At 64.7% G+C, this 115,343-nt stretch carries 105 protein-coding genes, 1 tRNA gene, 6 rRNA genes, 1 pseudogene and 2 riboswitches (2 of these 115 only partly in view); of the genes and pseudogenes, 76 read left to right on the forward strand and 37 right to left on the reverse strand.

Annotated features, from left to right (window positions below):
• Together GFS60_RS03280 and GFS60_RS03285 are read right to left on the reverse strand one after the other, a co-directional pair.
• Window positions 1-734: the 5' portion of an ArsA family ATPase gene (locus GFS60_RS03280; protein WP_159918967.1), read on the reverse strand. It extends 406 nt beyond the left edge of the window; only the first 734 of its 1,140 coding nucleotides appear in the window; its start codon is at window positions 732-734; the stop codon falls past the left edge of the window.
• Window positions 731-1,747, reverse strand: coding sequence for an ArsA-related P-loop ATPase (locus GFS60_RS03285; RefSeq protein WP_159918968.1), 1,017 nt, complete (start codon window positions 1,745-1,747; stop codon window positions 731-733). Before GFS60_RS03285 ends, GFS60_RS03280 begins: the two co-directional genes overlap by 4 nt.
• A 54-nt stretch (window positions 1,748-1,801) precedes the next feature.
• Here GFS60_RS03285 and GFS60_RS03290 point away from each other — a divergent pair, with 54 nt between their 5' ends.
• Genes GFS60_RS03290 through GFS60_RS03300 form a run of 3 tightly spaced genes read left to right on the forward strand, consistent with a single transcriptional unit; the run spans window position 1,802 to window position 3,243 of the window.
• A complete protein-coding gene (locus tag GFS60_RS03290) occupies window positions 1,802-1,966 on the forward strand; it encodes a DUF4177 domain-containing protein (RefSeq protein ID WP_159918969.1) in 165 nt (54 codons plus the stop codon).
• 4 nt (window positions 1,967-1,970) lie between these two features.
• The gene (locus GFS60_RS03295) at window positions 1,971-2,447 is read left to right on the forward strand and encodes a RidA family protein (RefSeq protein WP_159918970.1); all 477 of its coding nucleotides are present in this window, start codon (window positions 1,971-1,973) and stop codon (window positions 2,445-2,447) included.
• 4 nt (window positions 2,448-2,451) lie between these two features.
• Window positions 2,452-3,243, forward strand: a complete 792-nt coding sequence (locus GFS60_RS03300; RefSeq protein WP_159918971.1) for an MBL fold metallo-hydrolase — start codon at window positions 2,452-2,454, stop codon at window positions 3,241-3,243.
• A 58-nt stretch (window positions 3,244-3,301) separates the two neighbouring features.
• On the opposite strand, the gene GFS60_RS03305 is transcribed toward GFS60_RS03300, so the two are convergent.
• Both GFS60_RS03305 and GFS60_RS03310 read right to left on the reverse strand, forming a co-directional pair.
• Window positions 3,302-3,976: a Crp/Fnr family transcriptional regulator gene (locus GFS60_RS03305; protein WP_005256089.1), complete on the reverse strand. Its 675-nt coding sequence runs from the start codon at window positions 3,974-3,976 to the stop codon at window positions 3,302-3,304.
• A 209-nt stretch (window positions 3,977-4,185) separates the two neighbouring features.
• Entirely contained in the window at window positions 4,186-4,458 is a 273-nt protein-coding gene (locus GFS60_RS03310; RefSeq protein ID WP_109334827.1) for a hypothetical protein, read from the reverse strand.
• Between the two features lie 81 nt (window positions 4,459-4,539).
• Here GFS60_RS03310 and nth point away from each other — a divergent pair, with 81 nt between their 5' ends.
• The 4 genes from nth to GFS60_RS03330 are packed head-to-tail and all read left to right on the forward strand — an operon-like array spanning window position 4,540 to window position 7,939.
• Window positions 4,540-5,325, forward strand: coding sequence for an endonuclease III (nth, locus tag GFS60_RS03315; protein WP_159918972.1), 786 nt, complete (start codon window positions 4,540-4,542; stop codon window positions 5,323-5,325).
• Window positions 5,326-5,337: 12 nt separating this feature from the next.
• Window positions 5,338-5,994, forward strand: a complete 657-nt coding sequence (locus GFS60_RS03320) for a TlpA family protein disulfide reductase (RefSeq protein WP_159918973.1) — start codon at window positions 5,338-5,340, stop codon at window positions 5,992-5,994.
• Complete coding sequence (locus GFS60_RS03325; RefSeq protein WP_159918974.1) at window positions 5,991-6,752, forward strand: NUDIX hydrolase; 762 nt, start codon at window positions 5,991-5,993, stop codon at window positions 6,750-6,752. Before GFS60_RS03320 ends, GFS60_RS03325 begins: the two co-directional genes overlap by 4 nt.
• Window positions 6,749-7,939 carry a MarP family serine protease gene (locus tag GFS60_RS03330; protein ID WP_159918975.1) on the forward strand — a complete coding sequence of 397 codons (1,191 nt, stop codon included), beginning with the start codon at window positions 6,749-6,751 and terminating at the stop codon, window positions 7,937-7,939. Before GFS60_RS03325 ends, GFS60_RS03330 begins: the two co-directional genes overlap by 4 nt.
• A 7-nt stretch (window positions 7,940-7,946) precedes the next feature.
• Here GFS60_RS03330 and GFS60_RS03335 read toward each other — a convergent pair whose 3' ends face one another.
• From GFS60_RS03335 to acs, 5 genes and pseudogenes are all read right to left on the reverse strand, one after another.
• Window positions 7,947-8,885, reverse strand: a complete 939-nt coding sequence (locus tag GFS60_RS03335; RefSeq protein ID WP_159918976.1) for an alpha/beta fold hydrolase — start codon at window positions 8,883-8,885, stop codon at window positions 7,947-7,949.
• Between the two features lie 9 nt (window positions 8,886-8,894).
• Window positions 8,895-9,419, reverse strand: coding sequence for a phage holin family protein (locus tag GFS60_RS03340; RefSeq protein WP_159918977.1), 525 nt, complete (start codon window positions 9,417-9,419; stop codon window positions 8,895-8,897).
• Window positions 9,416-9,598 (reverse strand): annotated as a pseudogene (nhaA, locus tag GFS60_RS38920) (Na+/H+ antiporter NhaA); the annotation flags it as partial. The gene GFS60_RS03340 and the pseudogene nhaA, both read right to left, overlap by 4 nt.
• A gap of 75 nt (window positions 9,599-9,673) precedes the next feature.
• Entirely contained in the window at window positions 9,674-10,975 is a 1,302-nt protein-coding gene (locus GFS60_RS03345; RefSeq protein WP_159918917.1) for an ISL3 family transposase, read from the reverse strand.
• Between the two features lie 141 nt (window positions 10,976-11,116).
• Window positions 11,117-13,081 carry an acetate--CoA ligase gene (acs, locus tag GFS60_RS03350; RefSeq protein ID WP_159918978.1) on the reverse strand — a complete coding sequence of 655 codons (1,965 nt, stop codon included), beginning with the start codon at window positions 13,079-13,081 and terminating at the stop codon, window positions 11,117-11,119.
• Window positions 13,082-13,366: 285 nt separating this feature from the next.
• On the opposite strand from acs, the gene GFS60_RS03355 reads away from it, so the two are divergent.
• The 5 genes from GFS60_RS03355 (at window position 13,367) to GFS60_RS03375 (ending at window position 19,471) form a co-directional block, all read left to right on the forward strand.
• Entirely contained in the window at window positions 13,367-14,983 is a 1,617-nt protein-coding gene (locus GFS60_RS03355) for a peptide ABC transporter substrate-binding protein (protein WP_159918979.1), read from the forward strand.
• Between the two features lie 67 nt (window positions 14,984-15,050).
• Window positions 15,051-15,977 carry an ABC transporter permease gene (locus GFS60_RS03360; RefSeq protein WP_109326367.1) on the forward strand — a complete coding sequence of 309 codons (927 nt, stop codon included), beginning with the start codon at window positions 15,051-15,053 and terminating at the stop codon, window positions 15,975-15,977.
• Window positions 15,970-16,947 carry an ABC transporter permease gene (locus GFS60_RS03365; protein ID WP_159918980.1) on the forward strand — a complete coding sequence of 326 codons (978 nt, stop codon included), beginning with the start codon at window positions 15,970-15,972 and terminating at the stop codon, window positions 16,945-16,947. Before GFS60_RS03360 ends, GFS60_RS03365 begins: the two co-directional genes overlap by 8 nt.
• Complete coding sequence (locus GFS60_RS03370; protein ID WP_159918981.1) at window positions 16,944-18,689, forward strand: dipeptide ABC transporter ATP-binding protein; 1,746 nt, start codon at window positions 16,944-16,946, stop codon at window positions 18,687-18,689. Before GFS60_RS03365 ends, GFS60_RS03370 begins: the two co-directional genes overlap by 4 nt.
• Window positions 18,690-18,721: 32 nt before the next feature.
• A complete protein-coding gene (locus GFS60_RS03375) occupies window positions 18,722-19,471 on the forward strand; it encodes an oxidoreductase (RefSeq protein WP_159918982.1) in 750 nt (249 codons plus the stop codon).
• Window positions 19,472-19,860: 389 nt separating this feature from the next.
• Here GFS60_RS03375 and GFS60_RS03380 read toward each other — a convergent pair whose 3' ends face one another.
• Window positions 19,861-20,697, reverse strand: a complete 837-nt coding sequence (locus tag GFS60_RS03380) for an HAD family hydrolase (protein WP_159918983.1) — start codon at window positions 20,695-20,697, stop codon at window positions 19,861-19,863.
• Between the two features lie 402 nt (window positions 20,698-21,099).
• On the opposite strand from GFS60_RS03380, the gene ssd reads away from it, so the two are divergent.
• The 7 genes from ssd to GFS60_RS03415 are packed head-to-tail and all read left to right on the forward strand — an operon-like array spanning window position 21,100 to window position 25,728.
• A complete protein-coding gene (gene ssd, locus GFS60_RS03385) occupies window positions 21,100-22,191 on the forward strand; it encodes a septum site-determining protein Ssd (protein WP_159918984.1) in 1,092 nt (363 codons plus the stop codon).
• Entirely contained in the window at window positions 22,188-23,393 is a 1,206-nt protein-coding gene (locus GFS60_RS03390; RefSeq protein WP_374436120.1) for a TadA family conjugal transfer-associated ATPase, read from the forward strand. The genes ssd and GFS60_RS03390 overlap by 4 nt, the downstream gene beginning before the upstream one ends.
• Complete coding sequence (locus GFS60_RS03395; RefSeq protein ID WP_236603365.1) at window positions 23,390-24,181, forward strand: type II secretion system F family protein; 792 nt, start codon at window positions 23,390-23,392, stop codon at window positions 24,179-24,181. The genes GFS60_RS03390 and GFS60_RS03395 overlap by 4 nt, the downstream gene beginning before the upstream one ends.
• Window positions 24,178-24,759: a type II secretion system F family protein gene (locus GFS60_RS03400; protein WP_159918986.1), complete on the forward strand. Its 582-nt coding sequence runs from the start codon at window positions 24,178-24,180 to the stop codon at window positions 24,757-24,759. The genes GFS60_RS03395 and GFS60_RS03400 overlap by 4 nt, the downstream gene beginning before the upstream one ends.
• A gap of 50 nt (window positions 24,760-24,809) precedes the next feature.
• Window positions 24,810-25,013, forward strand: a complete 204-nt coding sequence (locus GFS60_RS03405; protein WP_159918987.1) for a DUF4244 domain-containing protein — start codon at window positions 24,810-24,812, stop codon at window positions 25,011-25,013.
• Window positions 25,013-25,381, forward strand: coding sequence for a TadE family type IV pilus minor pilin (locus GFS60_RS03410; RefSeq protein WP_159918988.1), 369 nt, complete (start codon window positions 25,013-25,015; stop codon window positions 25,379-25,381). Before GFS60_RS03405 ends, GFS60_RS03410 begins: the two co-directional genes overlap by 1 nt.
• Entirely contained in the window at window positions 25,378-25,728 is a 351-nt protein-coding gene (locus GFS60_RS03415; protein ID WP_159918989.1) for an Rv3654c family TadE-like protein, read from the forward strand. Before GFS60_RS03410 ends, GFS60_RS03415 begins: the two co-directional genes overlap by 4 nt.
• Before the next feature lie 9 nt (window positions 25,729-25,737).
• Here GFS60_RS03415 and GFS60_RS03420 read toward each other — a convergent pair whose 3' ends face one another.
• A complete protein-coding gene (locus GFS60_RS03420; protein ID WP_159918990.1) occupies window positions 25,738-28,086 on the reverse strand; it encodes a DEAD/DEAH box helicase in 2,349 nt (782 codons plus the stop codon).
• Between the two features lie 398 nt (window positions 28,087-28,484).
• Here GFS60_RS03420 and GFS60_RS03425 point away from each other — a divergent pair, with 398 nt between their 5' ends.
• The 11 genes from GFS60_RS03425 to rrf (GFS60_RS03470) all read left to right on the forward strand — a co-directional run bounded on the left by GFS60_RS03425 (window position 28,485) and on the right by rrf (GFS60_RS03470) (window position 40,630).
• Window positions 28,485-28,688, forward strand: a complete 204-nt coding sequence (locus GFS60_RS03425) for a cold-shock protein (RefSeq protein ID WP_005248460.1) — start codon at window positions 28,485-28,487, stop codon at window positions 28,686-28,688.
• Between the two features lie 146 nt (window positions 28,689-28,834).
• Window positions 28,835-29,419, forward strand: coding sequence for a hypothetical protein (locus GFS60_RS03430; protein ID WP_159918991.1), 585 nt, complete (start codon window positions 28,835-28,837; stop codon window positions 29,417-29,419).
• A 136-nt stretch (window positions 29,420-29,555) separates the two neighbouring features.
• Window positions 29,556-32,480, forward strand: a complete 2,925-nt coding sequence (gene topA, locus GFS60_RS03435; RefSeq protein WP_159918992.1) for a type I DNA topoisomerase — start codon at window positions 29,556-29,558, stop codon at window positions 32,478-32,480.
• A 52-nt stretch (window positions 32,481-32,532) separates the two neighbouring features.
• Window positions 32,533-33,747 (forward strand): DNA polymerase III subunit delta', encoded by a 1,215-nt coding sequence (locus tag GFS60_RS03440; RefSeq protein WP_109326390.1) that lies wholly within the window; start codon window positions 32,533-32,535, stop codon window positions 33,745-33,747.
• A 31-nt stretch (window positions 33,748-33,778) separates the two neighbouring features.
• Window positions 33,779-33,851: transfer RNA gene (locus GFS60_RS03445), tRNA-Thr, on the forward strand.
• A gap of 136 nt (window positions 33,852-33,987) precedes the next feature.
• Window positions 33,988-34,425, forward strand: a complete 438-nt coding sequence (locus GFS60_RS03450; protein ID WP_159918993.1) for a DUF2752 domain-containing protein — start codon at window positions 33,988-33,990, stop codon at window positions 34,423-34,425.
• Between the two features lie 41 nt (window positions 34,426-34,466).
• Window positions 34,467-34,589 (forward strand): hypothetical protein, encoded by a 123-nt coding sequence (locus tag GFS60_RS39875; protein WP_257792467.1) that lies wholly within the window; start codon window positions 34,467-34,469, stop codon window positions 34,587-34,589.
• Window positions 34,590-34,637: 48 nt separating this feature from the next.
• A complete protein-coding gene (locus tag GFS60_RS03455; RefSeq protein WP_159918994.1) occupies window positions 34,638-34,835 on the forward strand; it encodes a hypothetical protein in 198 nt (65 codons plus the stop codon).
• Between the two features lie 521 nt (window positions 34,836-35,356).
• A 16S ribosomal RNA gene (locus GFS60_RS03460) occupies window positions 35,357-36,874 on the forward strand.
• A 337-nt stretch (window positions 36,875-37,211) separates the two neighbouring features.
• Window positions 37,212-40,346: ribosomal RNA gene (locus GFS60_RS03465) — 23S ribosomal RNA — on the forward strand.
• A gap of 167 nt (window positions 40,347-40,513) precedes the next feature.
• A 5S ribosomal RNA gene (rrf, locus tag GFS60_RS03470) occupies window positions 40,514-40,630 on the forward strand.
• Together the 16S, 23S and 5S rRNA genes form the textbook arrangement of a ribosomal RNA operon.
• Window positions 40,631-41,438: 808 nt before the next feature.
• On the opposite strand, the gene GFS60_RS03475 is transcribed toward rrf (GFS60_RS03470), so the two are convergent.
• The 4 genes from GFS60_RS03475 to GFS60_RS03490 all read right to left on the reverse strand — a co-directional run bounded on the left by GFS60_RS03475 (window position 41,439) and on the right by GFS60_RS03490 (window position 43,318).
• Window positions 41,439-42,002, reverse strand: coding sequence for a dihydrofolate reductase family protein (locus tag GFS60_RS03475; RefSeq protein ID WP_159918995.1), 564 nt, complete (start codon window positions 42,000-42,002; stop codon window positions 41,439-41,441).
• Between the two features lie 12 nt (window positions 42,003-42,014).
• Window positions 42,015-42,179 (reverse strand): hypothetical protein, encoded by a 165-nt coding sequence (locus GFS60_RS03480; protein WP_159918996.1) that lies wholly within the window; start codon window positions 42,177-42,179, stop codon window positions 42,015-42,017.
• 404 nt (window positions 42,180-42,583) lie between these two features.
• Window positions 42,584-43,030, reverse strand: a complete 447-nt coding sequence (locus GFS60_RS03485; RefSeq protein WP_159918997.1) for a hypothetical protein — start codon at window positions 43,028-43,030, stop codon at window positions 42,584-42,586.
• Between the two features lie 63 nt (window positions 43,031-43,093).
• Complete coding sequence (locus GFS60_RS03490) at window positions 43,094-43,318, reverse strand: hypothetical protein (RefSeq protein ID WP_159918998.1); 225 nt, start codon at window positions 43,316-43,318, stop codon at window positions 43,094-43,096.
• Window positions 43,319-45,368: 2,050 nt separating this feature from the next.
• Between GFS60_RS03490 and GFS60_RS03495 the strand changes: the two genes are divergently transcribed.
• The 10 genes from GFS60_RS03495 to GFS60_RS03540 all read left to right on the forward strand — a co-directional run bounded on the left by GFS60_RS03495 (window position 45,369) and on the right by GFS60_RS03540 (window position 57,479).
• Window positions 45,369-46,886: ribosomal RNA gene (locus GFS60_RS03495) — 16S ribosomal RNA — on the forward strand.
• Between the two features lie 335 nt (window positions 46,887-47,221).
• Window positions 47,222-50,352: ribosomal RNA gene (locus GFS60_RS03500) — 23S ribosomal RNA — on the forward strand.
• A gap of 156 nt (window positions 50,353-50,508) precedes the next feature.
• Window positions 50,509-50,625, forward strand: a 5S ribosomal RNA gene (rrf, locus tag GFS60_RS03505).
• A gap of 262 nt (window positions 50,626-50,887) precedes the next feature.
• Window positions 50,888-51,733 (forward strand): ectoine/hydroxyectoine ABC transporter substrate-binding protein EhuB, encoded by an 846-nt coding sequence (gene ehuB, locus GFS60_RS03510; protein WP_159926841.1) that lies wholly within the window; start codon window positions 50,888-50,890, stop codon window positions 51,731-51,733.
• Between the two features lie 18 nt (window positions 51,734-51,751).
• Entirely contained in the window at window positions 51,752-52,483 is a 732-nt protein-coding gene (gene ehuC, locus GFS60_RS03515; RefSeq protein ID WP_109326398.1) for an ectoine/hydroxyectoine ABC transporter permease subunit EhuC, read from the forward strand.
• Complete coding sequence (ehuD, locus tag GFS60_RS03520; RefSeq protein ID WP_159918999.1) at window positions 52,480-53,124, forward strand: ectoine/hydroxyectoine ABC transporter permease subunit EhuD; 645 nt, start codon at window positions 52,480-52,482, stop codon at window positions 53,122-53,124. The genes ehuC and ehuD overlap by 4 nt, the downstream gene beginning before the upstream one ends.
• A gap of 19 nt (window positions 53,125-53,143) precedes the next feature.
• On the forward strand, window positions 53,144-53,905 hold the full coding sequence (gene ehuA, locus GFS60_RS03525) for an ectoine/hydroxyectoine ABC transporter ATP-binding protein EhuA (protein WP_159919000.1): 762 nt from the start codon (window positions 53,144-53,146) through the stop codon (window positions 53,903-53,905).
• A 56-nt stretch (window positions 53,906-53,961) separates the two neighbouring features.
• Window positions 53,962-54,609: a GntR family transcriptional regulator gene (locus GFS60_RS03530; protein ID WP_159919001.1), complete on the forward strand. Its 648-nt coding sequence runs from the start codon at window positions 53,962-53,964 to the stop codon at window positions 54,607-54,609.
• On the forward strand, window positions 54,606-55,871 hold the full coding sequence (locus GFS60_RS03535) for an MFS transporter (RefSeq protein ID WP_159919002.1): 1,266 nt from the start codon (window positions 54,606-54,608) through the stop codon (window positions 55,869-55,871). Before GFS60_RS03530 ends, GFS60_RS03535 begins: the two co-directional genes overlap by 4 nt.
• 201 nt (window positions 55,872-56,072) lie before the next feature.
• Window positions 56,073-57,479 (forward strand): family 43 glycosylhydrolase, encoded by a 1,407-nt coding sequence (locus tag GFS60_RS03540; RefSeq protein ID WP_159919003.1) that lies wholly within the window; start codon window positions 56,073-56,075, stop codon window positions 57,477-57,479.
• Window positions 57,480-57,491: 12 nt separating this feature from the next.
• Here the strand turns inward: GFS60_RS03540 and GFS60_RS03545 are convergent, their stop codons facing one another.
• The gene (locus tag GFS60_RS03545; RefSeq protein WP_442972194.1) at window positions 57,492-58,820 is read right to left on the reverse strand and encodes a M1 family metallopeptidase; all 1,329 of its coding nucleotides are present in this window, start codon (window positions 58,818-58,820) and stop codon (window positions 57,492-57,494) included.
• Complete coding sequence (locus tag GFS60_RS03550; RefSeq protein ID WP_159919004.1) at window positions 58,805-62,695, reverse strand: Pls/PosA family non-ribosomal peptide synthetase; 3,891 nt, start codon at window positions 62,693-62,695, stop codon at window positions 58,805-58,807. The genes GFS60_RS03545 and GFS60_RS03550 overlap by 16 nt, the downstream gene beginning before the upstream one ends.
• A gap of 515 nt (window positions 62,696-63,210) precedes the next feature.
• On the opposite strand from GFS60_RS03550, the gene GFS60_RS03555 reads away from it, so the two are divergent.
• The 3 genes from GFS60_RS03555 (at window position 63,211) to GFS60_RS03565 (ending at window position 66,732) form a co-directional block, all read left to right on the forward strand.
• A complete protein-coding gene (locus GFS60_RS03555) occupies window positions 63,211-64,458 on the forward strand; it encodes an MCE family protein (RefSeq protein ID WP_159919005.1) in 1,248 nt (415 codons plus the stop codon).
• Window positions 64,459-64,499: 41 nt separating this feature from the next.
• Window positions 64,500-64,614, forward strand: a riboswitch (SAM riboswitch).
• A gap of 47 nt (window positions 64,615-64,661) precedes the next feature.
• Window positions 64,662-65,957: an aminotransferase class V-fold PLP-dependent enzyme gene (locus GFS60_RS03560; RefSeq protein WP_159919006.1), complete on the forward strand. Its 1,296-nt coding sequence runs from the start codon at window positions 64,662-64,664 to the stop codon at window positions 65,955-65,957.
• Window positions 65,958-66,105: 148 nt separating this feature from the next.
• A complete protein-coding gene (locus tag GFS60_RS03565) occupies window positions 66,106-66,732 on the forward strand; it encodes a hypothetical protein (protein ID WP_159919007.1) in 627 nt (208 codons plus the stop codon).
• 74 nt (window positions 66,733-66,806) lie between these two features.
• On the opposite strand, the gene GFS60_RS03570 is transcribed toward GFS60_RS03565, so the two are convergent.
• The 3 genes from GFS60_RS03570 to GFS60_RS03580 form a co-directional block, all read right to left on the reverse strand.
• Window positions 66,807-67,367: a flavin reductase family protein gene (locus GFS60_RS03570; RefSeq protein WP_109326417.1), complete on the reverse strand. Its 561-nt coding sequence runs from the start codon at window positions 67,365-67,367 to the stop codon at window positions 66,807-66,809.
• Window positions 67,368-67,405: 38 nt separating this feature from the next.
• A complete protein-coding gene (locus tag GFS60_RS03575; RefSeq protein WP_159919008.1) occupies window positions 67,406-67,879 on the reverse strand; it encodes a YbaK/EbsC family protein in 474 nt (157 codons plus the stop codon).
• A 76-nt stretch (window positions 67,880-67,955) separates the two neighbouring features.
• Window positions 67,956-69,005, reverse strand: a complete 1,050-nt coding sequence (locus GFS60_RS03580; protein ID WP_159919009.1) for a hypothetical protein — start codon at window positions 69,003-69,005, stop codon at window positions 67,956-67,958.
• 123 nt (window positions 69,006-69,128) lie between these two features.
• Between GFS60_RS03580 and GFS60_RS03585 the strand changes: the two genes are divergently transcribed.
• Entirely contained in the window at window positions 69,129-69,707 is a 579-nt protein-coding gene (locus GFS60_RS03585; protein ID WP_159926845.1) for a TetR/AcrR family transcriptional regulator, read from the forward strand.
• A gap of 4 nt (window positions 69,708-69,711) precedes the next feature.
• On the opposite strand, the gene GFS60_RS03590 is transcribed toward GFS60_RS03585, so the two are convergent.
• A complete protein-coding gene (locus tag GFS60_RS03590; RefSeq protein WP_159919010.1) occupies window positions 69,712-70,779 on the reverse strand; it encodes an alpha/beta fold hydrolase in 1,068 nt (355 codons plus the stop codon).
• 119 nt (window positions 70,780-70,898) lie between these two features.
• On the opposite strand from GFS60_RS03590, the gene GFS60_RS03595 reads away from it, so the two are divergent.
• Together GFS60_RS03595 and GFS60_RS03600 are read left to right on the forward strand one after the other, a co-directional pair.
• Complete coding sequence (locus GFS60_RS03595; RefSeq protein ID WP_159919011.1) at window positions 70,899-71,729, forward strand: crotonase/enoyl-CoA hydratase family protein; 831 nt, start codon at window positions 70,899-70,901, stop codon at window positions 71,727-71,729.
• A 115-nt stretch (window positions 71,730-71,844) separates the two neighbouring features.
• On the forward strand, window positions 71,845-73,542 hold the full coding sequence (locus GFS60_RS03600; RefSeq protein ID WP_159919012.1) for an MDR family MFS transporter: 1,698 nt from the start codon (window positions 71,845-71,847) through the stop codon (window positions 73,540-73,542).
• Window positions 73,543-73,597: 55 nt separating this feature from the next.
• Here the strand turns inward: GFS60_RS03600 and GFS60_RS03605 are convergent, their stop codons facing one another.
• Window positions 73,598-74,089 (reverse strand): inorganic diphosphatase, encoded by a 492-nt coding sequence (locus GFS60_RS03605; RefSeq protein WP_159919013.1) that lies wholly within the window; start codon window positions 74,087-74,089, stop codon window positions 73,598-73,600.
• A 135-nt stretch (window positions 74,090-74,224) separates the two neighbouring features.
• On the opposite strand from GFS60_RS03605, the gene dacB reads away from it, so the two are divergent.
• From dacB to hpt, 4 genes are read left to right on the forward strand one after another with little or no spacing between them, the layout of a single operon-like run.
• Entirely contained in the window at window positions 74,225-75,610 is a 1,386-nt protein-coding gene (dacB, locus tag GFS60_RS03610) for a D-alanyl-D-alanine carboxypeptidase/D-alanyl-D-alanine endopeptidase (RefSeq protein ID WP_159926847.1), read from the forward strand.
• Window positions 75,610-76,656: a zinc-dependent metalloprotease gene (locus GFS60_RS03615; protein WP_159919014.1), complete on the forward strand. Its 1,047-nt coding sequence runs from the start codon at window positions 75,610-75,612 to the stop codon at window positions 76,654-76,656. Before dacB ends, GFS60_RS03615 begins: the two co-directional genes overlap by 1 nt.
• An 8-nt stretch (window positions 76,657-76,664) precedes the next feature.
• On the forward strand, window positions 76,665-77,642 hold the full coding sequence (gene tilS, locus GFS60_RS03620) for a tRNA lysidine(34) synthetase TilS (protein ID WP_159919015.1): 978 nt from the start codon (window positions 76,665-76,667) through the stop codon (window positions 77,640-77,642).
• 4 nt (window positions 77,643-77,646) lie between these two features.
• Entirely contained in the window at window positions 77,647-78,201 is a 555-nt protein-coding gene (gene hpt / locus GFS60_RS03625; RefSeq protein ID WP_109326452.1) for a hypoxanthine phosphoribosyltransferase, read from the forward strand.
• 7 nt (window positions 78,202-78,208) lie between these two features.
• Here the strand turns inward: hpt and GFS60_RS03630 are convergent, their stop codons facing one another.
• The gene (locus GFS60_RS03630) at window positions 78,209-80,350 is read right to left on the reverse strand and encodes a serine/threonine-protein kinase (protein ID WP_159919016.1); all 2,142 of its coding nucleotides are present in this window, start codon (window positions 80,348-80,350) and stop codon (window positions 78,209-78,211) included.
• A 131-nt stretch (window positions 80,351-80,481) separates the two neighbouring features.
• On the opposite strand from GFS60_RS03630, the gene GFS60_RS03635 reads away from it, so the two are divergent.
• From GFS60_RS03635 to GFS60_RS03715, 17 genes are all read left to right on the forward strand, one after another.
• A complete protein-coding gene (locus GFS60_RS03635) occupies window positions 80,482-81,825 on the forward strand; it encodes an amidase (protein WP_159919017.1) in 1,344 nt (447 codons plus the stop codon).
• 211 nt (window positions 81,826-82,036) lie between these two features.
• Entirely contained in the window at window positions 82,037-84,316 is a 2,280-nt protein-coding gene (ftsH, locus tag GFS60_RS03640; protein WP_159919018.1) for an ATP-dependent zinc metalloprotease FtsH, read from the forward strand.
• A 32-nt stretch (window positions 84,317-84,348) separates the two neighbouring features.
• Window positions 84,349-84,993, forward strand: coding sequence for a GTP cyclohydrolase I FolE (gene folE, locus GFS60_RS03645; RefSeq protein WP_374436011.1), 645 nt, complete (start codon window positions 84,349-84,351; stop codon window positions 84,991-84,993).
• Complete coding sequence (folP, locus tag GFS60_RS03650) at window positions 84,990-85,844, forward strand: dihydropteroate synthase (RefSeq protein ID WP_159919019.1); 855 nt, start codon at window positions 84,990-84,992, stop codon at window positions 85,842-85,844. Before folE ends, folP begins: the two co-directional genes overlap by 4 nt.
• Window positions 85,837-86,199: a dihydroneopterin aldolase gene (gene folB, locus GFS60_RS03655; protein ID WP_159919020.1), complete on the forward strand. Its 363-nt coding sequence runs from the start codon at window positions 85,837-85,839 to the stop codon at window positions 86,197-86,199. The genes folP and folB overlap by 8 nt, the downstream gene beginning before the upstream one ends.
• Window positions 86,196-86,708: a 2-amino-4-hydroxy-6-hydroxymethyldihydropteridine diphosphokinase gene (gene folK, locus GFS60_RS03660; RefSeq protein WP_159919021.1), complete on the forward strand. Its 513-nt coding sequence runs from the start codon at window positions 86,196-86,198 to the stop codon at window positions 86,706-86,708. Before folB ends, folK begins: the two co-directional genes overlap by 4 nt.
• 20 nt (window positions 86,709-86,728) lie before the next feature.
• Window positions 86,729-87,196, forward strand: a complete 468-nt coding sequence (locus tag GFS60_RS03665) for a DUF3180 domain-containing protein (protein ID WP_201453587.1) — start codon at window positions 86,729-86,731, stop codon at window positions 87,194-87,196.
• A gap of 71 nt (window positions 87,197-87,267) precedes the next feature.
• Window positions 87,268-88,266, forward strand: coding sequence for a DUF6779 domain-containing protein (locus tag GFS60_RS03670; protein WP_201453497.1), 999 nt, complete (start codon window positions 87,268-87,270; stop codon window positions 88,264-88,266).
• A 113-nt stretch (window positions 88,267-88,379) separates the two neighbouring features.
• Window positions 88,380-89,306, forward strand: a complete 927-nt coding sequence (locus GFS60_RS03675) for a Rossmann-like and DUF2520 domain-containing protein (protein ID WP_159919022.1) — start codon at window positions 88,380-88,382, stop codon at window positions 89,304-89,306.
• A 5-nt stretch (window positions 89,307-89,311) separates the two neighbouring features.
• Window positions 89,312-90,250, forward strand: coding sequence for a pantoate--beta-alanine ligase (gene panC, locus GFS60_RS03680; protein ID WP_159919023.1), 939 nt, complete (start codon window positions 89,312-89,314; stop codon window positions 90,248-90,250).
• A gap of 44 nt (window positions 90,251-90,294) precedes the next feature.
• The gene (gene panD / locus GFS60_RS03685) at window positions 90,295-90,741 is read left to right on the forward strand and encodes an aspartate 1-decarboxylase (RefSeq protein WP_159919024.1); all 447 of its coding nucleotides are present in this window, start codon (window positions 90,295-90,297) and stop codon (window positions 90,739-90,741) included.
• Between the two features lie 3 nt (window positions 90,742-90,744).
• The gene (locus GFS60_RS03690; protein ID WP_159919025.1) at window positions 90,745-91,563 is read left to right on the forward strand and encodes a type III pantothenate kinase; all 819 of its coding nucleotides are present in this window, start codon (window positions 90,745-90,747) and stop codon (window positions 91,561-91,563) included.
• A 121-nt stretch (window positions 91,564-91,684) separates the two neighbouring features.
• Entirely contained in the window at window positions 91,685-92,218 is a 534-nt protein-coding gene (locus GFS60_RS03695) for a cysteine dioxygenase (RefSeq protein WP_159919026.1), read from the forward strand.
• Window positions 92,215-92,637 (forward strand): rhodanese-like domain-containing protein, encoded by a 423-nt coding sequence (locus GFS60_RS03700; RefSeq protein ID WP_159919027.1) that lies wholly within the window; start codon window positions 92,215-92,217, stop codon window positions 92,635-92,637. Before GFS60_RS03695 ends, GFS60_RS03700 begins: the two co-directional genes overlap by 4 nt.
• Window positions 92,638-92,707: 70 nt before the next feature.
• A complete protein-coding gene (gene lysS, locus GFS60_RS03705) occupies window positions 92,708-94,219 on the forward strand; it encodes a lysine--tRNA ligase (RefSeq protein WP_159919028.1) in 1,512 nt (503 codons plus the stop codon).
• A gap of 139 nt (window positions 94,220-94,358) precedes the next feature.
• Window positions 94,359-94,712, forward strand: coding sequence for a histone-like nucleoid-structuring protein Lsr2 (locus GFS60_RS03710; RefSeq protein WP_109326469.1), 354 nt, complete (start codon window positions 94,359-94,361; stop codon window positions 94,710-94,712).
• 969 nt (window positions 94,713-95,681) lie between these two features.
• Entirely contained in the window at window positions 95,682-98,219 is a 2,538-nt protein-coding gene (locus GFS60_RS03715; protein WP_109326470.1) for an ATP-dependent Clp protease ATP-binding subunit, read from the forward strand.
• Between the two features lie 64 nt (window positions 98,220-98,283).
• Here the strand turns inward: GFS60_RS03715 and GFS60_RS03720 are convergent, their stop codons facing one another.
• Window positions 98,284-98,865, reverse strand: coding sequence for a TIGR03086 family metal-binding protein (locus tag GFS60_RS03720; RefSeq protein ID WP_159919029.1), 582 nt, complete (start codon window positions 98,863-98,865; stop codon window positions 98,284-98,286).
• 61 nt (window positions 98,866-98,926) lie between these two features.
• On the opposite strand from GFS60_RS03720, the gene GFS60_RS03725 reads away from it, so the two are divergent.
• Together GFS60_RS03725 and GFS60_RS03730 are read left to right on the forward strand one after the other, a co-directional pair.
• The gene (locus GFS60_RS03725; RefSeq protein WP_159919030.1) at window positions 98,927-99,877 is read left to right on the forward strand and encodes a helix-turn-helix transcriptional regulator; all 951 of its coding nucleotides are present in this window, start codon (window positions 98,927-98,929) and stop codon (window positions 99,875-99,877) included.
• Window positions 99,878-99,913: 36 nt separating this feature from the next.
• Window positions 99,914-100,351, forward strand: a complete 438-nt coding sequence (locus GFS60_RS03730) for an OsmC family protein (protein WP_109326478.1) — start codon at window positions 99,914-99,916, stop codon at window positions 100,349-100,351.
• 6 nt (window positions 100,352-100,357) lie between these two features.
• Here GFS60_RS03730 and GFS60_RS03735 read toward each other — a convergent pair whose 3' ends face one another.
• The 5 genes from GFS60_RS03735 to GFS60_RS03755 are packed head-to-tail and all read right to left on the reverse strand — an operon-like array spanning window position 100,358 to window position 102,328.
• On the reverse strand, window positions 100,358-100,693 hold the full coding sequence (locus GFS60_RS03735) for an SH3-like domain-containing protein (RefSeq protein ID WP_159919031.1): 336 nt from the start codon (window positions 100,691-100,693) through the stop codon (window positions 100,358-100,360).
• A complete protein-coding gene (gene scnC, locus GFS60_RS03740) occupies window positions 100,690-101,373 on the reverse strand; it encodes a thiocyanate hydrolase subunit gamma (protein WP_109326480.1) in 684 nt (227 codons plus the stop codon). The genes GFS60_RS03735 and scnC overlap by 4 nt, the downstream gene beginning before the upstream one ends.
• Window positions 101,370-101,669 carry an SH3-like domain-containing protein gene (locus tag GFS60_RS39880; protein WP_159919032.1) on the reverse strand — a complete coding sequence of 100 codons (300 nt, stop codon included), beginning with the start codon at window positions 101,667-101,669 and terminating at the stop codon, window positions 101,370-101,372. The genes scnC and GFS60_RS39880 overlap by 4 nt, the downstream gene beginning before the upstream one ends.
• Complete coding sequence (locus GFS60_RS39885) at window positions 101,666-102,109, reverse strand: SH3-like domain-containing protein (protein ID WP_159919033.1); 444 nt, start codon at window positions 102,107-102,109, stop codon at window positions 101,666-101,668. Before GFS60_RS39885 ends, GFS60_RS39880 begins: the two co-directional genes overlap by 4 nt.
• A 24-nt stretch (window positions 102,110-102,133) precedes the next feature.
• Entirely contained in the window at window positions 102,134-102,328 is a 195-nt protein-coding gene (locus GFS60_RS03755; protein WP_159919034.1) for a CbtB domain-containing protein, read from the reverse strand.
• 243 nt (window positions 102,329-102,571) lie between these two features.
• Between GFS60_RS03755 and GFS60_RS03760 the strand changes: the two genes are divergently transcribed.
• Entirely contained in the window at window positions 102,572-103,240 is a 669-nt protein-coding gene (locus GFS60_RS03760) for a DsbA family oxidoreductase (RefSeq protein WP_159919035.1), read from the forward strand.
• 116 nt (window positions 103,241-103,356) lie between these two features.
• Window positions 103,357-104,298 (forward strand): DUF5996 family protein, encoded by a 942-nt coding sequence (locus GFS60_RS03765; protein WP_159919036.1) that lies wholly within the window; start codon window positions 103,357-103,359, stop codon window positions 104,296-104,298.
• 16 nt (window positions 104,299-104,314) lie between these two features.
• On the opposite strand, the gene GFS60_RS03770 is transcribed toward GFS60_RS03765, so the two are convergent.
• From GFS60_RS03770 to mhuD, 3 genes are all read right to left on the reverse strand, one after another.
• A complete protein-coding gene (locus tag GFS60_RS03770; RefSeq protein WP_159919037.1) occupies window positions 104,315-105,097 on the reverse strand; it encodes a CbtA family protein in 783 nt (260 codons plus the stop codon).
• Between the two features lie 44 nt (window positions 105,098-105,141).
• On the reverse strand, window positions 105,142-105,336 hold the full coding sequence (locus GFS60_RS03775; protein WP_109326489.1) for a CbtB domain-containing protein: 195 nt from the start codon (window positions 105,334-105,336) through the stop codon (window positions 105,142-105,144).
• A 23-nt stretch (window positions 105,337-105,359) separates the two neighbouring features.
• Window positions 105,360-105,511, reverse strand: a riboswitch (cobalamin riboswitch).
• 61 nt (window positions 105,512-105,572) lie between these two features.
• Window positions 105,573-105,887, reverse strand: coding sequence for a mycobilin-forming heme oxygenase MhuD (mhuD, locus tag GFS60_RS03780; protein ID WP_109326490.1), 315 nt, complete (start codon window positions 105,885-105,887; stop codon window positions 105,573-105,575).
• Between the two features lie 33 nt (window positions 105,888-105,920).
• Between mhuD and GFS60_RS03785 the strand changes: the two genes are divergently transcribed.
• A complete protein-coding gene (locus GFS60_RS03785) occupies window positions 105,921-106,676 on the forward strand; it encodes an alpha/beta fold hydrolase (protein WP_159919038.1) in 756 nt (251 codons plus the stop codon).
• 92 nt (window positions 106,677-106,768) lie between these two features.
• Here GFS60_RS03785 and GFS60_RS03790 read toward each other — a convergent pair whose 3' ends face one another.
• The gene (locus GFS60_RS03790; RefSeq protein WP_109326497.1) at window positions 106,769-107,647 is read right to left on the reverse strand and encodes an A/G-specific adenine glycosylase; all 879 of its coding nucleotides are present in this window, start codon (window positions 107,645-107,647) and stop codon (window positions 106,769-106,771) included.
• A 99-nt stretch (window positions 107,648-107,746) separates the two neighbouring features.
• Here GFS60_RS03790 and GFS60_RS03795 point away from each other — a divergent pair, with 99 nt between their 5' ends.
• Together GFS60_RS03795 and GFS60_RS03800 are read left to right on the forward strand one after the other, a co-directional pair.
• Window positions 107,747-108,373 (forward strand): carbonic anhydrase, encoded by a 627-nt coding sequence (locus GFS60_RS03795; protein ID WP_159919039.1) that lies wholly within the window; start codon window positions 107,747-107,749, stop codon window positions 108,371-108,373.
• 59 nt (window positions 108,374-108,432) lie between these two features.
• Window positions 108,433-109,203 (forward strand): hypothetical protein, encoded by a 771-nt coding sequence (locus GFS60_RS03800; RefSeq protein ID WP_159919040.1) that lies wholly within the window; start codon window positions 108,433-108,435, stop codon window positions 109,201-109,203.
• 5 nt (window positions 109,204-109,208) lie between these two features.
• Here GFS60_RS03800 and GFS60_RS03805 read toward each other — a convergent pair whose 3' ends face one another.
• Genes GFS60_RS03805 through GFS60_RS03815 form a run of 3 tightly spaced genes read right to left on the reverse strand, consistent with a single transcriptional unit; the run spans window position 109,209 to window position 113,089 of the window.
• The gene (locus tag GFS60_RS03805; protein WP_159919041.1) at window positions 109,209-110,156 is read right to left on the reverse strand and encodes an asparaginase; all 948 of its coding nucleotides are present in this window, start codon (window positions 110,154-110,156) and stop codon (window positions 109,209-109,211) included.
• Complete coding sequence (locus GFS60_RS03810) at window positions 110,157-111,647, reverse strand: amino acid permease (RefSeq protein WP_159919042.1); 1,491 nt, start codon at window positions 111,645-111,647, stop codon at window positions 110,157-110,159.
• Entirely contained in the window at window positions 111,644-113,089 is a 1,446-nt protein-coding gene (locus GFS60_RS03815; RefSeq protein ID WP_159919043.1) for an aspartate ammonia-lyase, read from the reverse strand. Before GFS60_RS03815 ends, GFS60_RS03810 begins: the two co-directional genes overlap by 4 nt.
• A gap of 194 nt (window positions 113,090-113,283) precedes the next feature.
• Between GFS60_RS03815 and GFS60_RS03820 the strand changes: the two genes are divergently transcribed.
• A complete protein-coding gene (locus GFS60_RS03820) occupies window positions 113,284-113,988 on the forward strand; it encodes a FadR/GntR family transcriptional regulator (protein WP_159919044.1) in 705 nt (234 codons plus the stop codon).
• Between the two features lie 48 nt (window positions 113,989-114,036).
• Here the strand turns inward: GFS60_RS03820 and disA are convergent, their stop codons facing one another.
• Window positions 114,037-115,122: a DNA integrity scanning diadenylate cyclase DisA gene (gene disA, locus GFS60_RS03825; RefSeq protein ID WP_109326508.1), complete on the reverse strand. Its 1,086-nt coding sequence runs from the start codon at window positions 115,120-115,122 to the stop codon at window positions 114,037-114,039.
• Window positions 115,123-115,209: 87 nt separating this feature from the next.
• Here disA and GFS60_RS03830 point away from each other — a divergent pair, with 87 nt between their 5' ends.
• A protein-coding gene (locus GFS60_RS03830) for a PaaI family thioesterase (RefSeq protein WP_159919045.1) crosses the window boundary here: on the forward strand, window positions 115,210-115,343 show its beginning. The gene runs 430 nt beyond the window's last position; the window shows 134 of its 564 coding nt (coding positions 1-134); the start codon lies at window positions 115,210-115,212; the stop codon falls past the right edge of the window.

Raw genomic sequence — 115,343 nt, forward strand, 5'->3', positions numbered from 1 at the left:
CGCGTTGCCCTTTCGCGGAAACCACCGAACATGGAGTCGAGTGATTGCACGAAACTCGATGCGTCGGACAGCATCTGACTACCGACGATGGTGGACACGCCGCGTAGCGCCAGGCCCATCGCGCCGGTCACCAGCCGGGTGAGACCGCGTCCGGGCGCGGTCAGCAACCGGATCATGCGACCGTCGAGGAAGGTGCCGAGACGCTGTGGGGCGTCGAGGAAGTCCAGCGCGTTGCGGGACGGCGGGGTGTCGACCACCACGAGATCCCATTCCTTGCTGGACGCGAGCTGGCCCAGCTTCTCCATCGCCATGTACTCCTGCGTTCCCGAGAACGAGGTGGCGACGGTCTGATAGAAGGGATTGGCGAGAATCTGCTGCGCCTTTTCCGGCGTGGAATGCTCGATCACCATCTCGTCGAACGTGCGGCGCATGTTGAGCATCATCGCGTGGAGTTCGCCGGTGGCACCGGGTCCGAGCTGCACCGGCTGCGGCGAGTTGTCGAGTTCCTGGACGCCGAGAGCCTGGGCGAGCCTGCGGGCCGGATCGATGGTCAGCACGACCACCTTCCTTCCGCGTTCCGCCGCCCGCAGCGCCAGCGACGCAGCCGTCGTCGTCTTGCCGACCCCACCGGCTCCGCAGCACACCACGATCCGGGTGGCCGGGCTCTCCAGAATGCCGGCCATGTCGAGGGCGGGAGCGGTTCGACGCCGCTCGTGTTCCATCGTCTGGGTCATCGGACACCCTGTTCCGTCAGAATTTCCGCGAGTTCGTACAACCCGCCCAGGTCCACACCGTCGGCGAGGGAGGGAAGGTGCAGCCGCGCCCCGTCCACTTCGCTGAGCTGTCCGGCACTCTCCTGCTGGGCTTCGAGTACCGAGGCGTGCTCGATGGTCTCGGTCAGCAGTCCGGCAAAGTCCTCGTCGGTCACCGTAATTCCGCTCTTCTCCAGCCCCGCACGAACGGCGTCCGCGTCGATGCGTCCCTTCGCGACCTCGGCCAGGGTCTCGTCCGGAAGGAACTGCGGGCTCGTCCGGTTCACGATGATGGTTCCCAAGCGGAGATCGGCCCGGGCGAGTTCTTCAGCCGCGTCCGCCGTCTCCTGCACAGGCAGTGCCTCGAGCAGTGCGACCAGATGCACCACGGTGTCGTCCGAATGAAGCAGCCGCACCACGCCTTCGCTCTGCGAGCGAACCGGGCCGCCCTTGGCTAGGTCCGCCATAGCCTTGGTGACGTCGAGGAAATTGCTGATGCGACCCGTCGGGGGAGCGTCGACGACCACGGCGTCGTAGACCTGCCGTCCGGACTTGTCGGTGCGCACGACGCATTCCTTGATCTTGCCCGTCAGCAGCACGTCGCGAAGTCCGGGCGCGATGGTGGTGGCAAATTCGATGGCACCGAATCTGCGCATCGCCCTGCCCGCGAAGCCGAGGTTGTAGAACATTTCGAGATACTCGAGGAAGGCGGTCTCGATGTCGATGGCCAGCGCCATCACCTCGCCGCCTCCTTCGGCCGCCGCGACCTTCGTCTCCTGCGGCGGCAGTGGAGGCACGTCGAAGAGCTGGGCGATGCCCTGCCTGCCCTCGACTTCGACCAACAGCACACGACGCCCGCCCTCCGCCAGTGCGAGGGCCAACGCGGCGGCGACCGTGGACTTTCCGGTGCCACCTTTTCCGGACACGAAGTGCAGCCGCGCGCGCGCCGCCTTCTCTGGCCATGTCGGGGTGAACCGCTCTGGGGATGCAACCACGCGTCGAGCCTATAAGTCTGGGAGCCGGGATGTGCGGGGGATAGGCTCACCGGCATGAGTGAATTGACTTCCTGGGAGTACGCCACCGTTCCGCTGCTCACACACGCCACCAAGCAGATCCTCGACCAGTGGGGAACCGACGGCTGGGAACTGGTCACAGTTCTCCCCGGACCCACCGGTGTGCAGCACGTTGCATACCTGAAGCGTCCGAAGGGCTGAGAGCGTGACGGAAACACAGAACTGGTCGGCCCGCCTGACCGAGCTGGGTGTGACGCTGCCGCCCGTCGTGCCACCGGTCGCCGCCTACGTCCCGGCCCTGCGCACCGGCAACTACGTGTACACCTCGGGACAGCTGCCGATCGTCGACGGCAAGCTCACCACCAAGGGCAAGGTCGGCGCCGACGTGTCGGACGACGACGCCAAAGCGGGAGCGCGCACCTGTGCGCTCAATGCGCTGGCGGCAATCGACGCGCTGGTGGGCATCGACTCCGTGGTGCGCATCATCAAGGTCGTCGGCTTCGTCGCGTCCGCCGAGGGATTCACCGGTCAGCCCGGCGTCGTGAACGGCGCATCCGAGTTCTTCGGTGAGATCTTCGGTGAGGCCGGAGCGCACGCCCGGTCCGCTGTCGGTGTCGCGGAACTCCCCCTCGGTGCACCCGTCGAGGTGGAAGTCATCGCCGAAGTGCGGACGGAAGCGTAAAGCGATGACGCTTGCTCATCCCGCCTACGGGCAGGTCCGTGCGGTCACCCCGATCGTCTCGGTCCTGCTCGAGAACAATCCCGGCATGATGACGCTCGACGGCACCAACACCTGGATTCTGCGAGCACCGGGTCGGGACGAGTGCGTGGTGGTGGATCCGGGCGATCAGGACGAAGAGCACCTCGCCCGGGTCGCCGCCCTCGGTCCCGTCGCCGTGACGTTGATCACCCATCGTCACGTCGATCACACCGGCGGGGTGCAGCGTTTCTTCGAACTGACCGGAGCCCCGGTGCGTTCGGTCGACCCCGAGTTCCTCCGCGGAGGCGGGGAGCCGCTCGTCGACGGCGAGATCATCGACGTCGCCGGGCTCACCATCAGTGTTGTCGCGACACCGGGTCATACCCGTGACTCGGTGTCCTTCACGGTCGAAGGCGAAGGCACGGTCCTCACTGGGGACACGATCCTCGGGCGCGGCACCACAGTCCTCGACGACTCGGACGGCGATCTCGGCGACTATCTGTCTTCGCTGCGACGTCTACTCGAGCTCGGGCCCGGTCACCGCGTCATGCCCGGGCACGGACCCGAGTTGCCCGACTTGCACACCGTCGCCCGGCAGTACCTCGATCATCGTGAGGAGCGTCTCGCTCAGGTTCAGGCAGCGATCGCGGACCTGGGCGAGGAAGCCACGGCCAGGGAGGTGGTCGAGCACGTGTACTCGGACGTCGATCCGCAGCTGTGGCCGGCGGCCGAGAAGTCGGTCAACGTGCAGCTCGCCTACTTGCGGGCACCCAACTGAGAAACGCTTCGGCCACCCCTGATCGCAGGGGTGGCCGAAGCGTTGTCGAGCGTGAAAGCTACCGGGCGCGACGCGCCAGACGCTCGGAGTCGGAGATCAGCACGCTCTTGCCTTCGAGGCGCAGCCAGCCGCGGTGTGCGAAGTCCGCGAGCGCCTTGTTGACCGTCTCGCGGGAGGCGCCGACGAGCTGGGCGATCTCCTCCTGCGTGAGGTCGTGCGTGACGCGCAGCGAACCGGCTTCCTGCGTGCCGAACCGCTGAGCGAGCTGCAGCAGGGCCTTGGCGACACGGCCGGGAACATCCGTGAAGATCAGGTCGGCAAGGTTGTTGTTGGTGCGCCGCAGACGGCGCGCGAGCACCCGGAGGAGCTGTTCGGCGATCTCGGGACGATGGTCGATCCACGCCTTGAGTGCTTCGCGATCCATGCTCACGGCGCGAACCTCGGTCACCGTCGTCGCGGTGGACGTACGCGGGCCGGGGTCGAAGATGGACAGTTCGCCGAACATGTCCGACGGCCCCATGATCGTGAGCAGGTTTTCGCGGCCGTCCGGTGAGCGGCGGCCGATCTTCACCTTGCCCGAGACGATGATGTACAGGCGGTCACCGGGCTCACCTTCGTTGAAGATGACATGTCCGCGGGGGAAGTCGACAGGCTGCAGCTGCTTTGTCAGCGCCGCTACTGCTGAGGGCTCGACTCCTTGGAAGATGCCGGCTCTTGCCAGGACGTCGTCCACGTGCGCTCCTTGGGAATATTCGTTCGTCTGTAGTCATATTGTGCGCGATTTGCTGCACGGCGACGGCGCCCCGGTCATCGGCGGCGTGTCGCTGTGCAACAGGTACGGCACTGAAGTCTACGTTGAGACGGCTCGGTCTGAGTGACCGATACCACGCAAGTCGGAAAAGTTAACCGTACGTACGTGCTCCGAAACACATCCTCCGGTGGTCAGCTGGCGCGACGTGAGCCGACTTCCGTCACCGCAGCGTCGTCGCTGTCGAACCGCGAGTGCCCTCTGCGCCGCCGGTGGAAGCGGGCAAGGGCATGCGGGAATCCCTCATGTGCCAGGGTGGCCACTTCGTCGTGACTTGCCTGGTCGAGAAACTCTTCCACCTCTTGCTGCCGAACGGTGAGCCGGCGGAGCCGGAACTCCACACGTTCCATGGCCAGCGCAAACAGCATCAGCAGCACTGGGAAGAGGACCACAGCGAGACCTTGCATACCGGGTAGTAAACACTGCGAATGTCTCAGATGCGACACAGCGGCGATTCGGATTGCGGCCATGTCCGTAGAGTTGGACCCGTGCATGTGACCCCCAGTGACGGCTCCAGTCTGCGTGGACGCGCCCGTTCCCGGGCCGCGAATCAGGAGGAATCCCGGCTCGGCCTCGTGCGACGCGCCCGGAGGATGAACCGCCGCCTCGCGGAGGCTTTCCCGCACGTCTATTGCGAGCTCGACTTCACCACTCCACTGGAACTCGCGGTCGCGACCATCCTCTCCGCGCAGTGCACCGATGTGCGGGTCAACATGACGACGCCGGCGTTGTTCGCCCGCTACCCGGACGCGAAGGCGTATGCGGAAGCCGACCGCACGGAACTCGAGGAGTACATCCGGTCCACCGGTTTCTACCGCAACAAGGCGACGTCGCTGATCGGGCTCGGGCAGGCTCTGCTCGAGCATCACGACGGAGAGGTTCCGAACACCCTGAAGGAACTGGTGAAGCTTCCCGGTATCGGCCGCAAGACCGCCAACGTGATTCTGGGCAACGCCTTCGATGTCCCGGGCATCACCGTCGACACTCACTTCGGTCGGCTGGTCCGGCGCTGGCAATGGACCGACGAGGAGGATCCCGTCAAGGTCGAGCACGCGGTCGGGGCAATCATCGAACGCAAGGAATGGACTCTGCTGTCCCACCGGGTGATTTTCCACGGTCGGCGCGTCTGCCATGCCCGCAAGCCGGCATGTGGCGTGTGTGTACTGGCCAAGGACTGTCCGTCGTACGGTCTGGGCCCGGTCGACCCCGACGTCGCTGCCGAGCTGGTGCGCGGACCGGAGACCGAGCATCTGCTTCGTCTGGCCGGCCGGTGAGGATCGATACGAGTGTCTAGTGCAGCGCGGTGGAGTGTGGCCGCCCTCGTCGTTGTTGCAGCTCTCGTCGTCGCGATCTGGCCGCGCGGGAACGATGCGCAGGCGCCGTCGTACGAGGACCGTTTCGGTCCGGGCGGAAGTACGCCGATGTCCGTCGGCGCCGATCCCGGCGCGCTCTCCGCGCTGCGTTCGGATGCGGCGCTCGAGCCCTGTCCCGCACCCTCCTCGGCGCCCGCTGCCGACTCGGTATTGGCCGGCATCACGCTCGAATGCATGGGTGACGGCAGCGGGGTCGATCTCGCATCCGCTCTCGCCGGCCGGCCTGCGCTATTGAACCTGTGGGCGTACTGGTGTGGTCCCTGCGCGGAGGAGCTGCCCTACATGCAGCAGTTTTCCGATCGGGCCGGTGACGCCGTTACCGTCCTTACCGTGCACACCGATCCCCAGCAGGCCAGCGCATTGTCGCGGCTCGTCGACTACTCCGTCACCTTGCCCGGTGTGCAGGACGCTGACGGGCGGGTCGCCGCTGCGGCGGGGGCGCCCGCGGTCCTGCCTGTGTCCGTGCTGATCCGGCCCGACGGCAGCGTGGCGAAAATCCTGCCGCAGCCGTTCCGCAGTGTCGAGGAGATCGCCGTCGCCGTCGAGCAGAACCTGGGGGTTGCGGCATGACCGCGTCCGTCGACGGCGCAGCCGTTCCGACCTGGTTGCGTGAGGTCGTGCGGCGCACACCGGCCGACCCGCATCGCATCAATCCGGTCCTGAATCGGCGTGCCCCCAGCGGGGCAGCCACGCGCGAGGCTGCGGTACTCGTGTTGTTCGGCGGTCCTGCCGAGGCAGACCCCCTGATGTCCGGGGGACTGCCCGCGGGCGCCGACGTTCTGCTCACCCAGCGCGCGGCCACCATGCGTCAGCACAGTGGGCAAGTCGCGTTTCCGGGCGGTGCCAGCGATCCCGGCGACGACGGTCCCATCGCGACAGCTCTGCGAGAGGCGCAGGAGGAGACGGGGCTGGATCCGGCCGGGGTGCAGCCGCTCGCCGTTCTGGAACAGATTTTCGTCCCGCCGTCCGGCTTCGAGGTCACCCCGGTTCTTGCGTACTGGGAGAAGCCGAGCGCAGTGGGAGTCGTCGATCCGGCGGAGGCGGCGCGGGTGGCACGGGTTCCGCTGCACACCCTGATCGACCCGCGGAACCGGTTCCAGGTGCGTCACCCCGCCGGTTACCAGGGTCCGGCATTTTCGGCCGACGGCATGCTGGTGTGGGGATTCACGGCGGGCATCCTGGCGGCGTTGTTCGCGATCTCGGGCTGGGAACAGGAGTGGGACCGCCGGGACATCCGGGACCTCGACACCGTCCTGGCCGAAATGGAGAACGACATCGACGACGACCATCTGCCTCACAAGCACGGACATCGGGTGGGTGAGCGATGACGGGGTCGCGCTGGATCGATCTGGCGATCGTGTTGATCGCGCTCATAGCGGCCAGCTCCGGTTGGAGGCAGGGTGCGGTGGCGTCGGTACTCGCCTTCGTCGGTGTGCTGCTCGGTGCGGTCGCGGGCATCCTCATCGCCCCGCACGTGCTGGTGCACGTCGACGAGGGACGCGGCCGGGTGCTCGTCGGCATTGCGTTGATCGTGGTGCTGGTGATCATCGGGGAAGTGGCGGGCATGGTCCTGGGCCGAGCCGCCCGCGGGAGTATGCACAGTCCGGCGGCGCGCTCCGTCGACAGCGTCATCGGTGCCTGTGTGCAGGCGGTCGCGGTATTCGTGGCGGCGTGGCTGTTGGCCATTCCGCTGACGTCCTCGTCTCAACCGCAACTCGCAGCCGCGGTGCGCGGCTCGAGCGTGCTCGAGACCGTCGACAACCTTGCACCGGCGTGGATGCGCCAACTCCCCACCGAGTTCTCCGCGCTACTCGATACCTCCGGCCTCCCGGACGTCATCGGTCCGTTCGGACGCACCCCGATCACCACGGTCGATCCGCCCGACGCCGGTGTTCTCGAGAGTCCGGTGGCGTCCTCCCTGCAGTCCAGCGTGCTCCGTATCCGGGGTGTGGCGCCCAGTTGTCAGCGTGCGCTCGAGGGATCCGGCTTCGTCGTCGCGCCGGAACGGGTGATGACCAACGCGCACGTCGTGGCGGGCACGGCGGGAATCGTCGTGGACACCGCAGACGGACCTCTGGACGCGGAGGTGGTGCTGTTCGACCCGTCAACTGACGTGGCCGTTCTCGAGGTACCGGGTCTCGACGCTCCCGTGCTGAACTTCGCGCCGGAGCCGGGACGAACAGGTGACAGTGCGCTGGTTCTCGGATACCCGGGCGGCGGGTCCTACACGGCGAGTGCCGCGCGGATACGCGAGATACTCGACCTCAGCGGTCCCGACATCTACCGGGCCGGAACGGTTCAGCGCGAGGTGTACACGGTGCGCGGGTCCATCCGGCAGGGCAACTCGGGTGGACCGCTCGTCGACGGTGAGGGCATGGTGCTCGGGGTGGTCTTCGGCGCCGCGGTAGACAACAGTGACACCGGCTTCGTTCTCACCGCCGCCGAGGTATCGCGTCAGCTGGAGACGGCGTCCGGCGCGACCGCCGCTGTGGACACCGGAAGCTGCATCCTCTGAGCGAGCCCTACACGCGGCGCGTCGAGACCAGCCCCTGCAGGGCGGAGTTCACTCGCTCGGGCGCTTCCCAGTGCGCGTAGTGCCCGACACCGGGAATCGTGTCGAGCTGCTGTGCGGGGGCGAAGCGACGGCTGCGCCGCACGGTGTCGGCGAGCACGTAGGGGTCGAGGTCACCGTGGAGGTGGAGTACGGGTATCCGCAGCGTTTGATCCATCGAGGCCATGAACCGGCGGCCGTCCGGGCGGAACTGGCTACGGAACGCCCATCGCTGATATTCCAGCGTGCAGTGCGCGGTGCCGGGAATCTGGATCGCCGACCGCATCCGGGACATCACGAGGTCGAATTCCGGAGACTTCGGCCACGCCGGCCCCGACCGTTCGACGATCACACGCTCGACTTCGGCCCCACCGTCACGCGTGAGCCGCCGTTCGGGCCGCCACGGCAACTGGTAGGACACGAACGGGGGCAGAACGGCCTTGCGCTGGTGACGGTCGCGGAGAACCGCCTGCTTCAGGGCGATCGGGTGTGGGGAGCTGATCAGTGCGATCGACCGCACCAGACGCGCGTGGAGCACCGCGGTAGCCCAGCAGACCAAGCCGCCGTCGGCGTGCCCCACCAGCGTGGCCTCGCTGTAGCCCATCGCCCGGATCAGGCCCGCGATGTCACCGGCCAGGGTCCAGCCGTCATAGCCGCGGGGAGGTTTGTCGGAGTCGCCGTAACCGCGGAGGTCGACGGCCACGGCGCGGACACCCTCGTCGGACAAGGCGATCAGCTGATGTCGCCACGACCACCAGAAGTCCGCGAATCCGTGCAGCAGGACGACGAGCGGCGCATCCGGGGCGGATGCGCCGACCTCGACGGTGTGGAAACGGATTCCGTTGGCATGGATGTCACGGTGAATCCACGGGCCGTCGAAACGGACGGTTGACGGATCGGGTGGTGCCACCGGACGGAACTATCGTGCGTGTCGTCCGCTGGGAGACGCGAGGTGGGCCTCCGCATCGGAGTACGACGTCGGGAGCACGGATCTGGCCTGCTTGAGGGAATCGATCGTCTTTTCCGGTGCACGTAGTTTGCGGACCCGCAGATAGCCGAGCAGACCCAGAATCGCCGTGACGACGACCATGATCAGGAAGACGATGAGGAAGGCCAGCCAGCGTGCAATCCAGACGTCGAGGAGTTCGGCGAGGAAAAAGAAGAAGAAGAACGAGCTGAACAGCAGCACGGTGAACGCGAGAATGAAGAACAGACTGCCCTGCAGACCCTTCTTGACCTCGCCGGTCACCTCGGCCTTCGCGAGCTCCACCTCGGCGCGCACGAGCGTGGAGACCTGCGCGGTTGCGTGCTTGACCAGTGTGCCGATGGTCACCTCGCCGGACGGTGAAATGTCCGCGTCGGTGAGCGGGATCGACGACACCGTGTTCGGCACCCCGTCTCCCGTGTAACGCGGGCTGTCTCCCTTGCCGTGAGTGATGCTCACTTGTCGACCCCTCCAGGTAGCTCTTGCACGTCCGAGTCTTCGTTGTGGCCATGTGTGCCCGACACCGTCGTCACAGTAACTGCCGACGATGTCACGAGCAGCCCGACCTTCATCGCGTCGGCCGTGCTGCCGTCACCGATTCCCGCGTTTGCGAGATTCGCTACGAGAAGGCTAGCGGTCAGTGGGCTGCCCGGGTGTAAGCGGCTCCGCCGCCCGTGCGCCTTTCTGGTAGTGGGAGCTACCAAAAAGGGGCTCTACTGACTCATTCGTGGGTGGATTCGGCCGGGTAATTGTGGGCGGGCGCCCCCGAGGCTGAGCATCGCGAGTGCGATGACGGCCTCGGGGGTGTGGAACCCGAATCCGCGGCGGGTGATGAGGCGAATCTTGGTATTGACCGATTCGATCCGACCGTTCGAGAGCCCGTGCTCGATGGCGGCGAGGATCGCGGGTCTGTGGACGAGGATGCTTTTCTGCAACGCGACGAACGCCGGGATCCGGCACCGCCGGGCCCAGTCGATCCAGCGGTCGAGTTCGGCAGCGGCCTGCTCGACCGGGAGCTGGAAGATCAACCGCAAACTCTCCTTGAGCCGGTAGCCGCGGTGCAGGACCGGATCGTGGAGTTCGATCCACCGCAGCACCGCCTGCTGCTGCGCGGTGAGGGCGTCCGGGTTCTTCAGCAACGCCCACCGGCTGCGTTTGACCGACCGAGCCGGGCCGGCCTTCGGGCGACGCCGCGGTTTCCACCCACCGCCGCGGGAGGCGTTCTCGGTGGACCGTGCCCGGTTCCACGCCGCCCGCCGCACCGTGTCGAGGGCCTCGGTGGCCCAGGCGACCACATGGAACGGATCCGCGCAGCGCACCGCATCCGGGCAGAACCGGGTCACCACCGACCCGATCCATCCGGCCGCGTCCGAGGTGACGTGGGTGATCTTCGCGCACCGTTCGGGCCCGAGCAGGTCGAAGAACCCGGACAGGGTCGCCGCGTCACGGCCCGGGGCCGCCCACACCAGCCGGCCGGAGTCGTGGTCGACGACGACCGTCAGATACTTGTGGCCCTTCTTGTACGAGATCTCGTCGATCCCGATCCGCCGCAGCCCCGCCAGCGGGTCCCGGGCGGGTGTGGTGTCGGCCCACACCCGGTCCACGATCGTCCCGACCGTGCGCCACGCGGTGCGCATCAACTCACACGTCGCGGCCTTCGAGGTATGGGTGGCGAGCCACGCCACCGTCTGGTCGAACGCGTAGGTGTGCCCGGCCCGGTGCCGGGCCCAGGGCACCGCGGCCACCGTGACTCCGTGTTCGCGGCAGCACACCCGCGGTGCGTCGGCCTCGACGAAGGTGCGGACCAGGCCGCAGTCCGGGCCGCGCCACCGCCGCCGACCGGTGCCACCGTCGTAACCGGGGCTCCGACGACCACACACCCCGCACCGGGACCGGGCCCGGGCCTGCGGCCGGACCGCGACGATCACCGCCCCGGCCGTGTCGTCGAAATCGACGCCCTCGATCACCGTCTTTTCGACACCCAACACCTGACGCCATATCCTGGCTTCGCGCACGCCGTTCCCCACATATGTAGCCGACTGACCCTAGACAAGCCAGAACGCTACTGGGACAACGGCGTGCGCCCTCACCCGCACCGAACTCCACCCACGATCACAGCAGTAGAGCCCAAAAAGGCGCACGGGGCGCGAAGCGCCCTACTTGCCGCGGATGGCGTCGAAGACCTTGGGGTCGACGAGGGTGGAGGTGTCGCCGAGGTCGCGGCCTTCGGCGATGTCCTTGAGTAGTCGACGCATGATTTTGCCGGAGCGGGTCTTGGGTAGTTCCGGGACGACGGTGATCTGCCGCGGCTTCGCGATGGGGCTGATTTCTCGCGCGACCTCGGCTTTGAGTTCGGCGATCAGGTCGTCGCCGGTGTTCTCGACACCTTCGCGGAGGATGACGAACGCGACGATGCCCTGGCCGGTGGTCTCGTCGGCGGCTCCGACGACGGCGGCTTCGGCGACTCCGTGGTGTCCGACGAGGGCGGATTCGACCTCGGAGGTGGAGATGCGGTGGCCGGAAACGTTCATGACGTCGTCGACGCGGCCGAGGACCCACAGGGCGCCGTCTTCGTCGTACTTGGCGCCGTCACCGGCGAAGTACCAGCCCTGATCGGGGTAGCGGGACCAGTAGGTGTCGCGGTAGCGGTCCATGTCGCCCCAGATACCGCGCAGCATCGCCGGCCACGGCTTGTCGAGCACCAGGTAGCCGGATTCGCCGTTGCCGAGTTCCTTGGCGTCGTCGTCGACGATCTTGGCGGAGATGCCGGGCAGCGGTGCCATGGCGGATCCGGGTTTGGTGGCGGTGATGCCGGGGAGCGGCGAGATCATGATCGCCCCGGTCTCGGTCTGCCACCAGGTGTCGACGATCGGTGCCGTGTTTCCGCCGATCACCTCACGGAACCACTTCCACGCCTCGGGGTTGATGGGTTCGCCGACGCTGCCGAGGAGCCGGATCGAGGACAGGTCGTGGGCGTCGGGGATCTCCCGGCCCCACTTCATGAAGGTACGCACCAGGGTGGGAGCGGTGTAGTAGATGCTGACACCGTACTTTTCGATGATCTGGAAGTGGCGGTGCTCGTCGGGGGAGTTCGGGGTGCCTTCGTAGACCACCTGGGTGACGCCGTTGGACAGCGGTCCGTAGACGATGTAGCTGTGCCCGGTGACCCAGCCGATGTCGGCGGTGCACCAGTACACGTCCTGTCCGACTTTGTGGTCGAAGACGTTGTGGTGGGTGTAGGAGGCCTGGGTGAGGTAGCCGCCGGAGGTGTGGATGATGCCCTTGGGCTTTCCGGTGGTGCCGGAGGTGTAGAGGATGAACAGGGGATGTTCGGAGTCGAACGGCTTCGGCTCGTGGGTGTCGGAGGCTTTCTCGACGGTGTCGTGCCACCACAGGTCCCGGCCCTGGGCCATATCGACGTCGATGCCGGTGCGTTTGACGACGAGCACGTTCCTGACGGATTCGGCGCCGTCGACAGCGTCGTCGACCGAGGGTTTGAGGGGGGCCGCCTGGCCTCGGCGCCATTGGCCGTCGACGGTGACGACGAGTTTGGCTTCGGCGTCGTCGATGCGGGAGCGCAGGGCGCTGGCGGAGAAACCGGCGAAGACGACGGAATGGGTCAGGCCCAGGCGTGCACAGGCGAGCATGGTGACGATGGCCTCGGGGATCATCGGCATGTAGATGGCGACGCGGTCGCCGGGGACCAGTCCGAGGTCGCTGAAGGTGTTGGCCGCCTTGCTCACTTCGGTGAGGAGGTCGTGGTAGGTGAGGTCGCGGGTGTCGCCGGGTTCGCCCTCGAAGTGGATGGCGACGCGGTCGCCGTTGCCTTCGAGGACGTGGCGGTCGACGCAGTTGAATGCGACGTTGAGCCGGCCGCCGACGAACCACTTCGCCACGGGGGCATTTGACCAGTCGAGGACTTCGGTGAATGGTGCGTGCCAGTGCAGTCGTTGCGCCTGTTTCGCCCAGAATGCGAGTCGATCGGCATCTGCCTCGGCCTGGAGTTCGGGTCCGGCGTTCGCGGTCGCGGTGAACTCGGGGCTCGGCGGGTACACCTGCGGGACGGCATCCGGCTGTGCGGATTTCTCCGTCGATCCGTTCGCCTGTGCTGCACTGGTCATTGTGGCCCGGCCTTCTTTCCAGTCTCGAAAACGGCAGTTCTAGCACGTGTGAGGGTAGTCACAAGGGCTCGGGAGCGCACCGTTGCACGAGGTTGCATGCCCGTGTTCTGCGACGATCGGTCCTTTCGGCGCGCCGGACGGTATTCCTCGGCGGCCGAACGGTCGAACTGTCCCGGTCGAAGATTCGCCGAGACGGCATTTCGACGAGATTCTGCGTCTCCGGCCCCGCGGAGCCGTAACGTGACTATCGTCGTCCCATCATTCCACCGGGGCTGGAGGACCGTTGTGCGTAGGACACGCGTGGCAACTGCTGTTCTGGCGGTGGGCATTGCAGCGGGAATGCTGTCCGCCTGCTCTTCCGGTGAATCCTCGGGCGGAGGAGGAAGCGGGATCGTCAATGCTTGGGCGGGTGAGCCGCAGAATCCTCTGATCCCCACCAATACGAGTGAGAACCAGGGCGGCCGTGTCATCGATGCCCTGTTCGCCGGCCTCGTCTCGTACGACGCCCACGGTGCAATTACCAACGAAGTGGCCGAGTCCATCGACACCACGGACGGTAAGACATTCACCGTGACGCTGAAGGACGGCTGGACCTTCACGGACGGGTCACCCGTCACGGCATCGTCGTTCGTCGACGCATGGAACTACGGCGCGCTGTCCACCAATGCGCAGCTCCAGGCATCCTTCTTCGACCCGATCCAGGGCTACGACGAGGTGGCGGCCGAGAACCCGACGGCCCAGACGATGTCCGGACTGAAGGTGGTGGACGACACCACCTTCACGATCGAGCTGAAGCAACCGGAGTCGGCGTTCCCTGATCGACTCGGATTCGCCGCGTACTTCCCCCTGCCCCAGGTGGCGTTCGATGACATGGCAGCGTTCGGCGAGAACCCGGTCGGAAACGGGCCGTACAAGCTGGCCGGACCCGGTGCTTGGCAGCACAACGTGCGGATCGACACCGTCACCAACCCCGATTACGACGGCAATCGGAAGCCGAAGAACGACGGTGTCGACTTCATCATGTACAACAGCCTCGACACCGCCTACACCGATCTGCTGGCCGGCAACGTCGATGTTCTCGACCAGGTTCCGCCGAGCGCAGTCACCACCTTCGAGTCGGATCTGCCGGGTCGCACCGTGAACCAGCCGTCCGCGACCATCGAGACCTTCACCATTCCGGGGCGTCTGCCGCACTTCAGTGGTGAGGAAGGCACCCTCCGTCGTCAGGCCATCTCGATGGCGATCAACCGCGACCAGATCACGGAACAGATCTACAACAACACCCGTACTCCGGCTCTCGACTTCACCAGTCCCGCCATCGAGGGTTGGTCGGATTCGCTCGCCGGTAACGGCAATCTGAAGTTCGACCCCGAGGCTGCGAAAAGACTGTGGGCGCAGGCCGACGCCATTGCGCCGTGGACCGGCAGTTTCGAGATCGCGTACAACGGCGACGGCGGGCACAGGGAATGGGTCGATGCCACGGCCAACAGCATCCGCAACACGCTGGGCATCGACGCGAAGGGCAAGGAATATCCGACCTTCGCTCAAATCCGGACCGAGGCCACCAACCGCACGATCCCGTCCGCATTCCGTTCGGGATGGCAGGGCGACTACCCCCAGCAGTACGGCTTCCTCGCGCAGAACTACCAGACAGGCGGCAGCTCGAACGACGGCGACTACTCCAATCCGGAGTTCGACCGGCTGCTGCGCGCATCGGCCGGCGAGGTCGATCCGGGCAAGGCTCAGGATTTGCTCGACGAGGCGCAGGAAGTTCTATTGAGGGATCTTCCCGCTGTTCCCACGTGGTACCGCAATGCCGCGAGCGGCTGGTCGGAGAACGTGTCGAACGTGACGATCGACTGGAAGGGTATCCCGATGTATTCGGACATCGAGAAGAACTGACACCGGAGTCGCCGACGGGGTGGGGCGAGCCTCCGCCGTCACCGGCCTGCGGAGAGGAAGGGACCCGATGCTCTGGTACATCGGCCGCCGTGTGCTCCAGATGATTCCTGTGTTCCTCGGGTCGACCTTCCTGATCTACGCGATGGTGTTTCTCCTGCCCGGTGACCCGATCGCCGCGCTCGCCGGCGACAAGGCGCTGAGTCCCGCCGTCACAGCCCAACTCCGCGCCCGGTACCACCTCGATCAACCGTTCCTGATGCAGTACTTCCTCTATCTCGAAGGCATCTTCACGCTCGACTTCGGCACATCCTTCTCGGGTCGTCCGGTCAGTGAGGTTCTGGCGCAGGCGTTTCCGATCACCATCAAGCTGTCTCTGATGGCACTTGCCATCGAAGGGCTCTTCGGAATCGGGTTCGGGCTGTTTGCGGGACTGCACAAGGGCGGCCTCTTCGACAGCACCGTGTTGCTGGTCAGCCTCGTGATCATCGCGGTCCCGATCTTCGTCATCGGGTTCCTTGCCCAGTTCTTCATCGGGGTGAAGTGGGGATGGGTACCGCCGACGGTGGGGGGCAATACCAGCTTCGTCAATCTTCTGCTCCCGGCCTTCGTCCTCGGGTCGGTGTCTTTCGCGTACGTGCTGCGGCTCACCCGCACCTCGGTGGCCGAGAATCTGACGGCCGACTACGTGAGAACAGCCACCGCCAAGGGGCTTTCGCGGCGCAGAGTCGTGCAGGTGCATGTATTGCGGAACTCGCTCATCCCCGTCGTGACCTTCCTGGGTGCCGACCTCGCCACCTTGATGGGTGGGGCGATCGTCACCGAGGGCATCTTCAACATCAACGGAGTCGGCGGCACGATTTACCAGGCGGTCACCCGGGGGGAGGCGCCCACGGTCGTTTCGTTCGTCACCGTCTTGATCGTCATCTACCTGCTGGCCAACCTGATCGTCGATCTCCTGTACGCCGCACTCGATCCGAGGATCCGTTATGTCTGAGAAAGTGGTCAACGACGAGTCGCCCCAGACCGGAGACCGGAAGATTCGCCAATCACACTTCGTCGCTCCCGAGGAGGTCGCGCCGCCGGGGGAGACCGACACCGTGTCCCTCGATCAGCCGCCCACGAGTGTGTGGTCGGATGCCTGGCGCGATCTGCGCCGACGTCCCCTGTTCGTCGTCGCGTCCGTCATCATTCTCGTCGTCATCGCCGTAGCCGCCTTCCCGAGCCTGTTCACCGGCACCGACCCACGGTTCTGCGACCTTGCGTTCAGCATGCGCGGCCCGTCCTCGGGCCACTGGTTCGGTTTCGACAAGCAGGGATGTGACATCTATTCCCGCACCATCTACGGGGCCCGCGCGTCGGTGCTGGTCGGCGTGGGGGTCACCACGATCGTCTTACTTGTCGGCGTCGTATTCGGCTCCCTCGCCGGATATTACGGAGGCTGGGCCGATTCGTTGCTGTCGCGGGTAGCCGACATCTTCTTCGGTGTCCCGCTCATTCTCGCTGCTATCGTTCTCATGCAGTTGTTCGCGAATCGCAGTATCTGGACGCTGATCGTCGTACTCGCCCTCTTCGGCTGGCCCCAGATGGCGAGAATCGCTCGCGGGGCGGTCCTCTCGGCCAAGAACAACGACTATGTCATGGCGTCGAGGGCGCTCGGCGTCTCGAACTTCCGGACGCTGCTGCGTCATATCCTGCCGAATTCCCTGGCGCCGATCATTGTCATCGCGACCATCTCGCTGGGTGTCTACATCGTGGCCGAGGCGACGCTGTCGTTCCTGGGTATCGGCCTCCCGTCCTCCGAGATCTCATGGGGCGGGGATATCAGCACTGCGCAGGTGACACTCCGTCAAGGGTCGGCAATTTTGTTCTACCCGGCTGCCGCGCTGGCGATTACGGTGCTCGGCTTCATCATGATGGGCGACGCTCTCCGGGATGCGCTCGACCCCAGGGCGCGGAAGCGGTGAGCGTGATGTCCCCGAACGAAACCACGGGACCGATGGCTACGGCCGACGAGGCGCCGCTGCTCGATATCCGAGACCTGGAGGTCACCTTCGCGTCCCGTTCGGGTTCGGTTCCGGCGGTGCGGGGGGTGAGTCTCACCGTGTATCCAGGGCAGACGGTGGCGATCGTCGGTGAGTCGGGGTCGGGAAAGTCCACGATTGCGCACGCCGTCATCGATCTGCTGCCCGGTGCGGGGAAGGTCACCGGCGGCCGGATTCTCTTCGCAGGACGTGACCTGGCGGGTGCCCCGGAGCGAGACTTCGTCGCCTTGCGTGGACAGAAGATCGGCCTCGTTCCGCAGGACCCGATGTCCAACCTCAATCCGGTGTGGAAAGTGGGCTTCCAGATCCGGGAAGCACTGTCGGCCAACGGGATCGCGCAGGGGAAGGCCGCGAGGATCCGCGCGGCCGAACTCCTCGAAGAGGCCGGGCTCGCCGATGCCGAAGACCGGTTGGGGCAGTATCCACACGAGTTCTCGGGTGGCATGCGACAGCGGGCGCTCATCGCCATCGGACTGTCGGCCCGCCCGCAGTTGCTCATCGCCGACGAACCGACGTCTGCCCTCGACGTCACCGTCCAGCGACAGATACTCGATCACCTGGACGGGCTCACCAGTGAGCTGGGGACGGCAGTACTTCTCATCACCCACGACCTCGGTCTCGCGGCCGAGCGGGCGGAGCATCTCGTGGTGATGAGCAAGGGCCGCGTCGTGGAGTCCGGGCCCGCCCTCGAGATCCTGCAGCGCCCGCAACACCCCTATACGCAGAGACTCGTCACCGCAGCGCCCTCGCTGGCCTCCCAGCGACGCAGCTCTTCGCTCGCGCGGGCCGACATCCGGGATCAGGCACTCGAGGTGGTCGGTGAGGCGGAGCAGCACAGTGCGCTCGAGGGCGAGTTCGGTGAGGTCACCGATGATGTGGTGGTGGTGACCCGACTGAACAAAGTCTTCACCATCCGTCACGGCTTACGGAGATCCACCGAGTTCAAGGCCGTCGACGACGTCTCGTTCGCGGTCCGCCGGGGAACGACGACCGCACTCGTCGGTGAGTCCGGGTCGGGCAAGTCGACCGTGGCGCACATGGTGCTCGGACTGTTGGCCCCGACGTCGGGGCACGTGGTCTTCGACGGTAAGGATGTCGCGACACTCGACCGGAGGGAGACGCTGGCTTTCCGGCGCCGCGTACAACCCATCTTCCAGAATCCGTACGGCACCCTCGACCCGATGTACTCCATCTTCCGCACCATCGAAGAACCTCTGCGCACGCACAAGGTGGGTACCCGCAAGGAGCGGGAGGCCCGGGTGCGGGACCTGCTGGACAAGGTCGCGTTGCCTGCGTCGGTGATGCGGAGATTCCCGAACGAGCTTTCCGGCGGGCAGCGCCAGCGTGTGGCGATCGCCCGTGCGCTGGCGCTGCAACCCGAGATGGTGGTGTGTGACGAGGCGGTGTCGGCGCTGGACGTGCTGGTACAGGATCAGATCCTCACCCTGCTCAACGACCTGCAGGCAGAACTGGGGTTGACGTACCTGTTTATTACTCACGACCTCGCGGTGGTGCGGCAGATCGCCGACGACGTCGTGGTCATGTCGGCGGGCGCCATCGTAGAGAAGGCCACTACCGACGAGGTGTTTCGCTCGCCCAAGGCGGCCTATACGCGGAAACTGCTCGCGGCCATCCCGGGTGGATCGATCCGGCTCGGCGCCTGAGGACGACTCGGTGCCGGGTAGCGTTCTCAGACGTGAGTGACCCGTTGCAACCCCTCGTCGACCTTCCCGGTGTCCGCGACGCCGCCGACCGTGCGCGCGACGCGCTCGGGGAGGTGCATCGCCACAAGACCAACCGCCGTGGTTGGCCGACCACGGCGGCGGAGGCAGCCGTCCGGGCTGCTCGCGCGTCGGCCTCACTCGACGGTGGACGCACGGAACTGCCGGCGCCGGGCGAGGTCGCGGATCCGATCCTGTCGGGTGCACTGCGTGTCGGTCAGGCGCTCGACGGGGATGCGCTGGGTCTACTGCAGTCGACGTGGCAGCGCGCTCCGCTGCAAGCGCTGGCGAGGCTTCACCTCCTCGCCGCCGCAGACCTCGTGGAGGATCCGGAGCTGCTGGGCAGGCCCCGCCCGGCCGCCGGGGTGGCCGAGCGGTTGGATGGTCTCGCGCAACTCGTCACCGGAGAGACAACGGCACCGGCACCGGTCCTTGCCGCGGTGGTGCACGGCGAACTGTTGGCGTTGAAGCCCTTCGGTGTCGGCGACGGTGTCGTCGCCCGAGCGGCATCACGGTTGGTGTGCGTGTCCAGCGGCCTCGACCCCCACAACCTCGGTGTGCCGGAAGTGAGCTGGTTTCGCCGCCAGCAGGCGTACCGCAACGGGATCGGCGCCTTCGCATCCGGTGCCGCGGAGGGGGTCGGCAGCTGGGTGATTCTGTGCTGTGGGGCGCTGGAGGCAGGTGCGCGGGAGGCGATGTCCATCGCCGAGGCGGCAGCGACCTGACGCGAGCGTCACACGAAACGGGCGGCGCTGCCGACTCTCGTCGACTTCGCCGCCCGTCAGCGCGGACTACCGGTTACCAAGCGTGCTCGGTGGGTTGTGTGGGTGGCCTCGGCGAGAGTTCGACGATCGTCGGGTCGTCCCTGCAACCGGTGCAGGGTCCTTGCCGATGAAACGCGAGTCTCGCAGGCCCACAACGCTTCTGCCCTTATAGTGGCTTGTGCTCCGCGTGGGTACCTAGTGCCCGTGCCGGGAATCGCGGTCGGGAGATCGATCCTTCTCTTCCGGGTCGATCTTGGCCTTCCGTTCTTCCGTAACTCCTTTGTACCCCGTGACCCACCTCACAGCAAGTGTCAAATTCGGTTTGTGGCCGTGTCGGGTGTTGTCACCCGTCAGCGCTTGCGGCGCATTACTCCGTAGGTGAATGCGCCAGCGACGAGGGCGCCGATGCTGACCGCTGCGGTGGTGGCGACCGTCGTCGCCGACGGGGACTGGAGGCGTGCTCGGAGGGACACCGGATTGGAGAAAGTCAGTATGGGCCAACCGTTTCCGGACGCTACTTTTCGTAGGGCACGGTCGGGATTGACCGCGGTCGGGTGCCCCACTGACGTCAACATGGGGAGGTCGGTGACGGAGTCGGAATAGGCATAACAGGACGACAGGTCGTAGCCGTTCTTCTCGGCCAGTTCGACGATGGCTTCCACTTTTCCTTCGCCGTAGCAGTAGAACTCCACCTCGCCCGTGTAGAGCCCTTCCTTCACGGCCATGCGCGTGGCGATGCTGCGGGTAGCTCCCAACGCTTCGGCGATCGGTGTCACCACCTCCTCGCCCGACGCCGACACCACGACCACGTCGTGGCCCCGCAGCTTGTGATCCGCCATGAGGTCGGCGGCCTCGGCGAACACGAGGGGGTCGACGATGTCGTGCAGTGTCTCGGCGACGACGGCCCGGACCTGTTCCACATTCCACCCCGTGCACATGCTCGTCAGGTAGGCACGCATGCGCTCCATCTGATCGTGGTCGGCCCCGGACAGAAGGAACAGAAACTGGGCGTAGCTGCTCTTGAGGACGGACCGCCGGTTGATGAGACCTTGGTCGAAGAAGGGCCTGCTGAACGCGAGGGTGCTCGATTTGGCGATGATCGTTTTGTCGAGGTCGAAAAATGCGGCCACTCGACCCGTCTCGGTGTGTCGACCTGTCTTTGCACTTATCTGTGGCTTCACGGTCACAGCTGCCAGGATATGCGCTGTTCGGGAGGGAAGCTGCGTTCCGGACGCCACCGCGAGTGGCCTCGAAACATTCGTGCGACACGGCACAATCGTTCGACAGTTGAACTTGCAAATACACATCCAGGGAGGTGTACTATCAAAGATGTCCGGATTTGATTCGGACATGTTCAGCCCGACCCCCCGGGGCTGAACGCCGACGACCCTCGCCTCCTCCCCCCCTGGCGAGGGTCGTCCTCTGTCTGTAGCAGGTATGGCTTTCGCGGCAGATGCGGCCAGGATTCTCTGATATGTCCATACCTCAAAATGGTACGGACGTACCTATTTCTATCCACAGGGTCGAAGTTGTCCACAGATCGTTCCGTGCCCCTTTCGCGCATATGCGGTGCCGGGCACGCTCACTGCATGGACACGGACATCGGTGGCGAAGTGCTGGTTCTGATCGGAGACCCTGCACTGCTGCACAGCATTCGGCGGGTCGCCGCCGCGGCGGACCGCAGGATCGACGAAGCCGAGGTCGCCGATGCGCACCACACCTGGGGGAATGCTCCCCTCGTCGTACTCGACACCCGGGCCGCCATCGCGTGTCACCGCCTCCCTCGCCGACGTCGGGTGGTGTTGCTGTGTGACGGAACGCCGGGGATCGACGAATGGCGAATCGCGACCGCGATCGGTGCGGAGCACGTCCTCGCGGTACCGGAAGACGAAGCCACTCTGGTCACGGTGCTCGGTGAGCAGCCTCAGAAGCCGGAGGCGGACGGCAGCGTCGTCGCTGTCGTCGGAGGCTGCGGTGGTGCCGGTGCGTCCACCATGGCAACGGCGGTAGCCCTGTGTGCCGCCACCGGTGCACAAGCGGAAACGACACTGCTGGTGGACACCGACGCGTGGGGGTCGGGTCTGGACGTGCTCCTCGGTCTCGAGGACGTTCCCGGCCTGAGGTGGTCGGGCCTGTCGATCGAGGGTGGACGGATTTCGTCCGACGCACTCCGAGACGCGCTCCCCGCACGCGGCGAGCACTTACGGGTTCTGTCCTGCAGTCGCAGCGGCCACGGAAGCTCGGGGCCCACGCAGGCAGCGGCACGCGCGGTGATCGAGGCGAGTCGGTACGCCGGGAATCTCGTCGTATGTGACGCGTCGAGATTTCCCGGACCGGTCACCGAAACGGTCCTCGAACTGGCAGACCTCGTAGTCCTCGTCGTGCCGGCGACCGTCCGTGCCTGCATCGCTGCCGGCAAGGTCGCGCAGTGGATTGCCGAGCGAAACCCGAACCAGGGTGTCGTGGTGCGCGGCCCGGCGCCGGGAGGTCTGCGGGGCGCGGATGTGGCGGAGGTGCTCGAACTGCCTCTGATCGCGTCCATGCGCGCCGAGCGCTCCCTCACCGCAATGCTCGAACACGGCGGCTTGAAGCCCGGCCGGCGCTCAGCGCTCATCGCTGCGGCATCGGCGATCCTCGAGACGGCGGCCGAGAGGCCGCGTTCGCGGGAGTGGGCGGCGTGAGTTCCCTCGTCACGCCCGACCTCCTCGACCGGGTCCGCGAACGCCTCGCCCACACCTCGGGGGAGCCGACCCCGGCAACGGTCGCTGCCGCCATCCGGACCGAGTCCGGTGGTGTGCTGGGTGACACGGATCTTCTCGGTGCGTTGCGCGTGCTGATGACCGAGCTGACGGGTGCCGGTCCCCTCGAGTCCCTGCTCACGCGTCCCGGCGTCGCGGATGTCCTCGTCACTGCTCCCGACGAGGTGTGGGTCGATCAGGGTCGCGGTCTCGAACGCACCGACGTACGATTCGCCGACGAGGCGGCGGTACGCAGACTCGCTCAACGCCTCGCCCTGTCAGCCGGTCGCCGGCTCGACGACGCGCAGCCCTGGGTCGACGGGCGCCTGCGCGGGGTGGGCAATGGCTCGTTCGGAGTGCGGCTCCACGCAGTGCTCGCCCCCGTGGCGCACGGTGGAACCTGCCTGTCGCTGCGTGTGCTGCGGCCGGCCACTCAGGGCCTCGACGCGCTGCTGTCGGGCGGTGCGCTCACCGAAGAAGCCCACGCGCTGCTCGGAACAGTGGTGCGCGCGCGGCTGGCCTTTCTGGTCACCGGGGGCACGGGCGCCGGAAAGACCACGCTGCTCGCCGCGCTGCTCGGCGCCGTCGATCCGGCCGAACGCATCATCTGTGTCGAAGACGCCGCCGAGCTGGCGCCCAGACATCCGCACGTGGTCCGGCTGGTGGCGCGGGCGGCCAACGTCGAAGGAGTCGGCGAGGTGACCGTCCGGGATCTGGTGCGCCAGTCCCTGCGCATGCGTCCTGATCGAATAGTTGTGGGGGAGGTGCGCGGCGCGGAGGTCGTCGACCTTCTCACGGCTCTCAATACCGGCCACGACGGCGGTGCGGGAACCGTCCATGCCAACTCGCCCGAGGAAGTGCCCGCCCGGCTCGAAGCCCTCGCCGCGCTGGGCGGAATGGACCGCAGCGCCCTGCACAGTCAGCTGGCCGCTGCGGTCCAAGTGATCTTGCACGTGCATCGGTCCTCGAATGGAACTCGGAAGCTGATGCAGATCGGTGTGGTCACCAGTGACGACCGGGGATACGTCTCCATCGTCCCGGCTTGGACTTTCGGCACCGGGTCGGACGCGGGCGCCGCGGTCCTGCAGCAACTCTGCGCCCGCCGCATCGGAGAAGAATCTGCCGAACGTGTGGTGGCGACGTGATCGCAAGTCTCGTGGTGCTGGCCGGCGCTGTCCTCGCGATGCCCTCGGCGTTGTCCCGTACTCGGTTGCTCGCGGTTGTCGGGCGACGGCCACCGCGGAGGCGCGCCAGGGTGTCCGGCATAATTCCGGCTGCTCTCCTCGTCCTTCCCGTTTCCTACGAACTGGGCGGTGTCGCCGTCGTACTCGCGGCGATGATTGCGTGCGCCACAGTTCGTTTCAGATATGTGCGGCGGCGAGCGGCTCGGGCGAGAGATGCCGACCTGCGCGTGATCCTGTCGAGTCTCGAGGTGGTGACTGCCGAACTTCGCGTCGGTGCTCATCCTGCGACGGCGTGTGACACGGCCGCAGACGAGGGTTCCGGTGTCGTGTCGGTGGCCTTCCGGTCCGCATCGGCACGCGCGCGTCTCGGGGGTACCGCAGCGGATGGACTGCGTATCAACGACTCCCGAGTCGGAGTGGAGCTGGCGCGCATTGCCGACATCTGGGACGTCGCGGAGAAGCACGGTCTTGCGCTCGCCGAGTTACTCGAGGCGGCGCGCGCTGATCTGCTCGGTCGACGGCGATTTCGTGGGCGCACCGAGGCGGGGCTGGCGGGCGCGAGGGCAACGGCGAGCGTGCTGGCTGCTCTTCCGGTCCTGGGCATCGGCCTCGGCCACATGATGGGTGCTGCGCCACTCGAAGTGTTGCTCGGCGGCGGACTGGGCGGTGGTCTGGCCGTGCTGGGGACGGGCTTGGTGTGTGCGGGACTGCTGTGGACCGATCGCATCACCGCGCAGGTAACACAATGACCTGGATCACGCTGTCGCTCATGGCCGGAGCACTTCTCATCCTTCCGGGTCGCCGGCCTTCACGGGCGCGCCTGCAAGGCGAGCGTGGCCAGGTCGTGCAGAACGACGGCGAGGATCTACACCGGCGCGAGGACCCGCTCGCCGTCGCTGCCACCTTCGACCTGCTGGCCGCGTGCCTACGCTCGGGGCTCCCTGTCGCGGTCGCTGCCGAGGCGGTGTCGCTCACGGCTCCAGCACCGCTGTCGGAGTCGTTGCGCCGAGCGGCGGATCTACTGTCCCTGGGAGCGGACGCGGCCACCGCATGGGAGTCGGCGGCGTCGGATCCGGCCACTGAATCACTTGCCCGAATGGCTCGACGCTCGGCCAGGTCAGGATCGTCGTTGGCAGGCTCGATGACCGAGTTGGCTACAGAAAGTCGCTCCCAGGCCGAGGATTCGGCGGCGGCTTCGGCCGAACGCGCCGGTGTGCTGATCAGCGGTCCGCTGGGTCTGTGCTTCCTGCCTGCCTTCATCTGCCTCGGGATCATTCCCGTCGTCGTCGGTCTCGCCTCCCGGGTTCTCGATGGCGGACTGCTCTAACTTCGCACTCCCGGTGCAGATCCACTGCGCCGGTACAACAAGGGGGAAACATGATGGTAAACACGATGCGTGCTCTGACGGCTCGCCTGACACTGCTCGCGGTCGAGGAGGAGGGGATGTCGACCGCCGAGTACGCAATCGGCACGATCGCCGCGGCGGCGTTCGGTGCGGTGCTCTATTCGGTGGTCACCGGTGACAGCATTGTGACCGCGCTGACGAATATCATCGACAAAGCGCTGAGTACCACGGTCTGATGACACAGTCGAGGGGGCTGCGGCGTTCGGATGCGGGGGCGGTCACGGTGGAGGCGGCCATCGCAATCGCGTCCATCGTGGTGGTGGTCGTCCTGTGCATCGGAGCGATCACGGCGGCGACGCTCCATGTTCGCTGTGTCGACTCGGCCCGTGAAGCGGCTCGTCTCGCTGCTCGCGGGGATCGGGAGTCGGCGATGTCCGCAGCGGCGAGGGTGGCTCCTGAGGGCGCCGACGTGGTGTTGCGCGAGGAGGGGGATCTCGTCGTCGCCACCGTACGCGCCCGCAGTCCGCTCCTTCCGCTCGTGCATATCTCGGCGGAAGCGGTCGCGGTACGCGAGCCCACCGCCGCTGGGTGGGGTGGGCGATGAATGCTCGCGACGAGCGTGGTTCCGCCACAGTGCTCGCGTGTTTCGGGCTCGCGGCGCTGGTGGTGATAACGGCGACTCTGCTGCACCTCGGTTCGGCGGTGTCGGTGCGGCATCGGGCTCAGTCCGCGGCGGATCTTGCGGCCCTGGCCGCTGGAGTGGGACTCGACCGGGGCAGCGAGTCCGCGTGCGCTGCCGCGCGTGCCGTGGCGGAGCGGATGCACGCCGAGGTGGTCGACTGCACAGTCGACGACTGGGATGTGGTGGTGACGGTCACGGCCCCGATGTTGCTGTCCTCGCTGGGCATTCGAGATGCCCGGGCAGTGGCTCGGGCCGGACCTGCGGAATGAGACGGCCGCTCATCCGAGCGCGTCGAGCACCGCCGCGAGGACTCGGATAGCACCGTCCTTGTCGAGGGGGTCGTTTCCGTTTCCACATTTCGGTGAGTACACACAGGAAGGGCAACCGGAGGTGCACTCGCAGGAAGTGATCGCGTCCCGGGTCGCGCCCAGCCACCGCGCGAGCTCGGCGTGGCCCCGGTCGGCGAATCCGGCACCGCCGGCGTGTCCGTCGTAGACGAACACGGTGGGCAAGCCGGTGTCGGCATGCAACGCCGTCGAGACGCCGCCGACGTCCTCGCGATCGCACACCGCGACCAGGGGCAGGAGTCCGATGGCTGCGTGCTCAGCGGCGTGGAGAGATCCGGGCACTCGTTCGGCCGCGACACCGGCTCGGGAGAGCAGCTCCGGGGTCATCGTGTACATCACGGCACGGGTACAGAGGGTCTGCTCCGGCATGTCCAACTCCACCGAGTCGAGTACTTCACCGGACGGCAGTCGGCGCAGGTACCCGATCACCTGGTGCGTTACCTCTACCTCGGCGAGCGCCACTTCGACGTCACCGAAAAGTTTCTGCTCCAGCACAGCCGTCACGGTGATCTCGGTGGTTTCCCGGGCCGAGGTCGTCCAATCGGGGTCCTCGGCGTGAACCAGGGCAAGACCCTGATCGAGATCGAGTTCGTCGATGACATACGACTCCCCCTGATGGATGTGTACGGCGCCGGGATGGACGGTCGCCGGGGCGCGACCGGTGTCGACGGTTCCCAGCAGACGTCCGGTTTCCGACACCACTATTGCTACTTGCGTACCGATTCCACCCCGGATATCCAGTGCGCCATGCGGATTTGTTCCCGCAGTCACGAACCAACCGTGGGCGCGCCTGCGAATCAGGCCCTGTTCGGACAGCTTTGCGAGGACGTCGAGACCGCCGAATTTTTCTGCTTCGGCATCGGAAAGCGGCAATTCCATTGCTGCGCAGAGCAATTGTGGACCGAGGACGTACGGATTGGACGGGTCGGTGACGGTGGCCTCCACCGGCTTGTCCAAGAGTGCGGACGGGTGGTGCACGAGGTAGGTGTCCAGCGGATCGTCGCGGGCTACCAGGACGACGAGCGATCCTTCACCACGCCGGCCGGAGCGGCCTCCCTGCTGCCAGAACGAGGCGACCGTCCCGGGAAATCCCGCCACCACCACGGCGTCGAGTCCGGCGATGTCGACACCGAGTTCGAGCGCGTTCGTCGTTGCCGCACCGAGCAGTGTGCCGTCGGCGAGGGCTGCCTCGAGTTCGCGTCTGTCTTCGGCCAGGTAGCCGGCGCGGTACGACGCGACCCGTGTGGCAAGGTCGGGATCGACCTCCGCGAGTAGGCGTTTGGTGGCCATGGCAGTCAGCTCGGCGCCGCGCCGCGAACGGACGAAGGTGAGAGTACGTGCCCCCTCGGTCATCAGGGTGGCCATGATACGTGCGGCCTCCGAACCTGCAGGCCTGCGGACCGGACTCCCGTTCTCTCCCGTCACCTCCCGCATGAGGGGTGGCTCCCAGAGGGCGATGGTCCGCGGGCCGTGGGGCGACCCGTCGTCCACTATCTCGGCGCACGGGGCCCCGATGAGGCGGGACGCGGCGGAGCCGGGTTCGGCGGTGGTGGCGGAGGCGAGGATGAAGACAGGGTCGGCCCCGTATCGCGCCGCGATGCGTCGGAGTCGGCGCAGGACGAGAGCCACATTGGAGCCGAAGACACCACGGTAGGAGTGGCATTCGTCGATTACGACAAACGCCAGATTGCGGAAGAAGTGCGACCACCGTTGATGGGTCCGGAGAAGGGAGATGTGCAGCATATCGGGGTTGGTGAAGAGCCACCGTGAGTTCTCGCGCGCCCACTGACGCACCTCCGACGGTGTGTCACCGTCGAACATGCAAGGGCAAGCGCCCCGAAGGTCGTCCGTAGCGTCGATGATCGAGGTCACCGCCCGCAACTGGTCTGCGCCCAGGGCTTTGGTCGGTGACAGGTAGAGGGCGGTCGCCCGCGGATCCATTGCCAGAGTGGTGAGTACCGGTAGCTGGTAGGCGAGCGACTTTCCCGATGCCGTTCCGGTCGACACCACCACGTTCGTGCCCTGGTGGGCAAAATCGGCGGCAGCCGTTTGATGGCTCCACGGGCGGGCGATCCCGTTCTGCTGGAGGGCCGAGACGACCGAGGGGTGCGCCCACGTGGGCCAATCCGTCAGTGCCGACGTCCGAGCAGGCATTTCGGCGGCGAATGTCAATGGCGTTTCGCTCGGCGGGACGCCATCGAGCACCCTGTCGAGCAACTCGCGACCGTATGTTTCGCCAGTATTTCCACTGTCGTCACGGGGCGAAAACGGTGTGCTCACTGATCTCTCCGGGCTGTCGATGGAGCGGGGCGAGGAGCTTCTACACCGCCACGACCTGCATATATGATGATAGCGAGTCGACTCCTCAGGATGTTTCCGGGGGTACGGCACGTGCCGACCGGATGCGTCCATTCGCGGCTGTTCGCTACAAGATCAACATTTTGTGTGAATTGTTCCGTTTTCGACTGTTGCGTTCGCGGAGTTCATGGTTGACTACATCTTGGTCGCAGCTTCTGTGTTCGTGGGCTTGAAAGAGTGAGCGTTCGCAGGATCGATGTTGCGAACGCGGTGCTCTGCTTTTCCTGAGGGGGAAATCAAGAAGTACAGCGGTCGGAACCGGCCCGGCGGACTGTACGTGCTGTCCGCCGAATCCGGTGGTTAGAAAGAGAAGGAAAAGCATGGCACAGGGCACTGTGAAGTGGTTCAACGCGGAAAAGGGCTTCGGCTTCATCGCACCCGAGGACGGCTCCGCTGACGTCTTCGTTCACTACTCCGAGATCCAGGGCAGCGGTTTCCGCACCCTCGAGGAGAACCAGCGCGTGGAGTTCGAGGTCGGCCAGGGCACCAAGGGCCCCCAGGCAACCGGCGTTCGCGCAGTCTGATTCTGCCGTCCATTCCGTGGACACGAAAATCAGATAGGCGGGATCTCGCGATTCCGTCCGAATCGTCCCCCATCGCCCGAGGCGGTGGGGGACGATTCGTTTTCCATGCTGGTGGCCACAGTGACGTGGCAGAAGGGGGTAGGTCGATGAGTCAGCTCTCCTTCTTCTCTGCGGAGGCACTTCCACCGGCGGTTGCGGATCTGGGTGGGCTTCTCGCAGCGTCGGGCCAGGTGGTCTCCGGCGGCGGCCGCGCGCGGATTTCCATCGTGGTGGATGCGCTGTGGCGCGCGGAAGGAATCGCCGAGCTGATCGCCGAGGCGGGGCTGGAAGCCGAGATCACCCGGAGCGACGAGGGCAGCCCGCTCGTGCGCACCGCTTCGGTAGTCGACTTGCGGCCCCTCGCGGAGCAGTGGACGAGGGGCGCGGTGAAGGCGGTGCCGCCGGGCTGGGTGCCGTCCGGGAGGCAGCTGCGGTTCTGGGCTCTGGCTGCGGGCCACGGCGAAGCGGACGGAGAACGCTTCGTTCTCGGACTCGATTCGCACGCCCCGGACACCCACGCGCCACTGGCTCAGGCCTTGATGAGGGCGGGTATGGCGCCGACGTTGATAGGCACGCGCGGGTCAGGTCCCGGCCTTCGAATATCGGGTCGGCGTAGGCTCGGCAGACTCGTCGAGAGTATCGGCGAAGCACCCGGAAATATGGACGACCGTACCGGTTGGCCCCACATGTAGGACCGCGTAGGCAGTACTGATCTGCGAGGACGGCTCCCCGGTATGTCACTCTAGTAATAGGCGAACCCGGTATAAACGGTTTGTCTGCACAACTGTCGGGTGGCAGCGATCGACTTCAGGAAGGTTCGGGCAACAGGTGGCAAAAGGTGACAACGGCAGTGCGCAGGATGCGGCGGGAGCGTCCGGCCAGCCTCGCCGCCTCGTGATCGTCGAGTCGCCGACCAAGGCCCGCAAGATTGCTCCTTACCTCGGAAAGAACTACGTCGTCGAGGCGTCGGTGGGGCACATTCGTGACCTTCCTCGCGGCGCCGCCGATGTTCCGGCCAAGTACAAAGGTGAGCCGTGGGCCCGACTCGGTGTCGATGTCGATCATGATTTCGAGCCACTGTATGTGGTCAGTCCGGAGAAGAAGTCCAAGGTCACCGAACTGAAGGGCCTCCTCAAGGACGCCGACGAACTGTTCCTCGCCACCGACCCCGACCGTGAGGGCGAGGCCATCGCCTGGCACCTGCTCGAAACTCTCAAGCCGAAGATTCCGGTTCGGCGGATGGTCTTCCACGAGATCACCGAGCCGGCCATCCGAGCGGCCGCCGACGACACCCGCGAACTCGACACCGACCTGGTCGACGCGCAGGAAACTCGGCGCATCCTCGACCGTCTCTACGGTTACGAGGTCAGCCCGGTCCTGTGGAAGAAGGTCATGCCGAAGTTGTCGGCGGGCCGTGTGCAGTCCGTCGCCACCCGTGTCATCGTTCAGCGTGAACGCGAGCGGATGGCATTCCGGTCCGCGTCCTACTGGGACATCTCGGCCACCCTCGACGCAGGCGCCGACGCGAGCCCGCGCAGCTTCGGGGCCCGTCTGGTGAGTGTCGACGGTTCACGAGTCGCGTCGGGTCGCGATTTCGGCTCGGACGGCCAGCTGAAGACCGGCACGGTCACGGTGCTCGACGAGGCCCGTGCACAGAGGCTCGCCGAATCCCTCGCCGGTGTCGACCTCACCGTGTCGTCCGCGGAGAGCAAGCCGTACACGCGCAAGCCCTACCCACCGTTCATGACGTCGACCCTCCAGCAGGAAGCGGGACGCAAGCTTCGATTCACGTCGGAGCGGACGATGCGCATTGCCCAGCGGTTGTACGAAAACGGCTACATCACCTACATGCGTACCGACTCGACGACGTTGTCTGCATCGGCCATCGCCGCAGCGCGTGCGCAGGCCACCGAGTTGTACGGCGCAGAGTACGTTCACGCGTCGCCGCGCCAGTACACCCGCAAGGTGAAGAACGCCCAGGAAGCTCACGAGGCGATCCGTCCTGCGGGCGACGTCTTCCAGACTCCGGGGCAGCTGCACTCACGGCTCGATACCGACGAGTTCCGGCTCTACGAATTGATCTGGCAGCGCACCGTGGCGTCCCAGATGGCCGATGCCCGCGGCACCACGCTCACCCTGCGGATCTCGGGTACGGCAGGTACGGGCGAAGAATGCACGTTCTCCGCGTCGGGCCGCACCATCACGTTCGCCGGCTTCCTGAAGGCATACGTCGAAAGTGTCGACGAAGAAGCCGGCGGCCAGTCCGACGACGCGGAGTCGCGCCTGCCGGTGCTCGTCGAGGGCCAGGCGGTCACCGCGACGAAACTCGATCCGGACGGCCACACCACCAATCCCCCGGCCCGGTACACCGAGGCGAGCCTGATCAAGACCCTCGAAGAGCTGGGCATCGGTCGCCCGTCCACCTATTCGTCGATCATCAAGACCATCCTCGACCGTGGATACGTCTACAAGCGCGGTAGTGCGTTGGTGCCGTCCTGGGTCGCGTTCGCCGTCATCGGCCTCCTCGAGATGCACTTCGGTCGGCTGGTCGACTTCGACTTCACCGCCGGGATGGAGGACGACCTCGACGCAATCGCCGGTGGCCGGGAACAGCGCGGCAACTGGCTGAGCAGTTTCTACTTCGGCGGTGATCACGGCGCCGAGGGTTCCGTCGCCCGCGAGGGTGGCCTGAAGAAGATGGTCGGTGTCAATCTCGAAGAGATCGACGCTCGCGAGGTCAACTCCATCCGACTCTTCGACGACGCCGAAGGCCGCGAAGTTCATGTCCGTGTCGGACGCTTCGGTCCTTACCTCGAGCGGATGGTTCGCAACCCGGACGACCCCGAGGGCGACCTCATCTCGCAGCGTGCAAACCTGCCCGACGACCTTCCGCCGGACGAGCTGACACCCGAATACGCCGAGAAGCTGTTCTCGACCCCCCAGGAGGGCCGCAAGCTCGGAGTCGATCCACTGACCGGGCACGAGATCGTAGCGAAGGAGGGCCGGTTCGGCCCTTACGTCACGGAGATTCTTCCCGAGCCGGAACCCGAGCCCGAACCGGCCGTGGTGCCGGTCACCGAGCCGGAGCCTGCCGAGGGCACCACCAAGACCAAGACGGCTGCGAAAAAGGCCCCTGCCAAGAAGGCGGCGAAGAAGGCAGCGGGTCCCAAGCCGAGAACCGGTTCGCTTCTCAAGTCCATGGATTTGGCCACGGTCACCCTCGACGACGCCCTGAAGTTGCTGTCGTTGCCGCGGGTGGTGGGTATCGATCCCGAATCGAAGGAAGAGATCACCGCCCAGAACGGCCGGTACGGTCCCTACCTCAAGAAGGGCACCGATTCGCGGTCACTCGCCACCGAGGACCAGATGTTCACGGTCACGCTGGAAGAGGCCCTGAAGATCTACGCGGAGCCCAAGCGCCGCGGCCGGCAGGCGTCGGCGACGCCGCCGCTGCGGGAGCTGGGCGTCGACTCGGTCAGTGAGAAGCCGATGGTGATCAAGGACGGCCGGTTCGGACCGTATGTAACGGACGGCGAAACCAACGCCAGCCTTCGCAAGGGCGATGAAGTGGAAAGCATCACCGACGCTCGGGCGTCGGAACTGCTGGCGGAGCGTCGGGCGCGCGGACCTGTCAAGAAAAAGGCTCCCGCCAAGAAGGCACCGGCCAAGAAGGCCGCGGCGAAGAAGACTGCTGCCAAGAAGGCACCGGCGAAGAAGGCTGCTGCGAAGAAGGCCGCGGACAAGAAGGCGTGAGCCGGTACGGCGGGGCGTCGGGGGCGTCGCAGGTGCGGGATAGTCTGACGTCGTGACCGTATTCGACCGATTGGTGGGCCAGGCAGATGTCGAGGCCGAACTGACAGCCGCTGCTACGGCGGCCCGTCTCGGACTCGGCTCAATGGGGTCGTCGATGACGCATTCGTGGCTTTTCACGGGCCCCCCAGGCTCGGGCAGGTCGGTGGCCGCACAGTGCTTCGCTGCGGCCTTGCAATGCACCAGTGACGGCGTCCCTGGCTGCGGTGCGTGCCACTCCTGCACCACTGCAATGGCAGGCACCCACGGTGATGTGCGGCGGGTGGTTCCAGAAGGACTGAGCATCAGCGTGAGGGAGATGCGGGCCATCGTGCAGACGGCCTCCCGCAGGCCCAGTACCGGTCGCTGGCAGATCGTCGTCGTGGAGGACGCAGACCGTCTCACCGAGGGCGCGGCCAACGCTCTCCTCAAGGTTGTCGAGGAGCCGCCGGATCGCACCGTGTTCTTGCTGTGCGCTCCTTCCGTCGATCCCCAAGACATCTCGGTGACCCTGCGGTCGCGCTGCCGGCACGTCGCCCTTGTCACTCCGTCGGCGGACGCGATCGCTCAGGTTCTGCGCGAGAGGGATGGTGTGGAGCCCGAAGAGGCGCGCCTTGCCGCGTCGATCAGTGGCGGTCATGTCGGGAGGGCACGGCGACTGGCGACCGACCTGAATTCCCGCATTCGTCGCAAGGAAGCCCTGGACCTTGCGGTCGCGGCATTGCGACCCGCGACTGCGTTCGCGGCTGCCGAGGAGTTGGTGCGCTCAGCCGATGCCGAAGCGAAAGAGATGAGTGCGGCGCGAGACGAGCAGGAGACGGAAGAGTTGCGCACCGCCCTCGGTGCAGGAGGCACCGGCAAGGGCGCTGCCGGGGCAATCCGAGGATCGGCCGGTGTACTCAAGGATCTGGAGAAGCGGCAGAAGTCGAGGGCTACCCGCACGGGTCGTGATGCGCTGGATCGCGCTCTCATCGATCTCGCGGGTCTCTACCGCGACGCCCTCGCCGCCACGTGGGGATCGGCAGCCGCAGCAAACCATCCCGACATGGCCGACCGAGCTGCGGAACTCGCGTCGAGAACCTCGCCGGAAGGCCTGCTGAAGTGCATCGAAGCGGTACTCGAGTGCCGTGAGGCGATCGCTGTCAACGTCAAACCACAGTGGGCTGTCGACGCCATGGTGGCCAGCCTCGGCGACGCGTTCAGGGAGCCGTTTTCGCATACTCGGGGTTGAGGCGCTAGACTCGCCACCGCCGAAAGGCACCGCTGCCTTAGCTCAGTCGGTAGAGCATTTCACTCGTAATGAAAAGGTCGAGAGTTCGATTCTCTCAGGCAGCTCAGCGGTTCTCTGGCCCTTCCCGATTCCTCGGGGAGGGCCAGAGTTGTATTCGGATCCGACACGTCGAGGACGGGGATCCGTGTCGTTCGCAGTCCCGACCCGCCGCGGCGGGGAAAGATCCGGAAGACTGGAAGCGTGGACATCGAGAATCGGACCCGTACCTCACAGGTGGCGGGTCTACGTGCGCTCGGTGCGCCCGCAACGGTTGCTGCAGGGGCGGCCGCCGCCGTCGCTCTCCTGCACTTTCGCGATCCACATCAGTCGGGTGCGTACGGCTTCTGCCCCGTGTACGCATTGACGGGATGGTGGTGTCCGGCCTGCGGGGGCCTTCGTGCTGTCCACGACCTCACCGATCTGGACATCGGGGCCGCGTTGTCGAGCAACGCCTTGATCGTTCCGTTGCTCGCTGTCTCGGTGTACTTGTGGGTGCGGTGGGCGCAGCGCCGCTGGGCGGGAGCGCGCGCTCGATCGATCGGCATCCGTCCATATGTGATGGTCGGTGTGCTGATCGCTCTCGCGGCGTTTACGGTCACGAGGAATACATCTTGGGGAAGCTGGCTGGCGCCGGTTTGACGACGGTCGCCGCCGGCATGAAACAGAGAGTCGGTTCAAAGATGGCAATGCAGGTTTTCTCGTTGATTGCGATCCTCGGAGCATTGATCGTGCTCATTCCGACAGCGCTCCGAGTCTTCGGTAAGAGCGACAACGTGAAGGCACCCGACGACGCCGAAGAGTGACCGGGCGCTGCTCTCGACAACCCTCCGCCCCACGGTCATGATTCGTGTATGAGTGATTCGCTGAAGGACCGGGTCCGGGAGAAGTTGCTCCGCCAGCTCGCCGAAGACGGAGGCCACCCGGTCCAGGAGGCGGAAGGTGACGATCCCCGGCTGGTGTCGATCGATGCGGATCTTGCCGCGCTGGAGCAGGCAGCCGACGGCGATGTGGTCATCGAGGAACTCGCCGCGAAGTACTGGGTTCCGTAAAAAGGCGATCCAGCAGGCTGACCAGGCAATTTGGCGTAGCGGGTGTTCGTCGCGTAACTTATTCCAAGTCAGAGCGACACGGACACCGACTCCGCCCGCAGGGGCTGGGACACGAGGTTGGACGAAGGCGCCTGAACTTCCCGAAGATGCTGATCTTGATTGGTGTGTTCGAGATGTCCTGGAGGTTCCCGTTTGCATCGGGGGTTGGCAGGAGTTAGGCTGGAGCGGTTGCCCCGGAGCGGCTAGCGAGTGTGCTGGTGGTGATGGTGTGTGCGTGTTCTTTGAGAACTCAACAGTGTGTCGATGAATGTCAGTGCCAAATGTTTTTGGTACTCCGCATCACGGGTGATCGGCTGGGCCTTTTGGGGTTTGGTTGTGAGTGGTGTGGGTATTTGCTGGCTCTTTCTCCTTCTTCCGTCGGAGAGGGGGTCGGTGTTTGATTGAGCTAGTTTGAGTTTTTGATCGCTAGTGATTTGACTCGATGTCTATGACTGATTGGGGTTCGCCTCTTTCTAGAGTCTTCAACGGAGAGTTTGATCCTGGCTCAGGACGAACGCTGGCGGCGTGCTTAACACATGCAAGTCGAGCGGTAAGGCCCTTCGGGGTACACGAGCGGCGAACGGGTGAGTAACACGTGGGTGATCTGCCCTGCACTTCGGGATAAGCCCGGGAAACTGGGTCTAATACCGGATACGACCTTCGGCTGCATGGCTGGGGGTGGAAAGGTTTACTGGTGCAGGATGGGCCCGCGGCCTATCAGCTTGTTGGTGGGGTAATGGCCTACCAAGGCGACGACGGGTAGCCGACCTGAGAGGGTGACCGGCCACACTGGGACTGAGACACGGCCCAGACTCCTACGGGAGGCAGCAGTGGGGAATATTGCACAATGGGCGAAAGCCTGATGCAGCGACGCCGCGTGAGGGATGAAGGCCTTCGGGTTGTAAACCTCTTTCAGCAGGGACGAAGCGCAAGTGACGGTACCTGCAGAAGAAGCACCGGCTAACTACGTGCCAGCAGCCGCGGTAATACGTAGGGTGCAAGCGTTGTCCGGAATTACTGGGCGTAAAGAGTTCGTAGGCGGTTTGTCGCGTCGTTTGTGAAAACTCACAGCTCAACTGTGAGCTTGCAGGCGATACGGGCAGACTTGAGTACTGCAGGGGAGACTGGAATTCCTGGTGTAGCGGTGAAATGCGCAGATATCAGGAGGAACACCGGTGGCGAAGGCGGGTCTCTGGGCAGTAACTGACGCTGAGGAACGAAAGCGTGGGTAGCGAACAGGATTAGATACCCTGGTAGTCCACGCCGTAAACGGTGGGCGCTAGGTGTGGGTTCCTTCCACGGAATCTGTGCCGTAGCTAACGCATTAAGCGCCCCGCCTGGGGAGTACGGCCGCAAGGCTAAAACTCAAAGGAATTGACGGGGGCCCGCACAAGCGGCGGAGCATGTGGATTAATTCGATGCAACGCGAAGAACCTTACCTGGGTTTGACATATACCGGAAAGCCGTAGAGATACGGCCCCCCTTGTGGTCGGTATACAGGTGGTGCATGGCTGTCGTCAGCTCGTGTCGTGAGATGTTGGGTTAAGTCCCGCAACGAGCGCAACCCTTGTCTTATGTTGCCAGCACGTAATGGTGGGGACTCGTAAGAGACTGCCGGGGTCAACTCGGAGGAAGGTGGGGACGACGTCAAGTCATCATGCCCCTTATGTCCAGGGCTTCACACATGCTACAATGGCCAGTACAGAGGGCTGCGAGACCGTGAGGTGGAGCGAATCCCTTAAAGCTGGTCTCAGTTCGGATCGGGGTCTGCAACTCGACCCCGTGAAGTCGGAGTCGCTAGTAATCGCAGATCAGCAACGCTGCGGTGAATACGTTCCCGGGCCTTGTACACACCGCCCGTCACGTCATGAAAGTCGGTAACACCCGAAGCCGGTGGCCTAACCCCTTGTGGGAGGGAGCCGTCGAAGGTGGGATCGGCGATTGGGACGAAGTCGTAACAAGGTAGCCGTACCGGAAGGTGCGGCTGGATCACCTCCTTTCTAAGGAGCATCTCCAGTCATGTACCGCTGAACAGTCAGTGGATGATGGTCTGGCAGAGGCCATTTCGGATGCGTATGTTATCCGGTGGTTGCTCATGGGTGGATCGCTGACAAGTATTGGTTCTCAACTGCCGGCCTGTGTGCTGGTGGGAGGGCGAATTATATCGACATACTGTTGGGTCCTGAGGGAACACGTGAGTGTTTTTTCTTTCAGGGAAGTGACGATCCGGTTCGGATGTCAGGCAGACCGCATCACTTTTGGTGGTGGGCATGGTGCTGGCGGAGTTCGAGGCGGGTGTGTTGTTTGAGAACTGCACAGTGGACGCGAGCATCTTTGTTGTAAGTAATGAAGAGCGTACGGTGGATGCCTTGGCACCAGGAGCCGATGAAGGACGTAGGAGGCTGCGATAAGCCTCGGGGAGCTGTCAACCGAGCTGAGATCCGAGGATGTCCGAATGGGGAAACCCAGCACGAGTGATGTCGTGTTACCCGCATCTGAATATATAGGGTGTGTGGAGGGAACGTGGGGAAGTGAAACATCTCAGTACCCACAGGAAGAGAAAACAATAGTGATTCCGTGAGTAGTGGCGAGCGAAAGCGGAAGAGGCTAAACCATGGATGTGTGATAGCCGGCAGGCGTTGCATTCGTGGGGTTGTGGGGTTCATCTTGTCAATGCTGCCGTGTTGGCCGACAGTAAGAAATCATGGTGTTAGTGGAAGTGGTCTGGAACGGCCTGTCGTAGAGGGTGAGAATCCCGTACACGAAAACATTGTGACTGTCGTGATGGAAACCCAAGTAGCACCGGGCCCGTGAAATCTGGTGTGAATCTGTCGGGACCACCCGATAAGCCTGAATACTCCCTGGTGACCGATAGCGGACTAGTACCGTGAGGGAAAGGTGAAAAGTACCCCGGGAGGGGAGTGAAATAGTACCTGAAACCGTGCGCTTACAATCCGTCAAAGCCTTCGAGTGACTTGTCACTGGGGGTGATGGCGTGCCTTTTGAAGAATGAGCCTGCGAGTTAGTGGCATGTCGCGAGGTTAACCCGTGTGGGGTAGCCGTAGCGAAAGCGAGTCCGAATAGGGCGTTCATAGTGGCATGTTCTAGACCCGAAGCGGAGTGATCTACCCATGGCCAGGTTGAAGCGACGGTAAGACGTCGTGGAGGACCGAACCCACTTAGGTTGAAAACTGAGGGGATGAGTTGTGGGTAGGGGTGAAAGGCCAATCAAACTCCGTGATAGCTGGTTCTCCCCGAAATGCATTTAGGTGCAGCGTCGCGTGTTTCTCATCGGAGGTAGAGCTACTGGATGGTCTAGGGGGCCCACAAGCTTACCGAAATCAGCCAAACTCCGAATGCCGGTGAGTGAGAGCGCGGCAGTGAGACTGCGGGCGATAAGGTTCGTAGTCGAGAGGGAAACAGCCCAGATCGCCAGCTAAGGTCCCTAAGCGTGTACTAAGTGGAAAAGGATGTGGGGTCGCGAAGACAACCAGGAGGTTGGCTTAGAAGCAGCCACCCTTGAAAGAGTGCGTAATAGCTCACTGGTCAAGTGATCCTGCGCCGACAATGTAGCGGGGCTCAAGTACACCACCGAAGCTGCGGCATTCACACAATGCACCCCCATTTTCCTGCGGGAGGGTGGGCAGTGGTGTGGATGGGTAGGGGAGCGTCGTGTGGCCATGGAAGCGGCGGGGTGACCCAGCCGTGGAGGCCACACGAGTGAGAATGCAGGCATGAGTAGCGAAAGACGAGTGAGAAACTCGTCCGCCGAATGACCAAGGGTTCCTGGGCCAGGTTAATCCGCCCAGGGTGAGTCGGGACCTAAGACGAGGCCGACAGGCGTAGCCGATGGACAACGGGTTGATATTCCCGTACCCGTGTGAACGCGCCCCTGGTGAATCAGTGATACTAACCACCCTGAAACCGCGTGTGGACCTTCGGGTTCGTGCGTGGTGGATGCGTGGGACCTGATCTGGTAGTAGCCAAGCGATGGGGTGACGCAGGAAGGTAGCTGAGCCAGTCAGTGGTAATACTGGTGTAAGCCTGTAGGGAGTGACCTAGGCAAATCCGGGTCACACATATCCTGAGAGGTGACGCATAGCCGAATGAGGCGAATTCAGTGATCCTATGCTGCCGAGAAAAGCCTCTAGCGAGCTTTCACACGGCCCGTACCCCAAACCGACACAGGTGGTCAGGTAGAGAATACTAAGGCGATCGAGATAACTATGGTTAAGGAACTCGGCAAAATGCCCCCGTAACTTCGGGAGAAGGGGGGCCTCGTCTGGTGATCACTCTTGCAGTGTGAGCTGGGTGGGGCCGCAGAGACCAGTGAGAAGCGACTGTTTACTAAAAACACAGGTCCGTGCGAAGTCGTAAGACGATGTATACGGACTGACGCCTGCCCGGTGCTGGAAGGTTAAGAGGACCGGTTAGCCATTTCGGTGGCGAAGCTGAGAATTTAAGCCCCAGTAAACGGCGGTGGTAACTATAACCATCCTAAGGTAGCGAAATTCCTTGTCGGGTAAGTTCCGACCTGCACGAATGGCGTAACGACTTCTCAGCTGTCTCAACCATAGACTCGGCGAAATTGCATTACGAGTAAAGATGCTCGTTACGCGCGGCAGGACGAAAAGACCCCGGGACCTTCACTACAGCTTGGTATTGGTGTTCGGTTCGGTTTGTGTAGGATAGGTGGGAGACTGTGAAGCGCTCACGCCAGTGAGTGTGGAGTCGTTGTTGAAATACCACTCTGATCGTATTGGACCTCTAACCTCGGACCATGATCTGGTTCAGGGACAGTGCCTGGTGGGTAGTTTAACTGGGGCGGTTGCCTCCCAAAATGTAACGGAGGCGCCCAAAGGTTCCCTCAGCCTGGTTGGCAATCAGGTGTCGAGTGCAAGTGCACAAGGGAGCTTGACTGTGAGACTGACAAGTCGAGCAGGGACGAAAGTCGGGACTAGTGATCCGGCACCGGCAAGTGGAAGCGGTGTCGCTCAACGGATAAAAGGTACCCCGGGGATAACAGGCTGATCTTCCCCAAGAGTCCATATCGACGGGATGGTTTGGCACCTCGATGTCGGCTCGTCGCATCCTGGGGCTGGAGTAGGTCCCAAGGGTTGGGCTGTTCGCCCATTAAAGCGGCACGCGAGCTGGGTTTAGAACGTCGTGAGACAGTTCGGTCTCTATCCGCCGCGCGCGTTAGAAACTTGAGGAAGGCTGTCCCTAGTACGAGAGGACCGGGACGGACGAACCTCTGGTGTGCCAGTTGTTCCACCAGGAGCACCGCTGGTTAGCTACGTTCGGAAGGGATAACCGCTGAAAGCATCTAAGCGGGAAGCCTGTTCCAAGATGAGGTTTCTCACCCCCTCGAGGGGGTAAGGCCCCCGGCAGACCACCGGGTTGATAGGCCAGAACTGGAAGCCCAGTAATGGGTGTAGGTGACTGGTACTAATAGGCCGAGGACTTACCACAAAGAAGCTACGCGTCCACTGTGCAGTATCTGAAACAACACACACGATTCACCATGTTCTTCGGGGAATCGGGTGCGGGCGAAGCCCCCCACGTTTTGTGGATGGGTTCCGCGTGCACTCGAAAATTTTTCCCTCCGGAGGACGATGGGTGTGACAGTTTCATAGAGTTACGGCGGCCATAGCGGAGGGGAAACGCCCGGACCCATTCCGAACCCGGAAGCTAAGCCCTCCAGCGCCGATGGTACTGCACTCGACAGGGTGTGGGAGAGTAGGACACCGCCGAACATCCGTTACCGGAAGCCCCCCAACACCTGTTGGGGGGCTTCCGGCATTCCACCACAAAAAATCCAGTAGGTGAGCGCGCCGCATCCGGACGGATTTGATATATCGCGGGCGGTCAAGGGACGGTTTCCAATTCGAATCCCGGTTTCGCTTGACCAATGGAATCGATGTTGCTCGTGGAATAACTGCACCGATTGAGATCACGCCTTGTGGGCATTTGGGGTTGTGCCAGACAATGATTTGTCGGCGATATTTTGTCACGTAGGAGTTCGTCGGCTCGTTCAATGCGGTCTTGGTCACGGTCGTAATCGATGCTGCCTTCAGGCGCAAATGCGCGGTCACCGGCGTCATCAGTCGGCGCGGCCGGCCGAAACCGTTGTCGTACTATGACAGTGACTACATTGCACCAGTACCGATCGCGCGCACGACATCGTGGTGCCGACCAGACCCATACCGGACCTACGAAGAGTTCCGGGCCTCGGCCGCAGCCGGAATCCGCGGCGCCCAAAAGGCCATGAGGTAAATCTCATCCAGCGGCATACTGTTGAGCCGCGGACAAAGAGAGATTTGCAGCAGTCATCTGCGACGCCAGAGCTCCGCGCTCGGCTTCGCTACCGCCGAGAGTGCCAGCGGCATTTGTGACTGACTTCGTTCCGGCAACCGAAAATTGGCCTCTGGGTTGGCCTCGTCACCGAATGCCTCAACCAGCGGCCAAAGGGGTTGTTCGAGGTGATGAAAGCAATAAAAAGACCCGTGGATCGATTTTGCCGTTGGCTGGCGTGTCCCTCATGTGGTCAGCGGGACGAGTCGGCTAGCGGGCTACGCGGTAGCGGAGGTAGACCACTTTCGAATTGAGGGTGCGGGACTCGAGGAGGTCGAGGTTCACCCGATGCTGGCGTTGAGGAAAGAAGGTGCGGCCGCCGCCCAGCAGCACTGGGTAGACCCTGGCCCGGTACTCGTCGATGAGACCCAAGGCGGCCGCCTCGGCGGCGAGAGTCGCTCCGCCGATCGCGATGTCGCCCACCGCCGGTTCGGCTCGCAATCGCTCGATCTCATCCGCCAGACCGCTGGACGCGAGGCGGGCGTTTCCCTGCACCGCCGACAGCGTGGTGGAGAACACCAACTTCGGGAGCCCCCTCCAAAGCGCGGCGAATTCGAGCGTTGAGTAGTCGAGCGACGGGTTCTGGTCGGCGGTCTCCCAGTACAGCATGGTCTCGTACAGCCGTCGTCCGAGCAGATGGACGCCGACCCGGCGTACCTCGTCAGTGGCGAGGTTGAAGACCTCTTGGTCGGGTGAGCTCCAGTCGAAGGACCCGTCCGGCCCGACGACGTAGCCGTCCAGCGACACGGCCATCGAGTAGGTCACGCTGCGCATCAGGAGCTCCCCTCAGTAGCGGATTCGACTCCATGGTGAGTTGACCATCGCGCGACCAGTCGTGTCACGCGACTTGCCGATGAACTCCTGATTCGTGGTCGTCGGGTTTCCGACGAGGACGCCCTTCTCGAACTTCGCGTCGGCGCGGACGAGGGTGACGAGGTGGGGTGCGTTCACGGCACGCCATCCGGGTGGGTGGGCTCATGAGTGTGAACACCTTCGCAATACCGGCCGCGAAGGTGCCGGGTCCCTTGGTGACCCAGTGCCGGAGCCGCACGGTGGTGAAGGTCGGCTTGATCGGGTGGTGTGCAGGTGGATCCAGTGCTCGGCCGATAGTCATAGAAGAGAAGGCGAGCAGCACATTGAGGTGGTCGGTGACCTTTGCGGTCGCCTTGGTGCACTTGGAGGTGTAGTCGTCGGCGAACGTCTTCGCCGCGGCCCGGGCGTGCTCCTTATTCTTTGGCGTTCCAGATCTCGGCTAGTGCAGCCTTCGCGCCAGGCTGGGCGAACCTGGGCAGCGCGTTGAGCACGTTGGCGATCTTGTGGAACCAACACCGCTGCTCGCGGGTGTCGGGGAGCACCTACCGCAGGGCAACCCAGAACCGCCGACGCCGATGCGAGTACCGGGGCCCGCAACCTGCGACGCTTGCACGAGCGGAGCAGGTCGAGCCAGGGCTCCGAAAATTCGCGTTGTCCGTCGTCGAAGGAGACCAGTTCCCTGGTGCCGTCAGCACGCACGCGACGATGACCAGCAGGCACACCTTGGTCCTGCGCGAGTCGGACCTCGGGTGGATCCCGTCGACCCCCCACATGCAGACGAAGTCGGTGACCGTCAGCGAGCACTTGTTGAACGCCTTAGCCTCCTCCTGCCAGTGCCTGGTCATCCGGGTGATGGTGGCCGTCGACAGGCCGCTGCTGCTGCCAAGGAACTGCCCCAACGCCGGGCCGAAGTCCGAGGAGTACAGGCCATGCGGGTACAGCAGCGGCATCACCGCGGCGACCTCGGCCTGCAGTGCCGCCGCGAGCATCAATCTCGCTCGGGAGGTGCGCCAGCTTCAGGTCACCCGCCGAGGGTGATCCACAGATTTTGATTATCGCTCGGTGGTGATCGAGCGGTGCTCACCCTCGAAGGCGCGGATCGCGAGCCGATCGACAGAAGGTCTTGCTCTGCCGGGCGGTCCGAAGACCACGTTGCCTTTCGCGGTCACGAAGCCGAGGGTTCCCGGGTGCGCGAAGGTGTCTCGCTCGGGGCCGCGGGCGTAGTCGAAGTCGAAGTCCTTCAACGAGTTGCGGGCGGGGAATCGCGCAGCCCGCATCCGCGCTCCACCGTCGTGGCTTCCATGGCCGGGACCTCCCGCTGCAGACCTGCGACCAGGAATACTTCGTGGGTCCAGTTCTCAGGGCGGGCGCGCTCGATCAATCGGCCGGCAACGCCACGCAGGGTCGGCTCTTTCAGAGCGCGGGGAGGATGCTCAACCGCGCTGTCAGGTCCCGATCCGACGTTCTGGTATTCGCGGTCATTTAGCCACCGCTCCGTCGTAGTCGCGATCCATCTCCGTGGTCCGGCCTGTCGGTAGACCAATGCGATGCGGTCCCGGCATAGTGCCGCAGGGGCTTTCACATGATCGGGGTTGCAGATGTTTGTTGTGTCGCCGTTGGAGTCGAGGCGGATGTAGTGATCGCGGGCCAACCGGGTCAACTGCTTCCCCCCGGTGACTGGGGGACCGGGGGCAGGGCGAGCATCGAAGCCCTGGTCGGCGTCGATCCGTTGCCGCGGAAACCCTGCTGGGTCGGTTCGCGTTTTGCGTGTGCCGACATGACCGGCCAGCGCCTTCGCCATCCCGCACCAGCACCCTGGGCGCCGTACCGAGGCTGATGGAGGCGAAGGCCTATCGCAGTGAGTCACCAATCAAACTGTCGCGCAATAGCGTTCGGCGACCTCATGTTCTCGGATCAAAAGGCTTCCTTGTCTATGGTCGTTCGAGGTGGCTCGGTTCAATGCCCCTACCGACTCCTCGTCCCGGCATCACCCGGTTGGCCGTGCGTGCCGAGGAGTCTCCTGGGAAGTTGAGAACGCCCAGCGCCGTATGACGCGAAGACGTCTGCGTTCATGACTGGTTTCTCCAAGTCGGCGCCGACCAACGGCACGGTCACCTGCACGGCCGGGGTGTCGGAATCGGCGTATTCATCAGCGGCTTGGGCAGATACCAGCGGCCGCATCGCTGGAATCCGCTGGCCCCTCCGGAAGGCGGGAACTGAGGTCTGCTGCGCCGCTTTGGAAGGTTCGAGTGCGTCCTCGGTCCCGGTCCTTTGCCGCGGTCACCGGGTGCGTTATCTCAGTCACCACGCTGAGAGCAGACGCCGACATACGCGGGCAGCGTGACTGCATCGAAGGTCTGCCCGCGCTGCTTCGCTAGGTATCCGACCCTGTCGCGCTCGATGAGCCGGCGTTCTGGCGATTGGTGATTCCCGTACTCACCTCAGGAGTGCGGACTCCATGGTTGTCGACACTTCACTGGGTGCAGTTGGATGTTTCGACGGCCGCACGAAGGGCGCTCGGTCATTCTTCGACGGCATCCTTCTGACTGCCGCCGAAGATGAAGACTAAGCCCTCTGCGTCGCATTCACGTCTACCCGCTCGCTATGGGCTGGGCTGCCCCCGAGGCCGAAGAGCTGTAGCGGTCTCGATCGCTCTCGGCTCGTTGTTCAGGGTGACCATGTCGTCCGATCAATCCCGCTCCACCGGCGGGCTGGATGGTTGCCTCGTTCGGCGCGACCAGCCTCGGCCAGAACATGGATGAAGCAGGTGAGTTCGGGTTCCGCATCGGGGCCGAGAGCTCTCAGAAGGTCATAATCCGGTTGCGACCTGGCGATTTGGAATGTACGCCCCTGTCGCGTAACTTATTCGAAGTCAGAGCGACACGGACACCGACCCCGGCCGGAAGGCGGGGGACACGAGGTTGGACGAAGGCGCCTGAACTTCCCGAAGATGCTGATCTTGATTGGTGTGTTCGAGATGTCCTGGAGGTTCCCGTTTGCATCGGGGGTTGGCAGGAGTTAGGCTGGAGCGGTTGCCCCGGATCGGTCGGAATGTTGTCTTCGGGTGTGATGGTGTGTGCGTGTTCTTTGAGAACTCAACAGTGTGTCGATGAATGTCAGTGCCAAATGTTTTTGGTACTCCGCATCACGGGTGATCGGCTGGGCCTTTTGGGGTTTGGTTGTGAGTGGTGTGGGTATTTGCTGGCTCTTTCTCCTTCTTCCGTCGGAGAGGGGGTCGGTGTTTGATTGAGCTAGTTTGAGTTTTTGATCGCTAGTGATTTGACTCGATGTCTATGACTGATTGGGGTTCGCCTCTTTCTAGAGTCTTCAACGGAGAGTTTGATCCTGGCTCAGGACGAACGCTGGCGGCGTGCTTAACACATGCAAGTCGAGCGGTAAGGCCCTTCGGGTACACGAGCGGCGAACGGGTGAGTAACACGTGGGTGATCTGCCCTGCACTTCGGGATAAGCCCGGAAAACTGGGTCTAATACCGGATACGACCTTCGGCTGCATGGCTGGGGTGGAAAGGTTTACTGGTGCAGGATGGGCCCGCGGCCTATCAGCTTGTTGGTGGGGTAATGGCCTACCAAGGCGACGACGGGTAGCCGACCTGAGAGGGTGACCGGCCACACTGGGACTGAGACACGGCCAGACTCCTACGGGAGGCAGCAGTGGGGAATATTGCACAATGGGCGAAAGCCTGATGCAGCGACGCCGCGTGAGGGATGAAGGCCTTCGGGTTGTAAACCTCTTTCAGCAGGGACGAAGCGCAAGTGACGGTACCTGCAGAAGAAGCACCGGCTAACTACGTGCCAGCAGCCGCGGTAATACGTAGGGTGCAAGCGTTGTCCGGAATTACTGGGCGTAAAGAGTTCGTAGGCGGTTTGTCGCGTCGTTTGTGAAAACTCACAGCTCAACTGTGAGCTTGCAGGCGATACGGGCAGACTTGAGTACTGCAGGGGAGACTGGAATTCCTGGTGTAGCGGTGAAATGCGCAGATATCAGGAGGAAAACACCGGTGGCGAAGGCGGGTCTCTGGGGCAGTAACTGACGCTGAGGAACGAAAAGCGTGGGTAGCGAACAGGATTAGATACCCTGGTAGTCCACGCCGTAAACGGTGGGCGCTAGGTGTGGGTTCCTTCCACGGAATCTGTGCCGTAGCTAACGCATTAAGCGCCCCGCCTGGGGAGTACGGCCGCAAGGCTAAAACTCAAAGGAATTGACGGGGGCCCGCACAAGCGGCGGAGCATGTGGATTAATTCGATGCAACGCGAAGAACCTTACCTGGGTTTGACATATACCGGAAAGCCGTAGAGATACGGCCCCCCTTGTGGTCGGTATACAGGTGGTGCATGGCTGTCGTCAGCTCGTGTCGTGAGATGTTGGGTTAAGTCCCGCAACGAGCGCAACCCTTGTCTTATGTTGCCAGCACGTAATGGTGGGGACTCGTAAGAGACTGCCGGGGTCAACTCGGAGGAAGGTGGGGACGACGTCAAGTCATCATGCCCCTTATGTCCAGGGCTTCACACATGCTACAATGGCCAGTACAGAGGGCTGCGAGACCGTGAGGTGGAGCGAATCCCTTAAAGCTGGTCTCAGTTCGGATCGGGGTCTGCAACTCGACCCCGTGAAGTCGGAGTCGCTAGTAATCGCAGATCAGCAACGCTGCGGTGAATACGTTCCCGGCCTTGTACACACCGCCCGTCACGTCATGAAAGTCGGTAACACCCGAAGCCGGTGGCCTAACCCCTTGTGGGAGGGAGCCGTCGAAGGTGGGATCGGCGATTGGGACGAAGTCGTAACAAGGTAGCCGTACCGGAAGGTGCGGCTGGATCACCTCCTTTCTAAGGAGCATCTCCAGTCATGTACCGCTGAACAGTCAGTGGATGATGGTCTGGCAGAGGCCATTTCGGATGCGTATGTTATCCGGTGGTTGCTCATGGGTGGATCGCTGACAAGTATTGGTTCTCAACTGCGGCCTGTGTGCTGGTGGGAGGGCGAATTATATCGACATACTGTTGGGTCCTGAGGGAACACGTGAGTGTTTTTTCTTTCAGGGAAGTGACGATCCGGTTCGGATGTCAGGCAGACCGCATCACTTTTGGTGTGGGCATGGTGCTGGCGGAGTTCGAGGCGGGTGTGTTGTTTGAGAACTGCACAGTGGACGCGAGCATCTTTGTTGTAAGTAATGAAGAGCGTACGGTGGATGCCTTGGCACCAGGAGCCGATGAAGGACGTAGGAGGCTGCGATAAGCCTCGGGGAGCTGTCAACCGAGCTGAGATCCGAGGATGTCCGAATGGGGAAACCCAGCACGAGTGATGTCGTGTTACCCGCATCTGAATATATAGGGTGTGTGGAGGGAACGTGGGGAAGTGAAACATCTCAGTACCCACAGGAAGAAGAAAACAATAGTGATTCCGTGAGTAGTGGCGAGCGAAAGCGGAAGAGGCTAAACCATGGATGTGTGATAGCCGGCAGGCGTTGCATTCGTGGGGTTGTGGGGTTCATCTTGTCAATGCTGCCGTGTTGGCCGACAGTAAGAAATCATGGTGTTAGTGGAAGTGGTCTGGAACGGCCTGTCGTAGAGGGTGAGAATCCCGTACACGAAAACATTGTGACTGTCGTGATGGAAACCCAAGTAGCACCGGGCCCGTGAAATCTGGTGTGAATCTGTCGGGACCACCCGATAAGCCTGAATACTCCCTGGTGACCGATAGCGGACTAGTACCGTGAGGGAAAGGTGAAAAGTACCCCGGGAGGGGAGTGAAATAGTACCTGAAACCGTGCGCTTACAATCCGTCAAAGCCTTCGAGTGACTTGTCACTGGGGGTGATGGCGTGCCTTTTGAAGAATGAGCCTGCGAGTTAGTGGCATGTCGCGAGGTTAACCCGTGTGGGGTAGCCGTAGCGAAAGCGAGTCCGAATAGGGCGTTCATAGTGGCATGTTCTAGACCCGAAGCGGAGTGATCTACCCATGGCCAGGTTGAAGCGACGGTAAGACGTCGTGGAGGACCGAACCCACTTTAGGTTGAAAACTGAGGGGATGAGTTGTGGGTAGGGGTGAAAGGCAATCAAACTCCGTGATAGCTGGTTCTCCCCGAAATGCATTTAGGTGCAGCGTCGCGTGTTTCTCATCGGAGGTAGAGCTACTGGATGGTCTAGGGGGCCCACAAGCTTACCGAAATCAGCCAAACTCCGAATGCCGGTGAGTGAGAGCGCGGCAGTGAGACTGCGGGCGATAAGGTTCGTAGTCGAGAGGGAAACAGCCCAGATCGCCAGCTAAGGTCCCTAAGCGTGTACTAAGTGGAAAAGGATGTGGGGTCGCGAAGACAACCAGGAGGTTGGCTTAGAAGCAGCCACCCTTGAAAGAGTGCGTAATAGCTCACTGGTCAAGTGATCCTGCGCCGACAATGTAGCGGGGCTCAAGTACACCACCGAAGCTGCGGCATTCACACAATGCACCCCCATTTTCTGCGGGAGGGTGGGCAGTGGTGTGGATGGGTAGGGGAGCGTCGTGTGGCCATGGAAGCGGCGGGGTGACCCAGCCGTGGAGGCCACACGAGTGAGAATGCAGGCATGAGTAGCGAAAGACGAGTGAGAAACTCGTCCGCCGAATGACCAAGGGTTCCTGGGCCAGGTTAATCCGCCCAGGGTGAGTCGGGACCTAAGACGAGGCCGACAGCGTAGCCGATGGACAACGGGTTGATATTCCCGTACCCGTGTGAACGCGCCCCTGGTGAATCAGTGATACTAACCACCCTGAAACCGCGTGTGGACCTTCGGGTTCGTGCGTGGTGGATGCGTGGGACCTGATCTGGTAGTAGCCAAGCGATGGGGTGACGCAGGAAGGTAGCTGAGCCAGTCAGTGGTAATACTGTGTAAGCCTGTAGGAGTAGTGACCTAGGCAAATCCGGGTCACACATATCCTGCGAGGTGACGCATAGCCGAATGAGGCGAATTCAGTGATCCTATGCTGCCGAGAAAAGCCTCTAGCGAGCTTTCACACGGCCCGTACCCCACCGACACAGGTGGTCAGGTAGAGAATACTAAGGCGATCGAGATAACTATGGTTAAGGAACTCGGCAAAATGCCCCCGTAACTTCGGGAGAAGGGGGCCTCGTCTGGTGATCACTCTTGCAGTGTGAGCTGGGTGGGCCCGCAGAGACCAGTGAGAAGCGACTGTTTACTAAAAACACAGGTCCGTGCGAAGTCGTAAGACGATGTATACGGACTGACGCCTGCCCGGTGCTGGAAGGTTAAGAGGACCGGTTTAGCCATTTCGGTGGCGAAGCTGAGAATTTAAGCCCCAGTAAACGGCGGTAACTATAACCATCCTAAGGTAGCGAAATTCCTTGTCGGGTAAGTTCCGACCTGCACGAATGGCGTAACGACTTCTCAGCTGTCTCAACCATAGACTCGGCGAAATTGCATTACGAGTAAAGATGCTCGTTACGCGCGCAGGACGAAAAGACCCCGGGACCTTCACTACAGCTTGGTATTGGTGTTCGGTTCGGTTTGTGTAGGATAGGTGGGAGACTGTGAAGCGCTCACGCCAGGTGAGTGTGGAGTCGTTGTTGAAATACCACTCTGATCGTATTGGACCTCTAACCTCGACCATGATCTGGTTCAGGGACAGTGCCTGGTGGGTAGTTTAACTGGGGCGTTGCCTCCCAAAAATGTAACGGAGGCGCCCAAAGGTTCCTCAGCCTGGTTGGCAATCAGGTGTCGAGTGCAAGTGCACAAGGGAGCTTGACTGTGAGACTGACAAGTCGAGGCAGGGACGAAAGTCGGGACTAGTGATCCGGCCACCGGCAAGTGGAAGCGGTGTCGCTCAACGGATAAAAGGTACCCCGGGGATAACAGGCTGATCTTCCCCAAGAGTCCATATCGACGGATGGTTTGGGCACCTCGAATGTCGGCTCGTCGCATCCTGGGGGCTGGAGTAGGTCCCAAGGGTTGGGCTGTTCGCCCATTAAAGCGCACGCGAGCTGGGTTTAGAACGTCGTGAGACAGTTCGGTCTCTATCCGCCGCGCGCGTTAGAAACTTGAGGAAGGCTGTCCCTAGTACGAGAGGACCGGGACGGACGAACCTCTGGTGTGCCAGTTGTTCCACCAGGAGCACCGCTGGTTAGCTACGTTCGGAAGGGATAACCGCTGAAAGCATCTAAGCGGGAAGCCTGTTCCAAGATGAGGTTTCTCACCCCTCGAGGGGTAAGGCCCCCGGCACAGACCACCGGGTTGATAGGCCAGAACTGGAAGCCCAGTAATGGGTGTAGGTGACTGGTACTAATAGGCCGAGGACTTACCACAAAGAAGCTACGCGTCCACTGTGCAGTATCTGAAACAACACACAGATACCCTTTTCCCTTTTACGGAACCCCCGACAAGTTCCGCACCCACCCGGGTGCGTGGCCACGGAGGGGAAACCGGCAAAGGGACGATGGGTGTGTGACAGTTTCATAGAGTTACGGCGGCCATAGCGGAGGGGAAACGCCCGGCCCCATTCCGAACCCGGAAGCTAAGCCCTCCAGCGCCGATGGTACTGCACTCGACAGGGTGTGGGAGAGTAGGACACCGCCGAACATCCGTTACCGGAAGCCCCCCAACACCTGTTGGGGGGCTTCCGGCATTCCACCACAATTCCTTTCGCCGACGTTCATCGCGCTGCGGCAAATTCCGTCGTTTAGCGCGCAGTGACTCGTTCGCCTGCGTAACGTGACCCGGGCAGATCCGAGTCGGATCGTGCCACGTGGTGCGCCCGGCCGGATCACCCAGGCAACGAAGGGAATCTGTGGTGAGCAGCACCAACTCGAAACGACGTCCTACGGTCCGGGCCGCTGTCGCAATGGCGGGACTCGTCGTAGCAGCGGGCTCGGTCGCAGGGTGCACGAAGACCGACTCGAGCAGCGGCGAATCACTACTGGAACAGCTCCGTTCCGAGGGAACGGTGACCGTGGGATTCGCCGGCGAGGCCCCGTACAGCTTCGAGCAGGACGGGAAGCTGACCGGCGCCACCGTGGCCCTGCACCGGGAAATCTTCAAGAACCTCGGAATAGCCAATGTCGAAGGCGTCAGCACCGACTTCGGAGCCCTCATTCCAGGACTGCAGGCGCGCCGATTCGACGTTGTCAGTGCCGGAATGTCCATCCTTCCGCAGCGCTGCGAACAAGCAGCGTTCAGCGAGCCCGAATTCAACTACACGACAGCGCTGATGGTGCCCAAGGGCAATCCGGCGAAGCTCACCGACATGCAGTCGGTCAAAGACAGCGGCGTCCGGATGGCCGCCATGACCGGCGCAATCGAGTCCGACTACGCACAGGACCTCGGCATCGAGGCTACACAAGTGGCATCCCCGCAGGATGGCATGGATGCCATCGCCAATGGCCGCGCCGACGTCTTCGCACTGACGGGAATCTCGCTGAACTGGCTGGCGCAGAACAACCCGCAAGTGCCTGTGGAGGTGACTGATTCCTTTGTCGCAGAAATCAACGGGGTCCCCCAGGTAGGCGCCGGCGGCACCGTCTTTCGTAAGGAAGACACCGAGCTGAGGGACGCCTACAACACCGAACTGGCAAAGATCACGGCGGACAAGGACAAGTACCTTTCTATCGTCGGTCCCTTCGGATTCACCGAGGCAGAGCTTCCCGATCCGCAACTGACCACGGCGAAGCTGTGCGAAGGGCAGGGCTGAGTCGGACGGGACTCTGTTGTGAAGGAGGATTTCGATGCCCTCTTCGATGCCTGGCCGGGCATCCAGGAGGGAATCATCATCACCCTCGAACTCACTGCGGGAGGTGCTCTCCTTGCCTTCGTGCTTGCAGTGGTGCTCGGGTTGGCAGCTCGTTCACACCAGGTAATCGTCAGAGGTTCGGCGCGGGTTTTCATCGAGTTCTTCCGCGGCACGTCACTGCTGGTGCAGTTGTTCTGGCTTTTCTACGTGGTTCCGCTCTTCGGATATCTCATCGACCCCGTACTGTGTGGGATACTCGCCCTCGGCCTCAACTATGGCGCCTACGGAGCGGAAGTTGTGCGGGGAGCGATTAATTCGGTACCGCAGTCGCAATGGGAAGCTGCCACGGCGTTGGATTTCACGCACTGGCAGAGGCTTCGACGGGTGGTGTTTCCACAGGCCTGGGCCGAGATGATTCCTCCCCTGACGAATCTTCTGATCCAACTGCTCAAGGGCACTGCCCTGGCCAGTTACATCCTGCTGCAGGACCTGACATTCGAGATAGATCAACTTCGGCGTACGACGGGCAACACGCTCTTCGCGTTCGGGGTCGGGCTCGTCATCTACTTCGTTATCGGCTACGTGCTGACGCTGTTGATGAATGCGCTCGAGGTTCGGGCGAAGAACAGGCTGGGTACCGGTCCCTCTTTGCGTGAGATCTTCTCGCTGGCGCCCTCGGACCCGCGCGGACTGGAGGCTGCTGAAAAATGAGCGTCCAGTGGAGTTGGGATCGCGCGTTCGAGGCGCTACCCGTGTTGCTCGACGGATTCAAGATCACCCTCGTCGCAACCGTATTGGGCTTCCTCATATCCGTGGTGCTCGGCCTTGTCATCGCGCTGATCCGGCAGGCCGCCCCGCGCTGGATCGCAATGCCGGTGCGGGCGGTGAGCGAATTCATCCGTCTCACACCCCTCGTCGTGCAGTTGCTGTTCGTCTATTACACGTTTACGGCACTGTCACCCTTGCAGATCGGGGTAGTGGTCCTCGGCATCCACTACTCGACCTACATGGCGGAGGTGTATCGGGCAGGGATCGAGGCGGTACCCGTCGGCCAGTGGGAGGCAGCGAGAGCACTGTCCATTGCACCGGCCCGTACGTGGCGGGCGATCATCCTGCCGCAGGCAATCCGCCGGGTAGTCCCGGCTCTCGGGAACTATGCCGTGTCGATGTTCAAGGACACCCCGTTGCTGTTCGCGATCACGGTGATCGAAATGGTGACAGCGGCCCAGCAATTCGGTGCCCGGCATTTTCAGTACCTCGAGCCGTTGACCCTCGCCGGCGTGATCTTCCTGATCGCCAGTTACCCGACCTCCCTGCTCATACGGCGATTGGAGAAGCGTCTTGCCGGATAAAGCGAAGTCAGGCACCCCGATGATCAGGTTCGACGACGTCGTGAAGCGGTTCGGCGACCACGTCGTGCTCGATCACCTCGACTTCCAGGTGGAGCGTGGCGACCGGGTCACGTTGATCGGCCCGAGTGGTTCGGGTAAGACGACGATTCTGCGATTGCTCATGACCCTCGAAAAGGTGAATGACGGCATCATCTGGGTCGACGGGGCGCGCCTCACTCACGAGGAGCGGGGAGGCAAACTCGTCCCGGCGTCGGAGAAGTACATTCGTCGCATACGGCGTCGGATCGGAATGGTTTTTCAGCAATTCAACCTGTTCCCCAACATGAACGTGATCGAAAACATTACCGAGGCACCCATCCACGTCCTCGGGCTCGACAAGGCGGCGGCAGTAACGCGCGCCCGTGAACTGCTCGACACAGTAGGGCTGTCGGACAAGGAGACAGCGCATCCGACGCAGCTGTCCGGTGGCCAACAGCAGCGGGTTGCGATCGCCCGAGCGCTGGCGATGGATCCCGACATCCTGCTGCTCGACGAGGTGACGTCGGCTCTCGATCCGGAGTTGGTGGCGGACGTGCTGGACGTCTTGAGGAACGTGGCCCTCACCACGGACATCACGATGCTCATCGTCACACATGAGATGCAATTCGCACGCGACGTATCGAACCGGGTGATGATGTTCGACGCCGGCCGCATCGTGGAAGAGGGGGATCCGGTAACCATGTTCTCCGCACCGAAACACGAGCGGACCAAGACGTTCCTCAAGGCTGTGCTGGCCGACTGAGCCGGGGTCCGATGAGCCGCTCTAGCAGCGGGGGCGTATAAATACATCTTGTGTCTATGTTGTATTCGGCCGCGGAGCAGGTATACCGCGAGGTGAAGGAGCTCATCCTGTCGGGTGGGCTGCCCGGTGGTGAGTTGATCAGCGAAGGCGAGATCGCGGAGCGCATGGGCCTCAGTCGCACACCCGTCCGCGAGGCCTTTCTTCGTCTCGAGGCCGAGGGATGGATGCGGTTGTATCCGAAGCGGGGCGCTCTCGTCGTCGCGGTGGCCGAGGGGGAAGCCGAGCACATCGTCGATGCGCGACAGCTCGTCGAGACACACGCCGTTCGGATCCTGGCGGAGCGGCCGCACACACGTGAGGTGCTTGTCGCCCGGCTGCGCGCCAATCTCGAGGAACAGCGGCAGATCGCCGCACGAGGCGATGTGGCTGCCTTCAGTGCGTCGGATGCCGACTTTCATCGCCTGATCGTCGATGCCGCCGAGAATCCACTGCTCGCGACGTTCTACTCGAGCCTTCGGGAGCGGCAGCGCCGGATGACCGCCCACTCGATCACCCGCGACCCCGGGCAATTGCCGAGGATTCTCGCGGAGCACGAGCAGTTGACCGATCTGGTGAACGACGGTGACGCGGACGGGTTCGAGGCAGCGGTGCTCGCCCACATGCGTCGAGTTCACGCTCTGAATCCGAGGGGAGTGGCTCGATGACCTCCGTGCGCGAGTCGCAAGCCGCACTGCCCGACACCGTGGTGTCCACGCGGGTGTGGTTGCAGGTCGCCGCGACGATGTTCGCGGTCGCGTGGGGAGGCAACGAATTCACGCCGCTCCTGGGCATGTACCGCGCCGACCACGGTTTCTCGCCGGTGACCGTCGACCTCTTCTTGTTCGCCTACGTTCTCGGGATCGTTCCCGCCCTCCTCCTGGGCGGACCCCTGTCCGACCGGCTCGGCAGGCGTCCGATTCTGCTGCCCGCCCCGGTGCTGACGGTGGCAGGTTCGGTACTGCTCGCACTCGGCGCGGACTCCGCGGCCATGCTGATCGCAGGCCGCATCCTGTGCGGCGTCGCGCTCGGGCTCGGAATGGCAGTAGGGGGAAGCTGGGTGAAGGAGCTGTCGACCGCGCCGTGGGATCCCACGGCGACGGAAGGAGCCGGTGCCAGACGGGCCGCGATGAGCCTCACCGGTGGGTTCGGTCTGGGCGCCGGGGCCGCCGGCGTCCTCGCGCAGTGGGCACCACTGCCCAGTGTCCTGTCGTACCTCGTCCACAGCGCAATCGCCATCGCCGCGGCCATCGCACTGGTGCGTGCACCGGAAACCCGTGCAGCTCAACCGCTCTCCGAGCGGGTGTCGCTCGCTCGGGATCTGGCGATTCCCTCGGCGGCACACCGGCGTTTCCTTCTCGTCATCGCACCCCTCGCCCCTTGGGTGTTCGGGACCGCGGCCGCCGCGTATGCGGTACTTCCGGCGCTCATGTCCCAGCACGGCGGTGGGGTGCCCCTCGCGTTCTCGGCACTGATGTGCATGGTGGGCTTAGGGTCCGGCTTCGCGATCCAGGCGCTGGGCCGCAAGATCGATACGCCTCGCAATACGCGAGCAGTCGTCGTTGCCCTCGTCTTCGTCATAGCTGGGATGGCGATGGCAGCGGCCGCGTCTTCCACGTTGACCGTTCCGCTCGCACTCGTCGCTGCGGTGGTGCTGGGTTGCGGATACGGGATGGCCTTGGTGTCCGGGCTGCAGGAAATTCAGCGCATTGCCGGACCCGACGATTTGGCCGGCCTGACCGCGGTGTTCTACTCCCTCACCTATCTGGGCTTCGCGATGCCTGCGGCAATGGCATTTCTCTCCGAGAATTTCGCCGCGGTGACCTACCCGCGAATGTTTACCTTCGGCGCCATCGCGGCCGCGGGATGTCTCCTCCTCGCCGTCGTCCACTGGCGCTCGCATCTGCCCTCTGCCCGCGAAAGCTCGTAACAGCGTGCGCCACCGAATCGGTCGGTGGGGCGCACGCGGAAGGGCACAGTTTGGTTTCGGTTCGACGCATCGGAGAACTCAACTCTTAACCTGAGCCTCAGCCGTATACATTTGCCACATTCCGCTCGGCTGGGGTCCACGGTAGGGAGCAACGTGCAGAAATCTGATGGCGTCGAGGCGGAGTCATGTGTACGGCCCCCCATGGGACGGCGAAGACTGCTGCGACGGGGATGGATCGTGACGACGCTGACGCTGCTCGCTTTGATGATGGTGCCCGCGTCCCCGGTGGCGGCGAACCCCGTCGTGGAGCCTGTTGCCGCAGACCCCAGCGTGGTCCGTGCGGCCGACGGTATGTACTACATGTACACCACCGCGGACGACTGGGGCGACGGCCAGGGCATGCACAACATGTCGATGTTCAAGTCCTTCGATCTCATGGACTGGATGTATGTGGGCGACGTGTTCCCGGACCTGCCCGAGTGGCATCCGGAGGGAAAACTTGCCTGGGCCCCGCACGTCCTGGAATCGGGCGGCGGATACAGCCTCTACTACTCGCTCTACGACGAGTCGAATCCGTGTATCGGACTCGCGACGGCTCCGGGTGCGACCGGGCCGTGGACCGATCTGGGTCGCCCGGTGTTCTGTGCGCAGGACGTGGGCATCGAGGGCACGATCGACCCGTTCGTGTGGGACGACGGAACGTCGAAGACGATGGTCGTCGGCAACTTCCGCGGCATCTACGCAATCCCGCTGGACGGGGACGGTGCCGCGCCGGTGGGCGAACCGGTGCAGATCGCGGACGACCGGTTCGAAGGCCCCTTCATCACTTTCCGCAACGGCTACTACCACCTGTTTCTGTCCGCCGGGAACTGCTGCAACGGCGGGGACACCGCGTACCGCGTGGTGGTCGGCAGGTCCAGATCGCTGACCGGGCCCTACCTCGACCGCAAGGGGCAGGACCTCAACGAGGGGGGCGGCGCGCTCATCCTCGCGGGCAGCGACCCGTGGGCCGGACCCGGACACAACACCGTGGTGACGGACGACGCCGGGAACGATTGGATCGTCTACCACGCCATTCCGCGCGACGACGTCACACTGCCCAGTGGAGCTCAGCGCCGGGAAGGGATGATCGACCGGATCGTCTGGGCAGACGACTGGCCCGACGTCGGTGACGGCTCGCCTTCCTCGACACGACCCCAGCTACCCGACACCGACCTTCCGGTGCGGGTGTCGCTGACCGCGGACGACTCGACGACCCTGCCCGAGAACGGGGGAACCATCGCGGCGACGATGGTGGTGGCGGCACCCGAGGATCAGCCCTATGCGGGGCAGGTCTGGGCAAGCGTGACGTCGCCGGACGGCGGGATCAGTGATCCGATCTTCGGGCCGATCGACGTCGACCTGGCTCCCGGAGAGGTATACGAAGAGCCGATCAGTTACGCCGTGTCGGCAGACGCCCCGAACGGAACCTATGACGTCTACGCCTTTGCCGGCACCTTCGACACCGACACGGTCGAATTCGGGGCGCTCAACGGGGTGAAGTCCGGCCCGCAGATGACGGACGTCGCCAAGCGCGTCTCCGCCGTCGTGTGGCGGGACGGTGCGTGATCGTCGGCGTCTCTAGAGAGGTGGCAGCGCTTTTTCACCCAGCCAGGTGTCCCAGAGGGTTCGTAGCGACTCATCGGTGTACCGCGCGGCGAGATCGGTGAACTGTTCCGCGCTGACGCTGGAGTGGCTGTGCGACCGGGTCCACTGCTGCAGCAATGCAAAGAACCGTTCGTCACCCAGCCGAAGTCGCAGTGCGTGGAGAGTGATTGCGCCGCGCTTGTAAATGCGGTCGTCGAACATCAACTGCGGCCCAGGATCCGCGACCACCAGATCCTGCGGTTTCCGGGACAGACCCTGGTGGGCCTGTAACGCGAGTCGATGCGCTGCGGGTCCGCCGGAATTCTCCGACCAGAGCCATTCGGCGTAACAGGCGAATCCTTCGTGCAGCCAGATGTCCCGCCATTGACGCAACGTGAGGCTGTTACCGAACCACTGGTGGGCGAGCTCGTGGGCCACCAATCGTTCGAAGGCGCGGCTGCCCGTGCAGTGGTTGGCGCCGAAAATCGACAGTCCCTGCGCCTCGACAGGAATCTCCAGGTCGTCGTCGGTGACGACGACCGTGTAATCGGCAAACGGGTACGGGCCGAACAACCTGCCGAACACATCCATCATCTCGGGTTGGCGTCCGAAATCGACATCGAACGACGAGCGAAGTCGCGGCGGGTGCACGGCGAAAATCTTGACGCCGCCCGAATCCACTCGTCGTCGTTCGTACGGGCCGATCTGAATGGTGGCCAGATAGCTCGACATCGGCTCGGCCTGCTCGTACACCCAGGTGGTCTGGCTGGCCCGGGTCTGCTTGCTCACCAACGCACCGTTGGCCACCGTGTAGTACGGCGAATCGGTGGTGATGGACATGCGGTAGCTGGCTTTCGAGCTCGGGTGATCGTCACACGGAAACCAGGATGCCGCGCCATTCGGCTGACTGGCGACGAGACTGCCCTCGGTCAGTTCCTCCCAGCCGACCTCGCCCCACATGCTGCGGATCGGCTTCGGGGAACCGCCGTATTGCACCGTGAATACCAGTGCACCGCCCGCCGGGATCTTCTGCGCAGGGGTGACGACGAGCTTGCCGTTCCGATGAACCCATTTGGTGTTCCGTACGCCGTTGGCAGCGACCTTGGTGACGTGGAGGTCGGACGCCAGGTCGAGCGCGAACCGGGACCGCGCCTCGGTGGTGACAGCGGTGATCGTGGCCTTCCCGGTAAGCCGGTTGCTATGGACCTTGTAGGTGAGGTCGAGTTCGTACCGTGACACCCGATAGCCTCGGTTGCCGTTCTGAGGGAGATACGGGTCGAGGGGTTCGTCGACCTCTTTACCGGGCTTCACGTCGCCGCCCACGGTGCGATGGGGTTGCCCTGCCACCTGGTGGAGGGCGGAACGGTGTCGCCGCGCATGACCAGTGACGCAGGTCCGACCGTGGCGCCTGCACCGATTCCGGCGGCGGGGAGCGCGACGCAGTGCGGGCCGAGCGTGGCGCCGGCTCCCAACGTGACGGTGTCCATGGACATGATCCGATCATGGAACAGGTGAGTCTGCACGACGCACCCCCGTTCCACGGTGGCGCCGTCACCGAGGGTCACCAGATCGGCTTCCGGGAGCCAATAGGTTTCACACCACACCCCCTTGCCGATGGTCGCGCCGAGGCCGCGCAGCCACACGTTGAGTACGGCGGTGCCCGTGGCGGCGCGCGCGAACCACGGTGCGGCGACGGTCTCGACGAACGCGTCCGACACCTCGTTACGCCAGACGAAGGAACTCCACAGGGGATGCTCGACCTTTCCGATGCGCCCCACCACCAGCCACTTGGCAGCCACGGATATCGATCCGGCCACAGCGCCGGCGCCGAGGAGGACCACGCCGCTGGCCAGGGCGGCCAGCCAGAAGCCGATCAGGTCGGCCATCACCTCGAGCGTGAACAGCACCCCGAGCCCAATTCCGAACGTCACCATCACCGGGATCAAACGGCACGTCTCCACGATCGCCCGGGCGACCTTCAGCCGGAACGGCGGATGGAACGTGCGTGCGGCGTCGGTGTCGCCCGGGGCCCTGCGCAGGCGGACGGGTGGGCTCCCCAGCCAAGAAGAACCGGACTTGGCCTTGGATGGCGCCGCCGACAGCACCGCGACGAGCCCGTTCTTGGGCACCCGTCGTCCCGGGCCGGTCATTCCGGAATTGCCGAGGAACGCCCGCTTGCCGATTTTTGCGTCCTCGATGTGCATCCAACCGCCGCCGAGCTCGTAACTCGCGACCATCGTGTCGTCGGCCAGGAACGCGCCGTCCGCGACCGTGGTGAACTTCGGCAGCAGCAGCACTGTCGAGGCTTCGACGTTCTTGCCGATCCGGGCGCCCAGCAATCGCAGCCAGCCGGGTGTCAACAGGCTCGCGTACAAGGGGAACAGGAACGTCCGGGCCGAGTCCATGAGCCGCTCGGTGGCCCACACCTGCCATCCGGTGCGACTGCGGACCGGGTGGTACCCCTCTCGCAACCGGATCGACAACAGCCGAACGGCGATCACGGTGAAAACGGCGAACACCGCAAGGCTGAGAACAGTGGCGATCGGGAGAACCATCAGCGACTGCAGTACGGCGGATCCGATCGTCCCGGCATCGCGGATCCGCCAGCCGATCAGGGCGATGCCGGACAGGAGGGCAAAGATCGGGAGTCCGGCGATCAGCATCGACGTGACCCCGAACACGGGCACCCAGTACGACGCGCGTCGCGGGGTTTCTTCGGGCCACGGGTGTGCGGCCTTACCTACCTTGACGGCGGGTGAACCCGCCCAGTGCTGACCCGCCTTGACCCGTCCGAACACCGCCGAACCGGCCTCGACCTCCGCGCCTCGTCCGATGCGGGCGCCGGGCAGCAACGTGGACCGGGCACCGACGGTGGCCCCGGGACCGATCTTGATCTCGCCGATGTGCACGACGTCACCGTCCACCCAGTGACCGGACAGATCCACTTCCGGCTCGACCGAACAGCCGTCACCGAGTTCGAGCATGCCGGTAACGGGCGGAAGGGTGTGCAGGTCGACGCCCTTCCCGACGGTGGCGCCCAAGGCCCGGGCGTAATAGAGCATCCACGGTGCGCCCGACAGGTTGGCCGCGCCGCTGGCCTCGGTGAGTCTCAGCGCCACCCACAGCCGGAGGTGTTCACTGCCCCCGCGGGGATAAGTCCCTGGCTCGAGCCTCCGGAGAAGGATCCGCGAGCCGATCACCGAGATCGCCATCCGGCCCACCGGGCTGATGAACACGACGAATGCGGCGAGGACCCACCACCACGACACGGTGGGTGCCCACGACGCGTCCGCGACGTACGCGAAGACGTTGTTGGCGATGGCAAGCCAGGTGACCCACTGCAGACCGGTGAGGGTAGTGAGCGGAACGGTGGCCGCGATCTGCAGCAGTTGGCTGCGCCGCGGAGTGGGGGTGACGAGACGGGGTTCTGCGGCATCGATGGGTGCGAGTTCGTCGAGATACTCCGCCAGCAAGCCGAGCCGCGGATGGTCGTAGAGTTGCGCCACGGTGACCTCGGGGAACCGCTCCCGTAGCGCAGTAACCAGCTGGGCGGCCGCGAGGGAACCGCCGCCCAGCTCGAAGAAGTCGTCGGCAGGGCCAGTAATCTGCGCGCCGAGAATCGACGTCCACAGCTCCGCCACCCACGCCGATGTGCCGTCGAGTCCGAGGTCCTCCGCCGAGTCGTCGATCCCGGGCGGCGGCCAGGGCAGTGCATTTCGGTCTACTTTGCCGGAGGTGCGAGTGGGAAGCTCGCCCACCAGAACCAGCCGGGGCACCAGCGCGGCCGGTAATTGCTCGGCGAGCGTCGCGTGGGCTGCTTTCAGATCGAAGTCGGGATCCGTGCTGGCGAGATAGCCGACGAGAATCTGGTGACCGGCGCCGGTCCTGCGTACGGCCGCGGCCGCACCGCCGACTCCCGGCAGATTCTGCAGGGCATTGTCGACCTCGCCCAGTTCGATTCGCCGGCCACCGAGTTTCACCTGATCGTCGGCGCGTCCCTGGAACAGCAGTCCGCGCCGATCCAGGCGGACGAGATCACCGCTGCGATAGGCGCGATCCCATCCGAGGGTCGGCATGGGCGCGTACTTCTCCGCATCCTTCGCAGGGTCGAGATAGCGGGCCAGACCGACACCACCGATCACCAGTTCGCCCACCTCGCCCTCGGCCACCGGATCCCCGGAGCCGTCGACCACCGCGAGATCCCAGCCGTCCAGGGGAAGGCCGATGCTGACAGGGCTCCGTCCGTCCATCAGCGCACCGCACGCGACGACCGTGGCCTCGGTGGGCCCGTACGTGTTCCAGACTTCTCGTCCGTCGACGGCCAGGCGCTCCGCAAGTTCGGGTGGGCATGCCTCGCCTCCGAAGATCAGGAGACGGACGGCCTCGAGCGCCTCCGCCGGCCACAGCGATGCGAGCGTCGGCACCGTCGACACGATGCTGACGTCTCGGGCCACCAGCCAAGGACCGAGGTCCATACCGCTGCGCACGAGCGATCGCGGTGCGGGAACCAGGCAGGCTCCGTGTCGCCACGCCAGCCACATCTCCTCACAGGACGCGTCGAAAGCCACCGACAGTCCGGCGAGTACCCGATCGCTGGGCCCGATGGGCTCGTCCTGCAGGAACATTCGTGCCTCGGCATCCACGAATGCCGCGGCATTCCGATGACTGACCGCTACGCCCTTCGGTGTGCCGGTGGATCCGGAGGTGAAGATGATCCACGCGTCGTCGTCGACCGTCGGTGGGCGGGCGGCCGGAAGCTCCGACCGCTCGGATGCGGTTCCTGGCGTGATGCCGGCGCCCGTCACCACACATTGCACCCGAGCCTCGCCGAACACGAGGGCGGCACGTTCCTCGGGATCGTCCGCGTCGACGGGAACGTACGCGGCGCCGATTGCCAGCGTCGACAAAATGGTGACATACAGAGCGCACGACCCCGAAGGCATGCGGATGCCGACCCGGTCGCCGGCCCCGACTCCGGACTCGGCCAATTGCTCCGCGCCGCGGCCGATTTCCTCGAGCAGTTCCCGGTAGGTCAACGACGTCGTGCCGTCGTCGATCGCTGCGGCGTCGGGATACTCGTCTGCGGTGGCGTACAGAACGTCGATGAGGGTGCGCGGCGCCGGCGCGAACTCGCGGCGAAGGAATTCCTGGGGTATGCGGAGCGAGCGATCCGAATCCGTCGGTGACTGGAGAGACAAACCAGGATTCCTTCTCTGAGCGGGCGGTTGATGCGTACTGCTCGTTATCTCACGATCAAGTAGCCAGTTGGTGAACAGTGGGTGCTCGCTGTCGGGCGCCCATGGTCATTCTTCACCCCGGCGATTTCCGGCGAATGTCGGGCGGGCGGCGAATGAAGCAGTCCCAGATTTCCTTCGTGGAAGCTGAGGTGAGCCGCGAGCCGTGAGGAACCCCGTCAGGCCGGAAGCAGTGGACATCACTATTCCGCCAGGTAGTGATTACGGTCACCGTGCGCAGCAGAACGTGTGCGCTGACCTGTGGGTTTCGCCACCGGTCGGCCATGCAGCGACGCGCGGTGCCCGCTCTGGCCCCCCAGGGCCCGACGCGGGGTTTGCACAGCCGAAGCCTTCCGGCTAGGTATATATGTGACTGCTCGTCCCACATAAAAATACCTCCCGGAGTGCCCTGTGACTGCCATTATCGAGACAGCCCGCGCCGAGCATGTGCAGCACAAGAGCGCGAGCGTCGCCGAGTGATGACCTCCGCACTCGTCAAATGGCAGCTGGCCGGGCTGATTCTCATCGCCCTGGCCGGTCTGGTGTACGTCGGCGCCCAGTATGTGCGTCTCGACAATCTTCTCGGGTTCGGCGAATACACCGTCAGCGTCGAGCTCGCGAATTCTGGGGGGATTTTCAGCAATGCCGAGGTCACGTACCGGGGAGTTCCCGTCGGCCGCGTGGGTGAAATTTCGCTGACCTCGGACGGTGTCGATGTCGAGTTGAAGATCGACAAGAGCGCGCCTGCCATCCCTGCGTCCGCGAAGGCCGTCGTGGCCAACAGGTCGGCGATCGGCGAGCAATACGTCGACCTCCAGCCCGACACCGATCGTGGGCCGTTTCTCGAAGATGGATCCGTAATCACATTGGGCAGCACGGTAACTCCCGTCCCGGTCGAGGAACTGCTCGCCGGAACGAAAGAATTGGCCGACTCGGTCCCGGTCGATGCGCTCCGTACGGTCGTGACCGAACTAGGGGTGGCGTTCAACGGCAAAGGCGAGGACATTCAAGTCCTCGCGGATGCGCTGGCGGGACTGTCACAGTCGGGCTCCGAGTCACTCACCGAGACACTGGCGCTGCTGCGCGACGGCCGCACTGTGCTGGCGACGCAGTCCGAACAGTCCTCGGCCATCGAGCAATTCAGCACCGACCTCGACGCTCTCGCGGCACAGCTGCGCGCATCCGACCCCGACGTGCGGGCCCTGATCGAGAACGGAACGGCGGCGAGTGACGAAGTGGGCGCGTTCGTCAGTGAATCCGGAGGGGCGGTGACCAGGAACCTCACCAACCTCGGCATGACCGTCGAGACGCTCTCGGTTCAGGCGGACGCCCTTCGTACCCTGTTCGTATACTTGCCGGGGATTGCCGCGGCATCCTCCACCATCGCCCCCGGAGACGGCACCGTGCACCTGGGCTTGGTGGGCGAGGTGAACAACCCACCTCCGTGCACGGTCGGTTACGAGGGTACGCAGGCGATACTCGAGGAAATGAAGCGCCAGAATCCCGACTTCGACGATACCCAGCAGGACTTCCCTCAGAACACGGCGGCGAACTGCGAAACGCCGCAGGGAAGCGTGACCGGTGTGCGAAGCGCCAACCGGATCGTCCTCGGTGACCCCGCAACGGTCCAGCCGTGGGATTCCAAGCCGAAGAAGGACCCGAATCGTCTGAACCTCAACCCGATTGCGACTCAACTCGCACCACTTCTGGGGGTGAGCCCGAGATAGTGGGTTGACAACCTCGCGTCGATCCTGCAATCTTCGAATCAGGTCACGAGTACCAGCGTCAAGCCCCGGCTAGCTGGTCGGCAACCCTCCACCGCGGTGGGGTGCTCCGGGTGACGACCAGGCTGAGGTTCATACCGGACCCGGCAAGCGCGGACTCCGAGGGCTATCCCTGTGACGAGTCCCTGAGTACGAGGGATGTCGTGATGACTGCTGTATTGACCGCTGATGTGTGCGTAGCCCCCCTTGCCCCGGTTTCGGGCTCCGACCTGCGGGTTCCGCTGGTGCAGGGAGGTGACTGCACCTACGTCAACTTCGACTACGCGGCAAGCGCACCCGCCCTGGCGCAGGTGACTGATCGAATCAGTGCATTGCTGCCGACGTACTCGAGCGTGCACCGCGGGGCGGGGTACGCATCCCGGGTGTCGACCGCCTGCTACGAGAAGGCGCGCGCCTCGGTTGCGCAGTTCGTGGGAGCTTGCGACGACCAGGTGGTGGTATTCACCCGGAACACCACCGATTCCCTCAACCTGCTGGCGGGGTGCGTTCCCGGTAGCACGGTGGTGCTCGACATCGAGCACCACGCTAATCTGTTGCCCTGGAAGAACTCCCGTGTCGTCCGGGCAGCTGACACCCTCGCCGAAACCGTTCGGTTGCTCGTGGCGGAATTGTGCTCGAAGCCCACTGCCCTTCTCGCTGTCACCGGTGCATCCAATGTCACCGGTGAGGTGCTGCCGATCGCGGTTCTGGCGGATGTCGCGCACCGTTGCGGTGCAAGAATTCTCGTCGATGGGGCGCAACTCGCGCCGCACAGGCGGATCGACCTGGAGGCATGGGGCGTCGACTACCTGGCGTTCTCCGGGCACAAGTTGTACGCACCCTTCGGGTCGGGCGTGCTGGTAGGAAAGCGTGACTGGCTCGATGCGGCGGAACCGTACCTCGCCGGCGGTGGGGCGGTGCGCAACGTGACCGTCGAATCCACCGAGTGGGCACCGGCTCCGGCCCGGCACGAGGCCGGCACTCCCAACGTCCTCGGCGCCGCAGCCCTCGCTGCGGCATGCGACGCGCTGGCCGAGTTGGACTTCGGTCGAGTAGCCGAGCACGAAGCGGCGTTGACGTCCCGACTTCTGTCCGGACTCGCGGACGTGGACGGTGTGGAATTTTTGCGGCTGTGGTCGGACGCGCCGGACACCGTGGGAATCGTGACCTTCACGATCGACGGGTACGAGCCCGGGGAGATCGCCGCCTACCTGTCTGCCGAGCACGGAATCGGAGTGCGTGACGGCAGGTTCTGCGCGCATCCGCTGCTGACGCGACTCGGCCGGCCAGAGGGAGCAGTTCGGGTCAGCCTCGGTCTCGGCAGTTCCTCCGCCGATGTGGATCGGCTGGTGGACGCGGTCGCCGCATTGGTGGCCGGTCGTCGCAGCTGGGGCTATGCCAAGACCGACGGTCAGTGGAATCCGGTGCCGGAGACCCGTTTTTCGCACGACGCGCTACTATGAGCGCATGGCATCGCAGGCTGGGAGCGCAATGATTGCTCACTGGTGCCGTCGGCACGTCGATCTGTGCCGAACCGCCTCGGGTATGTGTTCGAGCTGACCGTTCTTTTCGGCTCCTGACATCGGCACACATTCTCCGAGGAAACCCCACATGTCTTCAGGCAACGTTTTGTCTTCCCGTACCCTCCGCGTCGCCGTCGAGCTGACCGGATCGGGTCACCATCCGGCAGCCATCGGGGCCGCAGGCACGCGGCCCATCAGCGGTGCGGACTACTGGGTGGAGCTCACCGCCGATTCGGCGGACCCGCTCGACCTGACCTCCTTCCCGCCCGATGTGGTCCGGATCCGCGCCACCGATCTGCGGGGAGCGCAGCAGGAACGCGCCCGGGTGCGCGCCGAAACTCTCGCCGCGGGGCGCGATCCCGACAGCGTCACAGTGCTGGTCGATCTCGAGGTACTGATCGCCGCGGAAGCTCGCACCGCGCGCAAGGAGTTGGCACTGCTCGACAGCGCACTGGAAAGCCCACGAACCCCCGAGTCGCTGCAGTACGTCGGGACTCCGGTGGGGCTCGCCGGGCTGATCGCCGACATCCAGGCTGCCGGGGTGGCCGACGGTGTGACCCTGCTTCCGCTGACTCTGCCGAGGGTGCTCGAGCAGCTGGTCGACGGCACATTGCCGTGGTTGGAGCAGCGCGGGCTCGTCACGTCCGCGGAAGCTGTCGACGAGGCCTTGCGGCGTTTCGACCTTCCACGCCGACAGCGTGAACTCGCTTCCTGAGGTTTCGACGCGCAGTCGCATACGAGGCCGTGGGCCGGGAATCTCAGGATTCCCGGCCCACGCGTCGTGCGATGTCAGTTGTCGAGCGGGGTCGGCCGGTAGTACCGCCCTTCGTGATACAGAAGGGGTGCGGCGGCGGACTCGTCGTCGTCCTCGGCGTGAACCCGCGTGACCAGCCCGATGACCAGCGTGTGATCACCGACCGGAATCAACTGGTCCACGGTGACCCGGAGCCAGCTCGGGGTCCCGTGCAGCACCGGCTCCCCGGTGTCGAGCCGAGCCCAGAGCGACCGGTCCGCGAATCGTTGGTCGGCGCTGCGTGCGAATCGCTGCGCCAGATGCTGCTGATGTTCGCCGAGCAGGTGGATCACCAGGGAATCGGCGGAATGCAGCGCGCCGATGCTGGATGAGGAATGCGCGATGTTGAACGACACCAGCGGAGGATTCAGGGAGACGGACGCAAAGGACGTGGCCGTGAACCCCACCGGCCCGGCCTCGGAATCGAGCGTCACGATAGTGACTCCCGCCGGATGACGCCGCAGCGCGGCGCGGTAGTCCTCGGCGCTGATCCCGGTAGCAAGTTCGGCCTCGGCCTCGCCACCCGCGGCGCGGACGGAATCGGTGTTCTTCGCCATGATGGCGTCAACTATAGGCGGGTGGCCGATCGAGGGAATCAGTCGACGTCGATGGCGAGGCCCGCGGTAATGCGCACCAGCTCGGAGAAGGACGTGCGGAACACGGTGTCGGGGTGTCCGGCGGCGGCCCACAACTCCGAATGCTTGGCCAGCGCGTTGTCCACGTAGGTCGGCAGGTTGGTGGGGTGCCCGAGCGGGGCGATGCCACCGATCGGCTGTCCGGTGGCGATCCGCACCATCTCGAGCGGTGCCCGCGTCAGGTTTCCCTGCAGTCGTTTGCCGGTGTTCGCGAGGTCGACCTCGTGTGCCCCCGACACCAGGAGGAGGATCGGGTCGTCGTCGAGAAGGAACACCAACGACTTGGTGATGGCCCCGATGTCCACACCCAAAGCCTTTGCTGCCTCGTCGGCGGTGTGAATGGACTCCGGCTGGGTGACGATGACCCCGTGGTGTCCTCGCGCGATCAGAGTTTCGGCGACATGCGCGGCGTGGGGGTGCAGGGGCGTCGGCATGAACCAAGAGTAGGGCCATAACTCCGGAACGACACGTGGACGCGTCGTCCGAGACGACATCGACACGGGGCGTGGTCTATTCCGGCCTGGAAACCCGGCGGGCGGTGAAGCCGAAGAGCAACGCAAGTCCGAGCAGGGCGTAGAGCGCCAGTGTCAGCGCAGGCGCCCCCGCGCCCACATCGTCGAAGTAGACGATGCTGCGGACACCCTCCGTCCCCGCACCCGGGGTGATCCACCGCCCGATTGCCGCGTAGAAGGTGGGGATGACGTTGGAACCGAACGCACCGCCCGCACTCGGGTTGCCGAGGATCACGAAGACGGCGATGGCGAGCGGCACGGCAAGGACTCCGATCGCCGCCCGCAGTCCCAACGTAAACACGGCTGTCCCGAAGACGACCCCGGTACCGAGGAGCCAGAGGGGAAACCAGTGCCCGGCGAAGGTGCCCAGCACGTGCGTGGTGATCAGTGCACCCAGAGCGCCGGAGACCACGGCGTATCCGAAGAGAACGCCGGCGTGTGCCGCCGCCTGCCGCAGCGACGTAGGTGCTCCGATGAACAGCCCGATCGCGGCCGCAAGGAGGTAGCCGCCGACCACCCACCCGACCGACAGGTAGAAGCCGGACAGTCCGCGATTGTCGTGGACGCCCACCGGGATCTCGTCACGAACCGTGAACTGCCGTCCCTGCGCGTTGTCGACCTGTGTGAACACCGACTCGAGGGCGGAGGAGATAGAACTTCCACCGGCGCTCGCCGTGATCAGTGTGTCCGCACCGACGGGTTCGATCACGTAGGCGCCCTGAATCTCGCGGGCATGCAGGAGCCGCCGCGCCTGCGCCGTGTCGGACACGATGCGCGCGTCGAGTGGGCGTCCGTCGATCCCATTGAGCCGGTCGGCGACCTGCTGGTCGACGCCGGGCGGCAGTCCCGGGGCGGCCACGACCGCAATCTCGATACCGCGGGGAGTGGGCTGATGGAATGCGGCCACATAGCTGAGGATGAAACCTAGCTGCAGTACGAGAACACCGAGGACGAGTGCCACCATGACCTTCGGTGTGCCGTACCGGGACGCGGGGCCGTCCGGGTGTTGTGGCGAGAAGGGGGCGTGTTCGGTCTCGGTCGTGGTCATCAGTAATCCTCGTCCTTGTCGATACCTCGGGTATTCAATACCGTAGGTATCGTGCCCGAACATGGTCAACACGACAGTCGTCACACCGAATGGACGCCGGCGACGCGTCCCGGCCGTGATGTAGTGCGGCAACGACTGCTCGACGCGGCGGCGGACGAGTTCGCGGAACGAGGCTTCAACGCCGCGCGTCTCACCGAGGTTGCGCGGCGCGCGGGATTTACCAAGGGTGCCGTGTATTCGAACTTCGAGTCGAAACAGGACCTGTTCGCCGAACTCTTCGCCCAGCGTTCACTCGAACTCGCCGGCCGCGTCCTCGCCGAAATAGCGGGGCTGAACCCGTCGGCCGCAGTCGAAAGAGGCGGCGAGGCGATCGCCTCATGGATGATGCGCGAGCCGGGGTGGTCGCTGCTGGTGCTCGAGTTCGGCGTACTCGCTGCACGGGACCCACAGATCGCGCAGGCCTACCTTCGCGAACGACGACACCTCCGGTCGCGGCTCGTCGAGCTGATCGGTGAGCGCGCCCGCGAATGGGGAGTCGAAGACACCCTCGACGTGCGAACCACCGCCATTTCTCTGATGGCACTGATCTCGGGCTTGGTGCTCGAGCACTCGGTCGATCCCGAAGAGGTGGATCACACGACGATGGGAGCGGCCGTCACAGCGCTGTTCGCTGGCGCTGTCGCAGGCGCCGGCCGGGCTTGACCCCTCATGCGATGCGCGCGACGGCGGCGTCCAGGAACGCGTCGATGTGCGCCCAGGTGGTCGTGCGCGCAGTCGGTCCGGCCACCAGGCCCAGGTGACTACCGGGAGCCGACTCGTACCGCGCCGACGGCGATCCCGTCAGCACGTCGGTAGCGGCCCGAACGGAGGCGACGGGGGCGATGACGTCCTCGGTGCCGCCGATCGCGAGCACCGGAACGCTGATGTCCGCCAGCGACACCGGGCCGTTCCTCGTCTCGAATTTCCCTGCGACGAGCGCATTCCCGAGGATCAACTGCGTGCAGACCTGCTGGAAGAATCGCGCGGGGTAACCCGGCATATCTGCCATGAACCGGTCGATGGACTCCATGCGGGCGAGGGTCTCCGTGTCGTGCAGATTGCGCGCGATGAACCATGGCTTCGTGAGTTCCCGCTGCAGTGCGGTGAATCGATAACTCGCCTGGACGAGTGGCGCCGGAAGGCCGCCCATCATCCCGGTCACGGCGGTGAGCGGCCGATCTCCGGTGAAACGGCCCACGGTCCGCAACGGTGCGATCATCGAGACGGCGCGGTAGTCGATCGGTGTTCCGATCGCGGTGACCGAACCGATGGGAAGGTCGCCGCGGCCCGCGGCCGTCAACAACGACAGGGTTCCGCCGAGGCTCCATCCGATCAGGTCGACGGGAGCTTCGTCGTGGAAACGGGACACCCGCTCGAGCGCGGTCGGGATGATGTCTTCGATCCAGTCCTCGAACCCGAGGTCGCGGTCGGCGTAGCCCATCGACCCGTAGTCCAAGAGGTACGACGCCTTGCCGGAGTCGACGAGGTGCGCGGCCAGGCTCTGTCCCGGCCGGAGGTCGAAGCACTGCGCGGGCGCGGCCAACGGGGGGACGAGAAGGACGGGGCGGGCATCATTGATCGAGTTGCCGTCGAAGCGGTAGAGGTCACGATGGGGACCTTCCGAGATCAGGGTCGAGGGTGTGCGCTCCACCGGTGCGATACCGCCACCGAAGGACAGTCGCCACGCGTTGCGGGTGAGCGTGTCGAGGGTGGGGGTCCAGGCGATGTCGAGCACGGGGGTCCTCTCGGGTGATGCCGATCCAAGATCAGATAACTGTGACGACAACATACAGTTAGTTCGACTTCTCGCGGACACCGACCGTCGCGGCTGGGACCGATGGTTACTCTTGAGTAATGACCGAATCGAAGACCTGGAACGCGTTCACCGTCGATCGGAAGGATCGCGTCGCGCGGGTGACACTCATCGGGCCCGGGAAGGGCAACGCGATGGGTCCCGATTTCTGGAGTGAACTCCCCGAAATCTTCGGTGAGCTGGACGCCGACCCGGAGGTGCGCGCCGTCGTCATCGCCGGTTCGGGCAAGCACTTCTCCTTCGGCCTCGACCTACCGGCCATGAGCGGGAGCTTCGGAGCCGTCCTGGCGGACAAAGCCCAAGCCGGCCCGCGGACGGCCTTCCACGACACGATCAAGCGCATGCAGTCCGGCATCAACGCGGTGGCCGACTGCCGCAAGCCTGTTATCGCTGCAGTTCACGGCTGGTGCATCGGCGGCGGCGTCGATCTGATCTCGGCGGCCGACATCCGCTACGCCAGCGCTGACGCGCGGTTCAGCATCCGCGAAGTGAAGGTCGCGATCGTCGCAGACATGGGTAGCTTCGCCAGGCTTCCCGCGATCATCGGTGACGGACACTTGCGCGAACTCGCGCTCACCGGCAAGGACATCGATTCGGCACGCGCCGAGAAGATCGGATTGATTAACGACGTGTACGAGGACGCTGACGCCGTGCTCGCGGCGGCGCACGCCACCGCCGACGACATTGCGGCGAACCCACCGCTGGTGGTTCACGGGATCAAGGACGTTCTCGACCACTCCCGCTCGGCCGCGGTGAACGACAGCCTCCGTTACGTCGCCGCCTGGAACGCAGCCTTCCTCCCGTCGCAGGATCTGACCGAGGCGATCACCGCCGTCTTCGAGAAGCGGGAGCCCGAGTTCACGGGCGAATAGCCCGTTCGCTGACACAGCCGCACCCTCCGGGGTGCGGCTGGTTGCGTTCACAGACCCTTATCCGCAGGTAAAGCCCAGTTCATCAGTTGTCCGGAACCTCGCCGCGCTCGCATACTTGCGGACTACAAGTAAACGACAGCGCAGCGAGGAAACAGTGTCGAATTCGGTCGAAACGCCGGTGGCCTACACCCACCGGCAGATCTTGGCTGTACTCAGTGGGTTGATGCTCGGCATGTTCCTGGCCGCGCTCGACCAGACGATCGTGGCGACGGCGATCCGGACGATCGCCGACGACCTCGACGGGTATTCACTGCAGGCGTGGGCGACCACCGCGTACCTCGTCACCGCCACCCTGGCGACGCCGCTCTACGGCAAACTGTCCGACATCTACGGCCGCAAGCCGTTCTTCATGTTTGCGATCACGGTGTTCGTGATCGGCTCGGTCCTGTGCACGTTCTCGACGTCGATGTACATGCTCGCGGCCTTCCGCGCAGTCCAGGGACTCGGCGCCGGCGGCCTGTTCTCATTGGCGCTCACCATCATCGGCGACATCGTCTCCCCGCGTGAACGGGCCAAGTACCAGGGCTACTTTCTGGCCGTGTTCGGCACGTCCAGCGTCCTCGGGCCGGTCCTCGGCGGGGTGTTCGCCGGACAGGACGAGTTCCTCGGAATCGACGGCTGGCGTTGGGTTTTCCTCGTCAACGTGCCGGTGGGACTCATCGCGCTCACCGTCGTCTCCCGGGTGCTGCACCTGCCGCGACGACCGAGCGGAAGCCGGCGGATCGACTGGTGGGGTGCGATCGCTCTCGCGGTGGGTGTCGTGCCGTTGCTCGTGGTCGCCGAACAGGGGCGCAGCTGGGGATGGGACAGCTCGAAATCGTTGGCGTGCTACGTCATCGGCGTCACCGGAGTGCTGGCATTCGTGCTCGTGGAGCTGGCGATGAAAGACGACGCACTCATCCCGATGCGCTTCTTCCGTAACAGCACGTTCGCGCTCGGCGTCGTCATCAGTCTCGTCGTGGGCGCCGTCATGTTCGGCGGCATCACCCTCCTACCTCAGTATTTGCAGGTGGTGAAGGGCTCGAGCCCGACCCTGGCGGGTTTCCAGATCCTGCCGATGGTCCTCGGTCTGATGGCCGGATCGGTGGTCAGCGGTCAGATGATCTCGCGGACAGGTCGTTACCGGTATTTTCCGATCCTGGGTACCGCCCTGATCGTGGTAGGCGCGTTCCTGCTGCACACGCTGGCCGCCGACACCCCGATGCCCGTGGTGATGGTGTTCATGCTGATTCTCGGGCTCGGTCTCGGAAACCTGATGCAGCCGCTCACCCTCGCCATCCAGAACGCGCTGCCCCCACAGGACATGGGGGTGTCGACCGGAGCGGCCACCTTCTTCCGGCAGATCGGCGGCACCGCCGGCGTCGCGATCTTCCTGTCGATCCTCTTCTCCCGCCTCACCCCGGCCATCGGCGAGCGAGTGACCGCCGCAGCCGGCACACCCGACTTCCGTCGAGCCGTCGCCGCGGCCGCGCAGAGCAACGACCCCGCCGAGGCCGCCATGGGCCGGGGAATGCTCAGCCCCGACCACGCCGGCGTGAGCGGCGTCCTCACGGACAGTTCGGTGATCGGAAAACTCGACGAAGTGCTGGCCCTTCCCTTCCGGGAGGGATTCGCCGACGCCATCGGATCCGTCTTCCTCAGCGTGTCGATGCTCGCCGTCGTCGCCTTCGTCCTCACCGTCCTGTGGAAGGAAGTTCCGCTCCGCAGCGAGTCCGGACTTCAGGCAGCGGCGCGGGGAGAAGCGGAGGTGTGAGACGACAACGGCGCCCACCCCGCAGGGGATGGGCGCCGAGCGTTGGCGGGACCGGTCAGTGCCCGCCGTTGTCCTTCAGACGCTTGAACGACGCCTCGACCTCGGCCTTGGCCTCGGACAGCCCCACCCAGTCGGCGGCCTCGACGTGCTTGCCGGGCTCCAGGTCCTTGTAGTGGACGAAGAAGTGCTTGATGGCGTCCAGTTCGAACTGGGGAACGTCGCCGATGTCCTGAATGTGATCCCAGCGCGGGTCACCCGCGGGCACGCACAGCACCTTGTCGTCGCCGCCGGCCTCGTCGACCATCTTGAACATGCCGACCGGGCGCGCCTCGACGATCACGCCGGGGAACACCGACTCCGGAAGCAGCACAAGCGCGTCCAGCGGGTCGCCGTCCTCGCCGAGCGTGTTCTCGATGAAGCCGTAGTCGGCCGGGTAGCCGAATGCCGTGTAGAGGTAACGGTCCAGCTTTACGCGACCGGTCTCGTGGTCGACCTCGTACTTGTTTCGCTGACCCTTGGGGATCTCGATGGTGACGTCGAACTCCACGCCGATTCCTCGCTGTCGTGTCGGTGATGATTCCGGGGAAGGATATCGGGTCGAGGATAAGGTTGGTGTGCTGACCACCCACGAGATGCAAGTGAAGAACACGGAGGCGCGTTGCCGGGCCAGGGAAAGAAGAAGATGGGCTCGTTAGCGGGACGTCACCGTCGGAACATGCGGATACTCCTCGCAGCGGTAGTCGTGGCGGTGCTCGCCGTGGCCGCCGTCCTCGTGATCGCCGTCAGCACGCAAGGCGCCTCGGCGAGCCGTGGTGAGCTGACGATCGCGCCGGTCCCTGCGCCGATCACCGCCGCGCCGCAGGTCAGGCCCGTTCCGGACGACGCGCCGTTACCGACGCCGCAGGGAATCGCCGCGGCAGTCGGCCCGGCGTCCGCCGACCCGGCGCTCGGAAAGTTCAGCGGCACGGTGGCCGATGCCGTCACCGGTCAGGTGTTGTGGAGCGTCGCCCCGCAGACGCCGATGACGCCCGCCTCCACCACCAAGGTGCTCACGGCGGCGGCGGCGCTGCTGTCGTTGCCGTCCGATCACCGGGTGACCACCAAAGTTGTTCAGGGCGCGAAGCCCGGAGAAATCGTGCTCGTCGCAGGGGGTGACCCCACGATCACCGCGAAACCGGTGGGCGAGAACGGCTATTACCCCGGCGCGGCGCATCTGTCCCAGTTGGTGGATCAGATCCGGGCGGCGGGCGTCGCCGCCACCGACATCGTGGTCGACACCGGCATCTATACGGGCGGGACCATGGCGCAGGGCTGGTTCCCGGCTGATGTCGGCGCCGGCTTCATCACTCCCACCGAACCGATCATGATCGACGGCGGGCGGGCAGATCCTCTGGTGGACGAGTCGCCGCGAACCACCACGCCGGCGCTGGACGCCGGGCGGGCGCTGGCAAGCGCGCTCGGGGTGAGCCCGTCCGCGGTCACGACCGGTGTCGCAGCACCCGGTGCGGCCACCATCGCTTCCGTGGACTCTGCGCCGCTCCGTGACCGGTTGCGGCAAATGATGGAACACTCGGACAATGTGCTTGCCGAAGCGATCGGGCGGGAGGTTGCCATGAATGCCGGCGCAGACGCTTCATTTGCGGGAGCCGTCGCCACGATCGGCCAGAAGCTGTTCGAGGCCGGATTCGACATGTCGGGCCTCACTCTGCACGACGCAAGCGGGTTGTCCGTCGACAACCGCATCGCACCCCAACTGCTCGACCAGGTTCTGACCGCCGCCGCGGGAGACGGCACGCCCGCCCTGCGGCCCATGCTCGACTACTTGCCCGTGGCCGGAGCGACGGGAAGTCTCTCGGACCGCTACGCGTCGGGCAACCGCACCGGTGCCGGGTGGGTGCGCGCGAAAACCGGCACGCTGTCCACTGCGAGCGCGCTCGCCGGGTACGTCGTGGACCAGAACGGCCGGGTGCTGACCTTCGCGCTGATGTCCAACGATCGGCCCCCGGAGGTCAGTCGCCCCGCTCTCGACGCGCTGGCGGCCGCCCTCCGCACGTGCGGGTGCCAGTGATGGCCACCGACAAGAATGCGTTCAGTGGAGTCGTCGACTGGAAACTCGCTGCCCGGACGGGTGTGAAGCTGGCCCGGAGCGGTCCGGCCACCTCGCGGTACACGGCCGAGGCCGTCGTCGCGGAGTTGGCCGACGCGTCCATGCGCGCGGAACTGCCGGTTCGGGAAGTGACCGGGCTGGCCGACGGACTGCCCGTACCGACGGCCCAGATCCTCGACCGGGCGGGGTGGATCCACGCCGCTGCCCATTCGATGTCGCAGCTCACCGGCGGCGACTCCGCACCCGGACTCCTCCTGGGAAAGCCGGCCGGTATCCAGGCCGGTGCCATGCTCGCCTACCTGTCCTCGGCGATCCTCGGCCAGTACGACCCCTTCACCGGGGACAACGGAACCCTACTGCTGGTGGCACCGAACGTGGTGACCGTCGAGCGGGCACTGCGCGTGAACCCGAGCGACTTTCGGCTGTGGGTATGCCTGCACGAGGTGACCCATCGGGTCCAGTTCTCGTCCTCGCCCTGGCTGACGCAGTACATGCAGGATGCGGTCGACACCCTGGGAACCTCCGACGACGAGTCGGTGGCCGACGTCGTCGGACGGCTGTCGGCCGCGGTGCGGGACCGGGGGCGCCCGGACCCGGATGCGTCCGGCGCCCCCGGCGGAATCGTCGGACTGCTGCGCGCCACCCAGGCCGAACCGCAACGCGAGGCCCTCGACCGTCTTCTGGTTCTCGGCACCCTCCTCGAGGGGCACGCCGATCACGTGATGGACGCGGTCGGGCCGGCCGTCGTCCCGTCGGTGACCACGATCCGCGCTGCCTTCGACAACCGGCGTCGCCGCAAGAGCAACCCGGTGCAGCGTCTGATCCGGGCGCTGCTCGGTATGGACGCCAAGATGGCGCAGTACGTCCGCGGCAAGGCGTTCGTCGACGCCGTCGTCGGCGAAGTCGGCATGGACCGATTCAACGTGATCTGGACCGGCCCCGACACCCTGCCCCGGCTGGCCGAGATCGATCGCCCGGCCGACTGGGTGTCGCGGGTACTGGGCTGAGACTCGCCGTGCTGCTTCCCGAGGAGCCGGCGATTCTCGAGGTGCGTCACGCAGTGCGGCGCTGGCTCGCGCAGCACTGTCCCGGCGGTGTGGTCGCCGTGGCGCTGTCCGGCGGTCCCGACTCGTTGGCGCTGACGGCCGCAGCGGCGGCGGAAGCGCGCACGGTCCGCGCCCTGGTGGTCGATCACCGGCTGCAGACCGGTTCCGCCGACGTGGCACATGAAGCAGCCGCCCGCGCCCGCGCACTCGGGTGCGTGTCCGCCGAGGTGCTGGCCGTCGACGTGACCGGTTCCGGCGGACTCGAGGCGGCCGCCCGCGACGCCCGCTACCGTGCTCTCGACTCGGCCCGCCGGAGCGATCCGGTGTTGCTGGGCCACACCCTGGACGATCAGGCCGAAACCGTGCTGCTGGGCCTGGCCCGGGGATCGGGCGGCCGATCCATCTGGGGAATGAGTGCCTACGACAGCCCGTGGGGACGCCCACTGCTCGGCGTCCGACGAGCCGTCACCCACCAGGCGTGCACCGAACTCGGACTCCTCCCGCACGAGGACCCGCACAACGCATCCCCGGACTTCACCAGGGTCCGGTTGCGCACGGAGGTACTGCCGCTGCTCGAGGACGTCCTCGGCGGCGGTGTCGCGGGCGCGCTCGCCCGCACCGGCGAGCAGTTGCGCGAAGAGGGCGCCGTCCTCGACTCGGTCGCGGACACGGTCGGTGCGCGTGCCGTGGTCGACGGAGAGCTCGACGTCGCAGTCCTGGCGGATGCCGCACCCCCGATACGCCGGCGGGTGTTGCGAACGTGGCTTCTCGCGGCGGGCGCGCGGGGGCTCGGCGACAAACACTTACGGGCCGTCGACGACCTCGTCGTGCAGTGGCGTGGGCAGGGTCCGGTCGCAGTCGGCGGCGGGACACCGGACGCCAGGTTGGTGGTCTGCCGACGACGTGGCAGGCTGAACGTCGGATTGGACGACCGACGAAGGGTTTGACCGCGTGTACGAAGGCGACATCGCATCGGTACTGATCTCCGAAGACGAGATTCGTCGACGCACCGTCGAGCTGGCCGAGGAAATCGCGAAGCGATACCCGGAGGGGACCCCTGAAGGGGATCTACTCCTGGTCGGTGTCCTGAAGGGCGCCATCTTCTTCATGACCGACTTTGCGCGGGCTCTGCCCATCCCCACGCAGATGGAATTCATGGCCGTCAGCTCCTACGGATCGTCGACATCGTCCTCGGGCGTCGTCCGCATCCTCAAGGATCTCGACAAGGACATCGCTGGTCGGCACGTGCTCATCGTCGAGGACATCATCGACTCCGGACTGACGCTGTCCTGGCTGATGCGTAACCTGTCGAGCCGCAATCCGGCATCGCTCGAGGTGGTCACGTTGCTCCGCAAGCCTGATGCCATCAAGGTCGACGTCAACGTCGCGAATGTCGGCTTCGACATCCCCAACGAGTTTGTGGTCGGATACGGACTCGATTACGCCGAGCGGTACCGCGACCTGCCCTATATCGGGACTCTCGAGCCTTCCGTCTACGGCGGCTGAGCATCCGCTAGCGCACGGACTCGTGGGACACGACGGGTTCGAGCGCCCGCAGGTCCTCCTCCAGTTGGCGGAACAGCCAGTAGACACCGACGAACGCGACGATCCCGCCGAGGCAAAGAATGCGGACCGCGATGATCACCAGAGTGATCTCGTCGGGCGACAGGAAGGTCACGCCGGCCACACCGGCGAGCGGAACAGACGCGGCTACCGCGAGATACAGGGTGCTGCGCCGATCCAAGCCCCGAAGTTTCTGCGCATCGGCACTGCTGGCGATGTCCTGCGGTAGCAGGCTGGGATAGATGCAGCGCACCGCGAAGAAGGCGACGACGAAGAACGGGTACGCCACCGACACCGCGCCGCACACGATCAGTGACGCGATGAAGTGCACGTATGCGCCCGGCGGAACGCCCCCGGCCGCCAGCTGCAGCGAAATTGGATAGGCGACCCCGGCGACGAACCACAACCCGAACACGACCAGCACGACGCGGTCGCCGAGGAGCAGGGTGTCGGTGCGCGCGCGGGTGAGAGTGTGCCGGTCGTACGTGCGCCCTTTGCGCAGTCCGCGCGGCACCAGTAGGGGATAGCGGCACCAGTACAGCAGCAGGATCGCGCCCAGCGGAAACGCAATCGAGTTGATCACCAGCTGTATCTGCTCGAAGGAACGCTGCGCCTCCGGAGTGAGCGCACTGATGATCAGCATCTTGTTGTGGTGATAGTTGTAGATTCCGGCCAGAGCGTTCGGCGCCGCGATACCGACGACGAGGATCGGCAGGGCCCAGCGGCGCAACCGCATGCGCCAACTGTGTGGCGGCGGGTCGACGAGGTCGCGGGCACGCGGATTGAGGCAGAGGTCGAACTGCTTGGCCAGCTCCGCTCCGCTCGACCAGCGTCCTTCGGGCTTCGGCGACAGGCAGGTCAGCAACACGCGCCGCAACGATGCGGGACAGTCGTAGGGCAGATGGTCGAGGAACTCGGGATCGATGGCGCGACTGCGGTGATCCAGCATCGCCTCGAGCCCGACCAGCGACTCACTCGACACGTCCTCGTCGGGGAAGGGGCGTCGCCCGCACATCAACTCCCACAGCATTACGCCCAGCGCGAAGATGTCGCTGCGGGTGTCCAGATCGGCCGCGGTGCCCGGCATGCCGCGATGACACGCTTCGAGCTGCTCGGGCGACATATAGGCGAGGGATCCACCGAAGTACGCCAGCGGTGACGCTCCCGAGACGGAGTCGCTGAAACTGATGTTGAAGTCGGCCAGCTTGGGCACACCCTCGGCCGTGAGCAGGATGTTGGCCGGTTTGATGTCGCGGTGCAGAACCCCGCGTTTGCCGGCGTAGTCGAGGGCGTCCGCCAGCCGCCTGCCCAGCCACGCGATCGTTTCCGGCCAGGTCAACGACGCTATCTCCGCCCGGACACTCGAATCGGTGGGCCGGATCTCACCCTTCTCCCGCATTTCCTCGTCCACTACCTCGAGCAGGAGGCTGCCGTTCCGCTCGCGTTCGGGTGTGACGCGGACACGCCGCAGCACCCGCAGCAGCGTCCCACCCGGGAGGTACTGCATATAGAGCAGGCGGAGCTTGCGGTCCTCGAGTAGTCGCTGATCGAACACCCGCACGATGTAATCGTGGTCGAGTTGCGCGAGAGTTTGCGGTTCGTTGCCGTGGTCGTGCGAGATCTTCACCGCAACGAGGCGTTGCATCGAACGCTGCCGGGCCAGGAACACCCGGCCGAACGCGCCGCTGCCCAAACCCATCAGCAGATCGAAGTCGTCGACCTGCTGACCGACCTCGACATCGTCGAGGGTCTCTCGGGTCGGCGGTCTGGTGATCAGAGTGTCGACGGGAACCGCGGTGACAGTGCGGCTACCCTCGCTCGGACGCTCGGCGCCCAGTGTCGGAGCGGCAGCCGTTCGCTCACCGTCAATCGTCGGAGCAGCAGCCGTTCGCTCACCGCTCAGCTGTGCAGAAACGGTTCGCTCACCGCCGAGCTGTGCAGACATGGTTCGCTCACCGCTCACTGGCGACGGGCCGGCCGCGACCGTCGCTTCACTGCTCTCGTGGTCGGAGTTCTGGACTCCGACGGTCTCTTCGGCAGAGGTTGATTCAGCGGCTGATCTGTCTCTGCCCGACCCGTTTCCTCTGGTCATAGCGCTTCGAGGTTCTACTGGGCGGGTGTAGCGAGCCCCGTCCGGGGACAAGCGAATGGTAACCCCGCGGACCTACCGTATCCAGCGCGAATAGTCGAAATGATCGAGTCGCCGAAACCTATACTCGAATGATGGGCGATCACCCGCTCTCCTCGGCCATCGGCATCGCCGACCGTGTTCGCTCCGGCATGTCGAGTCCGGTCGAGGCCGTGGAGTCGGCCTTGGCCGTCATTGCGGAACGAGACCCGAAGATCCGCGCCTTCGTCAGCGTCCTAGCCGAGCAGGCCCGCGCCGACGCTCTCGCCCTCACCCATCGTGCCGATCTGTCCTCGCTGCCGCTCGCGGGCGTGCCTGTCGCCATCAAGGACGACATTCCGGTCGCCGGCCAGCCGATGAGAGAAGGTTCGCGCGCGACGAGCGCCGAGCCGAAGGCCTCCGACCATTCCGTCGTGGCCAGGCTGCGGGCAGCGGGAGCCGTCGTGGTCGGGCTGACCGCTCTTCCCGAACTTGCCGTGTGGGGCACGACCGACGCTCCCGGCGTCATCACCCGCAATCCATGGAACCTCTCGCGCACGTGCGGTGGCTCGTCCGGGGGATCGGCTGCGGCGGTCGCTGCCGGAATGGTCCCGATCGCCCACGGGACGGACGGTCTGGGTTCCATACGCATCCCGGCCGCGAATTGCGGCGTGTTCGGTATCAAGCCGGGGCGTGGGGTGGTGCCCTCGGAACTCGGTGCGACGTCCTGGTTCGGCATGGCGGAGAACGGCCCGCTGGCGACGACGGTGGCTGATGCCGCCTTGATGCTGTCCGTACTGGCGGATCGACCGGAACTAGCGCAACTCGCCCAGCCTGCACCCCTGCGGATCGCGGTGGCGCCCGGATCGCCGACCCACTTGTCCGTCGTGGATCCGCATTGGCGGGCGGCAACCGAGCGGGCCGGCACGGAACTGGCTTGCTCCGGCCATCGCGTGGAGTCGGCGAAGCTGCCGTACCCGGTGAACCTTCTCCCCGTCCTCGCCCGGTGGACTGCCGGAACGGCAGCCGACGCGGAGGAACTCGACTTCCGGCAACTGCAGCGTCGCACCCGGCGACACGTGGCCGTCGGCCGAGGGCTCCGACGAGTGGTCCGTTCGCAGCAGGTGGTCCGGCTCGAGCAGACGATGTTCGCCTTCTTCGCCGATTACGACGTCGTGATCACGCCAACACTCGCCCAGCCGCCGCTGGCCGCCGCGGCCTGGAGCGAGCGATCCTGGACGTCGAATATCGTCGCCAACGTCCGGTACGCCCCGTTCACGGCGCTCTGGAACCTCGTCGGGTGGCCGGCGGCAAGCGTCCCGGTGGGCACGCATCCGCAGTCGGGCACCCCGCTCGCGGTGCAGATCGCCGCGCCACCGGGAGGCGAGGCACGCATTCTGGCACTCGCCGCCCACATCGAACGTGTCGCGGCCTGGCCGAGAGTGGCGCCTGCGCGGTGAGCGACGGCAGTGGTCCGCGCGCCGACGGGGCCGAGGGAACCTGGGGGCGGTCGCATGCGTTGACGTAGAGATACCGTCCCCACGGGCGGTTGGCTGCTACCTGGAGTCGCCGGCGTGCCGTCGCGGTAACCTGGATTGTCCGGTTGGCAGCCGGAAGGCGCACTCGGTAGACCCGCACTCTCGAAAGGACCGGCCACTTCGGCCGACCTGTATGAACCGTAAGACAGTGTTTCGTAACCTGGCGATAGTTGCCGGCATCCTGCTGGTGATCTACGCCTTCAGCTACTTCGGCAACGACACGCGCGGATTCAAGGGTGTCGATACGTCCGTGGCCATTGCGCAACTCGACGCGAACAACGTCGAGAAGGCGCAGATCGACGACCGCGAGCAGCAGCTACGCCTGTGGCTCAAGGACGGCAACGACGCCACCGGCGGTGAGACCGAGATCCTCGCGAAGTATCCCGAGGCGGCATCCGAGCAGATCTTCACCGAGATCTCCGACAAGGGCCTGGCGAGCTACAACACCACGGTCACGCAGGAGAGCTGGCTCACGTCGATCCTGCTGTTCGTGCTGCCGATGGTGATTCTGCTGGGCATCTTCTTCTTCGTGATGAGCCGAATGCAGGGCGGCGGCCGCGGCGGCGTGATGGGCTTCGGCAAGTCGAAGGCCAAGCAGCTGAACAAAGACATGCCGAAGACGACCTTCGCCGACGTCGCGGGTGCAGACGAAGCGGTCGAAGAGCTGTACGAGATCAAGGACTTCCTGCAGAACCCGATGCGCTACCAGTCGCTGGGCGCGAAGATCCCGCGCGGTGTGCTGCTGTACGGGCCTCCCGGAACGGGTAAAACCCTCCTCGCCCGCGCGGTCGCAGGGGAGGCCGGTGTCCCGTTCTTCACGATCTCCGGCTCGGATTTCGTCGAGATGTTCGTCGGTGTCGGCGCCTCCCGTGTCCGCGACATGTTCGAGCAGGCCAAGCAGAACAGCCCGTGCATCATCTTCGTCGACGAGATCGACGCCGTGGGCAGGCAGCGCGGTGCGGGTCTGGGCGGTGGCCACGACGAACGCGAGCAGACCCTCAACCAGTTGCTGGTGGAGATGGACGGATTCGGCGATCGGACCGGCGTCATTCTCATCGCCGCCACCAACCGCCCCGACATCCTCGACCCTGCGCTGCTGCGTCCGGGACGTTTCGACCGCCAGATCCCGGTCGGTGCTCCCGACCTCGCAGGTCGCCGCGCGATTCTCAAGGTTCATTCGCAGGGCAAGCCGATCGATCAGCATGCCGACCTCGAAGGTCTGGCCAAGCGCACCGTCGGAATGTCGGGTGCCGACCTCGCCAACGTCATCAACGAGGCCGCGTTGCTCACCGCCCGCGAGAACGGGACGGTCATCACCGAGGCCGCTCTCGAGGAGTCGGTCGATCGCGTGGTCGGCGGTCCTCGCCGCAAGAGCCGCATCATCAGCGAGCACGAGAAGAAGATCACCGCGTACCACGAGGGTGGGCACACGCTGGCCGCGTGGGCAATGCCCGACATCGAACCCGTCTACAAGGTCACCATCCTCGCTCGCGGCCGCACCGGTGGTCACGCGATGACGGTTCCCGAGGACGACAAGGGCCTGATGACGCGGTCCGAGATGATTGCCCGACTCGTGATGGCGATGGGTGGCCGTGCCGCCGAGGAATTGGTCTTCCACGAGCCGACCACCGGCGCGTCTTCCGACATCGACATGGCGACGAAGATCGCCCGCTCGATGGTCACCGAGTACGGCATGAGCGCCAAGCTGGGTGCGGTCCGTTACGGGCAGGAGGGCGGCGACCCGTTCCTCGGCCGGTCGATGGGTCAGCAGTCCGACTATTCGCACGAGGTCGCGCGGGAGATCGACGAAGAGGTACGAAACCTCATCGAGGCGGCGCACACCGAGGCGTGGGCCATTCTCAACGAGTACCGGGACGTCCTCGACATCCTGGCAACCGAGCTTCTCGAGCGTGAGACTCTCACCCGCAAGGACCTCGAGAAGATCTTCCACAGCGTGGAGAAGCGTCCGCGCATCACGGCATTCAACGACTTCGGCCACCGGACTCCCTCCGACAAGCCGCCCGTCAAGACCCCGAGGGAGCTTGCGGTCGAGCGCGGCGAGCCGTTGCCCCAGCACCAGCCCGAGCCGGTGTTCGCTCATCAGCAGTCGTCGCAGCAGGCCCAGCCGCAGCAGCAGTACCCGCAGCCGGTGGCGCCGGCAAACGGATACCCGCAGCCGGGCCCCTCGCGACCGCAGGGCGGGATCGCACAGCCGCGACCGGACTACGGCGCACCCGCGGGATGGTCGGCTCCGGGATGGCCGCCGCGTGATTCGGGTGGGCAGGGCCAGGAAGGCCGGTACTCCGGCACCCCGAATCCGGGCAACGAGTGGAACCCTCCGCACGAGCAGCGTCCCAGCGGGGACGAGGATCCGCAGACGCGGCCCTGGCGAGGACCGGACGGATCGAACTGATCTGCCCGAACTAGGCTGATGTTTCGGGACACATGTTCCCGATAGTGGAGGAGTTTCGGTTGTCGGTAGATCATCTCGATAGTGAACCCGTGGCACTCGAAACGGGACGGGTGTTCGATCAGCCGCGGGCTGAAGCTGCTGTGCGCGAACTGCTGATCGCGATCGGCGAAGATCCCGACCGACCCGGTCTCATGGACACTCCTGCCCGGGTTGCCCGGTCGTATCGCGAGGTCTTCGCAGGCCTCTACACCGACCCCGACAGTGTCTTGAACACCACATTCGACGAGGGCCACCAGGAACTGGTGCTCGTTCGGGACATTCCGCTGTACTCGACGTGTGAGCATCATCTCGTCTCCTTCCACGGGGTCGCCCATGTCGGTTACATCCCCGGGACGACCGGCAAGGTGACGGGTCTGTCGAAACTGGCTCGCGTGGTCGACCTGTATGCCAAGCGTCCGCAGGTCCAGGAGCGTCTGACCAGTCAGATCGCCGATGCAGTGATGCGCAAGCTCGATCCGCGCGGAGCGATCGTCGTCATCGAGGCCGAGCATCTGTGTATGGCGATGCGGGGCATCCGCAAGCCGGGAGCGAGCACCACCACCTCGGCGGTGCGGGGACTTCTCCAGTCCAGCGCGGCCTCACGTTCCGAGGCTCTGGACCTTATTCTGCGCAAGTGACCGCAATCGAGCTGCCCTCGCCCGGCCGGACCGTGGTGATGGGTGTCCTCAACGTCACCACCGATTCGTTTTCGGACGGGGGTCGGTTTCTGGATCGAGACGCGGCCCTGGCTCGCGGACTCGAACTGAAGCGTCTCGGGGTGGACATCGTCGATGTGGGCGGTGAATCGACTCGTCCGGGGTCGGCGCGGGTCGACCCCGAGATAGAGGCGGGGCGGGTGGCTCCGGTCATCGCAGATCTGGTGGCCGAGGGCATCTGCGTCAGTGTCGACACGATGCGGGCCTCCGTCGCCGAAGCGGCAATCGAGGCGGGCGCCTCCATCGTCAACGACGTCGCCGGAGGGCGCGCTGACGCGAAGATGGCATCCGTCGTGGCAGACGCCGGTGTTCCGTGGATCTTGATGCACTGGCGATCGGCCGGTGACTACGTTCACCGAGGCAACGCGGACCATTACGAAGACGTGGTGCGTGAGGTTCGAGACGAACTGATGACGCAGGTGGACCTGGCTGTCGAAGCCGGTGTCTCGGCGAGTTCGCTGGTGCTGGACCCGGGACTCGGCTTCGCGAAGAATGCCGCCCACAATTGGGCGCTTCTCAAGGCATTGCCGGAGTTCACCGACCTGGGATTCCCCGTCCTCATCGGTGCCTCGCGCAAGAGATTCCTGGGTTCGCTGCTGGCGGAACCCGACGGCACGAGTCGGCCACCGGCGGGACGCGAGGTCGCGACCGCGGTCGTCTCGGCACTCGCCGCCACGTACGGAGCGTGGGGCGTGCGTGTGCATGATGCCCAGGGTTCGCTCGACGCCATCGCGGTGGCCGAGGCGTGGGCACGAGGTGGCGTCGGTGAGTGACCGAATCGAATTGCGCGGTTTGAAGGTTCGCGGTAATCACGGAGTCTTCGATCACGAGAAGCGGGACGGCCAGGACTTCTACGTCGACATCACCGTGTGGATCGATCTCGCGCCGGCGGCAGCGTCGGACGCTCTCGAGGACACTCTGGACTACGGCGGACTGGCGGAGCGGGCCGCGGCGATCGTCGCCGGGCCGTCCCGGGACCTGATCGAGACCGTGGCCGCAGAGATCGCCGACGGTGTCATGACGGATCCTCGCGTGCAACGGACCGAGGTGGTGCTGCACAAGCCGTCCGCGCCGATTCCGCTGACCTTCGCGGACGTGGCGGTCGTTGCGCACAGGTCACGGCCATGAGCCGCGCCGTGCTGTCCATCGGGTCGAACGTCGGCGACAGCGTCGCCCACCTGCAATCCGTTCTGGATGCGCTGGGAAGCAGTGTGGTGGCGGTCTCGCCGGTGTATTCGACCGAGCCGTGGGGTGGGGTCGAGCAGCAGGACTTTCTCAATGCGGTGCTGGTGGTAGATGATCCGGCCCTCGACGCCGCCGGATGGTTGCGACGGGGACAGCAGATCGAGGCGGCCGCGGACCGCGTGCGGACGCAGCGATGGGGCCCGCGGACGCTGGATGTCGACGTCATCGTGTGCGACGGCGTCCGTAGCGACGATCCCCACCTGACCCTGCCGCATCCGAGGGCGCACGAACGCGCCTTCGTCCTCATCCCGTGGCTCGACGCGGATCCCGATGCAGTCCTGCCCGTCGGAGGGGAGTCGCACCGGGTCGACGAACTCCTGGCATCGCTCGACGACGGTGAACGCGAGGGTGTGCGTCGCACGGAGTTCGCCCTGAACCGGCGGTCGCGATGAAACCGGAACCGACCGGCACGATGAAGCCCACCCGGATCTGGGACCTGTTGTTCCTGGCGGCCCTGGCCGTGGCGGCCACCTGGATTCTGGTCCGGGTCTTCTACGGCTCCTTTCCGCCCATTCCCGTGTACGCGGGGGCGTCGTTGTATCCGGTGGCGGTGATCGAGGTGATCCTCGCGTTCATGGTCCGGTCCAGGGTCAGCAATCATCAGGTCGGTGACGGTCCGCGTCAGCTGCATCCGATCACCGCGGCCCGGGTTGCCGCCTTGGCGAAGGCCTCCGCGCTGGTCGGTGCCGCGACCGCGGGAGTGTGGGGCGGCTTCCTGCTCTACCTTCTCCCGCAGCGTTCGGTGTTGCGGGCCGCAGTGTCGGACACGCCGGGAGCCTGGGTCGGGTTGGTGGCCGCGCTCGCGCTCGTCGGCGCTGCCCTGTGGTTGGAGCACTGTTGCCGCACCCCGGACGACCCGTCCGACGAGCCGGCGCACTAGCACGTGGGGGATCGCCGGACGTGTCCTGCGAATGCGCAGTGCACCGCTGACGGCCAAGTACCCTGGCAAGCATGACGAATCCTGGTCGCCTCAAGTCTGCGCGCCGCAACCAGCGCAGCGCGAGCCAGATGATCGTTGCGGCGTTGCTCGCGCTGGCCGTGGTCGCGTCCCTGTTCCTGATCTTCAGTGAGAGCGTGCCACTGCTGAGAGTTGGCGTGGTGGTGGCACTCTGGGCGGCCACTCTCGGCGCTATCGCGATGACGAAGTATCGGCGCGAGTCCGCTCTCGACAAGGCGAAGGTCAACGATCTGCAAACCGTGTACGAGCTCCAGCTCGAACGGGAGATCTCCGCAAGGCGTGAATACGAGCTGACCGTCGAGAAGCGGGTACGCAGCGAGGTGCGCGCCGACGCCGAGGAACTTGCGGCTCTACGGGCCGAGCTGTCTTCGCTGCGGAAGAGCCTCGAAGCACTGTTCGACGGCGCCATGCCGACCGAAAGGATCGCGCTGCGTGCCGACTCGACGCGGGTTCAGGAACTCGCGGGCGGTTCGTACAGCAGCTACCAGCCGGCGCCGTCCGGGCTCTATATCCCCGGGGCGGGATACTCCGGTCACCAGGGGCAGCAGAGCGGCGGGCAACACAACTTCGCGAATCCCGACGACGAGCCGGTCACCGCCGAGACCTCCATCGTCGACCCCGATAACCGGGGCTACGCAGAGGCGGAAATCGAGGTCGAGCCGGAGCCGGAGGCGGCACCCGAGGCCCAGCCCGAGTCGGAAGCCCAGCCGGAGCAAGAGCCGGAGGCGGAAGCCCAGCCGGAGGTAGAAGCGCAGGCGGAGACCGAACCCGAGAAAGAGCCGGAGGCGGCACCTCAACCGGAGGTAGGAGCTCAGGCGGAGGACGAGCCGGTGCCGGGGTCGCGGCGCGCTCGTCGACAGGCGTCCGAGGACGACGAACCTTCCGGCGCACACGCGAGTGGTTTGTCCGTGGCCGAGATCATGGCCAACATGCATTCGACGGCGGGCACGGCGCAGGGCACCGGGCGTCGACGGCGCCGCGAAGCCGAGTAATGAGGCACAGATCACTTCGCCGGCGCATGGCGGGGTGAACTGGAAGCGGGCTATTCTCACTCGAGAACGTCTGGTACCCGCCGAGCGGGACTGGAACGAACGAGAGGACGAAGGTGACCTCTTTCGGGATCACTAATGGCCCTGCGCCTGCGCGATTGTCGGTAGGAATCGTCTCCGCCGGCCGGGTCGGTACAGCTATCGGGGCGGCGCTCGAGCGGGCAGGTCACGTCGTCGTCGCCTGTTCGGCGGTCTCCGACGTGTCCCGTCATCGAGCGCGCACCCGTCTGCCCGACACCGAAATTCTTCCGGTTGCAGATGTCGCTGCCCGCTCCGAGCTGCTGATTCTGGCTGTTCCCGACGCGGAGCTCGCCTCGCTGGTAGCGGGGCTGGCCTCCACCGATGCGGTGCCGAATCGCACGATCGTCGCCCACACCTCGGGGGCCAACGGCATCGGCATCCTCGATCCCCTTGCCCGGCAGGGCGTGGTTCCTCTCGCGATTCATCCGGCTATGACTTTCACCGGTCACGACGAGGACACCGTGCGCCTCGCGTCGGCATGTTTCGGGATCACCGCGGCCGACGACATCGGTTATGCCATCGCGCAGTCGCTGGTGCTCGAGATCGGCGGCGAGCCGGTGCGGGTGCGCGAGGACATGCGACCGCTCTACCACGCGGCTCTCGCGCACGGCAGTAACCACCTGGTCACGCTGGTCGTCGACGCCGTGGCCGCCCTGCGTGTCGCGCTCGAAGGCGAGGAGCTCCTGGGGCAGGAGCTGATCGGCAACGAGCCGAACGGCGTCGCGGAACGAGTTCTCCAACCCCTGCTGTCCGCTGCCCTCGACAACGCGCTCCGCCGCGGCCCGGCCGCGCTCACCGGGCCGGTGGCACGGGGCGATTCGGAAGCTGTGGCCACGCACCTGCGGGTACTCGAAGAGGTCGATCCTCGGATCGCCGCGGGTTACCGGGCGTTGTCGCTTCGGTCGGCCCAGCGGGCAGGCGCTACACCTGAACTACTCGACATCCTGGAAGAGCGGAGGTGAGTTCCGTGAGTGAACTGCAAGGCGGATACAAGCGCGGGGAACTCACCGTGCACCACGACCCCAAGGTCCTGACCAGGGTGTCGAAGGCGCTTCGGGGCGTCGGCCGGCAGGTCGCACTGGTGCCGACCATGGGAGCCCTCCATGCCGGACACCTCGAGTTGGTGCGTCAGGCAAAGTTGACGGGCGCGGTGGTGATCGTGTCGATCTTCGTCAACCCGCTGCAGTTCGGCGCCGGGGAAGATCTCGATTCTTATCCGCGCACGCTCGATGCCGACCTCGAGTTGCTGCGGGAGGCCGGGGTCGAATTGGCATTCGTGCCCACTGCCGCCGCGATGTACCCGGCAGGACAGCGGACCATGATCCACCCGGGCCCGCTCGGTGCCGAACTCGAAGGAGCGGCCAGGCCGACGCATTTCGCGGGCATGCTGACCGTTGTGGCCAAGCTGCTCCAGATTGCCGCGCCGCATGTTGCGTACTTCGGTGAGAAGGACTACCAGCAGCTCACGCTGATCCGGCAGATGGTCACCGACCTCGACTTCGACGTCAGGATCCTGGGCGTGCCGACGGTCCGCGAGCACGACGGTTTGGCGTTGTCCTCACGTAACCGTTACCTCGACGAGAAACAGCGGGCTGCGGCGACAACGTTGTCCGCGGCCCTCATCGCCGGCGCCCATGCCGCCGCCGGCGGAGCCGAAGCGATTGTCGCCACCGCCCGTGAGGTGCTGGCGTCGGCGCCGGAAGTAGATGTCGACTACCTCGAAGTGAGGGGCGTCGATCTCGGTCCCGCCCCCGAACGGGGGGACGGTCGCCTGCTCGTCGCGGCCCGGGTGGGGTCCACCCGGCTGATCGACAACGTCGGGGTCGCGGTCGGCACCGGATTCCTCGAACGTGCAACCGAACCGCCGTCCGGCACGGCAGTCTCCGAAGAGCTCACCTCCCGATAGAGAAGCGTCGAATCTTCCGTCTGTGGAAGAGTAAGGACCAGAACATGTTTCGCACCATGATGAAGTCGAAGATCCACCGCGCCACCGTGACGCACGCCGATCTCCACTACGTCGGTTCGGTCACGGTGGACCAGGATCTGATGGACGCCGCCGACCTTCTCGAAGGGGAGCAGGTGTGCATCGTCGACATCGACAACGGTGCGCGGCTCGAGACCTACGTCATTGCCGGTGCACGCGGTAGTGGTGTGATCGGAATCAACGGCGCTGCAGCACATCTGGTCAAGCCTGGCGACCTCGTCATCCTCATTGCGTACGGAGTCATGAACGAGGAGGAGGTGCGGGACTACCAGCCGCATGTCGTCTTCGTCGATGCGGTCAACAAGCCCATCGAGCTCGGCACCGACCCGGCGCACGCACCGGAAGGCTCGGGCCTCATCACGCCCCGCATGCTCGGGTCGCTCGACGCCGAGCGTGAATCCAGCCTGGTGTAACCGGTGCTTCTCACCGTCGACGTCCGGAACACGAACATCGTTCTCGGGCTGTTCACCGGATCCGGCGAACACTCGAAGCTGGTGCAGGACTGGCGGATGCGTACCGACCAGCGGATGACGGCAGACGAGTTGGCGCTGATCTTCCGCGGACTGCTCGGCGTGCACGTCGACCAGATCACCGGTGTGGCCGCGTTGTCGACGGTCCCGTCCGTGTTGCGCGAGATTCGGGTCATGTTGACGCGGTACTGGGGTCACGTTCCGCACGTGCTGGTGGAACCGGGAGTCCGAACCGGTGTCCCGCTGCTGGTGGACAACCCGAAGGAAGTCGGTGCCGACCGGATCGTCAACAGTCTTGCGGCGCACCACCTGTACGGTGCGCCGTGCATCGTCGTGGATTTCGGCACGTCCACCTGTGTCGACGTCGTGTCGGGCAAGGGGGAGTTCCTCGGTGGGGCTATCGCCCCCGGGCTCGAGATTTCGTCGGACGCTCTGGCGTCGCAGTCGGCGGCGTTGCGCAAGGTGGAGCTGCTCCGCCCCCGCTCGGTGGTCGGCAAGAACACCGTCGAATGCATGCAGTCGGGTGCGGTGTTCGGTTTCGCGGGTCTCGTCGACGGTTTGGTACGTCGGGTCCGCAAAGAGCTGCCGGCTTTCGCAGGCTCCGATGTGGTGGTGATCGCGACCGGTGATCGCGCGCCGCTGATCATGCCCGAGACGGAGACCATCGACGAGCACGAACCGGACCTCACTCTCGAAGGCCTGCGGCTGGTGTACGAGCGGAATCAGGCCCGCCGTGGGACGTCCCGTCGAAGTCCGCTCGACTGACGGGTTCCGTCCGCCCGGAAGATGTGCCACAATGGTCGGCGTGAATCGCTGCACGAGTGCTCAGGAGTGTTGTCGAGGCTGAACGCTGCCTTGACCAATTCACACTTCTGGAGTCTCTCTCGTGCTCGCAACGTATTCTTCTGCAGCTGTACCCACCCGTCTTCGTCCGGCCGATCTGCTGCGCATCACCGATCAAGGTGCTGCCGAGGTCCTCGACGGCCGGCACGACAACCTCCTCCCACATCGATGGCCGACCGATGAACGCTGGTCCTCGCGGCTGTACAGCGACGACGACGTCGATGTCTGGCTGATCAGCTGGGTTCCAGATCGAAACACCGAATTGCACGACCACGCAGGCTCTTTCGGGGCGCTCACCGTTCTCAGCGGGGCTCTTTCCGAGTTCCGCTGGGCGGGTGACCGCCTGCGTCACCGGACGTTGGAAGCAGGCGATCAGGCTTCCTTCCCGCTCGGATGGGTTCACGACGTCGTGCGAGCCCAGGACGTGCCTGGAGCGAGTGTTTCGACGCCGACTCTCAGCGTGCACGCCTACTCGCCGCCGCTCACGGCCATGTCCTACTACGAGGTCACCGAGCACGGCACCCTCCGCCGCACCCGCAGTGAACTCACCGATCTCCCCGAGGGCGGTTCGAAATGACCATCGATCAGATGCTCGAAGAGGCTCGCACACAGATCGATCGGATGTACGCGTTCGAGCTGCCCGAGGCGGTGGCGCGCGGTGCGATCGTCGTGGACATCCGACCACAGGCGCAGCGGGCCGTCGAAGGCACACTGCCCGGCGCTCTGGCCATCGAACGGAACGTGCTCGAGTGGCGCCTCGACCCCACCAGCTCGGCGCACCTGGCATTGGCGGTCAACCACGATGTGGAGTGGATCATCGTCTGCTCCGAGGGCTACACGTCGAGTCTCGCTGCCGCGTCATTGCAACAACTGGGCCTGCACAAGGCGACCGACCTCGTCGGCGGGTACAAGGCGATCAAGGCGGCGGGACTTCTGGGAGCGCTCATCGGCTCGCAGCACTGCACGCGCGAGCTGGCCACCGTTTCGGCCCATTGACCCGAGGCCGGCCGACGCCCGGAGACTCCTGAATAGGGGCGCCGCGGGCGGTCGATTAGGCTGGTGACCCGTGAGTGAAGCAGCAGACCAGCCAGTCGACGACACCCCCGAGCAGCTCCGGATCCGTCAGGAGAAGCGTGCGCGGATCCTCGCGGAGGGGCGCGAGGCGTACCCGGTGTCGGTTGCGCGCACCCACACGCTGTCGGAGATCCGCGCGAAGTACCCGGAGCTGGCACCCGACACCACGACAGGTGACGTGGTCGGTGTCGCGGGTCGTGTCATCTTCGTCCGCAACACGGGCAAGTTGTGCTTCGCGACGCTGCAGGAAGGCGACGGCACCCAGCTGCAGGCGATGATCAGCCTCGCCTCTGTCGGGGAGGAGGCGCTCGCGTCCTGGAAGGCCGATGTCGATCTCGGTGATTTCGTGTTCGTCCACGGTGAGGTGATCAGCTCCCGTCGCGGCGAGTTGAGCGTGATGGCCGATTCGTGGCAGATCGCCGCGAAGTCGCTTCGTCCGTTGCCGGTGGCGCACAAGGAGATGAGTGAGGAATCGCGCGTCCGGCAGCGTTACGCCGACCTGATCGTGCGAGCAGAGGCGCGCGAGAATGCGCGCAAGCGGGTGGCCGTAGTGCGAGAACTGCGCAATGGTCTCGAGCGCCGCGGATTCCTCGAGGTCGAGACACCGATGTTGCAGACGCTCCACGGTGGCGCCGCGGCCCGGCCCTTCGTCACTCATTCCAATGCCCTCGACATCGACCTCTATCTGCGTATTGCGCCGGAACTGTTCCTGAAGCGGTGCGTCGTCGGCGGTATCGAGAAGGTTTTCGAAATCAATCGCAATTTCCGTAACGAAGGCGTCGATTCCACCCATTCGCCGGAATTCGCGATGCTCGAGACCTACGAGGCCTACGGCACGTACGACGATTCCGCCGTCATGATCCGTGAACTGGTTCAGGAAGTCGCCGAGGCGGCTTTCGGGTCGACCGTGGTGACACTTGCGGACGGCACCGAATACGACTTCGGTGGTGAATGGAAGACCCTCGAGATGTATCCGTCGCTGTCACAGGCGATCGGTGTCGAGGTGACCCCCGCGACCACCGTCGACGAATTGCTTGCGCTCGCTCAGAAGGTAGGCCTCGAGGTACCCAAGGACAAGGGGTACGGGCACGGAAAGCTTGTGGAAGAACTGTGGGAGCACCAGTGCGGTGACCAGTTGTACGAGCCCACGTTCGTTCGCAACTTCCCGGTCGAGACGTCTCCGCTCACGCGGGACCACCGGACCGAACCGGGAATCACGGAGAAGTGGGACCTGTACGTGCGCGGCTTCGAGTTGGCCACCGGCTATTCGGAATTGGTCGATCCGGTGATTCAGCGTGAGCGTTTCGTCGATCAGGCCCGGCTGGCCTCGGCCGGTGACGACGAGGCGATGGTCCTCGACGAGGAATTCCTCGCCGCGATGGAGCAGGGAATGCCTCCCACCACCGGTACCGGAATGGGAATCGATCGACTGCTCATGGCATTGACTGGATTGGGAATCCGGGAAACAATCCTCTTTCCCATTGTTCGCCCCTCGTCCCGCTGATTCACCTCGGCGAAATCGTGCGAATAAAATAAGTCCATTCTCCGTATTCCGAGACGACGAATCAAGGGTATGGTTACCTCCGGGTAGTAGCTCGCGTTGACGATGACACGTTCGCTTCATTCGAGAGGAAATTCATCCCATGGCCAAGAAGGTTACCGTCACCCTGATCGACGACGTCGATCAAGAGGCATCTGCTGATGAGACCGTCGAGTTCGGACTCGACGGTGTCCAGTACGAGATCGACCTTTCCTCGGAGAATGCGGCTAAATTGCGCGAGCAGCTCGACGTGTGGGTTTCGCATGCCCGAAAGGTCAGTTCGCGCAAGCGTGGCAAGACCGTGGCGGCAGCCCCGGCCGCGACCAAGTCCCGCGTTTCTGTCGACCGGGAACAGAGCGCGGCGATTCGTGAATGGGCGCGTAAGAACAACAAAAAGGTTTCTGCACGCGGACGGATCTCCGCCGAAATTATCGACGCGTACAACAAAGCGAACTGAATGTCGGCTGGGAACAGAATTCGCTGAATCGGTCCCCGGGAGCCTTCTCGCCTGTTACGGTCCACGACTGATCGGATAATCGGTTAATGCGGGACCGGCCACGCCTCGTTGCGTGCGGATTCGGCAATTCTGTTCCTGGCGTTCGGGCTGTAGGCCGACAGGGGACCGACCTCGGCGTAACAGCCACTTCCAGTAGCGGAATCTTCCCTGTCCGGTGTGCTGCGCGAAGCGACAACATAGAGGCTCTCGCCCACACCGATCTGGACCGTCGTGTGCTCGCCGACCTCCGGCCGTGGCCCGGACCCGACTTTCCCGCCCCATCGTCACCGCCGGTTTCCGGCGAGCTTTCGGATGCTTCCTCGAGGCGCCGCAGGATCTGCTCTGGCCTCAGTCGTGTCGGGGGGACTGCGTCGGCAGGGAGTGGGTGGCGAACACACAGGTCATCGACATACCCTGTCGGGACAGGCCGGACTGGCGGGCTTTCTGTTCGTGCGGCAACGCTGCGACGGAAACGACTGCATGCGGGTTGCGGACTTCGCCGGACTGTCGAAGCTTGGCAGCTGTCGTCGACCCATCCGGCAACGTCCTTGCGACGAACAACTGGACAGAAGTATCTGTTCGAGCCCAACCCCGGCGGCTACGAAACGGTGGCCTCAGCGGACGTGCGGTCCTTGTTCGCTCCCGGCGTACAGGGAAGCGAAACGATTGCCGGAGCTGGGGCGTTGAATACGATAAGCAGGCTCGCCCGCTCACCTAAAGGGGTGGAGGGGCAGCAGGTCGATCGGCAGCCAACTAGAGTATGAGATGGGGTCGTGGAACCTTCGTCGGTTCGAGGCTGAGGCGCCAGTTCAGGGCTGAGGCGTTCGAGCAGGCGGCGGCGATCTGCTTGTTGTGCCGGAGCGAAACGCGGCGAACAGGGACGAGACACCCGGTCTCGTGACTGCTCGTCGGAAAGTGTGAGGGAGAGCGATGTTCGAGAGGTTCACCGATCGCGCACGGCGCGTTGTTGTCCTGGCTCAAGAAGAAGCCAGGATGCTCAACCACAACTACATCGGTACGGAGCACATCCTGCTCGGCCTCATTCACGAGGGCGAAGGTGTCGCTGCCAAGTCGCTGGAGTCGTTGGGCATCTCCCTCGAAGGAGTGCGCAGCCAGGTCGAGGAGATCATCGGCCAGGGCCAGCAGGCCCCGTCCGGCCACATCCCCTTCACCCCGCGTGCCAAAAAGGTCCTGGAGCTCAGCCTGCGCGAGGCGCTGCAGCTCGGACACAACTACATCGGTACGGAGCACATCCTGCTCGGCCTCATCCGCGAGGGTGAAGGTGTCGCGGCGCAGGTGCTGGTCAAGCTTGGTGCCGATCTCAACCGCGTGCGCCAGCAGGTCATCCAGCTGCTGTCCGGTTACCAGGGCAAGGAGCCGGCCGAAGCGGGCGGCACTCGCGGCGAGGCGGGCACCCCGTCGACGTCGCTGGTGCTCGACCAGTTCGGTCGTAACCTCACCCAGGCAGCCCTCGAAGGCAAGCTCGACCCCGTCATCGGCCGCTCGAAGGAAATCGAGCGTGTCATGCAGGTGCTGTCGCGCCGTACCAAGAACAACCCCGTGCTGATCGGCGAGCCCGGTGTCGGTAAGACCGCCGTCGTCGAGGGTCTGGCCCAGGCCATCGTCAACGGTGAGGTCCCCGAGACGCTCAAGGACAAGCAGCTGTACACGCTCGACCTCGGGTCGCTCGTGGCCGGCAGCCGCTACCGCGGTGACTTCGAGGAGCGCCTGAAGAAGGTCCTCAAGGAGATCAACACCCGCGGCGACATCATCCTTTTCATCGACGAGCTGCACACCCTCGTGGGTGCCGGCGCGGCCGAGGGCGCCATCGACGCGGCCTCGATCCTCAAGCCCAAGCTCGCTCGCGGTGAGCTGCAGACCATCGGTGCCACCACCCTCGACGAGTACCGCAAGTACATCGAGAAGGACGCCGCACTCGAGCGCCGGTTCCAGCCGGTGCAGGTCGGCGAGCCGACGGTGGAACACACCATCGAGATCCTGAAGGGTCTTCGCGACCGCTACGAGGCGCATCACCGCGTGTCCATCACGGACGGTGCACTCGTTGCTGCCGCCACGCTGGCCGACCGCTACATCAACGACCGCTTCCTCCCCGACAAGGCGATCGACCTCATCGACGAGGCCGGAGCGCGGATGCGTATCCGCCGGATGACCGCACCGCCGGACCTGCGCGAATTCGACGACAAGATCGCCGATGCCCGCCGGGAGAAGGAATCTGCGATCGACGCGCAGGACTTCGAGAAGGCCGCGAACCTGCGGGACAAGGAGAAGACCCTCGTCGCGCAGCGCGCGGAGCGGGAGAAGCAGTGGCGTTCCGGTGACCTGGACGTCATCGCAGAGGTCGACGACGAGCAGATCGCCGAGGTTCTGGGCAACTGGACCGGCATCCCCGTGTTCAAGCTCACCGAGGAGGAGACCACGCGTCTGCTCCGCATGGAGGAGGAGCTGCACAAGCGGATCATCGGTCAGGAAGACGCGGTCAAGGCTGTCGCCAAGGCCATCCGTCGTACCCGCGCCGGCCTGAAGGATCCGAAGCGTCCGTCCGGTTCGTTCATCTTCGCGGGCCCGTCCGGTGTCGGTAAGACCGAGCTGGCCAAGTCTCTCGCCAACTTCCTGTTCGGCGAGGACGACGCTCTCATCCAGATCGACATGGGTGAGTTCCACGACCGCTTCACCGCGTCGCGGCTGTTCGGTGCCCCTCCCGGCTACGTCGGCTACGAAGAGGGCGGCCAGCTCACCGAGAAGGTGCGCCGCAAGCCGTTCAGCGTGGTGCTGTTCGACGAGATCGAGAAGGCACACCAGGAGATCTACAACACCCTCCTGCAGGTGCTCGAAGACGGCCGTCTCACCGACGGCCAGGGCCGGACCGTGGACTTCAAGAACACGGTGCTCATCTTCACCTCGAACCTCGGAACCTCGGACATCTCCAAGGCTGTGGGCCTCGGATTCACATCGGGCAAGGGCGACGAGTCGAACTACGAGCGGATGAAGCTCAAGGTCAACGACGAGCTGAAGAAGCACTTCCGGCCCGAGTTCCTCAACCGCATCGACGACATCGTCGTCTTCCATCAGCTCACCACCGAGCAGATCGTCAAGATGGTGGACCTGATGGTGGCACGCGTCGAGGTGGCGCTGAAGAACAAGGATATGACCATGGCGGTCACCGACAAGGCCAAGTCGCTTCTGGCCAAGCGTGGCTTCGATCCGGTCCTGGGTGCACGGCCGCTGCGCCGCACCATCCAGCGCGAGATCGAGGACCAGCTGTCGGAGAAGATCCTCTTCGGCGAGGTCGGCCCCGGTCAGATCGTGTACGTCGACGTCGAGAACTGGGACGGCGAGGGTGCGGGCGAGGACGCGAAGTTCACGTTCCGCGGCGAGACCAAGCCGGTCACGGTGCCCGATGAGGTTCCGATCGACCTGGCCAAGTCGGGCGCGTCCGACTCGGAGTAGGTAACTATCACACGAACGGGCCGCCGGTGGATTTCCACCGGCGGCCCGTTCGTCGTATGCGGGGTCAGAAGCTCTTGCGTCCGGACCAGTTGGCCAGGCGCTCGGTCGGGCCCGCGGCAGGCTGGGGATCGACCACTTCGGCAAATGGAACATGTCCACCGCGGACTTCGGCCGGAATCGCCTGGCGGGCGACGGCGAGCGCCGCTTCGGCGAGCGCGGGCCCAGTTTCGGAGTGCTGACCGGTGGCGACAGCGACGTCCCAGCCGTGCACCAGTGTCTCGTTGATGTATCCCCACACGGCCGCACGGCCGGGCACCGTCCCCCACGGCGCTCGAACGTCGGCGTCCAACCGGTCGTCGCCCCAGGCCGGCCACATCCGTTCGATCGCGGACCGGTATGCGGCTGCGTAGTCCCCGTCGGAGAAGTCGGTGACGACGAGGGGGATCGTGCTCGGATTCCCGCCTTCGCCGATGACCCGGGCACGTTCCACGGTGGCCACCAGATGGCCGAGAAGGGTGCGGACGTCGAAGTCGGCGCACGGGGTGGACGCCGCCAGCTGGTCTTCGCGGACCTTGTCGATGAGGCCGGCAGTCCAGGCGAGTGCCTCGCGGTAGAGGGGACGGGGATCGTTGGTCTGTGTCGTCATGCGGCAACTATCGCCGCGAAACACGACATCTCCTGTCATGTATTTCTGCGAGACTTTTCCCATGCGTGCCGACCGTCTGCTGTCGCTGGTGCTGTTGCTCCGAAACCGTGGTCGGATGTCCGCGTCGGTGCTCGCCCGCGAGCTCGAGGTATCACCGCGTACCGTGCTGCGTGACATCGACGCTCTGTCGACGGCGGGGATACCGGTGTATGCCGAGCGTGGCCGGGACGGCGGCTTCGAACTGCTCCCCGGATTCACGACGGACCTCACCGGGCTGACCGTCGACGAGGCGAAAGCTCTGCTGGCGGCCGGTTCCGCCGCCACCTCGCAGTCACTGGGCATGGCTCCGGCCTTTGCGTCGGCGATGCGCAAGGTGGTGGCGGCGATGCCCGACGCACACTGCGCAGCGGCAACCAAGGTCGCCGAACGGATTTTCGTCACTCACGGAACCTGGCTGTCGGACCCGGACCAAGCCGTGGAACATCTCGGCCTGATCCAGCAGGCCGTGTTCGTCGGACGTCGCCTGAGCATTCTGTACGCGTCGAGGGGTGCGGCGGCGGTCCGGCGAATTGTCGACCCGATGGGACTCATTTATGCGTCCGGACGGTGGTACCTCGTCGCCATGGATGCCGGCAGGGAGAGGATGTACCGACTCGAGCGCATCGAGGAGGCAGTGGAACTGGAGGAACCTGCGCACCGGCTGGCCGACATCGACCTCGCCGCCATCTGGCAGCGTCGCCGCGCAGCGTTCCGGGCGAGGACGGAACCGGTTGTCGCGGACGTACTCGTGCGTGTGGCTCGTCGGGACGATCTCGTGGAACGGGTGTTCGGTGTGCGCTCCCAGTCCGTGTTCGACCGTAGTCGGGTTCGCGTCGAGGTGGTGTTCGGCGACCGCGCCCATGCCCACGGTGTGCTCTGGGCGATGGGGGACGATGTCGAGGTCCTGGAACCTCCGGATCTGCGGACAGAACTGCGGTCCAGAGCGATGCGCATGCTCGCACGGTACGAGTAGGTTCGAGGAGAACTGACGTCACACGAGAGGATCGGCATGCCGACACGTACCGCACGCACCGCCTGGAACGGAACGCTCGAACAGGGAGGGGGACAAGTCGAACTCACCAGCTCGGGAGTTGCCACGTTCGACGTGTCGTTCCCCAAGCGAGCGGCCGACAACGCGGACGGAACCACCAGCCCCGAAGAGTTGATCGCCGCAGCGCACTCGTCCTGCTTCGCGATGCAGTTGTCCGCGCTGATCGCGGAGGCAGGCGGAACTCCGCAGAGTCTCGAGGTGAAAGCCGATGTGTCCCTGGGCCCGGACACTCCGGGTTTCAAGCTGACCGGCATCCTTCTCACCGTGCGAGGTGAAGTGGAGGGCCTGGACGCCGACGGGTTCGCCAAAGCCGCACAGGCGGCCAAGGAGTCGTGTCCTGTCAGCAAGGCGTTGACCGGTGTCGAGATCACGCTCGACGCGGCCCTCGAGTCCTGAGCCGCGTCACTGCCGGTTGAATCGGGTGCGGATCTCGTCCATCTTGGCCTGCAGCTCCTCTTGACTGATCACGCCCCTGTCCATCAGGGCATGGGCAGTCGCGATGACGGAGCGGCTGCGGACCGGGAAGTCGCGGTAGACGGTCTCGCCCAGCTCGTCCTCGGTGTGGCGCCTCTCGAGGTTGTCGAAGGCGCCACGCCAGGACAGGCATTCAGCCGTGGCCTGCATACTCGATTCCCAGGGGTCGGGTTTACGGTCGAGGTCGGGAAGCGTGGCATCGTCACGGGTCGCGGACGGTGTCAACGTGTTCAGGAGTATCTCGTAACCTTTGTCGGTCATCACTGTGGTCCTCCGACCGAGGGTGGCGTGGTCGCCGTCCAGTCCACCTGAGGTACTGCGACACCGATCATGGTGTCGCGGGTAACGATCGATGCGAGTTGCTCTTCACTCCAATCCTCGGTTCCGGACGGCCGCATCGGCATCACCATGAACCGGGACTTCTGATTCGAGTCGTGTACGCGCACTTCTACATCGGGCGGAAAGTGCAAGCCGAACTCTGCTATGACTTCCCGGGGCCAGCGGACCATCCGGCGCCGGTAGTTGGGCGTGCGGTACCAATCGGGTGACATGCCCAGGACTGGCCGCGGGTAGCAGGAACACAGCGTGCAGACGATGACGTTGTGCACCTTCGGCGTGTTTTCCAGCACGTAGAAGTAGGTGTAGTCGCTCGGTGTCCCGGACCCGGTGGGATCGCGCCAGTCGATCCCGACTTCCTTGCACGTCTCGGTTCCGTCGGCCAACAGCCGCTTCTTGAATTCCGGGTCGACCCACGCTTTGGCGACGAGCTTGGACCCTCCGGAGGGCCCGACGGATTCGGCCCACTCCGAGAATCTGCGATGGTCCTCGTGGGAGAACAGGCCGTGCTCGATGGACAGTTCGCGGATCGCCGTTTCGAGGATCTCGAATTCGCTGATCTCTTCCGACGCTTGGATCGGGGTGTGGTCGTCGTGCGAATGCGTCATGTCTCAGCCTCCCCTGCAAGCTCGAGCCAGCGCTCGGAGCATTCGGTTTCCAAAGTGTCGGCGTCGAAGCCGGTGTAGCGAGGCCACAGGTCGGTCTGCTTGAACCGCACTACGTAGAACGGTTCCGTTCGTCCGTCGTCCACCCTTCCCCACGCCTCGTCTTCGGGTATCACCCATTCCGGGCGATATTCGACGATCACGCCGGTGTGCCCGCGGATGAACGCTTGAGTTCTGGTGTGGAACATCGAGGTCGCGTCCCGGACGGTGACCCGATCGCCGATCCGGAACTTACTCATGATGGACTCCCACCTGCTCGTTGGTCACTCGACCGCCGGCGAACCTCGTCGATCTTCGCGGAAAGTTCGTCAGGGGTGATGAAGCCTTTGTTGATCAGTGTCTTGGCCGCCACCGTGATCCACCGGGCGTAGTACGGCAGACCGAAATAGAGCGTTGCACCCAGATCGTTCTCGGCACGACGGCGCTCTTCCGAATTCCACACACCCCGCCATCCGAGGCATTCACAGGTGACGTAGGTGCGCATCTCCCAGTCTTCTTCCACCTTCTCCTCGTACGGAACGGGAAGAGCGGGCTGGCCGCCGACATCGTGTAGGACATGCCGCAACGCGTCGAAGGCAGCGTTGGAAAGGTAATAGGGCGAATCCATTTCGGCGTGGTGGACTGGGGTGAATTCGGCGACGCGATTGGCCTGTGCTTCGAATTCCGCTCTAGGGTTCATCTCCGGCTCCGGTCCTGGATGGAACTAGTGGCAGGGAAGTCCCAGTAGGTGGCGTCCGTCGTGCATCAGTTCGTGCAGGTACATGCCACTTCGAGAGATCACGCCCTGGTCGAACCCGACCAGGTAGAGCATGAGGAGGGAAAGAAGGACGACTCCGACGGTGATCGACACGACTCCGAGAGTTTCGACAGTCCTGCCCGGCGAAGCGACGTACACCATGATTTCCCCTGGATGAGTGCGGGTTCGAGAACTACGTCCACTGCCGATCTTCCGGGCATTGCGGCGAGCGCCCCTCGATCAGCGGCACGACCGTTTCGACGTTACTCCCGGTACCGAAGACCGACTACTGTCCCGGCGGGCCGAATCCCGGGTGCGCAAATGCGGCGCGGCGGACCAAGACAAACCCAACTTCTGAGGTCGACGTCACGGAACAGAAAGCGGCTTCGCACTGTTTTCTGAACTGTGACGACACAACTCGACGACTCCGCTCGTACCATCGAGATCGAAATCTGGTCGGACGTGGCGTGCCCGTGGTGTTACATCGGCAGGCACCGCTTCCTCGATGCCCTCTCGGACTTCGAGGGGAGTGAGCGGGTGCGGGTGACGTGGCGGGCGTATCAGCTGTCGCCGGAAACACCGGCAGGGGAACGTCGCAGCGAGCTCGACGCCCTCGTGCAGAGCAAAGGTCTGCCCGCAGAACAGGTGCGTCAGATGTTCGAACATGTGTCGCGTACTGCCGCAGAGGAAGAGCTCAGGCTCGACTTCGACACCGTGATCGCCGCAAACACGTTCGACGCGCACCGCCTGATTCACCTCGCGGGCGACTCGCGCGACGCGGTGGTGGAGGCGCTGTTCCGCGCGCACTTCCGTGAGGGCGCGGTGATCGACGATCGGGCCGTTCTCGTCGACATCGCATCGAGTACCGGTCTCGACCCTGAAGTCGTGCGGAAGCAGCTGGACTCCGACGTCGGTTCGGACGCCGTACGCGCCGACCTCGACACTGCACGACAGTTGCAGGTATCGGCGGTGCCGTTCTTCGTCGCAGACCGCCGAATTGCGGTGTCGGGTGCTCAACCGAAGGACGTGTTCCTTCAGCTGCTGACACAGGCGAGCGCAACGCCGGTGGACTGACGAGGCCAGTGTCCGCGCCAGTGGGGTCCACCCCTACCCGGGCGTCGGTGCGACGCGCTTGCCATCGCCATGGCCGAAGAGCACATTGAAATGCACGTCATCGGCTGGGAGGCACTGTGCGCGAGCAGACACGATCCAGAGACACATGGCCCGCGTTGAAAGTGGACGACTGGACCTCGACACGGGACACCCTGCACATGTGGACGCAGATAGTCGGGAAGATCCGCTTGGCCCACGCACCGTTGATCAATCACTGGTGGCAGGTCCCGCTGTACGTGAGCCCCCGCGGTCTCACGACGTCGACAGTCCCGTACGGCACCGAATGTTTCGATATCGAATTCGACTTCGCCGACCCTCGACTGGTGATCCGCACGAGTACGGGCGGCAGCGGGACGGTTGCCCTCGAACCGAAGTCGGTGGCCGATTTCTACACAGAGACGATGGACACGCTGGCCGAACTGGGTGTGGCGACGACCATTCGGGCCCGGCCCAACGAGGTGAACCCAGCCGTTCCGTTCGCGGAGGACACCCAGCACTGCTCGTACGACAGTGAGTCGGTGTACCGGTTCTGGCGTCAGCTCGTGCAGGCGGATCGGGTGCTGCACGAATTCCGTTCGCATTTCATCGGGAAGGTCAGTCCCGTGCACTTTTTTTGGGGTGCGCTCGACCTGGCCTGTACCCGGTTCTCCGGGAAAACCGCGCCGACTCACCCTGGGGGAGCGCCGAACTGCGGAGACTGGGTGATGGTCGAGGGCTACTCGCACGAGCTGAGCAGCTGCGGTTTCTGGCCCGGTGGTGGCGCCGAAGGCGCGTTCTATGCGTACGCCTACCCGGAGCCGGATGGCTTTGCCGACTACCCGGTCGGGCCCGACGGAGCCCTCTACAGCGGAGAGTTCCGGCAGTTCTTGCTGCCGTATGAGGCCGTGCGAACTGCAGACGATCCAGATCTGGCACTGCTGACGTTCCTGCACAGCACCTACGACGCGGCTGCCGAACTGGGTGGCTGGGACCGGGCCGCCCTGGAGGCGGACCCGGCCCGATGGAACAAATTCCGTTGACGCCCTGAGAGGCGGGTCAGCCGGCGTTCGCCGACGCGGGCGCCTGCGCCCGGCTGGCACGCTCGGTGAGGAAGGCGAACACGAGACCCAAAGCGAGCCACAGGGTGGCCTGGGTGGCGAGGGATGCGAGGCGGAAATCCCACAGCAGGCCGGCAGGGAAGTCGTCGCCCACCTCGTCGACGGTAGGCAGAATCAAATATCCGACCGTGACCACGACCAGGAAAGCGGCCACCGGGGCCGCGATGCGCGTCGACAGGAATTCCTGAGCAGCTACCGCCTTCGCGGCGAATACCGAGGCGACCACGGCGAACAGTCCCAGTACCACCACGGCGAGCCACAGCCAGGTGCGACTGGTGACGGTCTCGGGATCGCCGACGGCCGGCGGATTGGCCGGGTACTTGAAGAACGGAACGGCTTCGATCGCCAGCCATCCGAGTGACGCGAGCACCATACCGAGCACCGGACCCGAAAGAGTGGTCACCCTGCGCGCGTAGTGCGCGACGACGGCAAATATCGCCCCGAGCGCCAGTCCGGCGAGTGACGTCGCGAGGAACAGACCGAACCGCTGTCCGTTGCGACTGACCAGGGCTTCTTCCTCGTCGTGCGAGTGGCCTGCCGGTGCACTCGACTCCGCCCCGCCGTGCGAGTGGTCGGCGCTACCCGCTTCCTCGATCGCGATGGCGGCGTCGATGTGCGATTCGCCGAGGACGAATGCCACGCCGCCGGCGAGGATTCCGGCAATCAAGCCTGCAAGCAGACCGCGAATCAGTAACTTCCCGAAGGACTCGCTCAGTGTCATGTTCGCGGATGACCCGCTCAGTGGCATGTTCGCGGACGACTCGCTCAGTGGCACGGAAGGCCCAGCAGGTGGCGCCCGTCATGCATCAGTTCGTGCATGTACATGCCACTGCGCGAAATCGCGCCCTGGTCGAATCCCACGAGGTAGAGAGCAAGCATCGCGAAAAGTACGATCGCGAACGAAATGACGGCGAGCCGGGTCGAATCGACCGATGCGCCGGGTGCGTAGACGAGTGCCATGGTTCCTCCTGGGATGTCGCGTCCCCTAGGTTCGTGCGATGGCCGCAGTATCTGGCTGTCGAGGTGGTTCCCGCATCTTGCCGTGGCCTAGCTGAGGGACTACTCCGATTTACAGTGGCGCGACCGCTCCGGTTTTGCACCGGATTCCTGCCGAACCATCGCTTTGTCTTGCGAACTTTCGCACCCGGCGGGCCGCCGTGTCAATGTTCGCCTCGAGGTTTGTGTCGAGCAGGTCCTCAGCGGTCGGCCGCGGCCGAGACGTCGAGAACCACTTCGAACTCGAGCAGAGACGCGCCGGACGCCACCGGCTTCTGCCGCTCACCAGCGTGCGCTTCCCGTGCAGGGCCGTCGCGCCACGCCTCGAACGCCTCTTCGCTCTCCCACTGGGTGACGACGAAGTAGCGGTTCTCGCCCTTGACCGGGCGCAGAAGCTGGAACCCGAGAAAGCCCGGGGAATTCTCGACGGCATGCGCGCGTCCTGCGAAGCGCTTCTCCAGTTCGGGGCCCGCACCCTCGGGAACTTCGATTGCATTGATCTTCACCACTGCCATGCTTGGGGAGGGTACTCCGCTAGCGTCGCAGTCGTGGTGGGTGAGAGTGCGTTGCACGACGAGGGCGGCACCGGACGACCGATTCTGCTGCTGCACGGGTTGATGGGCAGTGCGCGGACGTGGCGCAGGCAGGTTCCGTGGCTGCGCGAACACGGCCACGTCTACACGTTCGACGCTGCAGGCCACGGCCGTCCCACTCCGCCCGTGCTGTCGACGGAATCATTCGTCGAAGACCTGGCGGCGGCATTGCGTCCGGTCGCCGAGCCGCTGGTCGTCATCGGGCATTCGATGGGCGCCTTGCACGCGTGGTGCCTGGCCGCCGAGTTCCCGGAGAAGGTCGCCGCTCTCGTTCTCGAAGACATGGCGCCTGATTTTCGTGGCCGTACCGCCGACGACTGGGCGGCGATGATCTCGAACTGGCCGCAACCGTTCGAGACGCGAGAGGCGCTCGTCGAGTACTTCGGACCTGTCGCGGGTCAGTACTTCCTCGACTCGTTCGAGCAGCGTGAAGACGGCTGGTACCTGCACGGCGAGGTCGAAACGTTTCGCGACATCTCCGCCGAGTGGGGCGACCGGCACTTCTGGGCTCAGTGGGCCTCGATCACGGTGCCGGCGCTGCTGATCGAGGGCGAGTACACCATCACCCCCGAGGGGCAGATGCGGAAGATGGCAGAGCGGCATCACCGTGCCGAGTACGTCCGCATCGAGCAGGCCGGGCACCTCGTCCACGACGATCAGCCCGAGCAGTACCGGAAAGTGGTCGAGGAATTCCTGCACGGACTGACCTGAGCGCACGGTTGCGCAGAGGTTGGTCAGCTGCGGACGCAATCGTGAAGGTTTCCAGCAATTTCCTCAGCTTCTGTGCCCGGTCGCGTGGGCTGCTAGCTTCCCTCACCCGCGAGGGCGAAGAGGCCGTCGTCGGTCTGCTCCACCAGTCCGTCGAGCAGTAACGAGTGCAGAGCACGATCACGCTGACCGGGGTCGTCGAGCCACACCTGGTCGAGGCGAACCCGCTCGACCGGACGCGAACTGTCACGCAACACCGCCATGAGCTTGCCGCGAACCTGACGGTCCGTGCCTGCAAACTTCTGCACCTTCCTGCGTTCGCCGGTGTGCGCTGGTCGCCCGGCGTCCATCCAGGCGCAACTCGGCAGCGGACACCGCGAGCATTCGGGGGAGCGTGCGGTGCAGATCGTCGCACCGAGTTCCATGAGTGCCGCCGAGAACGTGGCGGCGCGGGCGCGGGTCCGGGGCAGCAGCGCGGACACGTCCGCCAGGTCGCGCACCGTCGACGGGTTGCCGGGCTCCGCGTTGCCGTGCACAGCGCGCGCCACCACCCGTCGAACATTGGTGTCGACGACGGGGACACGCTGCCCGTAGGCGAAGCACGCCACTGCGCGAGCGGTGTACGCGCCTATCCCGGGAAGCCCGAGGAGCGTGTCGACGTCGCTCGGGACCACGTCACCGTGCTGGGTGGCCAGCACTTCGGAACACTGGTGCAGTCGCAGCGCTCGCCGCGGATAACCGAGCTTTCCCCACGCGCGCAGGACGTCGGCCTGGCTCGACGCCGCCATCAGGGACGGGACGGGCCAGCGCTGTACCCATTGCTCCCAGATGGGAGCAACGCGGACGACGGGTGTCTGCTGCAGCATGATCTCGCTCATCAGAATGTGCCAGGCGGTCACACCCTCGCGACGCCACGGCAAATCCCTGGCCTCGGCGTCGTACCACCTGATCAGCGCAGACGAGTCCACGGTCACTTCTTCTCACAAGTCCCTTCGCCGCAGTGCCAACCGGATTTTCCGTCGACGTAATGCTCCCGCAGAGCCGGTGCAACAGGAGGGGTGCACAATATGCTCATGCCTAACTCCAACCCGGTTTCTGCATGGAAGTCCCTACGCCAGGGTAACGAGCGGTTCGTCAACGGCACCTCGCTCCATCCCAGTCAGGGCGTCGCCGATCGTGCGAAGCTCGTCGACGGCCAGCACCCCACGGCCGTTCTGTTCGGTTGCGGAGACTCCCGCGTCGCCGCCGAGATCATCTTCGACCAGGGGCTCGGCGACATGTTCGTCGTCCGCACCGCAGGTCACGTCCTCGACGACGCGGTTCTCGGGTCGATCGAGTACGCCGTCGGGGTGCTCAACGTGCCGCTCATCGTCGTGCTCGGTCACGACAGCTGTGGCGCCGTCAAGGCGACGCTCGACGCCCTCGACGACGGCAACATCCCCCCCGGATTCATCCGCAGCATCGTCGAACGTGTGGCGCCGTCGATCCTGAAGGGACGCCGCGAGGGCCTCAGTACCGTCGACGAACTCGAAGGTCGCCATGTGGTGGAGACCGGTGCGCTGCTCATGCAGCGGTCGCGCATCATCGCGGAGAAGGTGGAGAGCGGCGCGTGCGCCATCGCCGGTGTCACGTACAAGCTGTCCGACGGCCGCACCCACCTGCAGGGCGCCGTCGGAGACATCGGTGAGCTCACGGACTGACCGCGACACGCCGCACCCGCTGAGCCGTACCCGCACGCTGCCGAACTACCGTTGACGTCGTGCTGGAACCGAATGGACCGTTGCCCCCCGAGATTTACTGGCGCCGCAGGGCGCTGGCGATCGGCGGCGCCATCGTCGTGCTGCTCTTGGTGGTCTGGTTGATCAGTTCCCTCCGCGGTGGGGACGATTCCGGGACCGACCCCGCGGCGGCCAGCTCGTCGTTGACCACGCCGGTGTCGATTTCACCGACTGCGTCGGGTTCGCCGTCGAGTGGTGGTTCCGGCGGCTCGGGTGGGGGCGGCGGAGCTGCCGCGGCCGGCGATGAAGGCTCCGGCACGGCAAGTGCCTCGGGCTCCTCGACCAGTGGAGCATCGAGGAGTGCCGGGTCGACGAGTGCAGCTGCCAGCGGTCAGGCCGTTGCAGCCGGCCAGTGCCCGGACCAATCCCTGGCCATCAAGGTCGCTGCCGACAAGCCGACCTACCTTCCGGGGGAAGAGCCGAGTTTCACGACGGTCATCACCAACATCGGCACCACGCCGTGCCAGCGCGACCTCGGTAGCAGCCTGCAGCAGGTGCTGGTGTACACGATCGACGGCAGCGTCCGGCTGTGGTCCAACATCGACTGCTTCCCGCAGTCCGCGGCCGACCTGCGCACCCTCGCCCCCGGCGAGCAGGCTCAGTTCACGGTGAAGTGGTCTGCCAAGACGTCCGCACCGGATTGCCTCACCCAGCCGGAACCGCAGCGCGACCCGGTGGGTCCCGGCGCATACACCGTGGTGGGGCAGCTGGGACAGCTGCGCAGTGCGCCGGAACCGTTCAACCTGAGCTGACCGGGCTACAGCTCGATCCGGGATCGGCGATCGAATTCCTTCTCCAGGCCGGTCTGGTCAGGGTCGGCAAGCAGTGCCGCGAGAAGAATGCGGGCCTGTCCGGCTCTGAGGTCGGTCGAGAATAGGGCCCCGGCCGCGACGAGGTCGGAGCCGCCTCCACCTCCGCCGTAAGTGGGGGAGATCGACCCGTACGGAACGCGGGTGGATACGGCGACCGGCACACCCGCCGCGACGCATTCGCGTACCGCCTCGACGATTCCGGGGTTCGCATTGCCGGATCCGAGCGCATCGAGAACCACGCCGTGCGCGCCGGCGCTGCGACACGCGTCGAACTGCACACGATCCGTCCCCGGGTAGATCGCGACGACGTCGACACGGACGCCGGAGATCGGACGCCAGGGCAGTGGCTCGGGCCGGTGTCGGTGCATCGGGGTGCGGACGGACCGGAACGCATCGAGCGCGGTCGTGTCTGCCTTGCGGACCCCCGGAACCGGATGAAGCTTTCCGCCGAAGGAAATCAGCACTCCCCGCCCACGCATGGCCGGATCGGTGGCGGCCGACAATGCGGCAGTGAGATTGGCCTGCGCGTCCGACTCGGGATGATCGAAGGTCCGTTGTGCCCCGGTGAAGACGACCGGCCGGGGATCGGCGTGATGCAGATCCACCAGAAACGCGGTTTCCTCCATGGTGTCGGTTCCGTGGAGAACGACCACCCCGGCGACAGTGGGGTCGCGGAGTTCCGCTGCGATTGCCTCGCATACCCGATCCATGTCGGCGAAGGTCATGCACGAGCTGTCCTTCGACAGCACATCGGTGACGCGGACCTCGGTGGCCGCCCGCTCGGCTCCGGTCGCGAGCAGATCCGGGCCGGTGACGACGGGACGGCTCACACCGTCCTCGTCGCGTCGGCTCGCGATGGTGCCCCCGGTGGTGACGACGGCGACTGTAGGCACTTACTGTCCTCCCTGCGAGGCGGTCGGGTAGTCATCGATGGACATGCTGCCATCTCGTGCGGCGGCCAGGTCGCGGATGCGGTTTCTGCAGGCGTACCAGCCGATCACCAGGAGCGGGGCGATGATGGCGATCGATCCGACGGTCCACGTTCCGACGGGGTGGTCGAAGGCCATCAGCACGACTACCCCGACGAGGAACGCCAACGTCAGAAGGCCGGTGTAGGGGGCGCCGAACATCCGGAAGCTCGGCCGGACGAGACGCCCCTCCTTCGCGAACTTCCAGAGTTTCAACTGGCACAACACGATCACGGCCCAGGCGCTGATGATCCCGAGGGCGGCCAGGTTGAGGACGATCTCGAACGCCTGAGTGGGAACGATCGCATTGAGTCCGACACCGAGGAGAATGACGAATCCCGTGAGAGCGATGCCGCCGTAGGGGACGCCCGCCTTGTTCATCCTCGCCGCGAACGCGGGCGCAGACCCTGCCATGGCCATCGAGTGCAGTATTCGTCCGGTCGAATACAGTCCGGCATTGAGTGAGGACAGTGCGGCGGTGAGTACGACGAGATTCATGATCGCGTCTGCGCCTTCGACGTTGATCGTTCCGAAGAAGGTGACGAACGGGCTTTCGCCGGCGTGATATTCCATGTAGGGGAGGAGTAGCGCCAACAACATGACGGATCCGACGTAGAAGACGAGAATCCGGAGGATCACCGTGTTGATCGCCTTGGGGATCACCTTCTCCGGATTCTTGGTTTCCCCGGCCGTGGTGCCGACCAATTCGATGGATGCGTAGGCGAATACGACGCCCTGAATCACCACGATCGCGGGCAGGATGCCATTGGGGAACCACCCGCCGTTGTCGGAGATCATGCTGAAGCCGGAGGTGTGGCCATCGATGGGGGTACCGAACAAGACGAAGTAGACCCCGAAACAGAGGAAGGCGGCCAGCGCCACGACTTTGATGAGCGCGAACCAGAATTCCAATTCACCGAACACGCGTACCGACACCATGTTCAGTGTCAAAACGAGCGCTACTGCCGCCAAGGCGAATACCCATTGGTCGACGTCTCCCAGTGGCGCCCAGTATTTCTTGAAGAAGTTCATGTAGAGCGCTACTGCGGTGACGTCGACGACCGCGGTCATCGCCCAGTTCAGCCAGTAGAGCCAGCCGGCGGCGAATGCCATTTTCTCGCCGAAGAATTCGCGCGAGTACGAGACGAACGAACCCGACGTGGGACGGTGCATCACCAGCTCGCCCAGTGCCCGCAGAATCAGGAAGGCGAAGAATCCGCAGAGGGCGTAGACGAGAACAAGGGCGGGTCCTGCTTGATGAAGGCGTCCACCGGCGCCCATGAACAGACCGGTGCCGATCGCACCACCGATCGCGATCATCTGAATCTGCCGAGGGCCGAGTGCCTTTCGGTACCCCAGATCTTCCTCGACGAAGATGTCGTGTGTCTGACTCGGGCCGTCTTTTTCGATCGTCATGACACCACTCCAGCGGTCGTCGGAACGGGAGCCTGAGTTGCCGTACCAGCCCTCAGGTTGGCGAGGTGCTCCGGACTGAGTAGTCGATCGAGTTCGTCTCGGTCGAGTAGTCCGGCCTCGATCACGAGGTCGGCGACCCTACGGCCGGACACCAGCGCTTCCTGCGCGATACGGGTCGACGCGGTATAGCCGATGTACGGATTGAGCGCGGTGACGAGTCCGATCGAGTCTTCGACCCGGGCACGCAGAAGTTCGGTGTTGGCGGTGATCCCGAGAACGCACTTGTCGGCCAGGATGCGGCAGGCGGCGGCCAGATGCCGCATTCCGTCCGACAGCGAATGCACGATGATCGGTTCGAAGGCGTTGAGTTGCAGCTGGCCGGATTCGGCGGCCATCGTGATGGTGACGTCATGACCGATGACCTCGTAGGCCACCTGGTTGAGCACTTCCGGAATCACGGGATTGACCTTGCCGGGCATGATCGAAGATCCCGCCTGCACCGGCGGCAGATTGATTTCGTTGAGTCCCGCCCGCGGCCCGGAGGACAGGAGACGGAGGTCGTTGCAGACCTTCGACAACTTCACCGCGATCCTCTTCAGGACGCCGGACAGGTGCACGAACTGGCCCACATCCTGGGTGGCCTCCACCAGGTCGGTGGCGAGTACGAGGGGAAGTCCGGTGAGTTCGCGCAGCTTGTCGCACGCGGCCTCGGCGTACCCGGCGGGGGCGTTGAGACCGGTCCCGATTGCGGTGGCTCCGAGATTGATCTCGTGGACCAGTAGCGCTGCTTCCCCGAGTCGTGCGCGGTCCTCGTCGATCATCACCGAGTAGGTGGCGAATTCCTGTCCGAGCGTCATCGGGACCGCATCCTGAAGTTGGGTGCGGCCCATCTTCACCGTGCCGGCGAACTCGACGGCCTTCGAAGCGAACGCCTCCTGCAGCACCCGCAGGGCGTCGAGCAGATCCTCGATCGTCAGAATCGTGGCGATGTTGACTGCCGTGGGATAGACGTCGTTGGTCGATTGGCTGAGGTTGACGTGCTCGTTGGGGTGCAGGTGCTGGTACTCGCCGCGATCGTAACCGAGAATTTCGAGCGCCCGGTTGGCAATGACCTCGTTGGCGTTCATGTTGGTCGACGTCCCGGCGCCACCCTGGATCACATCGACGACGAACTGCTCGTGCCAGCGGCCCTCGACAATTTCGCGGCAGGCCTGGCCGATCGCCTCGGCGCGGCGGTGGTCGAGAATGCCCAGCTTCTCGTTGGCGCTCGATGCCGCCCATTTGACGAAGGCGAGTCCGCGAATCAACGAGGGGTTCGTCGAGATCGGCCGACCGGTGATCGGGAAGTTCTCCACCGCACGGAGCGTGTGAATACCCCAGTACGACTCTGCGGGCACCTGGCGGTCCCCGAGTAGGTCGTGTTCTGTTCTCGTTTCGAGCACTTGACTTCATTCCTCACGTGGATTCGCGCTAGCAGTGGTCCCGCGGCGCTCGGAGAGGCAGTTGGTAGAGCTGCCCACCTACCTACCTGCCAGGCTGTCAGACAGGTGACATTGTTACTTGGCTCACTTGCGGTCGTCAACCCCTCGATTCGCGCAGGTTGACGCATTTGCCTGGTCGTGAGAAGAATGTTGCCATGAACCTGTCAGACAGCTGGGCAGCCAGGCGTCCCGTGACCGCGCGGGTCAGCGCCGCCGAAGCTGTTCTCGCGGACCTGCGCGCCGCCATCACCTCGGGTGAGCTGGCCGTCGGTGAGCGGCTCCCGTCGGAAGCGTCGTTGGCGGCGCGGCACGGGGTCAGTCGTTCCGTCATCCGCGAGGCGCTGCGGTCATGTCATGCGCTGGGTCTGACCGAGACCAAATCGGGTCTGGGCACGTTCGTCATCAGTGATTCGATCGCGCGCGACCTCGACTTCGGGAATTACGCCGCCAACGAGCTCGTCGAGGCGCGCCCTCATGTGGAGATCCCCGCTGCCGGATGGGCGGCGCAGCGGCACTCTGCCGAGGACCTTGCCGCATTGCGCGGCTTGGCCGGTCAGATGCGCGACGAGGACGACCCCTTGGTGTGGGTGTCCCTGGACGCCCAGTTCCACGCGCTGATCGCCCGGACCAGTCGCAATCGCGTGTTCGAGTCGGTCGTCGTCGATATTCGTGAAGCGCTGACCCGGCAGTCGGAAACGCTCAACCTGGTCGCCGGCCGGCAGCAGAGGTCGAACGACGAACACGACCGGATAGTCGACGGGATCGAGTCCCGAAGCTACGAGGTGGCCGCCAAGGCCATGGCGGAACACCTCGATGCCGTGCGTGTCGCACTGGAATCCGTTGTCGGCGAGGCCTATTAGGCGGATCGATCGTAGGAGTTCGGCTCGTACATTCCGGTCGGGCGAAAACTAGTCGTAGGGACCGGAAATCGACGTTTCGGCGAGCCGGGACAGGCCCTCCCTGATGTGTCGAGCCCACAAGCCGCCGATCCCCTCCACCGACTGCAGGTCGGCGGCCGTTGCGGCAAGCAGCGACTGCAGAGTCCCGAACGAGCCGACGAGCCGGTGAATTTGGTTGAACTGCAAGCGGGGAACTCGGGTGAGAACGCGATACCCACGTGGACTCATGGGGGCCTCGAGCGCTTCGATCGTTCCCGGGTATCCGAACGCACGAGCCAGGGTCGTCAGGTCCAGCAGGTCGGCGTCGGTGATCTTGTCGAGGGCAGTCAACGACTTCTCGACATCGGGTGCAGGGGCGGGTCCCGAACCGGCGAGATAGTCGCGGACGATCAGTTCCCGTGCCACATCGTTGTCGCCGACGAGCTCCTCGAGTTGGAGGGCGAGCTGTCGGCCGTCGGTGCCCAGTTCGAGTACGTCCTGCTCGATCTCCACAGACACGCGGCGCACCATCTCGAGCCGCTGCACTACGGTAAGCGCGTCGCGGAGGGTGACGAAATCCTCGATCTCGACGACCGACAACTGACGGGTGACCTCGTCGAGGCGCGCCTTGTACCGCTCGAGGGTGGCCACCGCCTGATTGGCCCGGGACAAGATGGTGGCAGACCCGTCGATGACGTGGCGTATTCCGCCGACGTACACGCTGACGATGCTCATCGACTGGCTCACGGACACCACGGGATATCCCGTCTGCATCGCCGTGCGTTCGGCGGCGCGGTGCCGGGTGCCGGACTCGACGGTGGGAATCTTGTGGTCGGGAACCAGCTGGACGTTGGCGCGGACGATGCGCGAACCGTCCGTGGACAGGACGACGGCACCGTCCATCTTCGACAGCTCACGCAGCCGGGTGGGAGCGAACTCGACGTCGAGCTCGAAGCCGCCGTCGCAGATTTCTTCCATCTGCTCGTCGTAACCGAGGACGATCAGTGCGCCCGTGCGGCCGCGGAGAATACGTTCGAGGCCGTCCCGAAGCGCCGTTCCGGGAGCCAGCCGGGCAATGGTTTCGCGCAGCGCAGACGACGACTCTGCATCGTTCATCGCGAAACACTCCCCGCTGAGGTAGACGTCACTTTGTACAGGGCCGTCGGGGAATAGGGCCCGGACCCGCGTTTAGATTACCTATCCATGAGTAGTACCTGGACTTTGCCCGACGACCTGACCCTGCCGGAACCGGTCGGCACCTTCCCCGCTGCAGGTCAGCCCGTGCCGCAGCACTGGAGTCGGTGCTTCGGGTGCGGCGACCAGTCGCCGGCCGGTAT

It is taken from the genome of Rhodococcus sp. WAY2 (genome assembly GCF_009859915.1).
Lineage (GTDB): Bacteria > Actinomycetota > Actinomycetes > Mycobacteriales > Mycobacteriaceae > Rhodococcus_F > Rhodococcus_F oxybenzonivorans.

What these genes read in the sequence shown, in the direction of transcription:
- GFS60_RS03290 (WP_159918969.1), top strand. Translation starts at nt 1,802, where the DNA reads ATGAGTGAATTGACTTCCTGGGAGTACGCCACCGTTCCGCTGCTCACA.
- GFS60_RS03300 (WP_159918971.1), top strand. Translation starts at nt 2,452, where the DNA reads ATGACGCTTGCTCATCCCGCCTACGGGCAGGTCCGTGCGGTCACCCCG.
- GFS60_RS03310 (WP_109334827.1), bottom strand. Translation starts at nt 4,458, where the DNA reads ATGCAAGGTCTCGCTGTGGTCCTCTTCCCAGTGCTGCTGATGCTGTTT.
- GFS60_RS03325 (WP_159918974.1), top strand. Translation starts at nt 5,991, where the DNA reads ATGACCGCGTCCGTCGACGGCGCAGCCGTTCCGACCTGGTTGCGTGAG.
- GFS60_RS03330 (WP_159918975.1), top strand. Translation starts at nt 6,749, where the DNA reads ATGACGGGGTCGCGCTGGATCGATCTGGCGATCGTGTTGATCGCGCTC.
- acs (WP_159918978.1), bottom strand. Translation starts at nt 13,081, where the DNA reads ATGACCAGTGCAGCACAGGCGAACGGATCGACGGAGAAATCCGCACAG.
- GFS60_RS03360 (WP_109326367.1), top strand. Translation starts at nt 15,051, where the DNA reads ATGCTCTGGTACATCGGCCGCCGTGTGCTCCAGATGATTCCTGTGTTC.
- GFS60_RS03365 (WP_159918980.1), top strand. Translation starts at nt 15,970, where the DNA reads ATGTCTGAGAAAGTGGTCAACGACGAGTCGCCCCAGACCGGAGACCGG.
- ssd (WP_159918984.1), top strand. Translation starts at nt 21,100, where the DNA reads ATGGACACGGACATCGGTGGCGAAGTGCTGGTTCTGATCGGAGACCCT.
- GFS60_RS03400 (WP_159918986.1), top strand. Translation starts at nt 24,178, where the DNA reads ATGACCTGGATCACGCTGTCGCTCATGGCCGGAGCACTTCTCATCCTT.
- GFS60_RS03405 (WP_159918987.1), top strand. Translation starts at nt 24,810, where the DNA reads ATGATGGTAAACACGATGCGTGCTCTGACGGCTCGCCTGACACTGCTC.
- GFS60_RS03410 (WP_159918988.1), top strand. Translation starts at nt 25,013, where the DNA reads ATGACACAGTCGAGGGGGCTGCGGCGTTCGGATGCGGGGGCGGTCACG.
- GFS60_RS03415 (WP_159918989.1), top strand. Translation starts at nt 25,378, where the DNA reads ATGAATGCTCGCGACGAGCGTGGTTCCGCCACAGTGCTCGCGTGTTTC.
- GFS60_RS03425 (WP_005248460.1), top strand. Translation starts at nt 28,485, where the DNA reads ATGGCACAGGGCACTGTGAAGTGGTTCAACGCGGAAAAGGGCTTCGGC.
- GFS60_RS03430 (WP_159918991.1), top strand. Translation starts at nt 28,835, where the DNA reads ATGAGTCAGCTCTCCTTCTTCTCTGCGGAGGCACTTCCACCGGCGGTT.
- GFS60_RS39875 (WP_257792467.1), top strand. Translation starts at nt 34,467, where the DNA reads ATGGCAATGCAGGTTTTCTCGTTGATTGCGATCCTCGGAGCATTGATC.
- GFS60_RS03455 (WP_159918994.1), top strand. Translation starts at nt 34,638, where the DNA reads ATGAGTGATTCGCTGAAGGACCGGGTCCGGGAGAAGTTGCTCCGCCAG.
- GFS60_RS03475 (WP_159918995.1), bottom strand. Translation starts at nt 42,002, where the DNA reads ATGCGCAGCGTGACCTACTCGATGGCCGTGTCGCTGGACGGCTACGTC.
- GFS60_RS03485 (WP_159918997.1), bottom strand. Translation starts at nt 43,030, where the DNA reads ATGCTCGCGGCGGCACTGCAGGCCGAGGTCGCCGCGGTGATGCCGCTG.
- GFS60_RS03490 (WP_159918998.1), bottom strand. Translation starts at nt 43,318, where the DNA reads ATGCGGGCTGCGCGATTCCCCGCCCGCAACTCGTTGAAGGACTTCGAC.
- ehuB (WP_159926841.1), top strand. Translation starts at nt 50,888, where the DNA reads ATGGCGGGACTCGTCGTAGCAGCGGGCTCGGTCGCAGGGTGCACGAAG.
- ehuD (WP_159918999.1), top strand. Translation starts at nt 52,480, where the DNA reads ATGAGCGTCCAGTGGAGTTGGGATCGCGCGTTCGAGGCGCTACCCGTG.
- ehuA (WP_159919000.1), top strand. Translation starts at nt 53,144, where the DNA reads ATGATCAGGTTCGACGACGTCGTGAAGCGGTTCGGCGACCACGTCGTG.
- GFS60_RS03530 (WP_159919001.1), top strand. Translation starts at nt 53,962, where the DNA reads ATGTTGTATTCGGCCGCGGAGCAGGTATACCGCGAGGTGAAGGAGCTC.
- GFS60_RS03535 (WP_159919002.1), top strand. Translation starts at nt 54,606, where the DNA reads ATGACCTCCGTGCGCGAGTCGCAAGCCGCACTGCCCGACACCGTGGTG.
- GFS60_RS03540 (WP_159919003.1), top strand. Translation starts at nt 56,073, where the DNA reads ATGGGACGGCGAAGACTGCTGCGACGGGGATGGATCGTGACGACGCTG.
- GFS60_RS03555 (WP_159919005.1), top strand. Translation starts at nt 63,211, where the DNA reads ATGACCTCCGCACTCGTCAAATGGCAGCTGGCCGGGCTGATTCTCATC.
- GFS60_RS03560 (WP_159919006.1), top strand. Translation starts at nt 64,662, where the DNA reads ATGACTGCTGTATTGACCGCTGATGTGTGCGTAGCCCCCCTTGCCCCG.
- GFS60_RS03565 (WP_159919007.1), top strand. Translation starts at nt 66,106, where the DNA reads ATGTCTTCAGGCAACGTTTTGTCTTCCCGTACCCTCCGCGTCGCCGTC.
- GFS60_RS03570 (WP_109326417.1), bottom strand. Translation starts at nt 67,367, where the DNA reads ATGGCGAAGAACACCGATTCCGTCCGCGCCGCGGGTGGCGAGGCCGAG.
- GFS60_RS03575 (WP_159919008.1), bottom strand. Translation starts at nt 67,879, where the DNA reads ATGCCGACGCCCCTGCACCCCCACGCCGCGCATGTCGCCGAAACTCTG.
- GFS60_RS03580 (WP_159919009.1), bottom strand. Translation starts at nt 69,005, where the DNA reads ATGACCACGACCGAGACCGAACACGCCCCCTTCTCGCCACAACACCCG.
- GFS60_RS03595 (WP_159919011.1), top strand. Translation starts at nt 70,899, where the DNA reads ATGACCGAATCGAAGACCTGGAACGCGTTCACCGTCGATCGGAAGGAT.
- dacB (WP_159926847.1), top strand. Translation starts at nt 74,225, where the DNA reads ATGGGCTCGTTAGCGGGACGTCACCGTCGGAACATGCGGATACTCCTC.
- GFS60_RS03615 (WP_159919014.1), top strand. Translation starts at nt 75,610, where the DNA reads ATGGCCACCGACAAGAATGCGTTCAGTGGAGTCGTCGACTGGAAACTC.
- GFS60_RS03630 (WP_159919016.1), bottom strand. Translation starts at nt 80,350, where the DNA reads ATGACCAGAGGAAACGGGTCGGGCAGAGACAGATCAGCCGCTGAATCA.
- GFS60_RS03635 (WP_159919017.1), top strand. Translation starts at nt 80,482, where the DNA reads ATGGGCGATCACCCGCTCTCCTCGGCCATCGGCATCGCCGACCGTGTT.
- ftsH (WP_159919018.1), top strand. Translation starts at nt 82,037, where the DNA reads ATGAACCGTAAGACAGTGTTTCGTAACCTGGCGATAGTTGCCGGCATC.
- folE (WP_374436011.1), top strand. Translation starts at nt 84,349, where the DNA reads ATGTTCCCGATAGTGGAGGAGTTTCGGTTGTCGGTAGATCATCTCGAT.
- folK (WP_159919021.1), top strand. Translation starts at nt 86,196, where the DNA reads ATGAGCCGCGCCGTGCTGTCCATCGGGTCGAACGTCGGCGACAGCGTC.
- GFS60_RS03665 (WP_201453587.1), top strand. Translation starts at nt 86,729, where the DNA reads ATGAAGCCCACCCGGATCTGGGACCTGTTGTTCCTGGCGGCCCTGGCC.
- GFS60_RS03670 (WP_201453497.1), top strand. Translation starts at nt 87,268, where the DNA reads ATGACGAATCCTGGTCGCCTCAAGTCTGCGCGCCGCAACCAGCGCAGC.
- panD (WP_159919024.1), top strand. Translation starts at nt 90,295, where the DNA reads ATGTTTCGCACCATGATGAAGTCGAAGATCCACCGCGCCACCGTGACG.
- GFS60_RS03700 (WP_159919027.1), top strand. Translation starts at nt 92,215, where the DNA reads ATGACCATCGATCAGATGCTCGAAGAGGCTCGCACACAGATCGATCGG.
- GFS60_RS03710 (WP_109326469.1), top strand. Translation starts at nt 94,359, where the DNA reads ATGGCCAAGAAGGTTACCGTCACCCTGATCGACGACGTCGATCAAGAG.
- GFS60_RS03715 (WP_109326470.1), top strand. Translation starts at nt 95,682, where the DNA reads ATGTTCGAGAGGTTCACCGATCGCGCACGGCGCGTTGTTGTCCTGGCT.
- GFS60_RS03720 (WP_159919029.1), bottom strand. Translation starts at nt 98,865, where the DNA reads ATGACGACACAGACCAACGATCCCCGTCCCCTCTACCGCGAGGCACTC.
- GFS60_RS03725 (WP_159919030.1), top strand. Translation starts at nt 98,927, where the DNA reads ATGCGTGCCGACCGTCTGCTGTCGCTGGTGCTGTTGCTCCGAAACCGT.
- GFS60_RS03730 (WP_109326478.1), top strand. Translation starts at nt 99,914, where the DNA reads ATGCCGACACGTACCGCACGCACCGCCTGGAACGGAACGCTCGAACAG.
- scnC (WP_109326480.1), bottom strand. Translation starts at nt 101,373, where the DNA reads ATGACGCATTCGCACGACGACCACACCCCGATCCAAGCGTCGGAAGAG.
- GFS60_RS39880 (WP_159919032.1), bottom strand. Translation starts at nt 101,669, where the DNA reads ATGAGTAAGTTCCGGATCGGCGATCGGGTCACCGTCCGGGACGCGACC.
- GFS60_RS39885 (WP_159919033.1), bottom strand. Translation starts at nt 102,109, where the DNA reads ATGAACCCTAGAGCGGAATTCGAAGCACAGGCCAATCGCGTCGCCGAA.
- GFS60_RS03755 (WP_159919034.1), bottom strand. Translation starts at nt 102,328, where the DNA reads ATGGTGTACGTCGCTTCGCCGGGCAGGACTGTCGAAACTCTCGGAGTC.
- GFS60_RS03770 (WP_159919037.1), bottom strand. Translation starts at nt 105,097, where the DNA reads ATGACACTGAGCGAGTCCTTCGGGAAGTTACTGATTCGCGGTCTGCTT.
- GFS60_RS03775 (WP_109326489.1), bottom strand. Translation starts at nt 105,336, where the DNA reads ATGGCACTCGTCTACGCACCCGGCGCATCGGTCGATTCGACCCGGCTC.
- mhuD (WP_109326490.1), bottom strand. Translation starts at nt 105,887, where the DNA reads ATGGCAGTGGTGAAGATCAATGCAATCGAAGTTCCCGAGGGTGCGGGC.
- GFS60_RS03795 (WP_159919039.1), top strand. Translation starts at nt 107,747, where the DNA reads ATGCCTAACTCCAACCCGGTTTCTGCATGGAAGTCCCTACGCCAGGGT.
- GFS60_RS03810 (WP_159919042.1), bottom strand. Translation starts at nt 111,647, where the DNA reads ATGACGATCGAAAAAGACGGCCCGAGTCAGACACACGACATCTTCGTC.
- GFS60_RS03820 (WP_159919044.1), top strand. Translation starts at nt 113,284, where the DNA reads ATGAACCTGTCAGACAGCTGGGCAGCCAGGCGTCCCGTGACCGCGCGG.
- disA (WP_109326508.1), bottom strand. Translation starts at nt 115,122, where the DNA reads ATGAACGATGCAGAGTCGTCGTCTGCGCTGCGCGAAACCATTGCCCGG.